The 115,343-nt window shown below is 40.8% G+C and carries 86 protein-coding genes, 6 tRNA genes, 6 rRNA genes and 1 riboswitch (2 of these 99 cut by a window edge); of the genes, 70 read left to right on the top strand and 28 right to left on the bottom strand.

Annotated features, from left to right (window positions below; all coding sequences use genetic code 11):
• On the top strand, nucleotides 1-985 hold the 3' portion of the coding sequence (locus tag HWV01_RS21395) for a glycosyltransferase family 4 protein (protein ID WP_211673390.1). The gene continues 101 nt to the left of window position 1, outside the view; 985 of the gene's 1,086 nt are visible here — the last part of the coding sequence; its start codon lies off the left edge, out of view; its stop codon occupies nucleotides 983-985.
• A gap of 68 nt (nucleotides 986-1,053) precedes the next feature.
• Here HWV01_RS21395 and HWV01_RS21390 read toward each other — a convergent pair whose 3' ends face one another.
• Entirely contained in the window at nucleotides 1,054-1,821 is a 768-nt protein-coding gene (locus HWV01_RS21390) for a glycosyltransferase family 25 protein (RefSeq protein ID WP_211673389.1), read from the bottom strand.
• A gap of 282 nt (nucleotides 1,822-2,103) precedes the next feature.
• Here HWV01_RS21390 and glpE point away from each other — a divergent pair, with 282 nt between their 5' ends.
• From glpE to hldE, 3 genes are read left to right on the top strand one after another with little or no spacing between them, the layout of a single operon-like run.
• Nucleotides 2,104-2,424 (top strand): thiosulfate sulfurtransferase GlpE, encoded by a 321-nt coding sequence (gene glpE / locus HWV01_RS21385; protein ID WP_211673388.1) that lies wholly within the window; start codon nucleotides 2,104-2,106, stop codon nucleotides 2,422-2,424.
• Nucleotides 2,425-2,432: 8 nt separating this feature from the next.
• Entirely contained in the window at nucleotides 2,433-3,281 is an 849-nt protein-coding gene (gene glpG, locus HWV01_RS21380) for a rhomboid family intramembrane serine protease GlpG (RefSeq protein WP_211673387.1), read from the top strand.
• A gap of 17 nt (nucleotides 3,282-3,298) precedes the next feature.
• Complete coding sequence (gene hldE, locus HWV01_RS21375) at nucleotides 3,299-4,720, top strand: bifunctional D-glycero-beta-D-manno-heptose-7-phosphate kinase/D-glycero-beta-D-manno-heptose 1-phosphate adenylyltransferase HldE (protein ID WP_211673386.1); 1,422 nt, start codon at nucleotides 3,299-3,301, stop codon at nucleotides 4,718-4,720.
• An 88-nt stretch (nucleotides 4,721-4,808) separates the two neighbouring features.
• On the opposite strand, the gene HWV01_RS21370 is transcribed toward hldE, so the two are convergent.
• Nucleotides 4,809-5,210 (bottom strand): flagellar basal body-associated FliL family protein, encoded by a 402-nt coding sequence (locus tag HWV01_RS21370; protein ID WP_211673385.1) that lies wholly within the window; start codon nucleotides 5,208-5,210, stop codon nucleotides 4,809-4,811.
• 138 nt (nucleotides 5,211-5,348) lie between these two features.
• Between HWV01_RS21370 and HWV01_RS21365 the strand changes: the two genes are divergently transcribed.
• The 3 genes from HWV01_RS21365 to HWV01_RS21355 all read left to right on the top strand — a co-directional run bounded on the left by HWV01_RS21365 (nucleotide 5,349) and on the right by HWV01_RS21355 (nucleotide 8,269).
• Nucleotides 5,349-5,981 carry a chorismate lyase gene (locus tag HWV01_RS21365; protein ID WP_249185399.1) on the top strand — a complete coding sequence of 211 codons (633 nt, stop codon included), beginning with the start codon at nucleotides 5,349-5,351 and terminating at the stop codon, nucleotides 5,979-5,981.
• Nucleotides 5,982-5,999: 18 nt separating this feature from the next.
• Nucleotides 6,000-6,860, top strand: a complete 861-nt coding sequence (ubiA, locus tag HWV01_RS21360; RefSeq protein ID WP_211673384.1) for a 4-hydroxybenzoate octaprenyltransferase — start codon at nucleotides 6,000-6,002, stop codon at nucleotides 6,858-6,860.
• 542 nt (nucleotides 6,861-7,402) lie between these two features.
• The gene (locus tag HWV01_RS21355; RefSeq protein WP_211673383.1) at nucleotides 7,403-8,269 is read left to right on the top strand and encodes a hypothetical protein; all 867 of its coding nucleotides are present in this window, start codon (nucleotides 7,403-7,405) and stop codon (nucleotides 8,267-8,269) included.
• Nucleotides 8,270-8,414: 145 nt separating this feature from the next.
• Here HWV01_RS21355 and plsB read toward each other — a convergent pair whose 3' ends face one another.
• Complete coding sequence (gene plsB / locus HWV01_RS21350) at nucleotides 8,415-10,850, bottom strand: glycerol-3-phosphate 1-O-acyltransferase PlsB (RefSeq protein WP_249185398.1); 2,436 nt, start codon at nucleotides 10,848-10,850, stop codon at nucleotides 8,415-8,417.
• Nucleotides 10,851-11,047: 197 nt separating this feature from the next.
• On the opposite strand from plsB, the gene lexA reads away from it, so the two are divergent.
• The 4 genes from lexA (at nucleotide 11,048) to fghA (ending at nucleotide 15,757) form a co-directional block, all read left to right on the top strand.
• Complete coding sequence (lexA, locus tag HWV01_RS21345; protein ID WP_211675935.1) at nucleotides 11,048-11,671, top strand: transcriptional repressor LexA; 624 nt, start codon at nucleotides 11,048-11,050, stop codon at nucleotides 11,669-11,671.
• 452 nt (nucleotides 11,672-12,123) lie between these two features.
• Complete coding sequence (locus HWV01_RS21340) at nucleotides 12,124-13,455, top strand: MATE family efflux transporter (protein ID WP_211673381.1); 1,332 nt, start codon at nucleotides 12,124-12,126, stop codon at nucleotides 13,453-13,455.
• Nucleotides 13,456-13,722: 267 nt separating this feature from the next.
• Nucleotides 13,723-14,853 (top strand): S-(hydroxymethyl)glutathione dehydrogenase/class III alcohol dehydrogenase, encoded by a 1,131-nt coding sequence (locus HWV01_RS21335; RefSeq protein ID WP_045112352.1) that lies wholly within the window; start codon nucleotides 13,723-13,725, stop codon nucleotides 14,851-14,853.
• Nucleotides 14,854-14,911: 58 nt separating this feature from the next.
• Nucleotides 14,912-15,757 carry an S-formylglutathione hydrolase gene (gene fghA, locus HWV01_RS21330; protein ID WP_211673380.1) on the top strand — a complete coding sequence of 282 codons (846 nt, stop codon included), beginning with the start codon at nucleotides 14,912-14,914 and terminating at the stop codon, nucleotides 15,755-15,757.
• Between the two features lie 57 nt (nucleotides 15,758-15,814).
• Here fghA and trmL read toward each other — a convergent pair whose 3' ends face one another.
• Nucleotides 15,815-16,279 carry a tRNA (uridine(34)/cytosine(34)/5-carboxymethylaminomethyluridine(34)-2'-O)-methyltransferase TrmL gene (gene trmL, locus HWV01_RS21325; protein ID WP_045108657.1) on the bottom strand — a complete coding sequence of 155 codons (465 nt, stop codon included), beginning with the start codon at nucleotides 16,277-16,279 and terminating at the stop codon, nucleotides 15,815-15,817.
• A 79-nt stretch (nucleotides 16,280-16,358) separates the two neighbouring features.
• On the opposite strand from trmL, the gene HWV01_RS21320 reads away from it, so the two are divergent.
• A complete protein-coding gene (locus tag HWV01_RS21320) occupies nucleotides 16,359-16,592 on the top strand; it encodes a hypothetical protein (RefSeq protein ID WP_211673379.1) in 234 nt (77 codons plus the stop codon).
• Nucleotides 16,593-16,631: 39 nt separating this feature from the next.
• On the opposite strand, the gene HWV01_RS21315 is transcribed toward HWV01_RS21320, so the two are convergent.
• Complete coding sequence (locus HWV01_RS21315; protein WP_249185397.1) at nucleotides 16,632-17,924, bottom strand: ATP-binding protein; 1,293 nt, start codon at nucleotides 17,922-17,924, stop codon at nucleotides 16,632-16,634.
• A 105-nt stretch (nucleotides 17,925-18,029) separates the two neighbouring features.
• Nucleotides 18,030-18,716 carry a response regulator gene (locus HWV01_RS21310; protein WP_211673377.1) on the bottom strand — a complete coding sequence of 229 codons (687 nt, stop codon included), beginning with the start codon at nucleotides 18,714-18,716 and terminating at the stop codon, nucleotides 18,030-18,032.
• A gap of 434 nt (nucleotides 18,717-19,150) precedes the next feature.
• On the opposite strand from HWV01_RS21310, the gene HWV01_RS21305 reads away from it, so the two are divergent.
• From HWV01_RS21305 to zapB, 3 genes are all read left to right on the top strand, one after another.
• The gene (locus HWV01_RS21305) at nucleotides 19,151-20,041 is read left to right on the top strand and encodes a cation diffusion facilitator family transporter (protein WP_305793991.1); all 891 of its coding nucleotides are present in this window, start codon (nucleotides 19,151-19,153) and stop codon (nucleotides 20,039-20,041) included.
• Between the two features lie 55 nt (nucleotides 20,042-20,096).
• Nucleotides 20,097-20,858, top strand: a complete 762-nt coding sequence (cysE, locus tag HWV01_RS21300) for a serine O-acetyltransferase (protein ID WP_371816368.1) — start codon at nucleotides 20,097-20,099, stop codon at nucleotides 20,856-20,858.
• 159 nt (nucleotides 20,859-21,017) lie between these two features.
• On the top strand, nucleotides 21,018-21,245 hold the full coding sequence (gene zapB / locus HWV01_RS21295; protein ID WP_211673375.1) for a cell division protein ZapB: 228 nt from the start codon (nucleotides 21,018-21,020) through the stop codon (nucleotides 21,243-21,245).
• 60 nt (nucleotides 21,246-21,305) lie between these two features.
• Here the strand turns inward: zapB and rraA are convergent, their stop codons facing one another.
• On the bottom strand, nucleotides 21,306-21,791 hold the full coding sequence (gene rraA, locus HWV01_RS21290; RefSeq protein ID WP_211673374.1) for a ribonuclease E activity regulator RraA: 486 nt from the start codon (nucleotides 21,789-21,791) through the stop codon (nucleotides 21,306-21,308).
• 217 nt (nucleotides 21,792-22,008) lie between these two features.
• Between rraA and HWV01_RS21285 the strand changes: the two genes are divergently transcribed.
• The 15 genes from HWV01_RS21285 (at nucleotide 22,009) to HWV01_RS21215 (ending at nucleotide 46,205) form a co-directional block, all read left to right on the top strand.
• On the top strand, nucleotides 22,009-22,872 hold the full coding sequence (locus HWV01_RS21285; RefSeq protein ID WP_211673373.1) for a polysaccharide deacetylase family protein: 864 nt from the start codon (nucleotides 22,009-22,011) through the stop codon (nucleotides 22,870-22,872).
• A gap of 19 nt (nucleotides 22,873-22,891) precedes the next feature.
• Nucleotides 22,892-24,010, top strand: coding sequence for a glycosyltransferase (locus tag HWV01_RS21280; protein WP_211673372.1), 1,119 nt, complete (start codon nucleotides 22,892-22,894; stop codon nucleotides 24,008-24,010).
• Nucleotides 24,011-24,072: 62 nt separating this feature from the next.
• Nucleotides 24,073-24,522, top strand: coding sequence for a DUF411 domain-containing protein (locus HWV01_RS21275; protein ID WP_211673371.1), 450 nt, complete (start codon nucleotides 24,073-24,075; stop codon nucleotides 24,520-24,522).
• Between the two features lie 466 nt (nucleotides 24,523-24,988).
• Nucleotides 24,989-26,533, top strand: a 16S ribosomal RNA gene (locus tag HWV01_RS21270).
• 76 nt (nucleotides 26,534-26,609) lie between these two features.
• A tRNA-Ile gene (locus tag HWV01_RS21265) sits at nucleotides 26,610-26,686 on the top strand.
• Between the two features lie 21 nt (nucleotides 26,687-26,707).
• A tRNA-Ala gene (locus HWV01_RS21260) sits at nucleotides 26,708-26,783 on the top strand.
• Between the two features lie 276 nt (nucleotides 26,784-27,059).
• A 23S ribosomal RNA gene (locus HWV01_RS21255) occupies nucleotides 27,060-29,953 on the top strand.
• Nucleotides 29,954-30,090: 137 nt separating this feature from the next.
• Nucleotides 30,091-30,206, top strand: a 5S ribosomal RNA gene (gene rrf, locus HWV01_RS21250).
• Between the two features lie 288 nt (nucleotides 30,207-30,494).
• Nucleotides 30,495-32,039, top strand: a 16S ribosomal RNA gene (locus HWV01_RS21245).
• Between the two features lie 271 nt (nucleotides 32,040-32,310).
• A 23S ribosomal RNA gene (locus HWV01_RS21240) occupies nucleotides 32,311-35,204 on the top strand.
• Between the two features lie 136 nt (nucleotides 35,205-35,340).
• A 5S ribosomal RNA gene (gene rrf, locus HWV01_RS21235) occupies nucleotides 35,341-35,456 on the top strand.
• The 16S, 23S and 5S rRNA genes sit together here with 2 tRNA genes alongside, the layout of an rRNA operon.
• Before the next feature lie 339 nt (nucleotides 35,457-35,795).
• Entirely contained in the window at nucleotides 35,796-39,188 is a 3,393-nt protein-coding gene (gene recC, locus HWV01_RS21230; protein ID WP_211673370.1) for an exodeoxyribonuclease V subunit gamma, read from the top strand.
• Nucleotides 39,188-42,760, top strand: a complete 3,573-nt coding sequence (gene recB / locus HWV01_RS21225; RefSeq protein WP_211673369.1) for an exodeoxyribonuclease V subunit beta — start codon at nucleotides 39,188-39,190, stop codon at nucleotides 42,758-42,760. The genes recC and recB overlap by 1 nt, the downstream gene beginning before the upstream one ends.
• Complete coding sequence (recD, locus tag HWV01_RS21220; RefSeq protein WP_211673368.1) at nucleotides 42,757-44,784, top strand: exodeoxyribonuclease V subunit alpha; 2,028 nt, start codon at nucleotides 42,757-42,759, stop codon at nucleotides 44,782-44,784. The genes recB and recD overlap by 4 nt, the downstream gene beginning before the upstream one ends.
• 242 nt (nucleotides 44,785-45,026) lie before the next feature.
• The gene (locus HWV01_RS21215) at nucleotides 45,027-46,205 is read left to right on the top strand and encodes a dicarboxylate/amino acid:cation symporter (protein WP_249185563.1); all 1,179 of its coding nucleotides are present in this window, start codon (nucleotides 45,027-45,029) and stop codon (nucleotides 46,203-46,205) included.
• Nucleotides 46,206-46,302: 97 nt separating this feature from the next.
• On the opposite strand, the gene miaA is transcribed toward HWV01_RS21215, so the two are convergent.
• Nucleotides 46,303-47,226, bottom strand: coding sequence for a tRNA (adenosine(37)-N6)-dimethylallyltransferase MiaA (gene miaA / locus HWV01_RS21210; protein WP_211673366.1), 924 nt, complete (start codon nucleotides 47,224-47,226; stop codon nucleotides 46,303-46,305).
• A gap of 271 nt (nucleotides 47,227-47,497) precedes the next feature.
• Here miaA and asnC point away from each other — a divergent pair, with 271 nt between their 5' ends.
• Nucleotides 47,498-47,959, top strand: coding sequence for a transcriptional regulator AsnC (gene asnC, locus HWV01_RS21205; protein WP_067048377.1), 462 nt, complete (start codon nucleotides 47,498-47,500; stop codon nucleotides 47,957-47,959).
• A gap of 97 nt (nucleotides 47,960-48,056) precedes the next feature.
• The gene (locus tag HWV01_RS21200) at nucleotides 48,057-49,292 is read left to right on the top strand and encodes a cystathionine gamma-synthase family protein (protein WP_211673365.1); all 1,236 of its coding nucleotides are present in this window, start codon (nucleotides 48,057-48,059) and stop codon (nucleotides 49,290-49,292) included.
• Between the two features lie 97 nt (nucleotides 49,293-49,389).
• Here the strand turns inward: HWV01_RS21200 and HWV01_RS21195 are convergent, their stop codons facing one another.
• Complete coding sequence (locus HWV01_RS21195; protein ID WP_211673364.1) at nucleotides 49,390-51,072, bottom strand: DUF342 domain-containing protein; 1,683 nt, start codon at nucleotides 51,070-51,072, stop codon at nucleotides 49,390-49,392.
• Nucleotides 51,073-51,594: 522 nt separating this feature from the next.
• Between HWV01_RS21195 and rplY the strand changes: the two genes are divergently transcribed.
• A complete protein-coding gene (gene rplY / locus HWV01_RS21190; RefSeq protein ID WP_198439038.1) occupies nucleotides 51,595-51,882 on the top strand; it encodes a 50S ribosomal protein L25 in 288 nt (95 codons plus the stop codon).
• A gap of 60 nt (nucleotides 51,883-51,942) precedes the next feature.
• Here rplY and HWV01_RS21185 read toward each other — a convergent pair whose 3' ends face one another.
• Nucleotides 51,943-52,452 (bottom strand): tellurite resistance protein, encoded by a 510-nt coding sequence (locus HWV01_RS21185; protein ID WP_211673363.1) that lies wholly within the window; start codon nucleotides 52,450-52,452, stop codon nucleotides 51,943-51,945.
• Between the two features lie 9 nt (nucleotides 52,453-52,461).
• Complete coding sequence (locus HWV01_RS21180) at nucleotides 52,462-52,851, bottom strand: SirB2 family protein (RefSeq protein WP_211673362.1); 390 nt, start codon at nucleotides 52,849-52,851, stop codon at nucleotides 52,462-52,464.
• A 204-nt stretch (nucleotides 52,852-53,055) separates the two neighbouring features.
• On the opposite strand from HWV01_RS21180, the gene HWV01_RS21175 reads away from it, so the two are divergent.
• A complete protein-coding gene (locus HWV01_RS21175; RefSeq protein WP_211673361.1) occupies nucleotides 53,056-55,095 on the top strand; it encodes a protein-disulfide reductase DsbD in 2,040 nt (679 codons plus the stop codon).
• 212 nt (nucleotides 55,096-55,307) lie between these two features.
• Entirely contained in the window at nucleotides 55,308-55,673 is a 366-nt protein-coding gene (locus tag HWV01_RS21170) for a nitrous oxide-stimulated promoter family protein (RefSeq protein WP_211673360.1), read from the top strand.
• Here the strand turns inward: HWV01_RS21170 and HWV01_RS21165 are convergent.
• Entirely contained in the window at nucleotides 55,654-56,484 is an 831-nt protein-coding gene (locus HWV01_RS21165; RefSeq protein WP_211673359.1) for an NAD(P)H-binding protein, read from the bottom strand. The two genes, HWV01_RS21170 and HWV01_RS21165, sit on opposite strands and share 20 nt — an antisense overlap.
• Nucleotides 56,485-56,581: 97 nt before the next feature.
• On the opposite strand from HWV01_RS21165, the gene HWV01_RS21160 reads away from it, so the two are divergent.
• The 8 genes from HWV01_RS21160 to HWV01_RS21125 all read left to right on the top strand — a co-directional run bounded on the left by HWV01_RS21160 (nucleotide 56,582) and on the right by HWV01_RS21125 (nucleotide 65,707).
• Nucleotides 56,582-57,052 (top strand): hypothetical protein, encoded by a 471-nt coding sequence (locus HWV01_RS21160; RefSeq protein ID WP_211673358.1) that lies wholly within the window; start codon nucleotides 56,582-56,584, stop codon nucleotides 57,050-57,052.
• A gap of 158 nt (nucleotides 57,053-57,210) precedes the next feature.
• Nucleotides 57,211-59,160 (top strand): DNA topoisomerase III, encoded by a 1,950-nt coding sequence (locus HWV01_RS21155; RefSeq protein ID WP_211673357.1) that lies wholly within the window; start codon nucleotides 57,211-57,213, stop codon nucleotides 59,158-59,160.
• A gap of 147 nt (nucleotides 59,161-59,307) precedes the next feature.
• Nucleotides 59,308-60,330 carry a protein-methionine-sulfoxide reductase catalytic subunit MsrP gene (msrP, locus tag HWV01_RS21150; RefSeq protein ID WP_211673356.1) on the top strand — a complete coding sequence of 341 codons (1,023 nt, stop codon included), beginning with the start codon at nucleotides 59,308-59,310 and terminating at the stop codon, nucleotides 60,328-60,330.
• Nucleotides 60,331-60,332: 2 nt separating this feature from the next.
• Nucleotides 60,333-60,911, top strand: a complete 579-nt coding sequence (gene msrQ, locus HWV01_RS21145) for a protein-methionine-sulfoxide reductase heme-binding subunit MsrQ (protein ID WP_211673355.1) — start codon at nucleotides 60,333-60,335, stop codon at nucleotides 60,909-60,911.
• 157 nt (nucleotides 60,912-61,068) lie between these two features.
• The gene (locus HWV01_RS21140) at nucleotides 61,069-61,242 is read left to right on the top strand and encodes a periplasmic nitrate reductase, NapE protein (RefSeq protein WP_067048346.1); all 174 of its coding nucleotides are present in this window, start codon (nucleotides 61,069-61,071) and stop codon (nucleotides 61,240-61,242) included.
• Nucleotides 61,243-61,290: 48 nt separating this feature from the next.
• Nucleotides 61,291-62,484 carry a pentaheme c-type cytochrome TorC gene (gene torC, locus HWV01_RS21135; protein WP_211673354.1) on the top strand — a complete coding sequence of 398 codons (1,194 nt, stop codon included), beginning with the start codon at nucleotides 61,291-61,293 and terminating at the stop codon, nucleotides 62,482-62,484.
• A gap of 13 nt (nucleotides 62,485-62,497) precedes the next feature.
• On the top strand, nucleotides 62,498-65,014 hold the full coding sequence (torA, locus tag HWV01_RS21130) for a trimethylamine-N-oxide reductase TorA (protein ID WP_211673353.1): 2,517 nt from the start codon (nucleotides 62,498-62,500) through the stop codon (nucleotides 65,012-65,014).
• A 123-nt stretch (nucleotides 65,015-65,137) separates the two neighbouring features.
• A complete protein-coding gene (locus HWV01_RS21125; protein WP_249185396.1) occupies nucleotides 65,138-65,707 on the top strand; it encodes a YaeQ family protein in 570 nt (189 codons plus the stop codon).
• A 97-nt stretch (nucleotides 65,708-65,804) separates the two neighbouring features.
• On the opposite strand, the gene HWV01_RS21120 is transcribed toward HWV01_RS21125, so the two are convergent.
• The 3 genes from HWV01_RS21120 to HWV01_RS21110 all read right to left on the bottom strand — a co-directional run bounded on the left by HWV01_RS21120 (nucleotide 65,805) and on the right by HWV01_RS21110 (nucleotide 69,065).
• Nucleotides 65,805-66,716 (bottom strand): DUF808 domain-containing protein, encoded by a 912-nt coding sequence (locus tag HWV01_RS21120; RefSeq protein WP_211673352.1) that lies wholly within the window; start codon nucleotides 66,714-66,716, stop codon nucleotides 65,805-65,807.
• 107 nt (nucleotides 66,717-66,823) lie between these two features.
• Nucleotides 66,824-67,525 carry a spondin domain-containing protein gene (locus HWV01_RS21115; protein ID WP_211673351.1) on the bottom strand — a complete coding sequence of 234 codons (702 nt, stop codon included), beginning with the start codon at nucleotides 67,523-67,525 and terminating at the stop codon, nucleotides 66,824-66,826.
• Between the two features lie 157 nt (nucleotides 67,526-67,682).
• Nucleotides 67,683-69,065 carry a DEAD/DEAH box helicase gene (locus HWV01_RS21110; RefSeq protein ID WP_211673350.1) on the bottom strand — a complete coding sequence of 461 codons (1,383 nt, stop codon included), beginning with the start codon at nucleotides 69,063-69,065 and terminating at the stop codon, nucleotides 67,683-67,685.
• Nucleotides 69,066-69,333: 268 nt separating this feature from the next.
• Between HWV01_RS21110 and HWV01_RS21105 the strand changes: the two genes are divergently transcribed.
• A complete protein-coding gene (locus HWV01_RS21105; RefSeq protein ID WP_211673349.1) occupies nucleotides 69,334-70,956 on the top strand; it encodes a hybrid sensor histidine kinase/response regulator in 1,623 nt (540 codons plus the stop codon).
• A gap of 38 nt (nucleotides 70,957-70,994) precedes the next feature.
• Here the strand turns inward: HWV01_RS21105 and HWV01_RS21100 are convergent, their stop codons facing one another.
• Nucleotides 70,995-71,141 carry a hypothetical protein gene (locus HWV01_RS21100; RefSeq protein WP_211673348.1) on the bottom strand — a complete coding sequence of 49 codons (147 nt, stop codon included), beginning with the start codon at nucleotides 71,139-71,141 and terminating at the stop codon, nucleotides 70,995-70,997.
• Nucleotides 71,142-71,336: 195 nt separating this feature from the next.
• Between HWV01_RS21100 and HWV01_RS21095 the strand changes: the two genes are divergently transcribed.
• The 3 genes from HWV01_RS21095 (at nucleotide 71,337) to glpX (ending at nucleotide 75,061) form a co-directional block, all read left to right on the top strand.
• The gene (locus HWV01_RS21095) at nucleotides 71,337-71,981 is read left to right on the top strand and encodes a lysoplasmalogenase (protein ID WP_211673347.1); all 645 of its coding nucleotides are present in this window, start codon (nucleotides 71,337-71,339) and stop codon (nucleotides 71,979-71,981) included.
• A gap of 47 nt (nucleotides 71,982-72,028) precedes the next feature.
• A complete protein-coding gene (locus HWV01_RS21090; RefSeq protein ID WP_211673346.1) occupies nucleotides 72,029-73,945 on the top strand; it encodes an MOSC N-terminal beta barrel domain-containing protein in 1,917 nt (638 codons plus the stop codon).
• Between the two features lie 99 nt (nucleotides 73,946-74,044).
• The gene (gene glpX, locus HWV01_RS21085) at nucleotides 74,045-75,061 is read left to right on the top strand and encodes a class II fructose-bisphosphatase (RefSeq protein WP_211673345.1); all 1,017 of its coding nucleotides are present in this window, start codon (nucleotides 74,045-74,047) and stop codon (nucleotides 75,059-75,061) included.
• 94 nt (nucleotides 75,062-75,155) lie between these two features.
• On the opposite strand, the gene HWV01_RS21080 is transcribed toward glpX, so the two are convergent.
• Nucleotides 75,156-76,214, bottom strand: coding sequence for a 3-deoxy-7-phosphoheptulonate synthase (locus HWV01_RS21080; protein ID WP_211673344.1), 1,059 nt, complete (start codon nucleotides 76,212-76,214; stop codon nucleotides 75,156-75,158).
• A gap of 66 nt (nucleotides 76,215-76,280) precedes the next feature.
• Nucleotides 76,281-76,709: a GNAT family N-acetyltransferase gene (locus tag HWV01_RS21075; protein WP_211673343.1), complete on the bottom strand. Its 429-nt coding sequence runs from the start codon at nucleotides 76,707-76,709 to the stop codon at nucleotides 76,281-76,283.
• Nucleotides 76,710-76,792: 83 nt separating this feature from the next.
• Here HWV01_RS21075 and murB point away from each other — a divergent pair, with 83 nt between their 5' ends.
• The 20 genes from murB (at nucleotide 76,793) to thiH (ending at nucleotide 98,709) form a co-directional block, all read left to right on the top strand.
• Nucleotides 76,793-77,824: a UDP-N-acetylmuramate dehydrogenase gene (gene murB, locus HWV01_RS21070; protein WP_249185395.1), complete on the top strand. Its 1,032-nt coding sequence runs from the start codon at nucleotides 76,793-76,795 to the stop codon at nucleotides 77,822-77,824.
• Between the two features lies 1 nt (nucleotide 77,825).
• Complete coding sequence (birA, locus tag HWV01_RS21065; RefSeq protein WP_249185562.1) at nucleotides 77,826-78,785, top strand: bifunctional biotin--[acetyl-CoA-carboxylase] ligase/biotin operon repressor BirA; 960 nt, start codon at nucleotides 77,826-77,828, stop codon at nucleotides 78,783-78,785.
• A 139-nt stretch (nucleotides 78,786-78,924) separates the two neighbouring features.
• Nucleotides 78,925-79,000: transfer RNA gene (locus tag HWV01_RS21060), tRNA-Thr, on the top strand.
• A gap of 28 nt (nucleotides 79,001-79,028) precedes the next feature.
• Nucleotides 79,029-79,113: transfer RNA gene (locus HWV01_RS21055), tRNA-Tyr, on the top strand.
• A gap of 19 nt (nucleotides 79,114-79,132) precedes the next feature.
• A tRNA-Gly gene (locus HWV01_RS21050) sits at nucleotides 79,133-79,207 on the top strand.
• 5 nt (nucleotides 79,208-79,212) lie between these two features.
• A tRNA-Thr gene (locus tag HWV01_RS21045) sits at nucleotides 79,213-79,288 on the top strand.
• Nucleotides 79,289-79,616: 328 nt separating this feature from the next.
• A complete protein-coding gene (secE, locus tag HWV01_RS21040; protein WP_211673340.1) occupies nucleotides 79,617-79,994 on the top strand; it encodes a preprotein translocase subunit SecE in 378 nt (125 codons plus the stop codon).
• Nucleotides 79,995-79,998: 4 nt separating this feature from the next.
• Nucleotides 79,999-80,541, top strand: a complete 543-nt coding sequence (nusG, locus tag HWV01_RS21035; RefSeq protein WP_211673339.1) for a transcription termination/antitermination protein NusG — start codon at nucleotides 79,999-80,001, stop codon at nucleotides 80,539-80,541.
• Nucleotides 80,542-80,726: 185 nt separating this feature from the next.
• Nucleotides 80,727-81,155, top strand: a complete 429-nt coding sequence (gene rplK / locus HWV01_RS21030; protein ID WP_045108698.1) for a 50S ribosomal protein L11 — start codon at nucleotides 80,727-80,729, stop codon at nucleotides 81,153-81,155.
• Between the two features lie 8 nt (nucleotides 81,156-81,163).
• Nucleotides 81,164-81,862: a 50S ribosomal protein L1 gene (rplA, locus tag HWV01_RS21025; RefSeq protein WP_211673338.1), complete on the top strand. Its 699-nt coding sequence runs from the start codon at nucleotides 81,164-81,166 to the stop codon at nucleotides 81,860-81,862.
• Between the two features lie 374 nt (nucleotides 81,863-82,236).
• Entirely contained in the window at nucleotides 82,237-82,740 is a 504-nt protein-coding gene (gene rplJ / locus HWV01_RS21020; protein WP_045108700.1) for a 50S ribosomal protein L10, read from the top strand.
• A 47-nt stretch (nucleotides 82,741-82,787) separates the two neighbouring features.
• Nucleotides 82,788-83,153 carry a 50S ribosomal protein L7/L12 gene (gene rplL / locus HWV01_RS21015; RefSeq protein ID WP_211673337.1) on the top strand — a complete coding sequence of 122 codons (366 nt, stop codon included), beginning with the start codon at nucleotides 82,788-82,790 and terminating at the stop codon, nucleotides 83,151-83,153.
• A 233-nt stretch (nucleotides 83,154-83,386) separates the two neighbouring features.
• Entirely contained in the window at nucleotides 83,387-87,424 is a 4,038-nt protein-coding gene (gene rpoB / locus HWV01_RS21010; RefSeq protein WP_211673336.1) for a DNA-directed RNA polymerase subunit beta, read from the top strand.
• Nucleotides 87,425-87,524: 100 nt separating this feature from the next.
• Nucleotides 87,525-91,808 carry a DNA-directed RNA polymerase subunit beta' gene (rpoC, locus tag HWV01_RS21005; protein ID WP_211673335.1) on the top strand — a complete coding sequence of 1,428 codons (4,284 nt, stop codon included), beginning with the start codon at nucleotides 87,525-87,527 and terminating at the stop codon, nucleotides 91,806-91,808.
• Between the two features lie 148 nt (nucleotides 91,809-91,956).
• Nucleotides 91,957-92,058, top strand: a riboswitch (TPP riboswitch).
• Nucleotides 92,059-92,195: 137 nt separating this feature from the next.
• Nucleotides 92,196-94,202: a phosphomethylpyrimidine synthase ThiC gene (gene thiC, locus HWV01_RS21000; protein ID WP_371816347.1), complete on the top strand. Its 2,007-nt coding sequence runs from the start codon at nucleotides 92,196-92,198 to the stop codon at nucleotides 94,200-94,202.
• 7 nt (nucleotides 94,203-94,209) lie between these two features.
• Nucleotides 94,210-95,682 carry a thiamine phosphate synthase gene (gene thiE, locus HWV01_RS20995; RefSeq protein WP_211673333.1) on the top strand — a complete coding sequence of 491 codons (1,473 nt, stop codon included), beginning with the start codon at nucleotides 94,210-94,212 and terminating at the stop codon, nucleotides 95,680-95,682.
• A 1-nt stretch (nucleotide 95,683) separates the two neighbouring features.
• Complete coding sequence (locus tag HWV01_RS20990; RefSeq protein ID WP_211673332.1) at nucleotides 95,684-96,454, top strand: HesA/MoeB/ThiF family protein; 771 nt, start codon at nucleotides 95,684-95,686, stop codon at nucleotides 96,452-96,454.
• A gap of 102 nt (nucleotides 96,455-96,556) precedes the next feature.
• On the top strand, nucleotides 96,557-96,754 hold the full coding sequence (thiS, locus tag HWV01_RS20985) for a sulfur carrier protein ThiS (protein WP_211673331.1): 198 nt from the start codon (nucleotides 96,557-96,559) through the stop codon (nucleotides 96,752-96,754).
• Nucleotides 96,755-97,564, top strand: a complete 810-nt coding sequence (locus HWV01_RS20980) for a thiazole synthase (RefSeq protein WP_211673330.1) — start codon at nucleotides 96,755-96,757, stop codon at nucleotides 97,562-97,564.
• A gap of 23 nt (nucleotides 97,565-97,587) precedes the next feature.
• Nucleotides 97,588-98,709: a 2-iminoacetate synthase ThiH gene (thiH, locus tag HWV01_RS20975; RefSeq protein WP_211673329.1), complete on the top strand. Its 1,122-nt coding sequence runs from the start codon at nucleotides 97,588-97,590 to the stop codon at nucleotides 98,707-98,709.
• A 60-nt stretch (nucleotides 98,710-98,769) separates the two neighbouring features.
• Here thiH and HWV01_RS20970 read toward each other — a convergent pair whose 3' ends face one another.
• Nucleotides 98,770-99,696, bottom strand: a complete 927-nt coding sequence (locus HWV01_RS20970) for a DMT family transporter (protein ID WP_211673328.1) — start codon at nucleotides 99,694-99,696, stop codon at nucleotides 98,770-98,772.
• Nucleotides 99,697-99,815: 119 nt separating this feature from the next.
• Here HWV01_RS20970 and HWV01_RS20965 point away from each other — a divergent pair, with 119 nt between their 5' ends.
• Entirely contained in the window at nucleotides 99,816-100,274 is a 459-nt protein-coding gene (locus tag HWV01_RS20965) for an Lrp/AsnC family transcriptional regulator (RefSeq protein WP_211673327.1), read from the top strand.
• A gap of 41 nt (nucleotides 100,275-100,315) precedes the next feature.
• Here the strand turns inward: HWV01_RS20965 and HWV01_RS20960 are convergent, their stop codons facing one another.
• The 9 genes from HWV01_RS20960 to gorA all read right to left on the bottom strand — a co-directional run bounded on the left by HWV01_RS20960 (nucleotide 100,316) and on the right by gorA (nucleotide 110,390).
• Nucleotides 100,316-100,966 (bottom strand): SCO family protein, encoded by a 651-nt coding sequence (locus HWV01_RS20960; RefSeq protein ID WP_211673326.1) that lies wholly within the window; start codon nucleotides 100,964-100,966, stop codon nucleotides 100,316-100,318.
• A 20-nt stretch (nucleotides 100,967-100,986) separates the two neighbouring features.
• Nucleotides 100,987-101,466 carry a copper chaperone PCu(A)C gene (locus HWV01_RS20955; RefSeq protein WP_211673325.1) on the bottom strand — a complete coding sequence of 160 codons (480 nt, stop codon included), beginning with the start codon at nucleotides 101,464-101,466 and terminating at the stop codon, nucleotides 100,987-100,989.
• Nucleotides 101,467-101,480: 14 nt separating this feature from the next.
• On the bottom strand, nucleotides 101,481-101,936 hold the full coding sequence (locus HWV01_RS20950; RefSeq protein ID WP_211673324.1) for a hypothetical protein: 456 nt from the start codon (nucleotides 101,934-101,936) through the stop codon (nucleotides 101,481-101,483).
• A gap of 234 nt (nucleotides 101,937-102,170) precedes the next feature.
• Nucleotides 102,171-102,710 (bottom strand): dihydrofolate reductase family protein, encoded by a 540-nt coding sequence (locus HWV01_RS20945; RefSeq protein ID WP_211673323.1) that lies wholly within the window; start codon nucleotides 102,708-102,710, stop codon nucleotides 102,171-102,173.
• A gap of 26 nt (nucleotides 102,711-102,736) precedes the next feature.
• Nucleotides 102,737-103,618: a Dyp-type peroxidase gene (locus HWV01_RS20940; RefSeq protein ID WP_211673322.1), complete on the bottom strand. Its 882-nt coding sequence runs from the start codon at nucleotides 103,616-103,618 to the stop codon at nucleotides 102,737-102,739.
• A gap of 54 nt (nucleotides 103,619-103,672) precedes the next feature.
• Nucleotides 103,673-105,463, bottom strand: a complete 1,791-nt coding sequence (locus tag HWV01_RS20935; protein WP_211673321.1) for an aminopeptidase P family protein — start codon at nucleotides 105,461-105,463, stop codon at nucleotides 103,673-103,675.
• Nucleotides 105,464-105,697: 234 nt separating this feature from the next.
• Complete coding sequence (locus HWV01_RS20930; protein WP_211673320.1) at nucleotides 105,698-106,603, bottom strand: DMT family transporter; 906 nt, start codon at nucleotides 106,601-106,603, stop codon at nucleotides 105,698-105,700.
• Nucleotides 106,604-106,768: 165 nt separating this feature from the next.
• Nucleotides 106,769-108,793, bottom strand: coding sequence for a methyl-accepting chemotaxis protein (locus tag HWV01_RS20925; protein ID WP_211673319.1), 2,025 nt, complete (start codon nucleotides 108,791-108,793; stop codon nucleotides 106,769-106,771).
• A gap of 241 nt (nucleotides 108,794-109,034) precedes the next feature.
• Nucleotides 109,035-110,390: a glutathione-disulfide reductase gene (gene gorA / locus HWV01_RS20920; protein ID WP_211673318.1), complete on the bottom strand. Its 1,356-nt coding sequence runs from the start codon at nucleotides 110,388-110,390 to the stop codon at nucleotides 109,035-109,037.
• 259 nt (nucleotides 110,391-110,649) lie between these two features.
• On the opposite strand from gorA, the gene prlC reads away from it, so the two are divergent.
• Entirely contained in the window at nucleotides 110,650-112,689 is a 2,040-nt protein-coding gene (prlC, locus tag HWV01_RS20915; RefSeq protein WP_211673317.1) for an oligopeptidase A, read from the top strand.
• A 214-nt stretch (nucleotides 112,690-112,903) separates the two neighbouring features.
• Nucleotides 112,904-115,343, top strand: partial view of an EAL domain-containing protein gene (locus HWV01_RS20910; protein WP_211673316.1) — the 5' portion only. The gene runs 545 nt beyond the window's last position; 2,440 of the gene's 2,985 nt are visible here — the first part of the coding sequence; the start codon lies at nucleotides 112,904-112,906; the stop codon falls past the right edge of the window.

Here is a 115,343-nt window from a genome sequence, read left to right as displayed (position 1 = left end):
TGTTTTTACTCGACCTAATTCTGAATATACCCCTATGTTTGAAGAGCTTGGTATTAAAGTTATTGAACAATATCCGACTAAAAAAGTGTGTTTTAAAACCATTAAAGCGATTCGTGAAGAATTAAGCAGTACACATTATGATATTGTTTACGCTTTAAATTCTAGAACGATTCCGAGTGCTGCTTTTGCTTGTATTGGTTTTCCTGCGAAAATGATTAACTATCGAGGAACCACTGGTGGATTATATCGTCATGATCCCAGTGCTTATTTAACTCATTTACATCCAAGGGTTGATGGCGTTATTTGCGTATCTGATGCTGTAACTGAGGATGTCCGTTCTAAGGTATGGAAAAATAAAGATAAGGTTGTCACTATTTATAAAGGGCATGATTTATCTTGGTATCAATCAGTACCGGGTAACTTATCTGAATTTGGTATTCCTGAAGATGCTTTTGTTGCAATCGCAGTGGCAACAATTCGACCAAGCAAAGGGTTATCAATCCTTATCGAAGCTGTAAGTAAAGTGGCTCATTTAGATAATTTTCATTTGTTACTTGTTGGTTCAGGCATGGATAAAGACCCCTACTTAAGTGCAATTAAAAATTCGCCTTTAGCGGATAGAATTCATTTAGCAGGATATCGATATGATGCACCAGAGTTAAGTGCTGCCAGTGATATATTAATTCAAGCTTCAATTAGTGGAGAAGGGCTTCCTCGCGCTGTTATGGAAGCTATGGGGTATGGTACACCGTCAATTGTAACAGAAACGGGCGGTAGTAAAGAGGTTGTTATTGAAGGTATAAATGGTTGCGTTGTACCAGTTAAAGATGCTCAAGCAATTGCGGATAAGATTGAATATCTTTACAACAATAAAGACTTAGTTCAAGAAATGTCTAAAGTATGCAAGCATAAAATCGAAACGGAGTTTACATCAGAGAGAACGGTTTTAGAGCACATTGCGTATTTTGAAAAAATTATTAGCTGAGTAGGCATACTTAGGTAATAAAGTGATAAATAGTTGCTTCGCTATAACTATTTATCACTTTAAATTACTTATAAATCTAGATTATTATATTTTGCTAAAAAAGCAGCATTATGATGTCGATTTAAAAAGAATTTTTTAATTTGAATAAATTGACGTTGAAAAAAACGATTATTACTCTTATTACGTTTGCCACCCGTGCTGTCAATATCACTTAACATATTTTCATCTTGCGCTGATACGAATGGTAGTAAGCAGAATATATGGATATTTTTTTCCCACCAATATTGTAAATCAGTATCAAAAGGTCTACCAAATCGTTCAGTTTTCACAAGTAGTTCTTTAGCCGCCTTATAGCTAATCACGGTAGCAGAAGCCCCTGTAACGACCTTCGTATAGGCGACTAAATCCATATCTATAAGTCGTTTTTGGTATATTACTTTTTGTTTTATTTCTTTACTGTTATAGCTGGCCAACTTAATATAATCCCATTCAAATGGGATAGCATTTATATTTTCTATTGCTTTATTTAGATCATCTCGCAAGATAAAGTCATCTTCAAACACAATGCCATAATCAAGCTCTTTATCTACAATTGCTTGCCAAGCTTTTCGATGACTGAGGTATGCACCAATTTCACCATCATTTAATTTTCGATAGAATAATTTATGATTTAAATCGCTACTATAGTGTGTGTTTTTTTCCGTTTTAGATAAGTCAGCACCGTAGACGGCTGGTATCCTTGTGAAAGATAAACCAGCAGCTTTTAACTGTTGAGTTGAGGTTTCTAAACGTGAGGTTGATTTATCCAGGTTGATAACAAATATTTCATTATTCATATTAGTTGCTCATAGTTTGCAAATCTTAAAATTAGTACTGTGATTAAATTAATTATTCACAATTGATATCTTCTATCATGGTGTTGAATTTTATAAACATTAATACGCGTTATATCTCGTGCCAGTCTTATTAATGCCTGTTTAGAATTGAAATATAACAGGTTTCACTTTGATGGGATAGCCACCTTTGTGGATGATAATGCTTAAAGAGTACATCAATATTTGGTATCTTTGTTCTTATAGCAAATTTTAGTTCTTAATATCACTAAAGATGAGAAAATAATGGATAGTTTCAAACATATTTCAATTAATGAAGTTCAGCAATTAGTCAGTGATAGTACAGGCGTTAAAATTGTCGATATTCGTGACCCTCAATCATTTACAGATGCACATATTGAAGATTCATTGCATCTCACTGACTCAGTGTTAGGTAACTTCATGCAGCAAACGAACTTTGATGTGCCTGTGGTGGTGGTTTGTTATCATGGGCGTAGTAGTCAAGGCGCGGCGCAATATTTAGTGGAACAAGGCTTTGAAAACGTGTACAGCATGGACGGTGGGTTTGAAGCTTGGCGTCGAGAATGTGCGTTTGTGACAAAATAGGTAATAGCATGATTGAGATTGGTGTAATTAATAATCCACGTATGGCGCAGGCTTTTGTAGATTATTTAGCAGTGCAGAAAATTGATGCGAAAGTCGCACAAACAGAAGACGGGTTTGCGATCTGTTTACCCGCGATGACCCATGTTGAAGTTGCATCACAAGAACTTGATATGTTTTTGGCTGACCCTTATCAAGATAAATACCAAGCAGCGTCTTGGGATGTTGCTGATACGCGTACGGCAAATTTTAGTTATGGTTCGGGTAATATGTTGTCCAACTTTTTGATACATGCAGGTAAAGTGACCCTCACTATTTTTACCTTGAGTGTGGTTGTCTTTGCCGCGATGTATTTTAGCATGTTGACACAAAATGAATTTATATATGCTGCGCTGCATTTTCCTTTTGATTTAAGTGTTTCCTCACTGAGTGAGGTTTGGCGTTTATTTACCCCTGCGCTCATTCATTTTTCAGTTTTACACCTAGTATTTAATTTATTATGGTGGTGGTATCTTGGTGGCCAAATTGAAAATAAGCTGGGCAGTAAAAAGTTATTACTGTTGTTTTTAGTTGCTGCGTTAATACCCAATATCGGTCAGTTTTTATTAGCAGGACCTAACTTTGGTGGTTTATCGGGTGTGGTTTATGCCTTGGTCGGTTATATTTGGTGGACAGGTTGGTTAGCGCCAACACAGGGTATTAGTTTACCCAAGCCTTATGTTGGTTTTATGCTGGTTTGGCTTGTGCTCGGCTTTTTCCCAATATTTGGTCTTAATGTTGCTAACGCTGCACATGTACTTGGTTTAATGGTTGGTTGTGGCCAAGCATTTTTAGACTATAAATTTAAATCTTCTAATTAGAAATTATCGAGAGAATAATGGAAATCATTTTACCTGACTTTAACAATTCAAAAATATTAGTCGTTGGCGATGTAATGTTAGATCGTTATTGGACGGGCGATTCGAGTCGTATTTCTCCCGAGGCGCCAGTTCCAATTGTTAAAGTGAATAATGTTGAAGATCGCCCTGGTGGTGCCGCTAACGTTGCGCTTAACCTTGCGGCTTTAGGTGCTAGTACAAAACTTTTAGGCTTAACGGGTAATGACGAAGCTGCACAAGCGCTATGCGGGAAAATGAATGCTGTCGATGTTATTTGTGATTTTTTGCAATTAGATGATTACCCAACTATCACTAAATTACGTGTATTAAGCCGTGGTCAGCAAGTGATTAGATTAGATTTTGAAGAATCTGTTGCGGCAGTCGATACCCAACCTTTAGTCGCCAAAACGATTGATAATTTTTCGGATTATTCAGTAATGATCGTATCGGACTATAACAAAGGCGCCTTGGTTGAGGTACAACAAATGATCCAAGCAGCAAAGCAACAAGGCGTTAAAGTTTTTGTTGATCCAAAAGGCTGTGATTTTGAAAAATACCGTGGTGCGACCTTGTTAACGCCAAATTTATCGGAGTTTGAAGCGGTTGTTGGATATTGTAAGAATGAACAAGACCTTGTTGAGAAAGGTCGAAAATTAATTACTGAATATGATCTCGAAGCATTATTAGTTACGCGTAGTGAAAAAGGCATGACCTTAATTCGAGCTGAGCAAGATGAGTTTCACCTTCCTGCATTAGCACAAGAAGTGTATGACGTGACAGGCGCGGGTGATACGGTTATCTCAGTATTAGCAGCAGCTGTATCAGCGGGTTCATCACTCGAAGAAGCTTGTGCATTGGCTAACGCGGGAGCAAGTGTTGTGGTTGCTAAAATTGGTACGTCGACGGTAAGCCCGATTGAATTAGCGAACTCTGTTTATGGATCTCATGAAAGTGGGTTTGGTGTATTAAGCGAAGAGCAGTTAAAAATTGCAGTTAAATCAGCTAAGTTACGTGGCGAAGAGATTGTCATGACTAATGGTTGTTTTGATATTCTGCATGCGGGTCATGTGTCTTATTTAAATTCGGCACGTAAACTGGGGCAACGTTTAATTTTGGCGGTTAATTCTGATGCTTCTGTACGTGGGTTGAAAGGATCTGGTCGTCCGATTAATACTTGTGATCGCCGTATGACAGTACTTGCTGCTTTAGGTGCCGTTGATTGGGTTGTGGAGTTTGTTGAAGAAACACCAGAGCGTTTAATCTCTGAATTACTACCTGATGTATTAGTTAAAGGTGGTGATTACAAAGTAGAAGAGATCGCTGGGCATAAACAAGTTCTGGCGAATGGTGGCAAGGTTAATATCTTACAATTTGAAGATGGTTGCTCCACGACTGCGATCATTAATGCGATTAAACGTTAATGCTATTTAAAAGCATAAGTGACTAGCTGATTGTATTAGCGATGTAAATTGATAAAGGAGTAGGCTTAGCGGCTTACTCCTTTTTTGATTACATTAATATATATTTGGTAAATAATAGATTCTCAATCACGGCTTCACCACTTTCTTGTTTTAGTAAGCTGTTCACTTCATTTTGGATCATTTTTCTGATCTCTTCTCGGCCTGTGAGAGAGCGTAAATGTTGTGGTGATTGCTGACCGAGTAATGAAATTATTTTATCCCTGATCAAGGGTTCATGCTTTTCTATCACAGCTAAGCTTTTTTTATCTGCGAGCATAAATTCTATAGAGACACTGATGAAACCAATTTTGTTTGTTTCACTGGTATAGTTGGTAATAATATCCGGCTCTAAGCCGAAATAAATATACACCGGCTTGTGGTCGTTAGCAGATACGGCAGTGGAAGATACTGAGGCCATGATCATGCACAAGAGCCAGAATAATTTTTTCATTTACCGTGTCCTTAGTTAAATGAGTCGTAAAAGTAGGTTGGTTGTGAGTCAGTATACTCACTTTCAAATGATTAATTAAATAAATCAGTTAACAACTTGTGTCCCTGCTTACAATCTTGGTCTGAATAGCAGATAATTATGCCTGATTTCGTTGTTGAAAAAGTAATTTATAATATGTCAGATAATATAAATAATACGCGTACTAGTGAGCAGGCATTACCATGCTACCCCATCGGCTGTGATTCGAAGTGGTTATGGCCAACTATATTAGAAGAAAAATTATCTGCGAATCTTTATGATTGGCTCGTTGATACGGGGTCATTAACTGCTAGATTGAAGCAGCATTGTCAGACATTTACGGTTGAAATATTAGCGGAAGGTCATTATCAACTATCCGACGATGAAAAGATAAAATTAAATCTAACGGATAATTTAGGTTTTGTTCGTGAGGTTCTATTAAAACTTGATGGGATACCTTGGGTTTTTGCGCGTAGCGTTATGCCATTAAATACGCTAACTGCACCGGGCGGTGAATTGGAAAAACTGGGGACCCGTTCATTAGGTAGCGTATTGTTTAACGCGCCTGATATGCAGCGTAGTGAAATTGAAATAGCTGAATTTCATTCACACAGTAAAGTATATTCATTGTCTCATCTGTTTTCATCAGCTCCTAAAGCATCGTTATTCGGGCGTCGTTCGTGTTTTCTATTAGGTGGGCAGTCATTACTTGTTTCTGAAGTGTTTTTACCTGATGCCTTAGCGTATAAATAATAAAAGGATGTTAACTCTATGTCGTTCATGACATCAAAAATGAAAGATTACATACAGCTTACTCGTATGGATAAGCCTATTGGCACCTTGCTGTTATTGTGGCCAACGCTGTGGGCGTTGTGGATTGCTGCTGAAGGCGTCCCTAAATTAGATGTGCTCCTCGTTTTTACATTAGGGGTTATTTTAATGCGTGCGGCGGGGTGTGTCATTAATGATTTTGCTGATCGGCATGTTGATGGTCATGTAAAACGCACTGAAAATAGGCCGCTTGCTTCTGGGCGTATATCAAGCCGTGCAGCGTTGATGTTTTTCTTTGGTTTAACCTTGCTGGCTTTTTTACTTGTGTTGACCATGAATACATTGACGATTCTATTATCGTTTGTGGGCGTTGGCCTTGCCGCGTGCTATCCATTTATGAAGCGTTATACTCACCTACCTCAAGTTGTATTAGGCATGGCATTTGGTTGGGCTATTCCGATGGGGTTTGCGGCGCAATTAGATTCTGTACCGAGTTATGCATGGTTATTATTTGTGGCAAATATCTTATGGACAGTTGCTTACGATACCTTATATGCCATGGTTGATCGAGATGATGATTTAAAAATTGGCATTAAATCTACCGCAATTTTATTCGGTAAAAAAGATAAATTGATCGTAGGGTTATTACAATTGTCATCGTTATTATGTTTAGGATTATTAGGTTGGTTATTGGTTTTACCAAGCGTGTTCTTTATTGGCTTAACAATCGTTGCTGGACTATTTATTTATCAACAATATTTGATTGTGAATCGCGACCGAGAGTCTTGTTTTAAAGCATTTCTACATAATAATTATGTCGGTATGATTATTTTTTCGAGCTTATTTTTAAGCTATTTGTAGGTGGATATCCAGATCATTGGTGTAGTTTGTCGTTACAATTGAAATAAGTTTACCTAGTTATATTGTGTGCCTTTTAAGTCCGCTGAAGAGGCGCACTGACAACATTGATTAGCTACAAAGATAGTAAGCGTAGGTTGCGGTAACTCAGCAGGCAAAGGCGAAATGTAATCGCAGTCGTCCCTAAATGTGCTTCATTAATGAAATTTTTGTTCCTTCCATTAAGACTTCTTATCGTTGAATTAAGTTAGAAAATGTAAGTGATTGCTGCTCTATATTAACTTGAGACCTAATATAGTAGTTAGTAATTATTAATGTTATTCCAATTTTCATTATATTAAAGTTTACTAGCTTTTAAAGCTTGGAATTGAATATGCTGTTATCTCCTTATCTATTGAAACTGTTTGGTTAATCAATTTTATTTTATTGAGGAAGTGACATTAGATACTAATATTTTTTTTCAACAGCCTTTACATATTATTAGTAAAGGATACTAAAAGGTTATTAAAATTAATTATATGACACTCTTTTATTGGGGAAATAATGTGAAAAAAATATTTATTATTTGCGCTGCACTTCTGAGTCTAGGGCTTATTGGTTGTGATGGAAGTAACGGGAATAATTATAAAGAACTTAAGATTTTGCCTCATAAAGCGGAAGTTTACTGGGGGGAGAAGAATGATTTATTGGTATCTTTCAAAACGACCAGCCAAATTAAATGTACTTTACATAACCTTAATACAGGGACTAACTTAGAGTCGAGTGTAGCTAATACTTGTTTTTTTGACCATAGTGACTTGATATCTGAACTTTACGTTGGAGCAAACGACATTACTATTAGTAATCCTAATACAGATAAAGAACTGATGACCGTATCTATTTTTATTCCTGAAGGGTTAGACTTTAATGACGTACTGGTTTGGAAAAAGGTTGGTGATGAATATATGATCACCATTCCCTATCAGCCCTCTTCGGAGGATAAAAAAAATAATCAAACCGCCTATGGATACGCAATGTACACGACATCTTTTGAGACGCCTTTATCTGGTCAGGACGCTATCGCTTTCTGTGAAAGTAATAATGGCTGGAAGCTTCCACTGATAGGTGATAAATATGACCCTGTGGCGCAGAGGCGAGAGGCGTCATACAATACTTTGTATGCTAACTCGGCGTTCATGGCTGAATTGTATGAGGCTAATGATACAACATGGTCAGTTGACTATTTTATGTCTAGCTCGCTCCCCATTATTGAAGTCAATAATCGAGATTCTTTTGACACGTTTAAAAAGGGGGATGATTATTATGGGAATCACGGAATATTTGATGTGCCTAATAGAGGCGGGCCTGGAGCGTATGGTGGCATTACGTCTCCGTTTTTATGTGTGCATGAGGGCGTAACAAAACTTCAATAGTGGTATTTTGGCCATGTAGTCTCTTAGGTGAGTAATCAGGAATAAATAAAAAGGAGCTGAAGCTCCTTTTTATTTATTCAAAACATACAATGTTTAAAGGGAGACTTTTCTATGTTTACGTAATATTCTCATACGTGATAGTTACCTAGTCGTCACTAAATTGTTGACTAAGTATTACATCTGAGATTGTTTGCTTCACTTCAAGCGTGGTCAAGCTTCTGACTATATTCGCTAACTGACTAATTTTATCGGCTTTAGCTGTGCCTTCATCAGATAAGTAGTGCAGTTCTTGGAGTTTATTAATAAAGATAGCGAGCACTTTCTTATCAAAAAACTCTGGCGCACTCACACCATTTAGCGATGATAAACGTTCGGCAATTAACTGACTACGATCTTCGAGTAGGCTCTTTTCAATGACTTGGTTATGCTCTAATACGGTCAGTACAATCGCATAACGTTGTAGCGTTTCTTGGATGCTTGCAGCAAGTAGTCTTAGTGACATTAAGTGTTCGTTAACCGGTATAATGACACTGTCACTATTGACGATTAATCCCTGTGTCTGCATCTCAGTTAGCGTATCAGTGATACAATCATCTAATTCATCGTCTGAATATTTCAAGAACAATTCCGCTTGAATTAACGGATAAAGCTGGCGAACTTTACCATTAATTTCTTCTACACTGGTCCGTGGTTTTTCTGTCACGATTGCGGCAATTAATGACGGTAGTGCAAACAGGTGTAAAATATTATTACGGTAGAAGGTTAATAGTACAGCTTGTTCATATGACATCGATAGCATTTGTCCTAAGCTATCTTCACGTACGGTGAATTTCTTCATCGAGATCGCTTGGTCTAAAATCTCTTCTGCACTGTTTTCTGGTAAGGTACTAAATTCACTATATGGGTTGTTACGAAGTAATTTTAAGTAACTATCAATTTGCTTCACCAAAATTTCTCGGCTCAGTGCCTTATGTGGCGCGGCGTGTAAAATTACTGCGCAAATCGTTAAGGCATTTACCGCTGCGGCACTATTGATATTTATCATCACTTGATTCGCAAGATCGCGAGTTGTTTGGTTTAGCCACTGAGGCTGTTCTTCAACCGGCATATTCATATCATCACGCCAGTTTTCAACGTGTTTGTTTAAATATTGGTTAAGGTTGATCGGTTCACCAAAGTTAACAAATGCTTGGCCATAATTTTTAAGTTTTTTGGCGATCCCAAATACTTGGAATACACTTTCCTTTTTCTTATTAGCCCCTGATAACTCTTTTACGTAGGTGCTCACTTCCATTACATGATCGTAGCCTAGATATACCGGCACTAATGTAATTGGTCGGCTTTGTTCTCTCAGCATCGCTTGTAATGTCATGTTAAGCATACCGGTTTTTGGTGGTAATAAACGTCCTGTACGGCTTCGGCCACCTTCAGTAAAGAATTCAACAGAATATCCTTTTGAGAATAATAAGCTTAGGTACTCTCTGAAGACGGTTGCATAAAGTTTATTACCTTTAAACGTACGGCGTAAAAAGAATGCGCCGCCACGACGGAACATAGGGCCGGCAGGGAAAAAGTTAAGATTAATACCAGCTGCAATGTGTGGTGGGATCAAACCTTCATTGTAAATAACATAAGAAATAAGTAAGTAATCCATGTGGCTACGATGGCAAGGCATAAATACGATTTCATGACCATCGGCGGCAAGTTTCCGCACTTGTTCGGCGTTATTAACTTTGATACCGCTGTAGATCTTATTCCATAACCAGCTCATAAAATTACTGGTGTTTTTTACGAGTTTATACGAAAAATCACTGGCGATTTCATCGATGTAATCATTGGCTCGCTTTTCCGCTTTTTTCGCTGAAATATTATGCTCAGCGATCTCAACTTGAATGGCTTTTTTAACTTCTGGGTTACGCAGTAGTTGTTCAAAAAGTTGGTAGCGGTTAGGTAGTTTAGGACCTGATGCGGCTAATTTTTGACGACTGAAATGGATCTTAGCAACACGAATTAATTTCTGTACGATTTTTTCATCGGTGCCGTGCTGATCGGCCATGAAACGCAGTGATACAGGTTTGTTAAAACGAACTAAGTTATCTTTACGGTTAAGACCCACAATGATTGTTTTACGTAAACGGCTTGGTGAAATACTGTTTGCTAATGATAGTAGTGGTACTTGACCTTCTTTACCGGGTGCGCGGCCCCAAAATAATGCGACTGGCATCAATTGGATATCAAGGGCTTTATCATCTTTATGTAAGCGTAATAGCTGTTGGAATTCGTCAAAAAATACGTCAGTATCTTTTACTCGGCCGAAGAGAGGCGCTGGATTATCTAAGCAAACATAACTGGGTATGATGACCCCGTTTACTTTTATTGGTGTAAGTGGGTCGGGTAAGCCTCGTTCTTTACAAGCTCGTTGTAATGCCACGAGATCGGTCATCGATTTAGTTTTTAAAGCATAAACAATAGGACGTGTTAAATCTAGATTTAACGCATCAACGGGATTATCTGGTACGTACTGAGATTTAACTAAGCCGTTAACGAAACTTCGACTTAACATTGACGGTGTCTGTTGCATAGGTGTTATCATTCTGTTGTTTAAAGTGAGAGAGTGCTTACTCCAATAATATCAGATGTGTAGCCATAAATCTGTGTTTCAGCGCCAGCAAACGATTAATTCATTATTATCCAGATATACTCAAGGCTTATATTGCAAACTTGATAATACTGTATATAATTACAAGAAACTGTATATAAAACCAGTTAGGGTTCATGATGAAAGCATTGACACAAAGACAAGCAGAAGTATTTGAATTAGTTAAACAACATATTAAAAATACTGGTATGCCACCGACCCGAGCTGAAATTGCTAAGGAACTTGGTTTCCGTTCACCTAATGCTGCGGAAGAGCATTTAAAGGCATTAGCACGAAAGGGCCATATCGAAATTCTTGCGGGTACTTCTCGTGGTATTCGTTTGTTGGTTGATGCTGACCAAGCCAGTAATGACTGTGGTTTACCTTTAATTGGGCAGGTTGCCGCCGGTGAGCCTATTTTAGCTCAAGAACATATTGAAGCACACTATAATGTTGACCCTTCAATGTTTACACCAACGGCAGACTTTTTACTGCGTGTACGTGGTGAAAGTATGCGTAATATTGGGATTATGGATGGCGATTTATTAGCTGTACATAAAACTAAAAATATCAGTAAAGGTCAAGTTGTTGTTGCGCGTGTTGACGATGAAGTAACTGTTAAGCGTTTTGAACAGCAGGGCAGTGAAATCTTACTGCATCCTGAGAATGATGAAATGAGCACAATTCGTGTTGATTTAAATTTCCAAAATTTTGATATTGAAGGTGTCGCTGTCGGTATTATTCGTAATACCGATTGGATGTAATCACACTTTATTACGCCATCGAGCCTGAAGGTAGATAGTAAATAATCCTATTGTTGACTATCTACCTTTATATTTCTTTTTCCTTTCTTATCACCCTATCTTTAAATTTAGACATCGTTTTCAAATCTTGCTTTAACATCACAGTTCTGATCATCTTCTACCTATTAATTTTCTTTCCCTATACTCAACATGAGATATAAAAATAAATGTAATGCGGATATTAGAGGGCAAATGACACCAGCGCGGTTACACCAAGAATTAATTAAATTTGTCTGCTGAACAGTTAAAGCAACAATCACTGCAAGTACAAAAGAAGACGATCAGTACAGGGTCGATGGATGAAGGTGAAATAGAGTTGTTTTAATTATTTGATAGGTAATACTTTGTTTCATAATTTAAGTTAGATAGACTTTGGCATCTTTTTCCTCCCTTATACAAAGTTGAATCCGTCTATGTGGTTATCCATTCCTACTTCGGTGCATCGAAATATCATCGCGTTGGCATTGCCAATGATCTTGTCAAATATCAGTATTCCACTATTAGGTTTGGTTGATAGCATCGTTATTGGTCATCTTGAACAAGCTTGGTATCTCGGTGGGGTTGCATTGGGTTCCACTGTGGTCATGTTTATTGTCTCTATGTGTAATTTCTTACGCATGTCGACAACAGGATTGACTGCACAGGCACTTGGTAAACAAGATAGTTCTGAGATATTAATGACGCTCGCACACGCCTTGTTAATTGCGTTTTGTTTATCGGTTTTATTACTGTTGTGTAAAAATTATATTGTTGAATTAGCCCTAATGCTGACGGAAGCAAGTGACAATGTACAACTAAATGCACAGGCCTATTTATCGATTCGTATGTGGGGGATCCCTGCTGCGTTATTTAATTTTGCGATATTAGGTTGGTTAATTGGCCTGCAAAATATGAAAGCACCGATGCTGTTATTAATTATTGCTAACGTGTTTAATATTTTCTTAGATATTTTATTTGTGGTGTATTTAGAATGGGGTGTAGAGGGCGCTGCGGCTGCGTCGGTGATTGCAGAGTATGTTGCTTTGTTATTTGGCTTATTATTAGTACTAAAGCAGCTCGGTAAGTTTTCGTTACCTCATAGAGCTGACATTATCAGTCGTTTATTTGCATCAGATAAATTACAGGGTTTACTGTCACTCAACCGTGATATATTTATCCGTTCGCTCTGTTTACAACTGACATTCGCCTTCATGACATTTAAAGCTGCAAGTCTTGGTGATGAGTATATTGCGGCGAATGCGGTGTTACTCAATTTTCTGATGTTTATCTCTTTTGCGCTGGATGGCGTAGCTTACGCGGTGGAAGCTATGGTAGGTAAGGCGATTGGCGCTAAAAATACCCTTGCTTATCGTCAATCAATTCTCGCGTCATTGATCTGGGCGGGTATATTTTCCGTTCTTTTCTCTACGACTTTTTTCATCTTTGGCGAGGGTATGGTGCGTATGATCACGGATATAGAAAGTGTTAATACGATTGCTGTTGAGTATTTACCTTGGTTAGTGTTATTACCCTTTACAGCAGTATGGTGTTTTGTATTTGATGGCGTATTTATTGGTGCAACTCGGGCAAAAGATATGCGTAACAGCATGTTATTTTGTGTCGTTTGTATATTCTTACCTACATATGTTATTAGCAGTGGATTAGGTAATCATGCTTTATGGCTGGCGATGAATACTTTTATGCTTGCTCGTGGATTATCACTCGCTTGGTTGCTATACCCTTCGCTACAAGAGAAGAGCATGTAATGAAATTCTATCGACTATACTGAAGAGGTTTAAGCCTTCCTGATAATACAGCACTGTTATCAAGTTCGTTATTAACGAAAAAGAAAGATGAAATTACCGCGGTATTTTTGCTTTCCTTTTTATTGTTACATCTGGGTAAAAGTAATTTGTATTTCAAGGGTATTATCATTTCTGTGCAAATGAATATAATGAGCGCCATACAGTATGACCGGCCGAATACATAGATAGGTATTACGGCATATTAATTTTATCCCAATGGAGATGAACATGACTGACAAATTTATTAAATCCAAAGCAGCTATTGCTTGGGGTCCAAACCAACCACTATCGATCGAAGAAGTGGATGTAATGTTACCTAGAAAAGGTGAAGTGTTAGTTAAAGTGATCGCATCTGGCGTATGTCATACCGATGCATTCACATTATCTGGCGATGATCCAGAAGGTATCTTCCCTGTAATTCTTGGTCACGAAGGTGGCGGTATCGTTGAGCAAATCGGCGAAGGCGTTACCAGTGTTCAAGTAGGCGATCACGTTATTCCTTTATATACACCAGAATGTGGCGAATGTAAGTTCTGTAAATCAGGCAAAACCAACCTTTGCCAACAGATCCGTGAAACACAGGGTAAAGGCCTAATGCCAGATGGCACTACGCGTTTTTATAAAGACGGTCAGCCAATCTTTCATTACATGGGTTGTTCAACATTCTCTGAATACACCGTATTACCAGAAATCTCGTTAGCGAAAGTTAATAAAGAAGCACCGCTTGAAGAAGTATGTCTACTTGGTTGTGGTGTAACGACAGGTATGGGCGCGGTAATGAATACGGCTAAAGTTGAAGAAGGCGCAACCGTTGCTATCTTCGGTCTAGGCGGTATCGGTCTTTCTGCTGTTATCGGTGCAACGATGGCAAAGGCTAGTCGTATTATTGCTATCGATATTAACGAAAGTAAATTCGAACTAGCGAAGAAATTAGGTGCAACAGACTTCATTAATCCAAAAGATTATGACAAGCCAATTCAAGACGTTATTGTTGAATTAACTGACGGTGGTGTAGATTACTCATTCGAATGTATTGGTAACGTTAACTTAATGCGTTCTGCATTAGAATGTTGTCACAAAGGTTGGGGTGAATCAATCGTCATTGGTGTGGCTGGTGCAGGTCAAGAGATCTCAACACGTCCATTCCAACTAGTAACTGGTCGTGTATGGCGTGGTTCTGCATTCGGTGGTGTTAAAGGCCGTACAGAGCTACCTGATTACGTTGAACGTTATTTACAAGGTGAATTCAAATTAAGTGATTTCATTACTCATACCATGGGTCTTGAAGACATCAATGAATCATTTGATTTAATGCACCGCGGTGAAAGTATCCGTACGGTTATTCATTTCGATAAATAATTAAAATATGTCCCGCTATTTATAATCTACATAGCGGGACGACTAGTAAAGGTTTGTCATGTCTATAGAAGTTGTTAGTAGTAATAAAATGTTTGGCGGTTGGCAGCATCAATATAACCATGCGTCGAATGTACTAAACTGTCAGATGCGTTTTGCTGTGTATTTACCACCGCAAGCATCCAATATGCGTAAAGTACCTGTGATGTATTGGTTGTCTGGCCTGACGTGTACTGATGAAAACTTTATGCAAAAATCCGGTGCTCAGCGTATTGCTGCAGAACTGGGTATTGCGATCGTGGCACCGGATACTAGTCCGCGTGGTGAAGGTGTACCTGATGATGTTGACCAAGCGTATGATTTTGGTTTAGGTGCTGGATTTTATGTGAATGCCACACAAGCACCGTGGAACACACATTATCAAATGTATGACTATGTGCTTAATGAATTGCCTGCATTAATTGAAGCTAATTTCCCGGTTACACAAGAGCGTGTGATCAGTGGGCATTCGATGGGGGGGCATGGTGCGTTAGTAATGGCATTGCGTAATCCAGAACGCTATCGTTCCGTGACGGCATTTAGTCCGATTAGTAATCCAATCAATTGTCCTTGGGGGCAAAAAGCATTACAAAATTATCTCGGTAAAGATAAAGCAACGTGGCAACAATACGATGCCAGTTTATTGATGGCGAAAGCGAATAAATTTGTACCTGCGATGGTTGAGCAAGGCAAAGATGATTCATTTTTGGATGAGCAACTTAAGCCGAATATGCTGGCTGCTGCGGCTGCGCTAAAGGGTTATCCTCTCACGCTAGAAATGCATGATGGTTATGATCATAGTTACTATTTTATCGCTACGTTTATTGAAAAACATATGCGTTTTCATGCGGCTAACTTAGCGAAATAAGTATTACAAAAAATTTGATTATAAGGGTGATGGAGCTTGTTTCTATCACCCTTTCTTTTATTTTGAACCTGCAAAATCCAGCTGGCGCCAGCTTTCATAGATAAAAACAGATACCGCGTTCGATAGATTCATGCTGCGACTCTCTGGTAGCATCGGAATTCTTACTTTTTGCTCTTGTGGCAATGTATCGAGTACTTCTGGCGGTAGACCACGTGTTTCAGGTCCAAATAATAAAACATCACCTGCTTGATATTGCGCTTCATGATGGTATTTTGTGCCTTTGGTTGTACATGCAAAAATACGAGCATCACCTACACAATCTAAAAATGCTTGATAATTAGCATGACGTTTTACGTCTGCAAATTCATGATAATCCAGTCCCGCACGTTTTACCCTTTTATCATCCCATTCAAAACCAAGCGGTTCGATTAAATGCAATTTGAAACCAGAATTGGCACAAAGGCGAATGATATTACCTGTATTTGGTGGGATCTCAGGTTCAAATAGTGCTACTTGTAACATAATAAAGTCTCAGTTCAGGGTTATATAACGTAGGTACTTTGCGTAGAATAGCAAATTTAACAACCTAATGGTAAAAGTGATGAAAAAGCGTAGTAGTTTGATCGTAGCAGGCTTGATTATATTAAGCGCGATCCCTTTTAGCTTGAATATTCTGATTAATATGTTCTTTGCAGATTTGGATACAGAAATATACGAGAAGAAAAAAGCCCGAGTGGAGCAGCGTCGACAAATAGAGAAAATGTTTCCCGAGTTAAATACGACTAATCCATTACACCCACAGGTTATAACGAATAAAGTTGCAGAAGATAAATAATTATCCACTTCTGCAGTCCTTTAATTTCTTATGTTGTGGTTAGCTCATTGGTATAGTAATAGTGATCTGTAAGCCTTGCGTGTCTCTATTACTTGCCCGTATTACCCCATGATGTTGACGGACCGCATTTTCAGTAATCGCCAGCCCTAAACCTGCACCACCAGATTCACGGTCTCGGGCTTGTGATACGCGATAAAAAGGTTTGAAAATTTGCTCAACTTCGTCTTCTGGTACACCTGGACCATCATCTGTGATCACAAACGTTATCTCATCTGTGTCGCTGGTGATGGCTAAATGAACCTGCTGGTTGGCATAGCGTAATGCGTTACGAATCACGTTCTCTATGGCACTGCCAAAGAGTGCTGGAAAGCCTTTGATATCCAAATCTGGAATTGGTTGATGGCTGAATTTTTTGTCTAACTGCTCAGCCTCGAAAATGGCATCATGGCAAATAGGCTGTAACAGTGAGTCAAGATTAAATGATTCTTTGGTTGTGGCATTTAATTGTGTTTTGGATAAGTTTAATAGTGCTGCGATCATCTCCTCTAAACGTTGCGATTCATTATCGATACGCACGATCTCTTTGGTCTCACCATAATGGCGTTTAGATAATGCTACCGACATTTTCAATCGTGTTAAGGGCGATCTCAACTCATGAGATATATCACTCAATAAACGATGCTGAAGTGAAATATGTTCACGAATAGAAAGCATCATAGTACGTAAACTTCGCGCTAATTCACCAATCTCATCTTGCCTTTGAGTCGCTGGTACGACAGCATCTAAATTACCATCGGTGATCTCGGATGCGGTTCTTTGTAACTTTTGTAATGGTTTCGAGATATGCCATGCGAGTAGTGCACATAATGGCATACTGACAAACATAGTAATGAAAAGTAATAGAAATGGCCTATCTAATACATTAATTAACCATATGTTGTGCTCCGCTGGTAGCTGTTGTGCAGCGTACAGTTGAAATTGTTCACCACGTAGTTTTATTGGTATAGGTCCGGTCATTAACCAGTTTTTATATTGTTTTACTTTCGGTTGTGGCGATTCTTCACTTTGCAAAATAAAGCGACGAATGGCTTTAGAAGCTTTGTTACTTGAAATGATATCGCCATTTACACTAACCAAATAAAAATGTTTAGTTTGTGCTTCTTTAGGGGTTATTAACACTTGCAATGGAATGTTCGGATAGCGATCAGCAGAGCTAGAAATATTATGTGCAATGCTATTTAAAATACTGACTGAGCGCGGATCGAGTTGTTTCATGATTCGGCTATCTAATGTTGGTAGTGCTATAACGACTGCAACAACGAGTAGTAGCATACACCAAAACCAGACAAAAATTTTAACGAACAGTTGATTCAATTTGCGACTAAGCACGTGTTAATAACCTTATTTCAAAAATGATAGAAGTGTAAGAAGGGCTGATTATGTATCTAGCCACATATATCCACGACCACGAAGTGTACGGATCCGCATTTTTTCATCTTTTCTTTCTGGTAACTTTTTACGTAAGTTACTTAAATGCATATCAATACTACGGTCAAAAGGCGTCAGTTTTTTACCCAATACTTGCTCGCTTAAATCGGCTTTGGTTAAGATCGTACCTGGCGATGAGATGAGTGCTTCTAATAACATCAGTTCGGTACTGGTTAAATCAAGCAGAATGCTTTGACACCATGCTTCTTGGGTTCGGCTGTTTATCTCAATATCTAAGTGCGTCAACAATTCTGTTTTTTTAGTGGATGTTGGCGGTTCGATACGACGTAATACAGCTCTAATTCGTGCTAATAATTCACGTTCACTGAACGGTTTTGGTAAATAATCATCGGCACCCATTTCTAAGCCAAGAACACGATCAATCTCATCACCTTTCGCGGTTAACATTAAGACCGGCGTGCTGTTATCCACGCGAAGTTTTTTTAATACTTCAAAACCGTTTAACTTTGGCATCATGACATCTAAAAGGACCATATCATATTGACTACTTCTTATTGCGGCCAAACCGGCTTCACCATCATGTACCATATCGACATCGAAATCTTCGAGACTTAGAAACTCAGCGAGTAATTCGGCTAGCTCTTTATCGTCATCAATTAATAATAATTTAGTCATCTTGGGTACTCTGTTAATTGTTTTTATTGTATTAGGATACTGGGTTAAGCAGTAAATAATTCTAAGATTTACCTTGTTTTACATTTTTATTTCGGCATAGTAAAAAATGATGATACCTAATCAGTTTAACTAAAATAGCGTAATAAACAATGCTATCCTCAATTAAAGAGTTAGAGATTGTGACGTGCTACGTAATTGCTATATTTACGATAATGGCGTTAATTACACAGCATTTATTACTATTATTTTAGATGAACGAACTAGGGGAGATGTCTTATTCATGCCTATATGTTGCAGCTATCCTAAAATAACAACAGAATGTTTTTATTGTATCTATTTTATTTGATTTATAGCTTGTTTAGATGAATAACTTCACGTTGTTTTTCTGTTTCCTAGGTTTATAATAACGCATAGATTATATAAAAGGTAACCCTGTGATAGATTCTGATCATGAACAATTAATTAAACGTGCCAGTTATGCTTCTGTTGTTACCGCCGTCATTTTATTATGCAGTAAATTGTTTGTGTGGTTTGCCACTGGATCTGCATCGATATTGGCGTCATTGACGGATTCATTTCTAGATATTGGTGCATCCATTATTAATTTGTTTGCCATTAAATATGCCTTAGAGCCAGCGGATGATGCGCATCGTTTTGGTCATGGTAAAGCAGAATCTTTAGCAGGATTAGTACAATCAGCATTAATTGTGGGTTCATCTATTTTATTAATGTTGCATGGTATTAGTGCATTATTAGATCCACAGCCAATTGTACGTTCAGAACTTGGTATCGCGGTATCCATTTTTGCATTATTAGTCACTTTTATTTTGATTCGTTATCAAACACATGTTGTGGCTACAACTGGAAGTATTGCGATTAGAGCTGATTCACTCCATTACAAATCAGATTTATGGCTTAATGCGACAGTACTTATTGCACTTAGTTTATCTGCGTATGGTTTTTATTGGGTTGATGGATTAGCGACAATTTTGATATCCTGCTACATATTATACAGTGCGTATGAGATCGGTATGGAGTCAATTCAGACATTATTGGATCATGAATTACCCGCTGAAGATATTGATAAAATAACAGCGATTGTGGTAAATACGGAAAATGTACTCGGACTACATGAGTTACGAACGCGACAATCAGGCTATATGCGTTTTATTCAGTTGCATATAGAACTGGATGATCACCTTACTCTGTTTCAGGCACATGCGATTGCCGATAATGTTGAAACTAATTTACTCTGTGAATTTGTAAATACGGAAGTTCTCATTCACCAAGATCCAATCTCAATTGTAAAGATGAAAAATGATTAATATAAACGTGAACTCTAAATGTTGTAAAGGAATAAACATGGAAGATAAACTTTCAATGTCTTGGCTTAGAATTAGAGATGAAGCTAAATTATTGGTTGAACAGGAACCGATGCTCGCTAGTTTCTTCCATTCAACAATACTAAATCACGATAGTTTAAAATGCTCATTGAGTTTTCAGTTAGCAAATAAGCTCGATAGTGCGACAATGCCAGCTATTTTATTACGTGAAGTGATTGAGGAAGCATTAAAAGCAGAACCCACTATTTTACATGCGGTGGCTGCGGATTTATGTGCAGTACAAGAGCGAGACCCAGCGGTTGAATATTTCTCGACACCGTTATTATATTTGAAAGGTTTTCTTGCTCTACAGTCTTATCGAGTTGCCCATTGGTTGTGGAATCAAAAGCGTGAAGCATTAGCGATTTATTTACAAAACCAAATATCAGTGGTGTTTGCTGTTGATATTCATCCAGCGGCTATAATTGGCAAAGGTATTATGCTTGATCATGCAACCGGTATTGTGATTGGTGAAACGGCAATTGTAGAAGACGACGTGTCAATTTTGCAAAGTGTTACGCTAGGTGGTACAGGTAAAGAAAGTGGTGATCGTCATCCGAAAATTAGAGCGGGTGTAATGATTGGCGCTGGTGCTAAAGTGTTAGGTAATATTGAAGTCGGCAGAGGAGCCAAAGTCGGTGCGGGTAGTGTCGTGCTCGATCATGTACCTGAACATACGACTGTTGCTGGGGTTCCTGCTAAAGTTGTTGGTAGACCTGATTCTGAGATGCCTTCACTAGCGATGAATCAAACAATTTGATGTATTAATGCCAGCGCTCACAAACAAAAAGTTAATTCTGCTTAAGTGCATCATAATTTGACTAATAAGACTTGTTGTAGATTGACTAGCGTTGTATTCTTCTAGCAAGGGATAAGCCCTCTCAGCACAATATTGAATTCTTAAATTATGGGTGAAAAAATGAATTTTGACGTATTAGATAAATTAGAAAGTAAAGTACAAACGGCAGTTGATACCATTTCCCTATTACAAATGGAATTAGAAGAGCTAAAAGAAGAAAACAATCAACTATTAGCGAATAACTCTGAGCTTAAAAGTCAGCAAGATGTATGGCAAGATCGTTTACGTTCTTTGCTAGGCAGAATGGATGAAGTTCAAGAGCTAGAAGAGTTAGAAGAAGAAGCATAATTTGATTCAGAGGTATGGTTATGGCTAACTTATACCTCTGTTTCTATATGTTTTTGCGTGTTACTCAATATCTAGCGCATCTGCAGATAGAATAATACCAGTGCTGTCGGCATAAACATGATCGTCAGGTAAGAATGTGACACCGCCAAAATTAACCGCGACATCTAATTCGCCTGTTCGATTATCATCTGCACCAACAGGAATGGAAGCAAGGCTCTGAATTCCAATATTAATATCGTCGAGCTGATCGACTTCTCGAATGCTACCGTAAACAATAATTCCTTCCCATTCATTCTCGAATGCCAGTTGGGCAATATCAGAATCAATTAATGCTCTTCTTAATGAACCACCACCATCAATGAGCAGTACTCTACCCAGTCCGCCTTGTTGAACTGTTTCAGTAATCAGTCCTAAACTTTCAAAGCATTTAATTGTGGTTATTTGACCACCGAATGATGACTTTCCACCGAAGTTCATGAACATCGGTTCAACAACATCAATCATATCTGTATAAATGTCGCATAGTTCAGAAGTATTGTATTCCATGAGCAGCACCTTTTAATAAAGAAAGTTAGGTCATTAGCAATAAATCATAGCACTGTTAGCATATAAATTAAGCCTTTATTATCATTCGATAAATCAAAATTTGGCTTGCGACATAAAATATAAGCAGTGTTCAGTAAATATCTCTCTAATCCCAAATAGTACGATGTGATGGTCTATTCTTATGATAATAGAGTAGATTGTCGATGAGGGGATCGTTATGGCGATTATTAATGCGTTAACTATCAATGTGGAAGATTATTTTCAAGCCCCCGCTTTTCAATACTGTATTAAGGAAAAAGATTGGAGCCTACTCTCACCTCGCATTGAATATGCAGTAGATAAAATTTTATTATTATTAAATGATCATAATGTGACTGCCACATTTTTTGTTTACGGTTGGACGATTATTCACTTTCCTTCGATGTTAAAAAAAATAGCAGAGCAGGGACATGAACTTGCATATCGACATTATAGCCAGCCGGATACGCAGCATTTCAATCAGCGTAAAATTATTGAAGATTTAAACCGTTATAAAGATCTGTTATCACAAGTTATTGGCCAACGTATCATTGGGTATCGGAGTGATACAAAATTATGCTGTGCGACCTCGGCGTGGTTAGAAGACGAATTAATCTTGGCTGGTTATGAATATAGCTGTGCTAATCGGGTTCGTAGAGTGGATGTACAAGCGGATCCTATTGAGTCTGTATTTAGGGATTTTCAGCATTTAAATGTATCAACCCATAAAGTCTTAACTAAGCGATATGAAATTATTAATACCAATAGTATCCGTTTCAGAAAATATGAATCAAGTCGTAAGCTAGTCAGGCAGTTTATGGAAGAAACGAAAACACCTGTGCTAGGGTGTATTTCAACTTGGGTCATGGATAACCAACAACCGAACATTAGAGCAGATAACTTATTTAAAAAATGGTTACACGATTATCAACTTCGTGAGACGCCCCTCCTTCTACACCAACTATTTTCTGATTATAGTTGGCAAACAATTAGTGATATATATCTGCGAAAAGTATTACAACTGAACAGTATAAAAAAGAGGAAAGGACGCTGTGTAAGTTAATGACAAGGATATTATGAGAATGAAAATTTTACACGTAATCGAAAGTGGTGGTTTTTATGGTGCTGAAAGAGTTTTAATTGAATTAATGCTAGGTTTGAAGGTACTTGGGCATGAAGGTGCTTTACTTAGCTTTGGCTATAAAGGACAGGGAGAAAAAGAGTTTGAAACAATTTGTCGCCAATACGGCATAACGGTCAATTTAATTAGGGTAAATAAACTCGAATATTTTTGTATCAGTCATTATATAAAAAAATTTGCAGAGAAAAATAGGTTTGATATTGTCCACTCTCACGGTTATAAATTCAATATACTGTTTGGTTTGATGTTGAAACGAAACCGCTTTAAATGTTTTTGTTCAACCGTACATGGTTATGTATCCGCACCTAGATTTAGTAAAATGGCATTTTATCAATATTTGGATAAGCACTCATTAAAGCAATTAAATCGGGTTTTTCTTGTTAGTCAGCACATGACTAATCTACCAAGTGTTCAAGGGTTAGAAGCAAACCAATATACGGTTATTGAGAATGGTATCGGTGGTTACATGCCGATGTGTGAGATTGAAGATCGTTTAAGTACTTTTTTGCATAATAAAACAACTCGAATAATGGCTGTAGGTCGTCTTGCTGTTGAAAAAAGTTTCGATACACTTATCGACGCATTACCTAATTTGATAAAAAATGATCCGAATACTGTACTTGTTATATTTGGTGCTGGTAGGGAGGAGTATCGATTACGAGAAAAAATCAGGACGTTGGATTTAGATGAACATGTCCTACTATTTGGCTTTGTAGAATCACTACCAAGTTATTTTCGCCATTTTGATGTTTTCGTTATGCCCTCTATTACAGAGGGTACACCAATCGCTTTACTCGAAGCTATGCAGGCTAGAGTTCCTTGCGTTGTTACTAATGTTGGCGGTATGCCACATATGCTGGCGCATGGTCGTGGGGGATGGATAGTCCCACCTAAAGATCCCGATGCCTTACAGTCTGCAATAACCAAAAGTTTAATTCATAGTCAAAGCCAAATTAAAACTACCTTTGCTTATGACCGTGTTATGCATGAATTTAACTACCTTCATATGAGTCGACAATATCTAAACGCTTATCACAATTTGCTGATTAGCTCTTCTTAATGCAATTGACCTTACCTTAACTGGAATGCTTATCATTATTTTCTTTTATTTAGGATATTCTGATGACATTTATTGCTAAAATTTTAAAACCAGTCTTACTTACTAGTAGTTTAATTGGTAGTGCTGCATTGGCAGAAGAGATGACTGTATATAAATCGCAGTATTGTGGTTGCTGTACAGAGTGGGCCGAGCAAATGGAAGATGCAGGATTTTCATTAACGGTTATTAACAATGAATATATGAGTGATGTAAAGAATCAATATGGTGTACCTAATAATCTGCGATCTTGTCATACAGCAATAGTTAATGATTATATTATCGAAGGCCATGTTCCTGCCGCTGATATCAAGAAGCTATTAGCTCAGAATAAAAGAGTCACAGGCATTGCGACTCCCGGTATGCCACAGAGTGCACCAGGTATGGATGTTCCCGGCGCGAGTGATGCATATCAAGTTGTAGCCTTTAATAAAGCGGGTATGCAGTATGTCTATAATGAATACAATCAGAAATAGATTACTTCTTATACGTTAAGGTGCGTTTAACAGCTTGGTAACGCGGATTTTTGGTTTTTAGTGACTAATTAATGAAATCACTTGCTTGAAGTCATTAGTTCTCTATAATGCGACCTCACTGACACGGCAACAGCCGCTAAGTAAAGGTGTTTATCAGTATCGAAAGTTACTTTTTAAGCCTCCTGAAATAAAGTGCAAATATGTACTTGACTTCGAAATTGGTTTGCGTAGAATACGCAGCCTGACTACGACGGATGACGTCAAGGTCAATGCTCTTTAACAATTTATTCAAGCAATCTGTGTGAGCACTTGCAGAGATGTAATGACCAAAAATTATATCAATGTAATTGTGAACATTAAATTAAATCGAAAGATTTGGTTTTATAAACAACAAACTTCGGTTTGTTGTTGAAGTACAGAATTCATTGAGCCGACTTAATCGCTTAGGCGATTAGTCAAAAACTTTTAATTGAAGAGTTTGATCATGGCTCAGATTGAACGCTGGCGGTAGGCTTAACACATGCAAGTCGAGCGGAAACGAAGAATAGCTTGCTATTCTGGCGTCGAGCGGCGGACGGGTGAGTAATGCTTGGGAATCTGCCTAGTCGAGGGGGACAACAGTTGGAAACGACTGCTAATACCGCATACGACCTACGGGTGAAAGGGGGCCTCTTCTTGAAAGCTCTCGCGACTAGATGAGCCCAAGTGGGATTAGCTTGTTGGTGAGGTAAGAGCTCACCAAGGCGACGATCCCTAGCTGGTCTGAGAGGATGATCAGCCACACTGGAACTGAGACACGGTCCAGACTCCTACGGGAGGCAGCAGTGGGGAATATTGCACAATGGGGGAAACCCTGATGCAGCCATACCGCGTGTATGAAGAAGGCCTTAGGGTTGTAAAGTACTTTCAGCGAGGAGGAAAGGTAGTAGATTAATACTCTGCTACTGTGACGTTACTCGCAGAAGAAGCACCGGCTAACTCCGTGCCAGCAGCCGCGGTAATACGGAGGGTGCAAGCGTTAATCGGAATTACTGGGCGTAAAGCGCATGCAGGCGGTTTGTTAAGCGAGATGTGAAAGCCCCGGGCTCAACCTGGGAACTGCATTTCGAACTGGCAAACTAGAGTTCTTGAGAGGGTGGTAGAATTTCAGGTGTAGCGGTGAAATGCGTAGAGATCTGAAGGAATACCAGTGGCGAAGGCGGCCACCTGGCAAGTAACTGACGCTCAGATGCGAAAGCGTGGGTAGCAAACGGGATTAGATACCCCGGTAGTCCACGCCGTAAACGATGTCTACTCGGAGTTTGGTTCCTTGAGAACTGGGCTCTTAAGCTAACGCATTAAGTAGACCGCCTGGGGAGTACGGCCGCAAGGTTAAAACTCAAATGAATTGACGGGGGCCCGCACAAGCGGTGGAGCATGTGGTTTAATTCGATGCAACGCGAAGAACCTTACCTACTCTTGACATCCATAGAACTTTTCAGAGATGAATTGGTGCCTTCGGGAACTATGAGACAGGTGCTGCATGGCTGTCGTCAGCTCGTGTTGTGAAATGTTGGGTTAAGTCCCGCAACGAGCGCAACCCTTATCCTTATTTGCCAGCACGTAATGGTGGGAACTCTAAGGAGACTGCCGGTGATAAACCGGAGGAAGGTGGGGACGACGTCAAGTCATCATGGCCCTTACGAGTAGGGCTACACACGTGCTACAATGGCGCATACAAAGGGCTGCAAACCAGCAATGGTAAGCGAATCCCATAAAGTGCGTCGTAGTCCGGATTGGGGTCTGCAACTCGACCCCATGAAGTCGGAATCGCTAGTAATCGTGAATCAGAATGTCACGGTGAATACGTTCCCGGGCCTTGTACACACCGCCCGTCACACCATGGGAGTGGGCTGCACCAGAAGTCATTAGCTTAACCTTCGGGAGGGCGATGACCACGGTGTGGTTCATGACTGGGGTGAAGTCGTAACAAGGTAGCCCTAGGGGAACCTGGGGCTGGATCACCTCCTTACGTAAAGTTGTTAATTTTTGTAAGTGCCCACACAAATTGCTTGAATAGAGAAATTAAAGACATAGTAAATGTCAGTAGGACTGTAGCTCAGTTGGTTAGAGCGCGCCCCTGATAAGGGTGAGGTCGGTAGTTCAAATCTACTCAGTCCTACCAATTTACTAGCCACAATGATGTGGGGCTATAGCTCAGCTGGGAGAGCGCCTGCCTTGCACGCAGGAGGTCTGCGGTTCGATCCCGCATAGCTCCACCACATCATGTTCTCAGGAAGAGACCAAAGTTAAATCTGCTTATGAATAGCAAGCGACTTAACTTTGGTTTTTTTAACTCTGAAATTCAGGGTTAGAGACGAAAACTTTGCTTTTTAGCAAATGCTCTTTAAAAATTTGGAAAGCTGAATAAATAAAGAAGTTCTTAAAACACGTTATTGCTTCGGCAATAACAATATAGTGTTCTTGAGTATTCTTGAGGCGAAAAAAACTAGATAATACCTAGTTATTTCAATTGTACGGTCGACTTTAGATTGTATGGTTAAGTGACTAAGCGTATACGGTGGATGCCTAGGCAGTCAGAGGCGATGAAGGACGTGTTAATCTGCGTTAAGCTGTGGGGAGTTGATAAAAAGCGTTAATCCACAGATTTCCGAATGGGGGAACCCACTCTACTTTGTAGAGTATCGTAACGTGAATACATAGCGTTACGAAGCGAACCGGGAGAACTGAAACATCTAAGTACCCCGAGGAAAAGAAATCAATAGAGATACCCTTAGTAGCGGCGAGCGAACGGGGTCTAGCCCTTAAGCAGTTTGGAAGTTAGTGGAAGATTCTGGAAAGTTTCACGATACAGGGTGATAGTCCCGTACATGAAAACGACCTTACTGTGAAATCGAGTAGGACGGCACACGTGATATGCTGTTTGAATATGGGAGGACCATCTTCCAAGGCTAAATACTACTGACTGACCGATAGTGAACCAGTACCGTGAGGGAAAGGCGAAAAGAACCCCTGTGAGGGGAGTGAAATAGAACCTGAAACCGTATACGTACAAGCAGTGGGAGCAGACTTGTTCTGTGACTGCGTACCTTTTGTATAATGGGTCAACGACTTAATTTCAGTAGCAAGGTTAAGCGAATAGCGGAGCCGTAGGGAAACCGAGTGTTAACTGCGCGAATAGTTGCTGGGATTAGACCCGAAACCCGGTGATCTAGCCATGGGCAGGTTGAAGGTTGAGTAACATCAACTGGAGGACCGAACCGACTAATGTTGAAAAATTAGCGGATGACTTGTGGCTGGGGGTGAAAGGCCAATCAAACCGGGAGATAGCTGGTTCTCCTCGAAAGCTATTTAGGTAGCGCCTCGCGTCTAACTATTGGGGGTAGAGCACTGTTAAGGCTAGGGGGTCATCCCGACTTACCAACCCTTTGCAAACTCCGAATACCAATAAGTTCAATCGCGGGAGACACACGGCGGGTGCTAACGTCCGTCGTGGAAAGGGAAACAACCCAGACCGTCAGCTAAGGTCCCAAAGTGTATGTTAAGTGGGAAACGATGTGGAAAGGCTCAGACAGCCAGGAAGTTGGCTTAGAAGCAGCCATCTTTTAAAGAAAGCGTAATAGCTCACTGGTCGAGTCGGTCTGCGCGGAAGATTTAACGGGGCTAAACATACCACCGAAGCTACGGATGCAAAGACTTGTTCTTTGCATGGTAGAGGAGCGTTCTGTAAGCCGTCGAAGGTGAGTTGAGAAGCTTGCTGGAGGTATCAGAAGTGCGAATGTTGACATGAGTAACGATAATGGGGGTGAAAAACCTCCACGCCGAAAGACCAAGGGTTCCTGTCCAACGTTAATCGGGGCAGGGTGAGTCGACCCCTAAGGCGAGGCCGAAAGGCGTAGTCGATGGGAAACAGGTTAATATTCCTGTACTCACTTATATTGCGATGGGGTGACGGAGAAGGTTAGGCTAGCATGGCGATGGTTGTCCATGTTTAAGGTTGTAGGCTGTGTGCTTAGGTAAATCCGGGCGCACATTAAGGCTGAGAACTGATGACGAGTCTCTACGGAGATGAAGTAGTTGATACCCGGCTTCCAGGAAAAACCTCTAAGCTTCAGATATAAGAGAATCGTACCCCAAACCGACACAGGTGGTTAGGTAGAGAATACTAAGGCGCTTGAGAGAACTCGGGTGAAGGAACTAGGCAAAATGGTACCGTAACTTCGGGAGAAGGTACGCCAATGATGGTGAAGGACTTGCTCCGTAAGCTATTGTTGGTCGCAGAGAAATGGTGGCTGCAACTGTTTATTAAAAACACAGCACTGTGCAAAATCGAAAGATGACGTATACGGTGTGACGCCTGCCCGGTGCCGGAAGGTTAATTGATTGGGTTAGACTTAGGTCGAAGCTCATGATCGAAGCCCCGGTAAACGGCGGCCGTAACTATAACGGTCCTAAGGTAGCGAAATTCCTTGTCGGGTAAGTTCCGACCTGCACGAATGGCGTAATGATGGCCACGCTGTCTCCACCCGAGACTCAGTGAAATTGAAATCGCTGTTAAGATGCAGTGTACCCGCGGCTAGACGGAAAGACCCCGTGAACCTTTACTATAGCTTGGCACTGAACATTGAACCTACATGTGTAGGATAGGTGGGAGACGTTGAAGCATTGTCGCTAGATGATGTGGAGTCAACCTTGAAATACCACCCTTGTACGTTTGATGTTCTAACGTAGGCCCCTTATCGGGGTTGCGGACAGTGTCTGGTGGGTAGTTTGACTGGGGCGGTCTCCTCCCAAAGAGTAACGGAGGAGCACGAAGGTTGGCTAAACATGGTTGGACATCATGTGGTTAGTGCAAAGGCATAAGCCAGCTTAACTGCGAGACAGACACGTCGAGCAGGTACGAAAGTAGGTCTTAGTGATCCGGTGGTTCTGAATGGAAGGGCCATCGCTCAACGGATAAAAGGTACTCCGGGGATAACAGGCTGATACCGCCCAAGAGTTCATATCGACGGCGGTGTTTGGCACCTCGATGTCGGCTCATCACATCCTGGGGCTGAAGTTGGTCCCAAGGGTATGGCTGTTCGCCATTTAAAGTGGTACGCGAGCTGGGTTTAGAACGTCGTGAGACAGTTCGGTCCCTATCTGCCGTGGGCGTTTGAGAATTGAGAGGAGCTGCTCCTAGTACGAGAGGACCGGAGTGGACGAACCACTGGTGTTCGGGTTGTTATGCCAATAGCATTGCCCGGTAGCTAAGTTCGGAACTGATAACCGCTGAAAGCATCTAAGCGGGAAGCAGGCCTCGAGATGAGTTCTCACTGGAGCTTTAAGCTCCCTGAAGGGCCGTTGGAGACTACAACGTTGATAGGCAAGGTGTGTAAGTGCTGTGAGGCATTGAGCTAACTTGTACTAATTACCCGTGAGGCTTAACCATACAAATTAAAGTATGATTAATTGAAATACGACTTAAGAATAGACAGAACACTTTATGTTTTAAAGACTTCTTTATTTATAGCTTTTCAGATTTAAAAATGAAACGTAAGTTTCTATATAGAAAGCAAACCAGATTTGCTTGGTGACCATAGTGTTGCGGTACCACCTGATCCCATTCCGAACTCAGTAGTGAAACGTAATAACGCCGATGGTAGTGTGGGGCTTCCCCATGTGAGAGTAGGGCATCGCCAAGCGCCAAATTAAATTGTTGTAACGATAGTTACAGCAATTTTCAGATAATACTCTTTGAGTGATATTTGAAAATTGCCGTGTTTAACACGCCAATGCTCTTTAACAATTTATTCAAGCAATCTGTGTGAGCACTTGCAGAGATATAATGACCAAAAATTATATCAATGTAATTGTGAACATTAAATTAAATCGAAAGATTTGGTTTTATAAACAACAAACTTCGGTTTGTTGTTGAAGTACAGAATTCATTGAGCCGACTTAATCGCTTAGGCGATTAGTCAAAAAACTTTTAATTGAAGAGTTTGATCATGGCTCAGATTGAACGCTGGCGGTAGGCTTAACACATGCAAGTCGAGCGGAAACGAAGAATAGCTTGCTATTCTGGCGTCGAGCGGCGGACGGGTGAGTAATGCTTGGGAATCTGCCTAGTCGAGGGGGACAACAGTTGGAAACGACTGCTAATACCGCATACGACCTACGGGTGAAAGGGGGCCTCTTCTTGAAAGCTCTCGCGACTAGATGAGCCCAAGTGGGATTAGCTTGTTGGTGAGGTAAGAGCTCACCAAGGCGACGATCCCTAGCTGGTCTGAGAGGATGATCAGCCACACTGGAACTGAGACACGGTCCAGACTCCTACGGGAGGCAGCAGTGGGGAATATTGCACAATGGGGGAAACCCTGATGCAGCCATACCGCGTGTATGAAGAAGGCCTTAGGGTTGTAAAGTACTTTCAGCGAGGAGGAAAGGTAGTAGATTAATACTCTGCTACTGTGACGTTACTCGCAGAAGAAGCACCGGCTAACTCCGTGCCAGCAGCCGCGGTAATACGGAGGGTGCAAGCGTTAATCGGAATTACTGGGCGTAAAGCGCATGCAGGCGGTTTGTTAAGCGAGATGTGAAAGCCCCGGGCTCAACCTGGGAACTGCATTTCGAACTGGCAAACTAGAGTTCTTGAGAGGGTGGTAGAATTTCAGGTGTAGCGGTGAAATGCGTAGAGATCTGAAGGAATACCAGTGGCGAAGGCGGCCACCTGGCAAGTAACTGACGCTCAGATGCGAAAGCGTGGGTAGCAAACGGGATTAGATACCCCGGTAGTCCACGCCGTAAACGATGTCTACTCGGAGTTTGGTTCCTTGAGAACTGGGCTCTTAAGCTAACGCATTAAGTAGACCGCCTGGGGAGTACGGCCGCAAGGTTAAAACTCAAATGAATTGACGGGGGCCCGCACAAGCGGTGGAGCATGTGGTTTAATTCGATGCAACGCGAAGAACCTTACCTACTCTTGACATCCATAGAACTTTTCAGAGATGAATTGGTGCCTTCGGGAACTATGAGACAGGTGCTGCATGGCTGTCGTCAGCTCGTGTTGTGAAATGTTGGGTTAAGTCCCGCAACGAGCGCAACCCTTATCCTTATTTGCCAGCACGTAATGGTGGGAACTCTAAGGAGACTGCCGGTGATAAACCGGAGGAAGGTGGGGACGACGTCAAGTCATCATGGCCCTTACGAGTAGGGCTACACACGTGCTACAATGGCGCATACAAAGGGCTGCAAACCAGCAATGGTAAGCGAATCCCATAAAGTGCGTCGTAGTCCGGATTGGGGTCTGCAACTCGACCCCATGAAGTCGGAATCGCTAGTAATCGTGAATCAGAATGTCACGGTGAATACGTTCCCGGGCCTTGTACACACCGCCCGTCACACCATGGGAGTGGGCTGCACCAGAAGTCATTAGCTTAACCTTCGGGAGGGCGATGACCACGGTGTGGTTCATGACTGGGGTGAAGTCGTAACAAGGTAGCCCTAGGGGAACCTGGGGCTGGATCACCTCCTTACGTAAAGTTGTTAGTTTTTGTAAGTGCCCACACAAATTGCTTGAATAGAAAACGTTAAAGACGCTAGTAAGCAAAGATAAGCAATCGCTTGTTTATCTTTGCTTTTTAGCAAATTGCTCTTTAAAAATTTGGAAAGCTGAATAAATAAAGAAGTTCTTAAAACACGTTATTACTTCGGTAATAACAATATAGTGTTCTTGAGTATTCTTGAGGCGAAAAAAACTAGATAATACCTAGTTATTTCAATTGTACGGTCGACTTTAGATTGTATGGTTAAGTGACTAAGCGTATACGGTGGATGCCTAGGCAGTCAGAGGCGATGAAGGACGTGTTAATCTGCGTTAAGCTGTGGGGAGTTGATAAAAAGCGTTAATCCACAGATTTCCGAATGGGGGAACCCACTCTACTTTGTAGAGTATCGTAACGTGAATACATAGCGTTACGAAGCGAACCGGGAGAACTGAAACATCTAAGTACCCCGAGGAAAAGAAATCAATAGAGATACCCTTAGTAGCGGCGAGCGAACGGGGTCTAGCCCTTAAGCAGTTTGGAAGTTAGTGGAAGATTCTGGAAAGTTTCACGATACAGGGTGATAGTCCCGTACATGAAAACGACCTTACTGTGAAATCGAGTAGGACGGCACACGTGATATGCTGTTTGAATATGGGAGGACCATCTTCCAAGGCTAAATACTACTGACTGACCGATAGTGAACCAGTACCGTGAGGGAAAGGCGAAAAGAACCCCTGTGAGGGGAGTGAAATAGAACCTGAAACCGTATACGTACAAGCAGTGGGAGCAGACTTGTTCTGTGACTGCGTACCTTTTGTATAATGGGTCAACGACTTAATTTCAGTAGCAAGGTTAAGCGAATAGCGGAGCCGTAGGGAAACCGAGTGTTAACTGCGCGAATAGTTGCTGGGATTAGACCCGAAACCCGGTGATCTAGCCATGGGCAGGTTGAAGGTTGAGTAACATCAACTGGAGGACCGAACCGACTAATGTTGAAAAATTAGCGGATGACTTGTGGCTGGGGGTGAAAGGCCAATCAAACCGGGAGATAGCTGGTTCTCCTCGAAAGCTATTTAGGTAGCGCCTCGCGTCTAACTATTGGGGGTAGAGCACTGTTAAGGCTAGGGGGTCATCCCGACTTACCAACCCTTTGCAAACTCCGAATACCAATAAGTTCAATCGCGGGAGACACACGGCGGGTGCTAACGTCCGTCGTGGAAAGGGAAACAACCCAGACCGTCAGCTAAGGTCCCAAAGTGTATGTTAAGTGGGAAACGATGTGGAAAGGCTCAGACAGCCAGGAAGTTGGCTTAGAAGCAGCCATCTTTTAAAGAAAGCGTAATAGCTCACTGGTCGAGTCGGTCTGCGCGGAAGATTTAACGGGGCTAAACATACCACCGAAGCTACGGATGCAAAGACTTGTTCTTTGCATGGTAGAGGAGCGTTCTGTAAGCCGTCGAAGGTGAGTTGAGAAGCTTGCTGGAGGTATCAGAAGTGCGAATGTTGACATGAGTAACGATAATGGGGGTGAAAAACCTCCACGCCGAAAGACCAAGGGTTCCTGTCCAACGTTAATCGGGGCAGGGTGAGTCGACCCCTAAGGCGAGGCCGAAAGGCGTAGTCGATGGGAAACAGGTTAATATTCCTGTACTCACTTATATTGCGATGGGGTGACGGAGAAGGTTAGGCTAGCATGGCGATGGTTGTCCATGTTTAAGGTTGTAGGCTGTGTGCTTAGGTAAATCCGGGCGCACATTAAGGCTGAGAACTGATGACGAGTCTCTACGGAGATGAAGTAGTTGATACCCGGCTTCCAGGAAAAACCTCTAAGCTTCAGATATAAGAGAATCGTACCCCAAACCGACACAGGTGGTTAGGTAGAGAATACTAAGGCGCTTGAGAGAACTCGGGTGAAGGAACTAGGCAAAATGGTACCGTAACTTCGGGAGAAGGTACGCCAATGATGGTGAAGGACTTGCTCCGTAAGCTATTGTTGGTCGCAGAGAAATGGTGGCTGCAACTGTTTATTAAAAACACAGCACTGTGCAAAATCGAAAGATGACGTATACGGTGTGACGCCTGCCCGGTGCCGGAAGGTTAATTGATTGGGTTAGACTTAGGTCGAAGCTCATGATCGAAGCCCCGGTAAACGGCGGCCGTAACTATAACGGTCCTAAGGTAGCGAAATTCCTTGTCGGGTAAGTTCCGACCTGCACGAATGGCGTAATGATGGCCACGCTGTCTCCACCCGAGACTCAGTGAAATTGAAATCGCTGTTAAGATGCAGTGTACCCGCGGCTAGACGGAAAGACCCCGTGAACCTTTACTATAGCTTGGCACTGAACATTGAACCTACATGTGTAGGATAGGTGGGAGACGTTGAAGCATTGTCGCTAGATGATGTGGAGTCAACCTTGAAATACCACCCTTGTACGTTTGATGTTCTAACGTAGGCCCCTTATCGGGGTTGCGGACAGTGTCTGGTGGGTAGTTTGACTGGGGCGGTCTCCTCCCAAAGAGTAACGGAGGAGCACGAAGGTTGGCTAAACATGGTTGGACATCATGTGGTTAGTGCAAAGGCATAAGCCAGCTTAACTGCGAGACAGACACGTCGAGCAGGTACGAAAGTAGGTCTTAGTGATCCGGTGGTTCTGAATGGAAGGGCCATCGCTCAACGGATAAAAGGTACTCCGGGGATAACAGGCTGATACCGCCCAAGAGTTCATATCGACGGCGGTGTTTGGCACCTCGATGTCGGCTCATCACATCCTGGGGCTGAAGTTGGTCCCAAGGGTATGGCTGTTCGCCATTTAAAGTGGTACGCGAGCTGGGTTTAGAACGTCGTGAGACAGTTCGGTCCCTATCTGCCGTGGGCGTTTGAGAATTGAGAGGAGCTGCTCCTAGTACGAGAGGACCGGAGTGGACGAACCACTGGTGTTCGGGTTGTTATGCCAATAGCATTGCCCGGTAGCTAAGTTCGGAACTGATAACCGCTGAAAGCATCTAAGCGGGAAGCAGGCCTCGAGATGAGTTCTCACTGGAGCTTTAAGCTCCCTGAAGGGCCGTTGGAGACTACAACGTTGATAGGCAAGGTGTGTAAGTGCTGTGAGGCATTGAGCTAACTTGTACTAATTACCCGTGAGGCTTAACCATACAAATTAAAGTATGATTAATTGAAATACGACTTAAGAATAGACAGAACACTTTATGTTTTAAAGACTTCTTTATTTATAGCTTTTCAGATTTAAAATGAAACGTAAGTTTCTATATAGAAAGCAAACCAAATTTGCTTGGTGACCATAGTGTTGCGGTACCACCTGATCCCATTCCGAACTCAGTAGTGAAACGTAATAACGCCGATGGTAGTGTGGGGCTTCCCCATGTGAGAGTAGGGCATCGCCAAGCGCCAAATTAGAATTAGCCGATATCAGCAATGATATCGGCTTTTTTGTGTCTGTAATTTAAAGGTAGGGATATTGCTTATGTTAAATTACAAACTTTACTCTGGCTTGAATTAAGCCCAGTGATAGACAATAAAAACCAGCCGTGGGCTGGTTTTTGTGTATTTAGGATTCGTAATATTTTCTGTTTAAATGATAAAGACCGTGAATCTCTGCGCTTTTAGTTTCATCTAGGAGTTCGTTTTCATATTTCTGTCGCAAAAACCAACATGTCGTTTTTTCTACATTGCATAGTGAGTTCGTATGCCCCACAATTCCAATAGGTTATCAGTCTGGAGTTACCGTGTTTAATCTTTATCATTCGAATCAGTTAGATATTTTAAAAGAGCTAATGGCTCACTTTATTGCTAAAGATCCACTTGCCGACCCTTTTGTCGAAGAGCAAGTTTTGGTACAAAGTCCTGGTATGGCGCAATGGGTGAAAATGGAGTTGGCGAAGTCGATGGGCATATCGGCTAATATTACCTTTCCATTGCCAGCTTCTTTTATTTGGAAGATGTTCCAAAAGGTATTACCTGATATTCCTGACAAAAGTGCATTTAATAAAGAGGCGATGTCTTGGAAGTTAATGTTAATACTTCCTGAGTTGTTAGTATTACCTGAATTCGAATCGTTAAAGCATTATTTAGCGGATGATCAAGATGATTACCGCTTATTTCAACTCACCCAAAAAATATCGGACACGTTTGACCAATACTTGGTGTACCGACCTGAGTGGATCGCGGGATGGGAAGCTGGTGATAATATGCATGCCGATACGCATCCTTGGCAGCCATTACTATGGCGTGAATTAGTTGCTAAAACAGACATGTTGGGACAATCTCATTATCACCGAGCCAACTTATATGATCAATTTATCGCCCGTCTGAATAGCTCGACTTTTGATGCTAAGCTGCTACCTGAACGCATATTTGTATTCGGGGTATCTGCATTACCACCGCGTTATTTAGATGCATTACAAGCACTTGGTATGCATACTGAAATACACTTTATGTTATCGAACCCTTGTCGTTTGTACTGGGGTGATCTGATAGACCCTAAATGGCTGTTAAAGCAGCGTACCATGGTTAATCACCACAATGTAACGCTCGGTATGAGTGATAAAGTCAGCGCCAATGATGAACAAACTGTTCGTGCTCTCTTTGATGAAGATGAGGCATTTAAAGTGGGTAATCCACTACTCGCGTCTATGGGCAAACTGGGTCGAGATAATTTAGCGTTATTGACGGGTTTTGGTTGTCAGGAGTTAGATGTTTTTGTCCAACCAACCGATGATGGACTACTTGCAAGTATTCAGCGTGATATTTTAGATTTGGCTGATCGCAGTATGGCAGAGTTTAATGTTTCGCAACAGGATGCAAATACACGAGATAGTCGTTATAAACACCCTATTAATCCTGCGGACACTTCACTTGAACTGCACAGCTGTCATAGTCCAATGCGGGAAATAGAAGTATTACATAATAATTTGCTTACTATGTTTTCGGAAAATCCAGATCTTAATCCCCGAGATGTGGTTATCATGATGCCTGATGTCAATGGTTACAGTCCTTATATCCAAGCTGTGTTTGGTGCGATGGAGCGTTATGATGAACGGTATATTCCGTTTTCTATCTCTGATAGTGGCGCGCAGTATGATAATCCTATTTTACTCAGTTTTTTACAATTACTGGCTCTACCTTTATCACGTTGTAACGTATCTGAATTACTGTCGTTATTGGAAGTACCTGCGGTACTGGCTCGTTTTGCTATTACGCCTGATGAGTTTAACCGATTACGTCAATGGATTGATGAATCTGGTATTCGCTGGGGCTTAGATGAAGATGATGCAACTCGTTTTGACTTACCGGGGATGAAACAAAATACTTGGCTATTTGGCTTACATCGTATGTTGCTAGGTTACGCTTATGGTGGTGATGATATTTATCAAGGCATATTGCCTTATCAAGAAGTGCAGGGGATTGAAGCTGAACTACTCGGTAAATTAGCTCACTTTATTGAAGCATTATTAGATAGTCTAACGTCATTACAAGATCCGAAATCGATAGCAGACTGGATCAAGTTAGGTAATACGCTGGTAGATAGTTTTTATAAAATTGATGTGGATGATGAGCAATCAATAAAAATGATTCGAGATGCTTTTTCACATTTAGATGAGCAATTAAAAAGTGCCAGTTATGACAAAAAAATCACTCCGTTAGTATTACGTGATTATTTAAATAATGCGTTATCACAAGCTGGTGCGAGTCAAAAATTTCTCGCGGGCCAAGTTAATTTCTGTACCCTAATGCCGATGCGTTCAATCCCCTTTAAAGTTATCTGTTTACTTGGTATGAATGATGGTGTTTATCCACGTTCAATTCCGCCAATGGGTTTTGATTTAATGGCTAACGATCATAAACAGGGGGATCGTAGTCGCCGTGATGATGACCGTTATTTATTTTTGGAAGCACTGATTTCAGCCCAAAGTAAATTATATATCAGCTATATTGGTAGTAGTATTCGTGATAAGAGTGAACGTCTGCCATCAGTGTTAATAACTGAATTATTACAGTATTGTCAGCAAAGTTTTTGTATTACCGGTGATGAAGACTTGTCGCCAGATGAATCCGCGAAAAAATTATTGATGCATCTCATTCAGCAGCATGCTTTACAGCCATTTGATGCACGTTATTTTAATCCTGAAGCTCCTTGTTCTTTTGCCAAAGAGTGGCTACCTGCGCTAGCGCCCACTGAAGAACTAAGACAATTTCTGACGGAACCGCTGCCAGCGTTAATCCCCAATGATGATATGCAAGAGGTAGAGCTAGCTGAACTATTACGTTTTTATCGCCATCCGACTAAGTACTTCTTTAACCGACGTTTAAAAGTTTATTTTAATCAGGCCAGTCTTGATGTGCTTGATGACGAACCTTTTGATGTTGATAACTTAGAAAAATATCATCTTAAAGCGCAATTACTGGAAACGGAATTGATGGGCGGCGACATTAATCAAGTGACGGAACGCTTGGTTGCATCAGGTAGTCTTCCTCTTGGACGTTTTGGGCAGATCTCGCTGGATAAAGAAGTGAGCACCGTCAATCAGCTTGCTCAGGTATTAATGCCATTATTAACTAATAGTAACGATGATATCGAAGTTGATATTCCTTTGGTTTCAGGACGTTTAGTCGGCTGGTTAAAACAAATATATAACGGTGGTTTAGTGCGACATAAGCCGAGTGGTTTTAATGGTAAAGATTATCTGCAAGTTTGGCTGGAGCATTTATGTTTCTGTATTAGCATTAAAAATCCGGCAGCGACAACGCTTGTCCATTTAACTGCGGGTAAACCTGTTGTGCAACGACTTCGAGTTATTGAGCAACCTCGGGCGAGAGAATTGTTGTTTCAATTACTTGAGGTCTATAACGATGGTTGTTGTCAGCCTTTGGGCTTATTTCCTAAAACTGGTTGGGCTTGGGCAAAAACTAAATGTACAACAGCCGAACCTGATGATTATAAATTAAGATCGGAAGCTATATTGAATTTCGAAGGTGGTTATAACCGCATGGGTGAAAATTCCGATGATTATCTGCAACGTAGTTTTCCACGTTTAAATGATGAGGTATATACATTAATGTCTGCGTCTTCAGAGTCGGTGTTATTTCCAATATTTGAATACCTAGAGGATGTTGAATAATGGCTGACGTAAATATCCTTAATGCGATGACGTTCCCCCTCTATGGTGAACGCCTGATCGAAGCATCTGCAGGTACAGGTAAAACATTTACTATTGCCAGTTTATATTTGCGCTTGTTGTTAGGGCACGGCGGCGATAATGCTTATAACAAAGAAGGTCAAATCGAAGCATTAAATGTAGACCAAATATTGGTAGTAACATTTACAGAAGCGGCAACGGCTGAATTACGTGATCGCATTCGGGCTCGTATTCATCAAGCACGTATTGCTTTTAGTATTGGCTATAGTGATGATCCGGTGATTAATCTGTTACTGGCTGATACCCACGTTCAGGATTATGCGCGTTGTGCTAAATCATTATTGGCCGCAGAAAGGCAGATGGATGAAGCGGCTATTTATACCATTCATGGCTTTTGTCAGCGTATGCTGAAGCAAAATGCATTTGAGTCCGGGGCATTATTTGAAAGCGAATTTATTACTGATGAATCGCAGTTAAAATTTAATGCTATTGCTGATTTTTGGCGTAGTCATTTCTACCGTTATAAAGATGGTATGATTGATATGGTGCATAGCTTTTGGTCCTCACCACAAGCACTGCTGCGCGATATTTCGGGGTACTTATCTAATACCGATATCGAGTTTATTGCTAAAACCGGCAGTGAGGATATTGAGCAGAGCTACGATAAATTAATTTTATCGATTCAGCAGGTCAAAGACGCATGGTTTACAAATGCCTGTGAGCTCTGTGAATTAATTCAAGCGGGTAACTTGAATGGCAATAGTTATCGTGTTGCTAGCGTAGCAAAGTGGCTAAATGAAATGCTCAGTTGGTCGCAATCAGAAACTAAGCAAAATGACTTACCTGATAGTATCGTTAAATTTGCCCAGCATGTTTTAACCGCTAAAACTAAAAAAGGCAAACAATCGCCAGAGCATCCAGTGTTCTGCGATATTGAAGTCTTATTAGAGCAGCCATTATCACTTAAAGATTGTTTTATTGTGAAAGCGGTTGAGTACGTGCGTGCTCGTGTGATGAAAACCAAAAATCAATCACAGCTATTGTCTTTTGATGATCTGTTGTCGGGATTATCTGAAGCATTAGTGGGCGATCAAGCTGCGAGCTTAGCTGAATGTATTCGCAGCCAATATCCGATTGCCATGATTGACGAATTCCAAGATACCGATCAGCAGCAATACGATATTTTTAATACTATCTACGGTAAACAAGATGGTGCTGGTTTATTTATGATTGGTGATCCGAAACAAGCTATTTATAGTTTCCGTGGCGCAGATATTTTTACCTATATGCAAGCCCGTGAAAATGTTGATGATCATTACACCTTAGCTAAAAATTGGCGTTCTTCGACTGCGATGGTCAGTGCGGTAAACCGTGTGTTTAGGCATGCCAATAAACCTTTCATTTATGAAGACAGTATTAGTTTTCAGCCTGTTGAATCGCAAGGTAAAAGTAAACCTTTGTTATTGAATGGTCTTGAACCTGCAGCATTACAGCTTTGGTTACACGAAGAAGAAGGTCAGAAAAATATGACCAAGGGCCTGTATCAACAAGTCTATGCCAAAGCGACCGCTAATCAGATCGCGACATTATTAACAGATGCGCAGCAAGGTAACGCGATGCTATCTGGTCGGGCCGTTAAAGCGGGAGATATTGCTGTTCTTGTGCGAACGGGGGCGGAAGCTAAGTTAGTACGTGACCAGCTTGATGCTTTGTCTGTCCCTAGTGTATATATGTCGAATCGTGAAAGTGTATTCGCAACACGTGAAGCGCGCGAGTTGTATCATATTTTTGCCGCTATTTTGAATCCTGAAGATGAAGGTTTACTACGAGCTGCATTAGCGACCGCTATTTTTGAGAAGCCTGCGATTGAGTTAGATCAACTGAGTAATGATGAAAAAGTCTGGGAACAAACCGTTGCGGAATTTAAGCAATATCAAAATACCCTACAGTGGCAAGGGTTTTTACCAGCATTAAGGTTATTACTTAATCAGCAAAATATTGCCGCGATCATGCTCTCAGCCCAAGGTGGTGATAGGCGTTTGACTGATGTTCTGCATTTGGGCGAATTATTACAAGAAGCGAGTTTGGAATTAGATGGCGAGTATAGCCTGTTCCGCTGGTTTGGTGAAAAAATTGAAAACCCAAATAGTGATGCGCAAGAGCAGCTGGTTCGTTTAGAAAGTGAAGCCGATCTCGTACAGGTAGTGACGATCCATAAGTCCAAAGGGCTGGAATATAATTTAGTATTCCTGCCGTTTATTTGTGCGACAAGACAAGCTTCAACGCCACTTTATCATCAGGATGGCCATACTTATGTGCATCTTGATTTAGATGACGAAGAAGCGTTAGAGACTGCGAAAGAACAAGCTGACCAAGAACGTCTTGCTGAAGATCTACGTCTGTTATATGTGGCATTAACGCGGGGTGTTTATGCTACTTGGTTAGGCTTAGGTGCGGTTAAAATGGGTAATTCTCATAATAAAATGCACTTAAATGCGATGGGATATTTATTACAGCAAGGCGAAGAGTGCAAAGATACTGAATTTAAAGCCTGTATCGAAAAACTTGCCGAACAGCAGACTTGTGTTGATGTCGTATCTCCACCGTTAGCGGCGGTCGATGCTTATCAACCCATCGTTGCACCGCCTGTGGTTTATCAAGCTAAGACGATGATAAACCCGATTAGTAAAAACTGGTGGGTAACGAGTTATTCTGCATTATCTCGCCATAGTCATGGTAACCGTCATTCTAGTTATGACGCATCGTTAGAATTACCCGGATTCGATGCTGAAGTGGATACCGAAAAAGAAGATGAACAGGAAATTCGTTGGGATATTTTTAGTTTCCCGCGTGGTGCTGCAGCCGGTACCTTATTGCATACGGTGTTTGAGCACATTGATTTTTCCAATGTTGATGAAGATATACTCACCGAGCAAATATTACAACTGCTCGAGCGCGAAGGGTATGACTTAGCTTGGTTGCCTGTATTACTTGAACTGGTTAACCAAGTACTGGATTGTCCATTGCAGGATGGCTTTAGTTTACGCCAGTTAACGCCAACCCAGAAAAAAGTGGAGATGGAATTCTTTATGCCAATTTCATCGCTTAACTGTGATGATTTAAATACATTGATAAAGCAGCATGATGGGCTTTCTCAGCAGGCTGGTGAGCTTGATTTTCAGCAAGTAAGTGGCATGTTAAAAGGTTTTATCGATCTGGTGTTTGTTTATGAAGGTCGTTATTACGTACTGGATTATAAATCGAATCATTTAGGTGACAGCCAAGCGGATTATACCTTTGGGGCGATTAATCAGGTGATGATTGAGCACAGATATGAACTGCAGTATCAACTGTATACCTTAGCGTTACACCGTTTCTTACGTTCACGTATTCCAGATTACAACTATGAGCAACATTTCGGTGGCGTTTATTATTTGTTCTTGCGTGGCATGCAAGTCGAAACAGGTGATCAATATGGCGTATTCTTTACTAAACCATCATTCGACTTTGTTATGCAGTTAGATGATTTATTTTTAGGAGAGCTCGCATCATGAGTGTACTTCATTGTCTCAAAGAATTAGCCAACGAAAATATAATTCGTCAATTGGATTACCAGTTTGCTCGTTTTATCAGTAATTATGAATCTGACCCCGCTATTATTTTATTAGCCTGCTTAACCAGTTATCAACTGGGCAAAGGGCATGTCTGTATTGATTTAAAAAATATAGACTGCAATGCATTATTTGATTTGAATTTAACCCGTTCACATCTGTTACTGGCTGAAGTCCCGAGTCGTAGCATTACTTGGCCGACATTATTAGAAAATTCGTTGGTGGTTGGTGAGTCGGCACCATTACAGTTTGTGAACGATGCCAATAAATTATATTTACAGCGATACTGGGCTTACGAGTTACAAGTGGCGCAACAATTAAAAGATTTGGCAAAACAAAGTCAGCAACCTGATTTAAGAGCCAGTCTTAATCGTTTGTTCAAACGTGATTATGGTTTCCTATTTCCTATACTCGCCAAAGAACGAGAAGCCAATTTTAGTGCACAAGCATTTGTGGCTAAATATCTTGATGTGGTGAAGAAAGGCCGGATTAGTTGGCAGGATGTTGAGCAGGTATTACTCACAGCTAAAAATGCCCAAGAACTACATGCATTGGATAGTTTAATACCTGAAGCATACTGCTTAAACTGGCAAAAATTATCGGTGGCGGTTGCTGCTACTCGTCACTTTTCAGTTATCTCTGGGGGGCCGGGTACAGGTAAAACCACCACAGTAACCAAGTTGTTAGCGTTATTAATCGAACAGGGATTATTAGCGCAACAAGCGTTAACCATTAAACTTGTAGCACCAACTGGTAAAGCCGCTGCACGGTTAACTGAATCGATTGCGGGTGCCAAAGGTAAACTCGATTTACACGTTAGCGTTGCGGATCTTATCCCCGAGCAAGCGGGAACGATACACCGATTATTAGGTGTTATCCCGAATCGACAAGCATTTCGTCATAATAAAGATAATCCCTTACATCTTGATGTATTGGTGGTAGATGAAGCCTCGATGGTGGATTTACCGCTAATGGCAAAGTTGTTAACGGCATTACCACCGCATGCACGATTGATACTGTTGGGCGATAAAGATCAACTTGCCTCGGTAGAAGCGGGTTCTGTATTAGCGGATATTTGTGCTTATGCTGAGTCCGGTTATTCGGCAGAACAAGCTAACTGGTTATCGAAGATTACTGACTATGAACTGAGTCAATATCAAGCCTCTGATGCAGCGGCTATTTATGACAGTTTGTGTTTATTACGTAAGAGTTATCGTTTTGATGCCGAATCCGGTATTGGCTGTTTAGCTAGCGCGGTAAATAGAGGTGATCTGAATGAGTTTGATCGTGTTTGGGAAAATCAACACGATGATATTCACTTGCACCCGTTATCGACAGAAACCTACGACGCGCTAATCACAATGGCGAAACAAGGTTATCAAGATTACCTTGCTAAGGTTGTGGTATCACCGAGCGAAGACGAAGCTAAATCAATATTGCGCAGTTTTAATGATTTTCAAATTCTAACTGCGATCAGAGAGGGTGACTTCGGTGTACATGGTTTAAATCAACGCATCGAAAAGGCATTACAGTCGGCGCGTAAGATCCGTAAAAATCAGTCTGAATGGTATGCGGGCAGACCGATCATGATCACCAATAACGATCATGGTCTCGGTTTATACAATGGTGACATTGGCATTTGTATGTTAGATGAAGATGATCGTATGCGGGTTTATTTTGAAATGGCGGACGGTAATGTGCAGTCTTTTCTACCTAGCAGATTACCGCCACATCAAACTGTCTTTGCGATGACGATCCATAAATCGCAGGGTTCTGAGTTTCGACATACGGTAATGATACTACCAAATCGCTTTAACCCGGTGCTAACCAGAGAGCTCGTTTATACCGGTATTACCCGTGCAAAAGAGAAACTAGACATATTTACTAACGTCACTGTACTGAAAAAAGCGATCAAATTACGTACGGAACGTGTGAGTGGATTAATGGCATTACTTAATCAAGATTGATGGATCGTAGATTTAGACCCTAGATTATCATTTATCCTAAAAAGGCACTGCTTTGTTATCGATTTTGCAAACATGCACTTAAAAAGTTGGCGTTTGATCACATTTATAGCTAACTTGTTGTGTTATCTTCGCCGCGTTTTTGTTAACGTATAATATATCGCATAAAGCCTTATTAGGAGAGTGTTTTGCTTAAGGATAAAAAGAGTCTGGTTAAAAATATTGGGTTTCAAGTTGTAGTTGCTATGATTATCGGTGCCGCTGTCGGTGCCTTTATGGGTGAAGGCGCTGCCATTTTTGCGCCACTGGGTGCCTTGTTCATTAATCTGATCAAAATGTTAGTTATCCCACTTGTTGCGGTATCGATTATTGCGGGTGCGGCGAATCTCGGTGATAGTCCTTCTGCCGGAAAAATTGGCGTCGGTACATTTGTATTCTTCATGTTGACGTCTGCGATTGCTGTTGCACTGGCGTTAGTGATGGGTACCGTATTTGAACCAGGTGTTGGTGTTGATTTCTCTCAAAATACAGTTGGTCTCGTTGCTGTAACCGCTGAACAGGGTGCACTGCCCGGTGTATTTGAGACTATAATTGGCATGATCCCAACTAACGTATTTAGTGCGTTAACCAGTGGTAACATTCTCCAAATTTTAGTATTCAGTATCTTCTTTGGTATTGCGTTAACGAAAGTTGAGCGTAAACGTGCAAAACCAATTATGGATGGCTTAAATACCATTATCGATGCATTCGTTTGGATGATTAACTGCGTGATGATTATTGCCCCTATTGGTGTATTTGGTCTGATGGCGGAATCGGTTGGTACGTTTGGTTTTAGCGCGCTAGCTGTGGTAATGAAACTATTTGTTGTTTATATTGCTGCGATTATTATCTATGGCTTTATATTCTACCCTCTTGTTGTGAAATTCTTCTCTGATACGCCAGTACTGAAATTCATGTCTGCGATGAAGAAACCACAAGCGTTAGCATTATCGACGGCGTCATCAATGGCGACATTGCCAGTGACATTGGAAGTATGTGAAAAAGAATTAAAAATTGCTAACTCAACGGCATCGTTTGTATTGCCGTTAGGTGCGACGATCAACATGAGTGGTAATGCCATTTATTACGGCCTAGTAGCTGTGTTTTTTGCGCAAATGTTTAATGTTGAATTAGGTATGGCTGCTTACGCTGCGATTATCTTCACATCGACATTAGGTGCGATTGGTCAAGCGGGTGTTCCTGGGCCGTCTTTCCTTGTTGTTGCAGTATTATTGGCTGCGGGCATCCCAATCGAAGGTTTACCACTATTGTTCGCGTTAGACCGTATCTTTGATATGGTGCGTACCGCATTGAATATTACTGGTGATGCTGTTTGTGCAGTGGTAATGGATAAATATAATCCAGAGCATCAAGTAACTAAATAATAAGAATTTAGTTAATAAATATTTAAGCTAATAAGATAAGAAGCCACACCCGTTCGGTGTGGCTTTTTTATGCTTAGAATTTATGGTTAATATCTAGTTAGACTTGATTAAATTGACTCAGTACATGTTGAGCTTGTTCATTGATATCTTTGGTACCATCCAACCAATGTATTTTAGCCCCGTTACGTTCCATCCTTCTAAACCAAGTATCTTGGCGTTTGGCGTATTTATGGATCGCGACATTGAGTTTATCAAACATGTCCTCATAACTAATCTTCCCTGCAACATACTGACTGACAAAGCGATATTCAAGGCCAAAGTATTCTAATTTTTCATGTGTTACACCTTGCGCTAATAAGCCTTTAACTTCTTCTATCATGCCGTTTTCTAAGCGTTCTTTTAAACGTAGGGTAATACGTTGGCGTAATACATTTCGTTCCCATTTGATCCCAAAATAGAGTGGTTTGATATCAGGTAGAGGGGCTTTAGCCGCAGGCGTGGTTAGTGATGTAGCATGCTGGGCTATTTCAATGGCGCGGTATAAGCGTGGTCGCACGGTAATATCGGTTGCTTGATACGCATCGCTGTCTAACTCAAATAAGATTTGTTGTACGGCTTCGAGTGCCATGTCTGAAAACTGTTCACGCTGGCTAATATTTTTATCGACATGCACAAATTCATAACCAGCAACCACCGCATCTATATATAGACCGGTACCGCCGACAAGGAGTGGTAATTTACCGCGTTGGTTAATGTCTTTAAATACCTTGAAGAAATCACGTTGAAATTGAAAGGCGTTATATTCTTTACCGGGTCCGATAATATCAATTAAATGATAAGGTACCTCGCCATATTCAGCTAAATCTTTGCCTGACCCAATATCTAAACCAGTATATACCTGTCGAGAATCACCCGAGATTACTTCCCCGTTTAATTGTTTTGCCAGATCGACACCTAAACGTGTTTTCCCCGATGCGGTCGCACCAAGTACGACGATAAGATTGTATTGTTGTTGAGACATGAAATTACCTGAATGAAAAATTGCGCTGTGTGCAGGCCGAAATGGTAACTCAAGCTTGCTATGTGACCAATAGTCTTTTTCACTTTGTCGTGAAACTTATTTTAATTTAGATGAAATTCAAAGGTTAATTAATGGAATATTGGATAAATCTCAATTATGCAGTCAAAAAGGTGGTATTTTTTCAAGATTATTCAAATTATACGCTAGATGATTAGGGTTTTAGCGTTATAATCGACTTCTTGTATTGTTACTTATGATCGGAAAAGTTGTAATGTCGCTTAATGCTCATCTTGATGAATTAGATAAAAAAATCCTTAATGCACTCATGGTTAACGCGCGTGTACCTTATGCTGAACTGGCAAAAAAGTTTAACGTAAGTGCGGGTACTATTCATGTACGTGTCGAAAAAATGAAAACAACAGGTGTTATTCTTGGCACTAAAGTTGAAGTATGCCCGAAAAAGCTCGGTTATGACGTGTGTTGTTTTATTGGTATTAATCTAAAGAGCGCAAAGGATTACCCTTCTGCGTTGGCACAATTAAAAGCGTTAGATGAAGTCGTTGAAGCGTATTACACAACGGGTAATTACAATATTTTTGTTAAGTTGATGACGCGCTCGATTGATGAACTACAAAAAGTACTGATTGATAAAATTCAACAGATTGAAGAAGTACAATCGACCGAAACATTGATCTCATTACAAAACCCAATTAGTCGTGGTGTTCACCCATAACCTTCACCGCTAATTATAAATGACATAAATGCTATAAGTTAGCCTCATCCTGATCAATAATGAGGTTAACGTCAATTTGTTGTATGAAGGAATATCAATGAAAGAGCAGGGATTCACTACTCATTTAGTTCATCATGATCACAACCAAAATTTAGAGTTTGGTGCTATTCACGCGCCAATTTATAACTCTGCCACTTATGGTTATGATGACATTCAAGATCTTATCGATATCTTCCAAGGCCGCCAAGCTGGCCAAGCTTATGCTCGTCAAGCTACGCCAACGATTGATATGTTGCAAAACATGATCTGCGAAATGGAGCAGGGTAAAGCATCACTCTGTTTTAGCTCTGGTATGGCGGCGATTGTTGCGGTATTTTTGACTTTATTAAAAGGTGGCGATCATATTGTTGCCAGCCGTTTCTTATTTGGTAATACCTCAAGTGTATTTGGTACATTAAAAAGTTTTGGCATTGAAGTGACACTTGTTGATGCGACAGATGTGGCTAACGTTGCTGCAGCTTGCCAAGAAAATACGAAAATGGTGTTTGTAGAAACAATTGCAAATCCTGCGACACAAGTTTGTGACTTAGCCGAAATCGGCGAGTTATGTGATGCCAAAGGTTTACTATATGTTGTTGATAATACATTAACGTCAGCGTATTTGTTCCAACCTAAAGTCGTGAAAAGTCATCTTATCGTTACTTCACTATCAAAATATTTTGGTGGTCACGGAAATGTGATTGGCGGCTCTGTAACAGATACTGGTTTATTTGACTGGTCACAGTACCCGAATATATTTGAAGCGTACCGTAAAGGTGACCCAGCTATGTGGGGTTATGCGCAAATGAAGAAGAAAGGCTTACGTGATATGGGCGCCTGTCTGAGTTCTGAAGCGGCTGGCCAATTAGCGTTAGGTTCAGAAACCATGGCTCTGCGAATTAAGCAATCGTCAGGTTCGGCATTAGCTTTAGCATTAATGTTAGAGAATCACCCAAAAGTTGAACGTGTTTATTATCCAGGTTTGGAATCACATCCTGAATATGCTCGTGCTAAATCGTTATTTTCTGCATCTGGATCGATGTTAAGTTTAGACTTGAAAGAAGGTTTGGATTGTTGCAAATTTTTAAATGAGTTGAAGCTGGTGATTGGCGCGACGCATTTAGGTGATAACCGCAGTTTAGCACTGCCTGTTGCGCCAACTATTTTCCATGAAATTGGCCTAGTAGCAAGACAGGAATCGGGTATTAGTGAGAATATGATCCGCTGTTCAATTGGTATTGAAGATACTGATGATTTACTGGCTGATTTTACCCAAGCACTAGCAAATCTGTAAGTTTATTAATCTCGTATATTGAAAGAAAGGCCTAAGTGAGCACTTAGGCCTTTTTGTTCGCACATATAAAATTAGTGAGCATGGTATTTATTATTATCTAACCATGATCTGCATAATCGAAGTCAATTTGTTTATCTTTATGTATGACTCGACAAGGGCCGTGCTCACGCTGAGTAACGGTTGATGCTGTACCTACATGTAAGGTAACGTTATCAAATATACATTTACTTACTTCGATGTTGTGTACGTGAAAGTATTGATCTAATTCAAGTTGTAGTTGCTGTAATTCTATTTCATCATTCACACGTTGTTGGTTAAACCTATTTTTTTCATACAGCATTTCTTTGATTTCAGCCACGACACCGTGATCATGTTTCCATTTATCTTTTGGCGGTAAATTATTAATTTTGATCCACAGCGAATCATCTTCTTCAACTAACGCTTTTAACTCTAGGCTACGGTCTTGTACTTGCACCCGAATTTCATCTTCTTGCATGGCACAAAAAACTTCAGTTTTGGTGCCAGACATCGCACCAATGCTGACTACTACAATACCATTATTCGCATTTACAGTGCCGCCAATGATATCTCCATGGCGGTTAAAACCATCACTCACCGTCAGCTTTCCTTGGGTATGAGTCACACTATGTAATAATTGCTTTGTAATCGTAATGTCACCAACGGCAGTTAACTCGGAGTATTGTACAAACTGAGCGCGTATTTGTCCTTGTGCTTTAATCTTGGTCGCGAGCTGTTGACTGTCCCCGTTATTTGTTAGTTGACGGCCTAATATGCCTTTATTGACGATAACATCACCTGCTGCTTCCAAGGTCGCGGAGTCAACAAACCCCATAACTGTTATATCACCACTACTTTTCACTATCATCTCGGCGTCAACATCACCTGTGATTAAAATGCTACCTTTAAACGTAATATGACCTGTGCCTATATCTACATTCTTAATCGTTAGCATATCATCAACTTGCAAGATGCCTTGGACCTCAACGGCTTGTCCTGTCATGGTTGCAAGTAATCTCAATGGATTGTTTGGGTCGATACGGGTACCCGGACCCGCTTGTAGCTTAGTGTCTTTACCTGACTTTGGTAATAGCTCTTTACCGAGTAAGTTGAATCCTTTGGAACCATTATCTGCGGGTATTTTTTCGATGAGTACGTCGTTAGTTTTAACCATGTTTATTTCACCAAGGTTACGCATATCAACATTACCATCTGTTTTTATTTGTGGCTGTAATAATCGTTCTCGGGCTAATGATACTTGGCGTTTCAATTCGGCATCTTTGCCATTAATTGGAAGTTGACCTTCGGCAACAGTAATCTTAATTTGTTCACCGGGTGATAGGCTCGAGAGTTCTGTAAGTTGTTCAGTTATTTTTTGTTTATCAATACCAAGGTGGATGTTGCTGTTAGTGAGCTCCGCTAAAATATCATCAATTGAAATTTGGTTATCACCCCAGCCAGCCGTTAAGTTCATTTCTGCTCGCATGCAGTCTTCATTAAGGCTGATATCAATTTTACAATTATTACGCTCTGCGAGAATAAAGATAAGTTCTTCTTCGCCAGCGCGTTTACCTGTAAGCTTATTTATTTGGGTGACGGCTTCTTCAAGGTTCGCAAGAATAGGAGATAGTTGATTGAAAGGCTCAACATTCAGTAATTCAAGTAAATCAGTTATTTCGAGTGGCGCGTGTTTATTTGGGAGCAGACGGACTTCGGCTTGGTTATCATCTTCGCTTAGCCTAATTAATGTTGAGTCCAGCATACAAGATCCTAAAGTATTATCGTTGATATTAGGGGAAGTTACGTTCCAGTATAGCAGCATAAACTTTATCTAAAGTAGTATAACCTATTGAAATACTCGGTTTAGTGATCTAAAACTTACTTTAGAGATAGATGAGTTTATTATGTTTAGATACATTGTTTTTTTGTTTGATAACTCTAATTTATTTGTTATTTAGAATGTAATCTCTGTTGATTATAATATTCTGAATCTTTTGCATAGTTGTTCCTTATTGAAGTACATTATTTGGTGGCTTGTTTTTGTTGAAATAAATGTTGAAGGGAGTTAGATAGTATTTATTCCCGATAGATGCACATTTCCCTTATTTCAAATAGACTGAATCTTTTAGTTCTGTGCATTTACTTGTTGTGGTAAGGCTGCCATGGTATTATCCGCACCCGTTAATTATACTGTTGTTGCCCGGTCGCAGGCAGCAGTTAAAAGACGCTTACTTATCTGGATTTTAGTCCAGATCTAAATATTACTACTTATTAGGAAAAGATTATGTCTTTCACTTTTGAAGCACAAGTACGTTCTGACCTTGGGAAAGGTGCGAGCCGCCGCCTACGTCACGCTAACAAATTCCCTGCTGTAATCTACGGTAAAGGCGAAGAAGCTATCTCTATCGAACTAGACCACGATACAGTTAACAACGCACAACGTAACGAAGAGTTCTTCTCTTCAGTAATTACGCTTGTAGTTGACGGTACTGAAATGGCTGTTACAGTTAAAGCTATGCAACGCCACGCGTTCAAGCCAAAACTACAACACATTGATTTCATCCGCGCTTAATATCGGATTGTTATAATTGTGATAAGAGCGCCATGTTGATGATTCGACATGGCGCTTTTTTTATGGTTTTTTACAGACAATCTGTGCAATGGCGCGGTCAGGATTACGTTCAATCCCTTCAAAATAATGCAAACATTCCCAGTCACTGAACATCGCTTTTAATTCTCCCAACTGTAATAGAAATGCATCACGATTAGGTCGACCAAATTGTCTGTTCTCGACAGTGAAAGTTTCATAGATCACAATACCGCCAGAACATACTGCTTGCTTGATTGCGTCAATGAGTGGACGGTGTAAATATCGAAATACGACTATGCCTTGATAGTGATTAGCGGGTAATTTCTGCTCACCATTTTCAAAGTCAGCTTGCCAGCATTGCTCGGTAGTCACACCCGGTACAGCCGCTATACTGGTTAATGCAGTCTGGTTTTGATCGGCAAAAATAGTAGGAATATTCTGTTGGTGCAGATACAGACCATTGCGACCAGCGCCACAGGCTAAATCCAATACAGGTTTACCTGACGGTTGGAATAAGGTGCTGTATTGTTGTAATAGTGCCGATGCTGTCATATAAACCCCTTAAACGAGTGCTAACCACGACATCACATCATGGTTTTTGGCGACACCCAGAATATAAGCAAAAATTGCTACCGCAGCCACACTTGCCCATAAGCGTATGATAGCTGTCTTACCACGTTTAATTGCAATTGTACCCACGATAATATAAGCGATAAGGCCGATTAACTTTGCCGTTAACCAAGCATCAGCAAACGGATATTGTTGGATTGTCATCATTAGATGACCCGCTAACAAGATAAGCAGCGTATCAATGATGTGCGGTAATATTTTGATTACCTTATTTTGTAATAATGAAGATTCAGTGACCGACAAAATTGAACGAAAAATAAAGAAAGTGATACTAAGGTAAGCCATGCCCATATGCATGTGTTTAACAAATGCGTAATCCATTTTAATTGCCCATTGTAAAAGTGATGTGATTAAATCGATTAAGGGGAATAAATTTAATATCCACCTTAATACGCGTGTTAGTGACGTCTTCGGCGAGAAGTATATCTAATTCTGGCGGGGTTAGGTAATACATACGTTTTTAATTTCCTATCTTAAGGTAGCTGACTTAAAATAGGTGTAATGTAAAAATTTGGAACTTATTGAATGCGATTTTATATTTTAATCTGCCTTTTACTTTCTTCTTTTGCTTATGCGGAACAAAGTGCTAGTGCATTTGACCCTGCGGCGAAGGTGGCGACTGCGCAGTTACTATCAACGGCGAATGGCGTTAATGGCGCAACGGTATTGTCTATGGGGTTAAAAATAACCTTAGATGATGAGTGGAAAACCTATTGGAGCTCACCTGGGTTAGCTGGAGCACCACCGAGTATTGACTGGCAAGGATCTGAAAACTTAGCGGATGTTGAATGGTCATGGCCGGTACCGCAGCGCATGATGGTGTATGATGTTGAGACTTATGGTTACAAACACGAAGTAATTTATCCTCTGCAAGTTACCGTTATTGATCCCAGTAAAGCTTTAGCGTTACAAGCTAAAACGACCATGTTAGTGTGTCGTGAAGTGTGCATACGTGCACAAGTGAATCTGGTATTAAATCTCCCCGCAACAGCAAGCAGCATTGATAAAGCCTCAAGTGCACAGCTACAGCCTTACGTCGCTAATGTTCCGGTAGATATTAGTGCCACGTCGGCTTCTATCCAACAGTTCGGTTGGGACAGTGCATCATCACAATTATTAATTGAAGTGGCAGGGTTAACAACGCCAGTGCTTGATAGTTTTGTTGAAGGTGTAGATTTTACTCTGTTTAGTCAGCCTAAAATAAGCCAGCAAGATGGGGTCACACGTTTAATTATACGGGTTGAAGACATGGCGGGCACACCTGCTCGATTAGATCCTCAACAAGCGTTAAAAGTGACGTTAACCAATGCACACGGGGGCATTACATTTACCGATACCATTAAACCCACCGTGATAGAACAAACCTTACCAAGTTGGATATACATGTTGCTGCTGGCGGTTGTTGGTGGTTTGATTCTTAATTTAATGCCGTGTGTATTACCGGTTTTGTCGATTAAATTATTAGGTGTGGTTGAATCGGTTAGTGAATCGAGTGCGCAACGACGGGTTAACTTTTTATTAAGCGCCGCTGGTATTTTTGTGGCGTTTTGGTTGCTGGCATTACTTTTCATAGGCTTAAAGTATTTCGGTATTGGTTTTGGTTGGGGAGTGCAATTCCAATCGGCTGCGTTCTTATTGATCATGATTCCGGTATTGTTGTTATTTGCATTAAATTTATTGGATAAATTTGATGTGCAGTTACCACAAAGTTTAATGGATAGGCTGTCTGGCTCTAATAAGGGGCATTTTTATCAAGGTATCTTTGCGGTGTTATTAGCAACGCCTTGCTCTGCGCCTTTTTTAGGTACCGCGGTTGCCTTTGCCTTAGCTGGCTCAGGCTGGCAGATTATGGTGATATTTAGTGGTTTAGCCTTGGGTTTATCACTGCCATATTTACTTATCGCTATGTGGCCAAATAGCGTGAAAGTAATGCCAAAGCCGGGTCTGTGGATGGTGCGCTTCCGTCAGTTTCTAGCAGCCTTACTTTGCGCGACATTAGTGTGGCTAATTTGGCTGTTGCAAGCACATTTAAGCATGATGTTGTGGGTTACTTTTAGCGTTATTATTTGTGCCATGGTGATTCTCTTAATCGTGAAACCGGGCCCTAAATCACTGGTCACGACATTTGCAATATATCTGCTGTTGGCGAATACCATTATTTGGTCGCCTGAGTCAGTGACGTTATTACAGCGCAGCGATACCCAGTCTGAATCAGAAATACACTGGCAGGCATTTGAGCCTGAAAAGATTGCGGAATATGTAGCGGAAGGAAAAACCGTGTTTATCGATATTACCGCCGATTGGTGTATTACCTGTGTGGTGAATGAACGTGCAGTGCTGCAACGTAGTGATATTATCACCCGTTTAAATGCGGATAACGTTGTAGCGATGAAGGGAGACTGGACTAAGCCAGACAGTCAAATTGAAGCGTATTTAAAACGCCATGGCCGTTATGCAATCCCATTTAATCAGGTGTTTGGTCCGGCATTACCACAAGGAAGGTTATTGCCTGAGTTATTAACGAAAGATGTCGTCACTATCGGATTGGTGCAGGCTGGACAGTAATTCAGACTCATTGCTGCCTTATTGTGGCGTGATATGGAGCAAGGCAAGAAACGGATGTAAACTAAACGCCTGTTTTTTGTCTTGCAGTTCGATTATTTTGCTGTTCTAATTGCGCTCTTCTGAATTTATACAAGACTCATTTTATTGTTGAACCAAGAGATTAACGGATTTATTGAACCGTTAAGTTGGCGAACAGATAAAATAGATATACGATGAAAACAGTTACTGAAACTTTAGCGCAGCCACGTTTAAACCGTGAAATGCGCCTGCAAAATGCAATGATCACTATGTATTGTAAACAGCATCATGTTTACCAAGGTAAAGTATGTCGTGAATGCGAACGTTTACAACAAATGACCGCGCGTAAACTAGCATTTTGTGAGAGTGGTATAGAAAAGCCCACCTGTGTAACCTGCACAGCTGTGTGTTATACCCCTGTTGTCTCCAAACAAGTTAAGACTATTTCTCGTTGGGGCCGCCTGCGTATTTGGTTTCGTCACCCTGTTCTCATGTCACTATATTGTTTTGATAGTCTCAAACCAAGTCAAATGCCAAAACCTAAATTACTAAATCTGTAGCTGACTGATGTGTAAATTGGTAGTTTAATCGTTGCTTTAACTTTTCGTTGGCAATGATGCAATGTGGTTTGCTGTTCTTAGTTGTAAAGCTTGGAATCGTAATACCCAGTTGTTTGGCTGCTTGTTGATAGAATGTTTGTCTGCTGGGATGGTGATCGCAACAGGCATTGAATACTTCTCCCCAACATTCTTGTTTGATCACTTGATGAATGACCCCAACCGCATCATGTTGATGAATTAGGTTTACAGGCGATTCTCCCGCATCAAAGATATGACCGTCGGCACTCTTTTTCGATAAACTTTTTGTTGGATTCCTATCTTCGCTAATAAGCCCAGCAAAGCGGATAATGGTGTAATCAATATTTTGTTGTTGCTGAATTAATTGTTCTGCCGCATACACAGTACTGTTTGGATTTAAGAGTGATTTTTCAGTCAATGCTTGGTCTGTTTTTTGATATATGCTGGTGGAACTAATAAAGATCAATTTACCCACTTGGTATTCTTTGAGTAGTGCTAACAATTGTTTAATTTGTACCACTAATGGTGAGCTTGCATGATTACCTCTACTGGCTGGTAACAGACAAATGGCAATATTTTTATTGCTTAATAAGCTTTTCCAATCACCTTGTGGTTCATTGCTAAGGGTGGCGCTTACTGCAGGGATACCTTGAGAAACTAAACTTGCTGCTTTTTCGGTATGGCTACAACTGACTGTAAGCGGATAGTCTTGCGATAATAACTGTCGTGCGAGTGGCTTACCTAACCAGCCCGCACCTATGATTGCAATTTTCGGTTGTGTATTTGTGCTCATATCCGTTGCCTGTATTATCAAGTTAGATACAAGCGTAGCGATTTTTGGTTATAATAGCGATTGATAATCTGTCGTAACATAAACTAAAGAGAAAACCATGAGTAGATTTATAGATAGCTGGGCTATCGTGCATATTGATGATTCTTATAATGCATCAGTATTAGGTAGTAGAGGCACTAAGCTACACTGGTGTAATGGCCGTGAAGAAGCCATTGAGTTTATTTATGATGAGTATCTCGCTATTCTGGCTGATACTGGCGAAATGGACGAAGAGTTAGTTTATGCCGCGAAAGAGCGCTTTGAAGTACTACAAGAACAAACGCAATCTGATGCAGAGTGGATCGAGCACGTCAACGAACTAACCGTCGATTTACGCCATATTGTTTGGTTTGGCAGCATTGCAGAAATGGCTGAATTAAACAATGAATTTGCGTGTGCTGTGCGTGAAGTGTATTGGGAAGAATTTGGTGAGTATGATGAAGATGATCCAAGCGCATTTGTGCCTGAAGATGAATGGTTAAACCTTTCAGAAGCCTTAGTCGAATATTTAGGCCGCGCAATCGTATAATTTAATCACGCTGCTTATCGATAACAGATTAACGTATCAGTTTTCGTTTAATACGTTAATCTACTCTCATTTATCCTCCCAATTTTTAAGTCATAGACTTACACGTCGAAATTAGCTACATTAACTGTTTATTCATACAGTCCGTAATTGTTAACATCATGAAACTTTATATTGCCGAAAAACCCAGCCTTGGTCGTGCTATTGCCGATGTGTTACCTAAACCGCATAAGAAACAACAAGGTTATATTGAAGTCGGTAACGGTGATGTCGTGTCTTGGTGTATTGGTCATTTGCTCGAACAAGCAGAGCCGGATGCATATGATGAAGCGTTTAAAAAGTGGCGGTTAGAGCACTTACCTATCGTACCTGAAACGTGGCAACTGAAGAAAAAGCCCAATACCAGTAAACAACTGACCGTATTAAGAGGTTTGGTAAAAAAAGCGACCAGTCTTGTGCATGCAGGCGATCCTGACAGAGAAGGGCAATTGCTGGTGGATGAGGTGATTGAATTTCTAAAAACTCCAGCGAAAAAGAAAAATACCGCCCAACGCTTATTGATCAGCGACCTCAACCCTGCAGCGGTGAAAAAAGCGCTGAATAATTTGCAAGCCAACAGTGATTATATTCCCTTGTCTGTGTCGGCATTAGCGCGTTCGCGTGCCGATTGGTTATATGGCATGAATATGACCCGTGCTTATACTTTACAGGGCCAAAAAGTCGGTTACCAAGGTGTGTTGTCTGTCGGGCGCGTACAAACCCCGATTTTGGGTTTAGTGGTGAGGCGTGATATCGAGATCGCTAACTTTGTCAGTAAACCTTTTTATGAAGTGCTGGTGCATTTACAAACCCAGCAGCAAGAGATGTTCACCGCCAAGTGGAAACCGAGTGAAGCATGTCGTCCATATATGGATGAAGACGGTCGGGTACTGGTCAAAAAATTGGCTGAAAATGTGGTCAGTCGCGTCCAAGGTCAAATGGGCGAAGTCACTAAGTTGGAAAAGAAAAATAAACAGCAAGCAGCGCCACTGCCATATAATTTATCTTCACTGCAAATTGATGGTGCTAAACGTTTTGGTATGAGTGCGCAACAAGTATTAGATACTTGCCAAGCTTTGTACGAACGACATAAGCTCATTACTTACCCGCGTTCAGACAGTCGTTATTTACCCAAGGAACATTACGGGCACCGTGGTAGTGTGATTAACGCAATATCCAAAACCAGTGGGTCATTGCAGCAAGCAGCCTTAAATGCCGATCAAAGTTTACGGAGCAAAGCTTGGAACGACAGTAAAGTTGAGGCCCACCATGCCATTATCCCGACCGAAAAAAGCAGCAGTGTCGAGCGTCTTAATAGCAGTGAAAAAAACATTTATGAATTAGTCGCAAGGCAATATTTATGTCAGTTTTATCCACCTTATGAATATGCGGACACGGTTGCAGAGATAACTATTGCGGGTGGTTTGTTCATCGCTAAAGCCAAAATGACCTTAAAACAAGGCTGGAAAATATTATTTCCGAAATCAGCAGGGAGTAATGCCAAACAAACTGAAGCTGAGAAAGAATTGGCCGCGCAATTACCGACCATTAAAAAAGGTGAAGAGGTGTTATGCCAACACGCTGAATGTATTGAAAAACAAACTCAACCACCGAAACATTTTAGTGATGCCACTTTACTTGCGGCGATGACAGGGATCTCTCGTTATGTCAAAGACAGTGAGATCCGTAAGATCTTAAAAGACACAGATGGGCTCGGCACCGAAGCCACGCGTGCGGGGATTATTGAATTGTTATTTAGACGTAACTTCTTGGTACGTAATAACAAACTGATTTTATCCACGGACGCGGGTAAAGGCTTGATTAATGCCTTACCTGAATCGGCGACCTTACCGGATATGACTGCTCAATGGGAATCTGTACTTGATGGTATCAGTAAAAAAGAAGCCAGCTACCAGCATTTTATGGGCGGCTTATTGCAGCAGTTAGCAGGTATGATTGAGCAGGCTAAAGCAACGCTACCGGATGGTTTACGTGGTCTTTCAAGCGGCAAGCCCGCAGGTGGACGATTTAAGAAAAAACCAGCCAAAAAAAGGACTTATAAAAAATCATAATCGAAAACTGAGAGTTACTCCCGTATTTATATAAGGTTGTGCTGCATTTAGATCAAATTGTGCCGCTATTGTGATAACTCTGTGATGAACAATTTGCTTAAATAGCTCATGATTAGTATATGGGAAGTTAACCAAGCAGGTAACGGAATGATTATTAAATGTAAAAAAAAATCTCAAGCAAGTGAAAATGATGTTGTAGCGGAACCTGTTTATCAGCAACGTCGACAATTCCTCAAACAATTAGGCCTTGCTGGTGTTGGTTTAGCCGCTGCGAGTCCAGCACAAGCCAGCATCTTTGATATTTTTGATAGTGGTAAGAAAAAAGCCCACAGTCAGGCGTTTGTGCAATCGCCATTGACATTAATTGGCAGTAAAGATTACGCCGATGGTGAGATCTGGACGCCTGAGAAAAAAGTACTATCACATAATAATTTTTATGAGTTTGGCACGGCGAAAACAGATCCCCAAAAAAATGCCCAGAACTTTAAGGTCGAACCATGGACACTGACGATCACTGGTGCGGTGGAAAAAGAAATCACTTTAGGGTATGACGATTTATTTAAAGTGGCGGATTTGGAAGAGCGTATTTATCGCATGCGTTGTGTAGAAGCGTGGTCAATGGTGATTCCGTGGATCGGTTTTTCGCTAGCTGAAATTATTAAAAAAGCTAATCCAACATCAAAAGCTAAATATGTCGCGTTTGAAACCCTATATGATCCACAACAGATGCCGGGGCAAGCATCTTCTTATCTGGGTGGTAATCTGGATTGGCCCTATGTCGAAGGTTTACGTATGGATGAAGCGATGCACCCATTAACCATACTTTCTGTCGGTACGTTTGGTAAAACTCTTGCGCCACAAAATGGTGCGCCAATCCGCTTGGTTGTGCCGTGGAAATATGGTTTTAAAGGTATTAAATCAATCGTTAAAATCCATTTATTAGAAAAAGAACCACCAACTACGTGGAATCGTCTTGCTGCTCGTGAATATGGCTTTTATGCCAACGTTAATCCAGCTGTGGATCATCAGCGTTGGAGCCAAGCATCTGAACGTCGTATTGGAAATGGCAGTGTTTTTTCTTCTAAGCGTATAAAAACATTAGCTTTTAATGGTTATGATGAAGAGGTCGCTAGCTTATACCAAGGTATGGATCTGAAGAGGTATATCTAATTATGCCAGTGCTAACCTATAAACGTATGCCGTATCTAAAGGCTTATATTCATGTACTGGCCATTATGCCATTAGTATATCTCGGGTTAGCAATTAATGCTGATGCATTGGGTGGTGATCCAGTGCAAGCTGTGATCCATTTTTTGGGTAAAGGCGCATTAAATTTATTACTCGCCACCTTAGCTATTTCACCTTTGGCAAAGCGTTACAAAGAAGGGTTGTTGATCTCAACCCGTCGTCTGGTCGGTTTATACTGTTTCTTTTATGCAATGCTACATTTAGTTGCTTTTGCTTGGCTCGATTTAGGCTGGGATCTCGGTTTATTCTTCCAAGAATTGGTAAAACGCCCGTATATCTGGCTAGGCATGATCGCCTTTATAATTTTACTATTATTAGCATTAACCTCGCCAATGTGTGTACGTCGTAAAATGCAGAGGAATTGGCAAAAATTACATAATTTCATATACCTAGCTGCAGTATTAACCCCCGTTCATTATTATCTGTCGGTGAAGTCTGGCTGGATAGAACCCATTATATATGCTTTTTTAGTGATACTCCTGCTATCTAGTAGACGAAAATAGCGCACCGCTGTGTTTAGTTACAATTTGACACTAAAAAAATACTTATTTGTTTTATAAAGTAACCTTTCCTTGATCTGCTGCAATTAATCTTTCTTGACCTTGCTTTACACTGTCCTAAACTCTAATTTTATATATCATCTAGCTGCAGGAATTTGAGATGAAACAACAAGCAAGCAATGTAGAGGTCAAGAAAGTCGAGAAGAAGGCCGAATGGAAGTTATTTGTCTTCTTAACGGTGTTCTTATTTCCAATCCTCGCTACCGTTAGTGTATTTGGTTATGGGTTTGTCATTTGGATGAGTCATATCCTTTTTGGCCTACCTACGCATTAATCAAATTAATCAAATTAATCAATTACTCATTATCCAGGTATTACAGTAATGAAAAAATTATTCTCTATAATCGCTCGCTCTTGGCGTGTGTTTAATAAACCAAGTAAACATATCTCTTTAGGTGTTGTGACTTGTGCTGCTTTTATTGCGGGCGTTATTTTCTGGGGTGGTTTCAATACCGCGCTAGAAGCGACAAATCAAGAAGCATTTTGTATTTCTTGTCATAGTATGAAAGAAAATAACTATCAAGAAATTCAAAGTACGGTTCACTGGTCAAACCGTAGTGGTGTCCGTGCAACTTGCCCTGATTGCCATGTTCCTCATCGCTGGCAAAACAAAATCGCAGCCAAAGCGCGTGCGAGTAAAGACGTATTTGGTTGGTTATTGGGTACGGTGGATACGAAAGAAAAATTCGAATCTAAGCGTTTACACTTAGCGCAAAACGAATGGGCTCGATTTAAAGCCAACGGTTCTTTAGAGTGTAAAAACTGTCATGACTATAAGAGCATGGATTTCACCAAAATGTCTGAACGTGCGCAAGTACAAATGCGTAAAGCGGCTGAGCGTGATCAATCTTGTGTAGATTGTCATAAAGGTATTGCCCACCACCTACCTGAAATGGATACCTCTGCAATCAGTGAACTGGGTAAAATGGCGAAAGACCTAGAAGGTAACTCATTTGAAATTGGTAAAGAGTATTACTCTCTGGTGCAAACACCACTTTATAAAGATGATAAAGAACCTGAATATCTGGGCGTATTAACACCAGCGACTAAGTTTAAAGTTATCGCTGAATCTGGCAACCGCCTGCAAGTTGAATTAGTGACTTGGCATAAAGCTAAAGGTTACGGTCGCGTGCTGTACTTCGATTTTGCTAAAAATATTGTGCAAGCAACATTATCAAAAGAAGCATCACAAGATGAATCGCTATTCGTTCGTGGTGATAAGAAAGAAGATGATCTAACTGGTCTACCTTGGGAACAAGTAACGTTCACACTATGGGTTGATAAAAAAGGTTATGAAGAAAGCCTACAAAACATTTGGGATTACGCGAAAGACGCTTACCAAACCACATGTAGTGTTTGTCATACCCAACCAGCAGAAGCTCATTTTGATGCAAATACTTGGGTTGGTATGTTTGCCGGCATGCAAGGTTTTGTGAACTTAGATGGCGACACACATGACGTGATCTTGAAGTATCTACAAAACCATTCATCTGATTACAGCAAAGATGCTCATTAATTCAAAGAGAAGTATGACTATGTTTAATAAAGACAAAAAGTCTAAAAATGAAAATGTATCTGTCAGTCGTCGCTCCTTTTTAAAAGGTGTGATGGCGACATCAGCAGTTGCTGTGATTGGTCCTAGTTTATTAGTACCAAAAACAGCAAGCGCAGCGACAATGGCTGAGCGTGCTGAATGGAAGTTAACTGGTTCGCACTGGGGGGCGTTCCGCGCTAAGATCCACGGCGGTAAAGTTACAGAAGTTAAAGCGTTTGAATTAGATAAATATCCAACTGATATGCTGCAAGGCATTGAAGGTATTATCTATAGCCCATCACGTGTTCGTTACCCTATGGTTCGTCTCGATTGGTACCTGAACCGTGAGAAAAGTAACACAAAACAACGTGGCGATAATCGCTTCATCCGTGTTACTTGGGATCAAGCTCTAGATATGTTCTATGAAGAATTAGAACGTGTCCAGAATACCTATGGTCCATCTGGTCTACATACAGGTGCTAACGGCTGGCGTGCAACAGGTCAACTACATAGCTGTGGTAGCCATATGGCACGTGCAATCGCAATGCACGGTGCATCAGTAAAAGATGTAGGTGATTACTCAACGGGTGCTGGTCAAACAATTCTACCTTACGTACTTGGTTCGACAGAAGTATATGCACCGGGCACATCGTGGCCGTTAATCCTAGATAACAGTAAAACGATTATCTTATGGGCAACGGATCCAGTGAAAAACCTACAAGTAGGTTGGAACTGTGAAACACATGATAGTTTTGAATATCTAGAAGCGCTAAAAGATAAAGTTGCTGAAAAGAAAATTCGCGTGATCAGTGTTGATCCAGTGAAGAATAAAACGCAAAACTTCTTAGGTAATGAACACCGTTACATCAATCCACATACCGATGTTCCGTTCATGCTTGCTGTAGCACATACTATGGTAAAAGAAGATCTGTATGATAAGAAATTCTTAAATACTTATGCACTTGGTTTTGAAGAATTCTTGAAATACGTTCAGGGTGAAACAGAAGATAAAGTTGAGAAAACCCCTGAATGGGCAAGTGATATCTGTGGTGTCCCGGCTGATGAAATCCGTGACTTTGCACGTTTGCTCACCAATGGTCGTACCCAGTTGTTATTTGGTTGGTCAATTCAACGTCAAGAACATGGCGAACAGCCATATTGGATGGGTGCTGTATTAGCTGCCATGATTGGTCAAATCGGCCTGCCTGGTGGTGGTATTAGTTATGGTCATCACTATAGCTCTATTGGTGTACCTACCTCTGGTGCTGTTGGTGCGGGTTCATTCCCACGTAACCCAGACTCAGGTCAAAAACCTCGTCATGAAAGCAAAGACTTTAAAGGTGCTAGCTCAACTATTCCTGTAGCTCGCTTTGTTGATGCACTGAAAAATCCAGGTAAAGTAATTGATGCCAATGGTTCAAAAATTACTTTCCCTGATATCAAAATGATGATATTCACGGGTTGTAATCCTTGGCATCGTCATCAAGATCGTAACAACATGAAAGCAGCATTCCAGAAACTGGAAACTGTTATCGCGATTGATTACAACTGGACAGCAACGTGTCGTTTCTCTGATATCGTGCTACCAGCTTGTACGCAGTACGAACGTAACGATTTAGATATCTATGGTTCATACCGCGCTAAAGGTTTATTGGGTATGAAAAAGCTAGTTGACCCACTATTCCAATCTAAGACTGACTTTGAGATCTTTACTGAACTAACGAAACGTTGGGGCAAGAGTAAAGAGTACACTCAAGGTAAGAGTGAAGTGCAGTGGTTAGAGCAGTTGTATAATAAATCTAAAGATGCGAATGTTGGTAAGTGGGAAATGCCAGACTTCCACGAATTCTGGAAAGAAGGTTACTTCCACTTTGGTGACGGTGAAAACTGGACTCGTCATGCCGACTTCCGTGAAGATCCTGAAGTTAATGCATTGGGTACACCATCTGGTTTCATTGAAATTTACAGCCGTAAGATTGCGCGTTTTGGTTATGAGCACTGTAAAGGTCACCCTATGTGGTTCGAGAAAACTGAACGTTCACACGGTGGTCCAAAATCAGCTGAATTCCCAGTATGGATGCAGTCTTGTCACCCGAATAAACGTCTGCATTCACAAATGTGTGAATCAGAAAAGTTCCGTGCTACTTACACAGTCCAAGGTCGTGAGCCAGTTTACATGAACTCTGCAGATGCGAAGAAACGTGGCATTAAAGATGGAGACATCGTACGTGTATTCAATGACCGTGGTCAGTTGTTAGCGGGTGCGGTAGTTGATGATAACTACCCTGTGAATGTGATTCGTATTGAAGAGGGTGCTTGGTATGGTCCTGAAGATGAGAGCATCGGTTCACTTTGTACTTATGGCGATCCAAATAACCTAACATTGGATATCGGTTCTTCGGAACTTGCTCAAGCAACATCGGCAAATACATGTCAGGTTGAGTTTGAGAAATTCAAAGGTAAAGCGCCGGCAGTTAATTCGTTCGGTGGACCAATCGAAGTGGTTTCATAATGTTATAAAACATTAGTTAGTACGGTTCGATAAAGCCTAATAGTTGGCAGGTTGTGAAAGCAATTTGCGATTATTAGGCTTTTTTTTTGCCTTAAGCTTTCTTGCTCTAAAGACTGGTGTATCATGCCTGTCATATTCCCTTTATTAGTGACTTCCATGGCTTTAACAGCAACCATTTTAAAAGCAAAAGTATCAATCGTTGATCTTGATAATCATGTTTACCTTAATGATATTCCTCTGACCCTGGCTCAGCATCCATCTGAGAACGATAACCGTCTGATGTTACGCTTACTTGCTTGGATGCTAAATGTTGATGCTGAAGCTCGTTTAAGCTTTACTAAAGGCTTAGGCGAAGATGAAGAACCGGATATTTGGTTTAAGTCTGATATTGGTGTGATTGAGCAGTGGATTGATTTAGGTCAGCCATCGGACAAACGTCTAAAGAAAGCCAGCAATCAAGCAGAGAAGGCGACGGTTTATACGTACGGCGATCGCAGTGCTGCATTATGGTTTAAGAAAATAAAATACAGCGCAGATAACTTATCTATTCAGTTTATTAATGATGAAACGGCAGAGCAAATGGCGCAGTTATATAGCCGTAATATGGAGCTACAATTGATGATCCAAGATGGAGATATTCAAGTGTTATCTGGCGAGAGCTGTATTGCGATTAAACCTGAAGTTTGGTGTTAAGCCTTAGCGTTTAATACGAATATTGACTGATGAGTAACGACAGTGACACTGATGTATGATGGTGTCTTCATTATCGTTACTCATGCTAGTTATGTAGTTAGTTTCTTAGCTTTTGTATACCCGTAAACACCATCAACACAATAAAACCTGCCAGTAACCCCATTAAGCCATTAATTATCACAGGAATTACTCCCGCTACAATTGCATTATTTGCGAATGCATCAGGTAACATCGTCAGTAGTGTGTGGATAACATCGTGAGAGCCTGGAATACTGTGAATGACGATACTACCGCCAACAAGAAACATTGCAATTGTCCCGATCACTGCTAACGAACGCATTAGTTTTGGCGCGAAAGTCAGTAGTCCATTACCGAGGTAGTGTTTGATACTTTTTGCTTGGCTGTTATTAACGAGATATAAGCCGACATCATCCATTTTTACTATGGCGGCAACAAGACCATAAACGCCGATTGTCATAATTAAGGCAATTAAGCTTACTACAATTAGCTGGGTTGTTAATGACTGTATTTGTACCGTACCTAAGGCAATAACAATAATTTCGGCAGATAAAATAAAGTCCGTTCTAATTGCGCCTTTAACTTTTTTATCTTCAAATTCTTCAACGGATAGTCCCGTTAATCCATCATCATCACTATTATCTTCATGAGCGGATATGGATTTAGCATGATGGATTTTCTCAGCCCCTTCAAAGCATAAAAACAAGCCACCGATAAGTAATAATGGGGTAATTAACCAAGGTGCTACAGCGCTTATGAGTAGGGCAGCAGGTACTAAGATAGCTTTGTTCTTAAAAGAGCCTTTAGCAACCTTCCAAACCACAGGCAGCTCGCGATCTGCGCTTACCCCTGACACTTGCTCTGCGTTGAGTGCTAGGTCATCACCTAATACGCCCGCAGTCTTCTTTGCGGCGACTTTGGTCATTAGTGCCACATCATCCAATACCGACGCAATATCATCGAGTAGGGCAATTAAACTTAGTCCAGCCATATTCAAAGTCCTCATTAATAAATAGCAACTCCCAACGAAAAATCTGGCAGTTGCTTAGTGAATAACCTTGGATACATAGCTAGATAACTTAACTGATCAATACGTACTTAAGGCTTTAATTTAAGTGTAATAGTACCAATAAATGTACCATTGTCACGATGAACTCCATCGAAAAAGTTAGTATCTGCCGAATCTGTTGTAAGGCGTGTAATAACATCTTTGTTTATTTGAGGTGCATTAGCTGCAGTAAAAGTGTCTGCACTATCGCTGCCTGCATCATATACGCGTAGATTTAGGGTTAAATTATTCTTCCATTTATTATTTTCATATAGTTGCAAATTATCAATACCAATAAACCAGTCTGGGCTAGGTGCCAGCATAGATACGATTGAGAAGTAAGAATAATTGGTGTTAGCAGAGAAACTTAATGAAACCGAGTTGCTACCTGCAGGGATTCCAGCGCCGTCGACGATTTTATCGGCATCGTTATTGGTGATGTGCGTATTGATTTCATTTATTAGTGTGCCTTTTTCTCCCGTTTCGGCAACAACAATGACTCCAGGGCTAGCTAACTCAGAGCGTCTGAAAATATTAATTTGATTGTTGTGGGTAAGGCCTATTAAGCCAGAAAAGTGTGCTGTCGCGGGGTAATTTGTTGGAAAGTTAGCTGCACTCCAGTTGGAGTTAAAGGTAAGTTCGTAAACGACGTCATCGTTTGGGTTGATGTTATTTATACTGGAGGAGTTTGGGTCATCACAGCCTGCAAGCAGTATGGTTAAAAAAAGTAGTGGTATGTAGATAAACTTCATAATAGCCTCGATATTCAAATTAAATGTTAATTTAAATCTTAGCTATCGGTTGTCACATTTCTATCACAGCACCATTACTTTTATATCCATATATTTCATGGATACAATCTGCCTAATAAAAAGCCCGCAGATTGTGCGGGCTAATACAGTCAGATTGTTAATCTTCTTCGTGACCATCATCGATGATTTCAGCTCTTGGCTTTCTCTTCATCGGCGCGAAACCGCCATCCACGGCGCTTGCCATTGAATCACGCATAGCTTGTTTCTTATCTTGCTTAGGAGCCGTATTCTGCTTGTGTTTCGGTGCGTTTTTATCACCTTTACGCGCGAGTTTAGTTGGACGCCCTTTATTACTTTCTGGTAAACGTTTTTTCGCAGGTTTTGGTTTAAGGCCTTTAAACTTAGCTTCAAAACCTTCTAACATAGTGCAAGGCAGTTTAACTTTTAAGTAACTTTGGATCTTGCCAAATGAAGTCCAGTCTTTCGGGCTTACGAGTGAGATTGCAATACCTGTTGCGCCAGCACGACCTGTACGACCAGTACGATGGATAAAGTCTTCAGGGTTAATCGGTAAGTCGAAGTTGATAACATGGCTTAATGTACGAATATCAAGACCACGCGCGGCAACGTCTGTTGCCACTAAGACTTCAACACGTCCACGACGGAAATCTTCTAACGTACGCTTACGTTGATTTTGTAACATGTCACCGTGAATTGAAGTGGCATTGATACCGTTATCAACTAATAGTTTTGCGAGACGTTCTGTATCTAATTTTGTTGCTGTGAAAATTAGCAGCTGGCGATAGTCTTCGGTCTTAGCAAGATGAACTAATTGTTCTTCTTTGTGCGTCAGATTATCAGAGAAAAATAAACGCTGTTCAATTTTCTCATGTTGATCGTTTGAACGGTTAATCTCGATACGTTCTGGTGCACGTAATACTTGGTTACAAATATTAGCAACGTCAACGTGCTCTAGTGTTGCAGAGAACAGCATCGTTTGACGTTTTACGTTCGGTGCACTGTTTGAAATTGCAGATACATCATCACGGAAACCCATGTCTAACATACGATCAGCTTCATCCAGCACTAAGAATTCTAAGTGCTCAAGCGAAATTGATTTTTCACGAATATGATCAAGCAAACGACCTGGTGTCGCAATTAAGACTTCTGGATTTTTACGTAATAACTTTTCTTGGTGCTGGAAAGACTCACGACCAATAATCAGTTGGATTTGATAATCCAGACTCATACCCAAATGTTTCATGTTTGCATGCACCTGGATCGCAAGCTCACGCGTTGGCGCTAAGATCACTGCACGTACAGCGCGGTGCTCAAAACGACGCTGCTTTAACATACGTTGTAATATTGGCAGACCATAAGCAATGGTTTTACCACTACCCGTTTGCGATGTAGCCATGATGTCACAGCCACCTAAAATAAGTGGAATAGCTGCTTCCTGCACCTCTGTTGCTTGTTCAAATCCTAAATGCTCGATTGAACTGATTAAACGTGGGTCGATACCGAAATCTTGAAAGCGCAAAGAAGCTACCTCTTAAATAGAATTAAAATAATTGCTAGAAATTATTTAGGGGCGAGAACTATATAGGAGCACAGCTCAAATTCCAACCCTATTTTCTAGTGACTACTGAGTATTATACAGCATAAACAGAAGATGCCTTCAGAAATAAATCATTATCCCTTTTTAAAAGCGTATTGTGCATTTGTTATTAATGAAAAATATGAGTTATTGCAGCAATTTTTACAATTTTAGCTAAATTTACTATATAGGTAATAGAAGGATGTATGGTATGCGGGATATCAAGGTCGATTCAAGTAAAGTCATTTTACAATATTCGTTATACAGTAAAATAAGAACATTATTGTTAGTGATGTTGGCGTTGGTTATTGCGGTTTTTTTTATTGCGATTGAAGTGACTGTTCAACAAGTTAACCCATTATTTATAGATGCATTTACTACCTTAAAAATAAACCTTTTATTAACAATATTGCCGCTATTATTAATCTCGCTTGTTCTCTCTAAATTGGTGTTAGACAAATTAGTCTCCAAGCCATTAGCGAAACTACAACAAAAGTGCCATGACGCGATTGCTGATAAAGATAATCATCATGAACCATTTAGCTCTCCTTATATAGAATTGGATGGATTAGTTAACTTATTGAATGACCAGATAGAGACAATGACCGAACCTCGAGTGAATAAAATACTGTTGGCGCAATCCAAGCAGCAATTTGTCGAGAGTTTAAGTAATGATATTCGAACACCAATGAATAGTATTCTAGGTACTGCTGAGTTACTTTGTGAAATGCCACAAAATATTAAATCCGCAGAATATCTGAAGTTAATGAAGCACTCTGCTAATCATATGCAGATGGTACTGAATGATGTGACTGATTACTCGAGAATCGAATCGGGTAATTTAGAACTTGCTAAAGTTCGTTTTGATTTGTTAGAAATACTCGATCAAGTTTACACCTCGCTACGTCCGTTTGTGCATAATAATTTACGCGTACGCTTTAGCCTGAATTATAGTGACGATCTGCATCGGTTTTATATCGGTGACCCGGTTCGGTTACAACAAGTGCTGGTCAACTTGGTTGCGAATGCGTTGAAGTTTACCGATAGAGGCTTTGTTGAACTTAAAGTCAATTGCAGCAAGGTCGATGATACAAATGAAGGAGGGGCAGTCGCAGATATTGTGTTTACGATTAGTGATACTGGCATTGGTATTCCAGTGACTAAACTCGCGCATTTGTTTGATAACGAGCAGCTACCTTATAATCATAAATCTAATGATTTACCGAGTGGAGGCTTAAGTTTAGCGATTTGTTCCCGTTTGATTAACTTAATGCAAGGCCGTTTACAAGTCGAAAGTAAATTAGGTGAGGGTGCACAATTTAAGATTAATCTAAGGTTGCCTCATGCTTACCAATTACGTACACAGCATATTATTGGTAGTAGTGATTTAGCATTAGATAAATTAGCAGGGTTAAAAGTATTATTGATCGAAGATAATAAAATGAATCAAATTGTTTTTCAGCAAGCGCTGACGCAATTGCAAATGCAGGTGTTTACTGCGAATACAGGTTTAGAAGGTCTAGATTTGATCCAAAAATACACTTTCGATATTATTTATATGCAGATCCCTGGTCCAGATGGTATTGCAACGACCAAGATGATTCGTGCGGGTACGAGTAATAATTGTAACACTCCCATTATAGCGCTTATAGAGGATGCATTTAAGTTTGATTTAGTGACCTGTAAGCATACAGAAATGGACGGTTATATTAATAAACCTATATCCAAGCAAGCTTTAATTGACGAAACGGTACGCGTACTTGATTTTGAAATACCCGTTACAGACGTGGTCCTGCCGATTAATAAAGAGTGTAAAGTCAGCTTAGAAGAGTAGGGTAGATGGTTCTCTTTTAAAGGCTGACGAAGTTGATCTTATGAAACTATCATGCTTTTTAGTGCTAACTGATCGGTGATATCTAAGTTCAGTTCGTTGCAAGCTTCTTCAAATGTTTTACCTAAATGGCAAATATACATTTCAATTGCGATCAGATGATTTTGTAGTGCTTGTTGCTGTTCCATACTTATACCTCCTAAGGTTTATGAGTTAATAAACTAGTACAGTTTGTGGATTTCTGTCTAGCGTTAGACTTAAATTACAGGTCGTTATGTTTATAAATGTTAACCCACGCACATTTATACCGCTTTAATACTTGCTCATTACGGTGGATATGACTCAGACTCGAGTATTTATTCGATGCTATGGGGCCTGTCAAAATGGAATTTACAACGACGATTATCACCAGTACTATTATTATCACTGCGTGCGCGATATTACATATATATGGTGCCTACCAAGACCGAAAGTGGTTATTTTATCTGTTTAAACCTGTGACCACTCTTTCTATAGCAGCTTTGTGTTGGTATCTTGCACCGGGGTTTAATGATTATGTCTGGCTGATCTTACTTGGTTTATTGCTCTCAACCTTGGGGGATATCTTCCTTATGCTACCCAAGGATCGCTTCATACCGGGATTACTGAGTTTCTTGTTGGCGCATATTGCTTACATTATTGCATTTTCGATGGCACTGGAGTTGACTTATACTTGGTCACTTATCTTCCCTTTGGCTATTATAGCAATGATCTACTTAACCCTATTGTGGTCGTCACTAGCAGAAATGAAAGCGCCGGTATTGGTTTATATGAGTATCATCGTAATAATGGCCTGGGTCAGTGGTGAGCGTTACCTTAGCTTGAATAGCTCGGCCAGTATGTATGCATTTATTGGTGCGATAGTGTTTTTGTTTTCAGATGCGACATTAGCATTCGACCGATTTAAAAAACAGTTCCATAGTGCTTATGGGGTTATTATTGTAAGCTACTATCTTGCCCAGTATTTTATTGCGCTTTCAGTTATATGACCAGTTATCTGAAGGTGTTAACGTCGTTACAGTAAGGGAATTAATTCGTGGCTAACCTAAATTTATCAGCACTTGCTATTTATCCACTGAAATCAGCAAAAGCAATTAACTTAACCTCTTCTCTCGTGAGTGAAATGGGTTTGGATCATGATCGTCGATTTGTTATTAGTGACATGCAAGGACAGTTTATTACGGGGCGGACTCAGCCTAAAATCACGACGATTAAAATTGAAGTCGTGGCGCAAGGTATCATGCTTTCAGCGCCACAGATGCCACCGATAGCTTTCACGTTTAAAGAGCTACAGCAAGATTATACAGATGTAACGGTTTGGGGGACTATAATTCGAGGTCAACGTTGCAGCGAAAACATTAATCAATGGCTAGGTAAGTTCTTACAGATAGACTGCCAATTACTTTATTTTGGAACCGGCTCTTCACGTCAGGTTCCTAATTTTGATAAACAATTAAGTTTTGCTGATGGATATCCGATTTTATTAATCTCACAAGCCTCTCTTGATGAACTAAATCGCAGCACACAGAGACCAATTGAGATGAGCCAATTTAGAGCTAACTTCATCGTGACGGGCTGTGAACCATTTGCAGAAGATAGTTGGAAACGGATCAAAATTGGTAATGCTGAATTTGAATTAGTGAAACCCTGCGAGCGTTGTATCTTTACGACATTAAGCCCGGGAAAAATAAGCTTTTCTGAAGACAAAGAGCCGCTTAAGACGTTAAGTTTATTCCGCAAAGGTAATGATGGTAAGATTGATTTCGGCCAAAATCTAGTTAGTCATAACGATGCGGAAGTTAAGCTTGGTGATAGAGTTGAAGTATTGGAATATCACGCGCCTAAGTTTTATGCTGATAACCGCCCTAAACAAAAACCAATTGTGTCAGCACCAAAGGCTGCTGTGAACCATAATACTGAGCTACAGGCTAAAACTTTGTGGGATAAAAATGAAACCCGACAACTTTGCTGTGTAGCAGTTATCGATGAAACGCCTGATACTAAAACATTTCGTTTTCGTGTCGAGCCTGCCGCTTTGTTGAATTATAAACCGGGTCAATTTATCACCCTTAATTTAAAGATGGGTCATGATCTGGTGATACGTAACTATACCTTATCATCATCACCAAGCCGCCCCGATTTGTTAGCTATCACGGTAAAACGGGTCCCAGATGGTAAAGCGTCAAATTGGCTTAATGACAATTTAGCGGTTGGCGATCGGTTAGGGGCGTCATCACCACGTGGGCCGTTTCATGCTTTTACAGCCACGACACCAAAATTATTATTACTGTCGGCGGGTAGTGGTATTACTCCCATGCTCTCAATGGCGCGTTATTATGCTGACACTGAGTGTGATAAAGATATCGTCTTCTTCTACTGTGCAAAAACGGCTGTAGATTTGATTGCGCTTGATGAGCTCCAATTACTCACGCGTCAGCATACCAATATGCGTTTAGTCTTAACCTTGACAGCTGAAAGTACACAGAGTGATTGGGCTGGGTTAAGGGGACGTATTGATCAGCAAATGCTGGCTGATGTGGTGCGCGACATTAGTGACCGATCATCCTATGTTTGTGGTCCCGAAACCTTTATGACGACAATGGCAGCTGCGCTAACGGCATTGAATGTACCAGCTGAACAGCAATTTCAAGAAAGTTTTGGTGATCATAAACATTCCGAAACACCTAGTGAACCAGTAAATATCTTATTGGATAGTTGGGATACCAGTTTTGTAGGTGACAATAAAACGACATTATTAGAACAAGCTGAAAGAAATGGCGTGAACATCCCCTATAACTGCCGTGCGGGTTATTGTGGTGTTTGCCGTGTAACGTTAGAGTCGGGAGAAGTGCGTGTACTTGCTGACCATGCATTAACAGATGATGGTAAAAAGGCGAAGAAAATATTGGCGTGTAGCTGCATTCCACAAACGGATGTCGTGATTAGTGCGTAATAATGCTGTTGTATTGGGAGCACTTATATTAATACTCTCAAATTGTAATTAGATAGGTGGTGCTTTAAAGTGTACCCACTTATATATAGGAGTTAAGACATGAATCGTACACTTGCCATTGAATTTTCGCGTGTCGTTGAAGCCGCTGCTCTTGCTGGTTATAAATGGTTAGGCCGCGGAGATAAGAATATTGCTGATGGCGCTGCTGTTGAAGCTATGCGTGTGATGCTAAATAAAATCGATATTGATGGTGAAATAGTTATTGGTGAAGGCGAAATCGATGAAGCACCTATGTTGTATATAGGCGAGAAAGTCGGTACGAAAATAGCCGGAGCTGACGCGGTTGATATCGCTGTTGATCCGATTGAAGGCACCCGTATGACAGCAATGGGTCAATCTAATGCAGTTGCAGTATTGGCTGTCGGCGAAAAAGGCGCGTTTCTAAAAGCACCTGATATGTATATGGAAAAATTAGTGGTTGGCCCTGATGCTAAAGACGCCATTGATTTACGTTTATCCCTTGAAGACAATATTCGTAATGTTGCTCACGCGCTAGATAAAGACATCAGTGAGCTAACTGTGGTGACCTTAGCAAAACCTCGTCACGATGATAAAATAAAAGCCATGCAAGCAATGGGCGTACGTGTGTTTGCGTTACCCGATGGTGATGTTGCCGCGTCTATCTTGTGCTGTATGCCAGATAGTGACGTTGATATGATGTATTGTATTGGTGGTGCGCCTGAAGGTGTTATTTCTGCTGCTGCTATTCGGGCTATGGACGGCAACATGCAGGCGCGATTATTAGCGCGTCATGATGTGAAAGGTGATACTCCTGAAAACCGCGCGGCAGGTGAAATCGAAATTTCACGTTGTCAGGCATTAGGCTTGGTTGTTGGTGAGATCTTACCATTGGATAAATTAGCGAAAACCGATAATGTGATTTTTGCCGCAACAGGTATCACTAAAGGCGATCTTGTTGAAGGTGTGCAGCGTAAAGGTAATATTGCAACGACGGAAACCTTGGTTATTCGTGGTAAGTCGGGCACTATTCGTCGTATTCAATCAATACATATGCTCAATCGTAAAGGTGCAGATTTACAAAGTATTATTTTATAACTCATCATTTTATAAACATAGAATCGTGATTGATTAGATAACAAAAGCCGCGTTATTAACGCGGCTTTTTCGTCTTTACAATATAGCGTTTAGCTTATGAGATAGCTATACGATCACTTGCTGCCAGGGCTAGGTCCGCTAATAATTTTTCAGTGTCTTGCCAGTGGATACAAGCATCGGTAATACTCTTACCATAAACCAAAGGCTCACCAGCTACGACAGCTTGGTTACCTTCTTCAATGAAGCTTTCTGCCATGATACCTGAAATTTGCATGCTACCGGTTCGCATTTGAGCCATCACATCTTCAGCCACGTTTAGCTGGTTAGTGTGTACCTTCTGGCTATTACCATGGCTAAAATCAACAACGACAGACGGTGCTAAACCTGCATCGCTTAATGCTTTGGTCGCTACGTCAATGTGTGATTTAGCATAATTAGGTGTTTTACCACCACGTAAGATCACATGACCAAATGGATTGCCGTGTGTTTGATATACCGTCATCAAGCCATCTTTATCTGGAGAGTAGAAAATGTGTGGAACTTGTGCTGCACGTACGGCATCGATAGCAATTTTGGTATTGCCATCAGTCCCGTTCTTGAAACCGACAGGGCAAGACAAGGCTGACGCCATTTCGCGATGCACTTGGCTTTCTGTGGTTCGCGCGCCAATTGCACCCCAACTGATTAAGTCTGCAATGTATTGACCGTTAACCATATCTAAAAATTCGGTCGCGATTGGTAAACCTATTTCAGTAATATCAACGAGCAATTTACGTGCTAAGCGTAAGCCTTTGTTCGCTTGGTATTGACCGTTTAAGTCAGGATCACTGATCAAACCTTTCCAGCCCACAATAGTACGTGGTTTTTCAAAGTACACACGCATTGCAATAACTAAGCTACTTTTATACTGCTCTTGCAATGGTTTTAGACGGCGAGCGTAATCTAACGCCGCGCTAGTATCATGAATTGAGCAAGGGCCAATGATAACCAGTAGGCGTTTGTCCTTGCCTTCAATAATCGCTTCGATTTCACGACGGTTATTGATTAGCTGTTTTGCAGCATTATCAGATAATGGAAACTCTTCAACCAGTTGACTTGGAGTTATCACCTGGTCGATATAGGTAGTTCTAAGTTCGTCTGTTTTAATTGTCATGATGTCTATTAATCTAAATATGGGCTGTGATCAGCTTAACGTAATTTCACCTTATTATAAAGATAATCAGATGTTAGCTTGATTCGAATCATTAAATCCTAATAACAGCAGTTGTTTACCCTGTTTTTGATAGGCTAAAAAACGTTGCTGTATATCGTTCGGCGCTTGCGTTGTCGGATAGAAGTCATGCTGACCATAAAACTGTTCAAGATGAGGCAAAGCAAAAGTGAACGTTTTATTATTCTGAAATTGAGAACGCATATGCCGTAAAATATGGTGACCAAGGCGTTGGCCTCGGTGATCGGGAGCGACCAACATACCCGTTAATAAAGATAACTCACCAATAGGGCGTAATCGCGCGCAAGCTACAATGCTATTACCCTCTTTTAATACAGCAATATGCTCTGCTTTATTGGGTCTTGAATAGGGCAAATATTGCTTATAGAAGGGCTTAACTAATGGGTTCTCTATTTTTTTTAACCATTGAAACTGCATGTTGTTGCCTTTTATTATTCGGTTTTGCATGCAGATACGTTATTATCTGCAGTGAATTATGCCTTATGAGTGTTAATTATTTCATGCAAATACTAAAAAATCACAATTTAAAACCTTATACCAGCTTTGGTGTTGATGCTTATGCCACACAGTTTGTCACCGTTACCACGTTAAGTGAGCTTAAGTTAGCACTACAGATCCCTGCGCCTCAACGGTTAATTCTTGGCGGCGGTAGTAATTTATTATTTTGTGATGACTTTGATGGACTTGTTATCCGTATTTGCTTGACGGGCATAGCAGTGAATGAATCGGCAGATGATGTGGTTTGTTTACATGTGGCGGCTGGAGAAAATTGGCATGAATTTGTGGAATGGTCATTGAGCCAAGGCTATGATGGCTTAGAAAATCTTGCGTTGATCCCGGGTGTTGTCGGAGCGGCACCAGTACAAAACATTGGCGCTTATGGCGTTGAATTTAAGGATGTCTGTGATTATGTGGATGTACTTGATATCGAGAGCCTAACAGTACAGCGTTATGTACCCGCAGAATGTCAATTTGGTTATCGTGACAGTGTTTTCAAAGGTGAACTTAAAGACAGCGCGGTGATCACCGCTGTCGGCATTAAACTACACAAACCTTGGATAGCCAAAATTAACTACGGACCATTAGCGAGTTTAGGGGCTGGAGCCTCGGCATTAGCAATTTTTAAGCAGGTTTGCCTTACACGACAACAAAAATTACCGGATCCAAATAAGCTCGGCAATGCGGGTAGTTTTTTTAAAAACCCGATCATCAATTTAACGCAATTTAACGCTATTGTGGCTAAGCACCCTAACATTCCTCATTATCCTGCTGGTGATGATATTAAATTAGCCGCAGGCTGGTTAATTGATCAATGCCATCTAAAAGGTTACCAGCAAGGTGGAGCACAAGTTCACACGGAACAAGCACTGGTTATTGTTAACACGGGTTCTGCAACCGCGGGCGACATTATTGCACTCGCAAAGCATATCCAAACCACGGTGATGGCGCGATTTGCAATTGAATTACACCATGAGGTTCGCTTTATGGGTCGTGATGGCGAAACCAATCTAGCGGAGGTGTGTCGTGGTTAATATGACGGTATCAAGGCAGCAACTGATTCGTTTACTGGCAGATGGTGAGTTTCATTCTGGAGAAGCTCTGGGTGAAAGACTGGGCGTTAGCCGCATGGCGGTAAGTAAGCAGATCAAAGTATTAGAAAGCATCGGTCTGGATGTATTTAAAGTGACAGGTAAAGGTTATAAACTTTCTGCACCTTTACAATTACTCGATGCTCAACTGATCGCAGACGGTAGTGGTGTCAGTATTGAAAGTCATCAAGTGCTTGGTTCGACTAATCAGCATTTATTGGATAAAGCGGCGTTATTAACCAAAGGTCACAGTTGTTTTGCTGAATATCAGACCGCCGGACGAGGACGCCGTGGTAAAAAGTGGGTGTCTCCTTATGGTTCACATCTTTATACCAGTACTTATTGGAGTTTAGACGCTGGTATTCAAGCTGCATCTGGACTCAGCTTAGTGATTGGTATTGCTGTTGCGCGTACACTCACAGAGTTGGGTATTGCTAATACCCAATTGAAATGGCCAAATGATGTATATGTGGATGGTAAAAAAATTGCAGGTGTACTCGTCGAGATTATTGCGACGGCAGGTGGTGAATGCCATTTAGTCATTGGCCTGGGTTTAAACGTGAATATGCCATTACAAGCCGGATTGGAAATTGATCAAGCTTGGACTGATATAAATCAGCAATTACCACACCTACTTGATCGTAATGAACTAGCCACTCGTTATTTAACACACCTAATCAAAATATTAACTGATTTCGAGCAGTTTGGTTTTGGACATTTCGTTGAAGAGTGGAACAATTGTGATGCATTTAAAAATTGTCCTGTGCTAGTTAGCGTCGGAAATAAGAAAAAATACGGTATTGCGAAAGGTATTGATCAAAGTGGGGCGTTGTTATTAGAAATTAATGGCATTATTAGTCCACAAATTGGTGGTGAAGTATCGTTACGACGTGCAGATACTTAATCTAATATTGATCTTAGTAATGATTTTTAGTCGAAATGGCTAATATTTCACCATGAGAACAAAAAAAAACTGGTTTTTATCGATTAAGGTTGCAAGAGGTCGGGGCTTACTCTAATATCCCTCCTCGTTAAGTGACGCCGCCGACTTAGCTCAGTAGGTAGAGCAACTGACTTGTAATCAGTAGGTCGCCAGTTCGACTCCGGCAGTCGGCACCATTTAACTCGTTACTGAAGTACAATATGTGGAGGGGTTCCCGAGTGGCCAAAGGGATCAGACTGTAAATCTGACGGCTCAGCCTTCGAAGGTTCGAATCCTTCTCCCTCCACCACTTTGTATTCAGGACGCATGCGGGCGTCGTATAATGGCTATTACTCCAGCCTTCCAAGCTGATAATGCGGGTTCGATTCCCGCCGCCCGCTCCAAATTTGCTGATATGGCTCAGTCGGTAGAGCGCATCCTTGGTAAGGATGAGGTCCCCAGTTCGATTCTGGGTATCAGCACCATTTTTCAGGTCAATTATTTCTTCTTCTCTATATTCTCCACACCAAATAACGATACCTTAAAAATATTCAAGATTTAAAAATCAAAAAATAAATTTAATTATAACGAATTTAAGCTATTTGTAATTCAAATATTATTCATAATTATTTACGAATAACTTGCATGAAAAACGAAAGCCCCTATAATTAGGTGCTCCGTTTGTAGGGGTAGCTCCAATTGGTAGAAAGGCGGTCTCCAGACTGATGTTTGTGAGTGCGATTATCTCCCTCCTGCCACTGTCATCACCGTGTAACAGCGGATTTTTTTGTCTTTAAGGTACAGGTTAGTAGTATGACTTCAAATACTGAAAACCAAGGAAAAGCACTAGAAACTGTAAAATGGGTACTAGTTGCTATAATTCTAATTGGCACAGTTATTGGTAACAATATTTTTAGTGAAGAATCAGTGTTAATCCGCGCAGTTGCTGTAATTATTGCCGCTGTTATTGCTGGTGGCATTGCATTACAGACAAGTAAAGGGCGCGATGCGCTTGAATTTGCATCTGAATCAAGAACAGAAGTACGTAAAGTAGTTTGGCCTACGCGCCAAGAGGCGATCCAAACTACACTTATCGTATTAGTTGTTACCGCTATTATGGCGTTAGTGCTATGGGGATTAGATGGTATTCTAGTTCGCGTAGTTGCATTTATCACAGATGTAAAGGTATAAGTTCATGTCTGAACAGAAAATGAGATGGTACGTAGTTCAAGCCTTTTCCGGTTTTGAAGGTCGTGTTCAAAAAACATTAACAGAACACATTCGAATTCACAACATGGAAGAATACTTCGGTGAAGTACTTGTTCCAACGGAAGAAGTTGTTGAAATGCGCGCTGGTCAACGCCGCAAGAGTGAACGTAAGTTCTTTCCTGGCTACGTTTTAGTTCAAATGGTAATGAACGATGAATCATGGCATTTGGTAAGTAGCTTACCACGTGTACTTGGTTTCATTGGCGGTACGAAAGAGCGTCCAGCTCCGATTACTTCTAAAGAAGCTGATCGCATTCTTAACCGTCTTCAAGATGCAATTGATAAGCCGCGTCCTAAGACGTTATTTGAAGTAGGTGAAGTGGTTCGTGTATCTGACGGTCCATTTGCAGACTTTAACGGTGTTGTAGAAGAAGTTGACTATGAAAAGAGTCGCTTAAAAGTTTCTGTATTGATCTTCGGTCGTTCTACTCCGGTTGAATTAGATTTCGGTCAAGTAGAAAAAGGCTAATACCATTAACCTTTTAGGTTAGTGGTTAGGTTAAATAAAATAAAATTATCATTTTATTGAATGTAATTTCAACAAAATGCTTGGCAAGGGCAGCGATTATATCTATAATTCGCTGCCCTTGTTTTTCGGGAAGCTTGTATTCATGTCGGATACAGCGTTCGCACCCATATTTAAGGTAAATTAAAATGGCTAAAAAAGTTACTGCATATATTAAGCTGCAAGTTTCAGCTGGTATGGCGAATCCTAGTCCACCGGTTGGTCCTGCACTAGGTCAACACGGTGTTAACATCATGGAATTCTGTAAAGCGTTCAACGCAAAAACAGATTCTGTAGAGAAGGGTTCACCGACTCCTGTTGTTATCACAGTTTATTCTGATCGTTCGTTCACGTTCGTAACAAAGACTTCTCCAGCATCTTTCTTACTTAAGAAAGCGGCAGGCATCAAGTCTGGTTCTGGTCGTCCTAACACTGAGAAAGTGGGTACTGTTACTCGCGCTCAGCTGGAAGAGATCTCTAACACTAAACAACCAGACCTTACGGGCGCTGATCTAGAAGCTATGGTTCGCACTATTGCTGGTACAGCTCGCTCAATGGGCTTGAACGTAGAAGGATAATACTGATCATGGCTAAACTTTCTAAACGTATGCGTACGATCCGCGAAAAAGTGGAATCTACAAAAGCTTACGAAATCAACGAAGCTGTTGAACTTCTTAAAGAATTAGCATCTGCTAAATTCAAAGAAAGCATCGACGTTTCTGTAAACCTAGGTATTGATTCACGTAAATCTGACCAAAACGTTCGTGGCGCTACTGTGCTACCACACGGTACTGGTCGTGACGTACGTGTTGCAGTATTTACACAAGGTGCTAACGCTGAAGCTGCTAAAGCTGCTGGCGCTGACATCGTAGGTATGGACGATCTAGCTGCACAAGTTAAAGCCGGTGAGCTTAACTTTGATGTTGTTATCGCATCTCCAGACGCTATGCGTGTTGTTGGTCAACTAGGTCAAATCCTAGGTCCACGTGGTTTAATGCCAAACCCTAAAGTTGGTACTGTAACTCCTGACGTTGCGACTGCAGTTAAAAATGCTAAGTCTGGTCAAGTTCGTTACCGTAACGACAAAGCTGGCATCATCCACACTACTATCGGTAAAGTGGATTTTGAAGCAGCGCAAATCAAGGAAAACCTTGAAGCTCTACTTAAAGCATTAAGCAAGTCAAAGCCTGCTTCTGCTAAAGGTCAATTCATCAAGAAGATCAGCCTATCTACTACGATGGGTGCTGGTCTAACTGTTGATGTTGCAACTGTAGAGACTAAATAATTTACAGGAACTAAATTATTTAGTATAATTCGGTTCCTTAAATTTAGCTGGTCGGTTAATACTAATTTATTAATATTAACCGATGAGTAAAAAATGTGGGTTGAAGTAAGTGCATCGAGTTTAATACTTAGTGTTGTTTACTTCCGTCCAAGACCGTAGGAGTTGTGCTTACTCTGTAAGAATAACTTAATAATGATCGGCTATTTTAGTTAATACTTGATCTTTCCTACGTAGATGGTGCAGGACCTCTGAAGAATTTATTTTTTTCTGGAATCCAAGCCGTAATGGTTCGGCTGATGTGACTGCTAAGGCAAGATATCGGTCGGAAATTTTAAATACCGAATTTTTTTCGGTTTTATCCAGGAGTATAGACCATGGCATTAGGTCTCGACGACAAAAAAGCAATTGTTGCTGAAGTCAACGAAGCTGCCAAGGCTGCGCTTTCTGCAGTAGTTGCTGATTCACGTGGCGTTACTGTAGGTGCAATGACTGGTCTTCGTAAGCTTGCTCGTGAGAATGGCGTCTACATCCGTGTAGTACGTAACACTCTTATGAAGCGTGCTGTTGAAGGTACGGATTTTGCGTGCCTTAACGAAGTATTTACCGGTCCAACTCTGATCGCATTCTCTAATGAGCACCCAGGTGCTGCAGCTCGTCTTTTAAAAGACTTCGCTGCACAAGAAGAATCTTTCGAAGTTAAAGCGTTAGCATTTGAAGGCGAATTTATCGGTGCAGAAAACATTGATAAACTAGCTAAACTACCAACATACGACGAAGCTATTGCTCAGTTAATGATGACTATGAAAGAAGCATCAGCTGGCAAACTTGTACGTACATTGGCTGCTTTACGCGATCAAAAAGAGCAAGAAGCTGCTTAATTTAGCCGCTTTGTCTAAAATAAATTTTAATATATTAGGAATGACACATGTCTATCACTAAAGACCAAATCATCGACGCAATTGCTGAACTTTCTGTTATGGAAGTTGTTGAATTAATCGAAGCAATGGAAGAAAAATTCGGCGTATCAGCTGCAGCTGCAGTTGTTTCTGGCGGCGCTGCTGCTGCTGCTGAAGAAGAGCAAACAGAATTCGACGTAATTCTTGCTTCTTTCGGCGACAACAAAGTTAAAGCTATTAAAGCTGTTCGTGCTGCTACAGGCCTAGGTCTTAAAGAAGCTAAAGGTGTTGTTGAATCTGCACCTGTAGCTGTTAAAGAAGCTGTAGAAAAAGCTGAAGCTGAAGAACTTAAGAAAGTTCTAGAAGAAGCTGGTTGTACTGTTGAGATCAAATAGTCTATTCTTAAATAGATTATTGCCCTCATAAGGCATTGGCTGGTGATTCTTTAATCGCCGGCCTTTTTGCGCTATAGGATGTTTGGAAATTTCACATCATTTCAACCAAAATTCTGCGCACTGTTTAGCCCAATTCTTTTGGTCGAGACAGGATAAAAAACATATAATGATGTTGTTAGAGCTGTCCTTTTTAAGGGCAGAGTGGGTCACTTATCAGCGAGCTGAGGAACCAAATGGTTTACTCTAATACCGAAAAAAAACGTATCCGTAAAGACTTTGGTAAAAGTGCACCAGTTGTGGCTAAGCCGCAAATGTTGGCTATTCAAACTAGCTCTTTTAAAAAGTTTTTAGAAATGGATCACACAGGTGAATACGGCCTGGAAGCAGCATTCCGTAGCGTGTTCCCTATTAAAAGTTACTCTGGAACTTCTGAACTTCAATATGTATCGTACCGTTTAGGCGAACCTGTATTTGAAGTTAAAGAATGTCAAACCCGTGGTGTTACTTATTCTGCACCGCTGCGTGTTAAATTACGTCTTGTATTATACGATCGTGATGCACCAGCAGGTACTATTAAAGATATCAAAGAACAAGAAGTCTACATGGGCGAAATCCCATTAATGACTGAAACTGGTACTTTTGTTATCAATGGTACAGAGCGTGTTATCGTATCTCAGTTACACCGTAGTCCTGGTGTATTCTTCGATCACGACAAAGGTAAAACCCATTCATCAGGTAAAGTATTATATAACGCACGCGTTATTCCTTACCGTGGTTCATGGTTAGACTTTGAATTCGATCCGAAAGATAGTTTATTCGTTCGTATTGACCGTCGACGTAAATTACCATCATCAATTATTCTTCGTGCACTTGAGTTCACGACGGAAGAAATCTTAGCAATCTTCTTCGACACTACGCGTTTTGAAGTTAAAGATGGCAAGTTATTGATGGAACTACAGCCAGACCGTCTACGTGGCGAAACGGCGGTATTTGACATCGTAGCTAACGGTGAAGTATACGTTGAAAATGGTCGTCGTGTTACTGCTCGTCATATCAAGAAATTTGAAAAGAACGGCGTAACAGAGATCGAAGTACCATTAGAGTATATCGCTGGTAAAGTAGCCTCTAAAGATTACGTTAATGAAGAAACAGGCGAAGTGATTGTTGCAGCGAATGCTGAACTAACACTAGAATCTGTTGCTGAATTATCACAAGCTGGTATCAAGGTAATTGATGTTCTTTATACGAACGACCTTGATGTAGGTAGTTACATGTCTGACACATTACGTGTTGACTCAACTACTAACAAACTTGAAGCGCTAGTTGAAATCTACCGTATGATGCGTCCTGGTGAACCACCAACGCGTGAAGCGGCAGAATCATTATTCCAAAATCTTTTCTTCGCAGAAGAACGTTATGATCTATCTACTGTAGGTCGTATGAAGTTTAACCGCCGTATTGGCCGCGAAGAAGATACTGGCTCAGGCATTCTGAACAAAGCTGATATTGTTGAAGTGATGAAAACTTTGATTAATATCCGTAACGGTAAGGGCGAAGTTGATGATATCGATCACCTTGGCAACCGTCGTATTCGTTCAGTTGGCGAAATGGCAGAAAACCAATTCCGTGTTGGTTTAGTTCGTGTAGAACGTGCTGTTCGTGAACGTCTAAGTCTTGGTGATCTTGATGCAGTAATGCCACAAGATTTAATCAATGCTAAGCCGATTTCAGCTGCGATCAAAGAGTTCTTTGGTTCATCACAACTGTCTCAGTTCATGGATCAAAATAACCCATTGTCAGAAGTGACGCACAAACGTCGTATTTCTGCATTAGGTCCTGGTGGTCTAACACGTGAACGTGCTGGTTTTGAGGTACGTGACGTACATCCAACTCACTACGGTCGTTTATGTCCAATTGAGACTCCAGAGGGACCAAACATTGGTCTAATTAACTCATTAGCTGTATTTGCCCGTACTAACGATTATGGTTTCTTAGAAACACCATTCCGTAAAGTCATCAACGGTCAAGTTACTAATGACGTTCAATACCTTTCTGCTATCGAAGAAGGTCTGTATGCAGTAGCACAGGCTAACGCAACTATCGATACAAATGGTGTATTACAAGATGAATTTATTCCATGTCGTCACAAAGGTGAAACAACCTTTATGTCTTCGGACCAAATTCAGTATATGGACGTATCTCCACAGCAAATTATTTCTGTGGCGGCATCGCTAATTCCGTTCCTAGAACACGATGATGCTAACCGTGCATTGATGGGTGCGAATATGCAACGTCAAGCAGTACCAACACTAAATGCTGATAAGCCATTAGTCGGTACTGGTATTGAACGCGCGGTAGCAATCGATTCTGGTGTAACTGTTGTTGCGCTACGTGGCGGTTCAATCGACTATGCTGATGCAAGTCGTATCATCGTTAAAGTTAACGAAGATGAACTTGTACCAGGTGAAGCGGGTATTGATATCTACACGCTAACTAAGTACACACGTTCGAACCAAAACACATGTATTAACCAACGCCCAACAGTATTAACTGGTGAAGCAGTGGTTAAAGGTGACGTGCTTGCTGACGGTCCTTCAACAGACTTAGGTGAATTAGCACTTGGCCAAAACATGCGTATCGCATTCATGCCTTGGAATGGTTACAACTTCGAAGATTCAATTCTTGTATCTGAACGTGTTGTAAAAGAAGATCGTCTAACGACAATCCACATTCAAGAATTGTCATCGATTGCGCGTGATACTAAACTTGGTAGCGAAGAGATTACTGCGGATATCCCTAACGTGGGTGAAAGCGCATTATCTAAACTAGATGAGTCTGGTATTGTTTACGTTGGTGCTGAAGTTAAGCCGGGTGATATCCTGGTAGGTAAAGTAACCCCTAAAGGTGAAACACAATTAACGCCTGAAGAAAAGCTTCTACGAGCTATCTTCGGTGAAAAAGCATCTGATGTAAAAGACAGTTCATTACGTGTACCTAACTCTGTTTACGGTACTGTAATTGACGTGCAAGTATTTACCCGTGATGGCGTAGATAAAGACAAACGTGCACAAGACATCGAGCAGATGCAACTGCGTGAAGCGAAAAAAGACTTAACTGAAGAGTTATCTATCTTCGAAGAAAGCTTATTCGGTCGCGTTAAATCTCTATTACTTGCTGCAGGTAAAACGGAAGAGCAACTTAATGCTGTTTCTCGCGCACAATGGTTAGAGATTGTTCTTTCTGATGAAGAACAACAGATTCAATTAGAAGGCCTAGCTAAGCAACATGATGAGCTACGCGCTGACTTTGATTCTAAGTTTGATATCAAACGCCGTAAAATTACCCAAGGTGATGACCTAGCACCGGGTGTACTTAAGATTGTTAAAGTATACCTAGCTGTTAAACGTCGTATCCAACCGGGTGATAAGATGGCTGGTCGTCATGGTAACAAAGGTGTGATCTCAACAATCGTTCCTATTGAAGATATGCCACACGATAAGTTTGGTGAGCCAGTTGATATCGTACTTAACCCGTTGGGTGTACCATCGCGTATGAACATCGGTCAGGTACTTGAAGTTCACTTGGGCCTTGCTGCTCGTGGTATCGGTAGTAAAATCGATAACATGATCAAAGAACAACAAGATCTTGCTAAGATCCGTGAATTTATGCAAAAAGCATATGACATCGGTAATACGCATCAGAAAGTTGATTTATCAACATACTCTGACGAGCAAGTTCGTGTTCTTGCGCACAACTTACGTAAAGGTCTGCCAATGGCAACGCCTGCGTTTGATGGTGCAGCTGAAGCTGAAATCAAAGAAATGCTTAAATTGGCTGATTTACCAGAATCAGGTCAATTAGAGTTATTTGATGGTCGTACTGGTGACGTGTTCGAACGTCCAGTTACCGTTGGTTACATGTATATGCTGAAACTGAATCACTTGGTTGATGACAAGATGCATGCACGTTCTACCGGTTCTTACAGCCTAGTTACTCAGCAACCGCTGGGTGGTAAAGCTCAGTTCGGTGGTCAGCGTTTCGGTGAGATGGAAGTATGGGCTCTGGAAGCATACGGTGCAGCATATACTCTACAAGAGATGCTAACTGTTAAGTCTGATGACGTGAACGGTCGTACTAAGATGTATAAAAACATCGTAGACGGCGATCATCGTATGGACCCAGGTATGCCTGAATCATTCAACGTATTGTTGAAAGAGATCCGCTCATTGGGTATCAACATCGAACTAGATGAAAACAAAGGTAAGAAATAAGCTCTTATTAAGAGATTATTCAGACTTTTGAATTAGCATTGCGCCTCGACTCATTCTGTGAGTTGAGGCTGCGTAGTTTTCACTCCCAGTGGAGAAAAACGTGAAAGACTTATTAAAGTTTCTAAAACAGCAAGGTAAGACCGAAGAGTTCGATGGTATCAAGATTGGTCTAGCTTCTCCGGAACAGATCCGTTCTTGGTCTTTTGGTGAAGTTAAAAAGCCAGAAACCATCAACTACCGTACCTTCAAACCTGAGCGTGACGGTTTATTCTGTGCGCGTATTTTCGGCCCAGTAAAAGATTACGAATGTCTTTGCGGAAAATATAAGCGTCTGAAGCACCGTGGTGTTATCTGTGAAAAATGTGGCGTAGAAGTAACGCAAACTAAAGTTCGTCGTGACCGTATGGGCCACATCGAATTAGCGTCTCCTGTTGCACACATTTGGTTCTTGAAATCATTACCATCTCGCATCGGTCTATTACTAGACATGACGCTACGTGATATCGAACGTATTCTTTACTTCGAATCATATGTTGTTATCGAACCAGGTATGACTTCGCTAGAACGTGGCATGATGCTGACTGAAGAGCAGTATCTTGACAACCTAGAAGAATGGGGTGATGAATTTGATGCGAAGATGGGTGCAGAAGCTGTACTTTCTTTGTTACAAGATCTAAACCTAAACCAAGACATCGAAGAAATGCGTGAAGAATTAGAGACTACAAACTCTGAAACTAAACGTAAGAAGATCACTAAACGTCTTAAACTAATGGAAGCATTCGCTGTATCTGGTAATAAACCAGAGTGGATGATCATGAACGTACTGCCGGTATTACCGCCAGATCTTCGTCCATTAGTACCACTAGATGGTGGCCGTTTCGCGACTTCTGATCTAAATGACCTTTATCGTCGTGTGATCAACCGTAACAACCGTCTAAAACGTCTATTAGATCTAGCTGCACCAGATATTATCGTACGTAACGAAAAACGTATGTTACAAGAATCTGTTGATGCACTATTAGATAATGGTCGTCGTGGTCGTGCGATTACAGGTTCTAACAAACGTCCTCTTAAATCTTTGGCTGATATGATCAAAGGTAAACAAGGTCGTTTCCGTCAGAATCTACTAGGTAAACGTGTAGATTACTCTGGTCGTTCTGTAATTACAGTAGGTCCAACGTTACGCTTACACCAATGTGGTCTACCTAAGAAAATGGCACTTGAGTTATTCAAGCCATTCATCTACGGTAAATTAGAATCACTTGGTTTTGCAACAACGATTAAAGCAGCTAAGAAAATGGTTGAACGCGAAGGCGCTGAAGTTTGGGATATCCTAGACGGCGTGATCCGCGAACATCCAGTAATGCTTAACCGTGCACCAACACTGCACAGACTTGGTATTCAAGCATTCGAACCTGTTCTAATTGAAGGTAAAGCGATTCAGTTACACCCATTAGTATGTTCTGCATACAACGCCGATTTCGATGGCGATCAGATGGCTGTACACGTACCGTTAACAATTGAAGCTCAATTGGAAGCGCGTACACTGATGATGTCTACGAATAACATTCTTTCACCTGCGAATGGTGAACCGGTTATCGTACCTTCTCAAGACGTTGTATTAGGTCTTTACTACATGACTCGTTCTGGCGTTGGTGCTAAGGGTGAGGGAATGGTACTAGGTAGCCCTGAAGAAGCTGAAAAGCTTTATCGCAGCCACCTTGTTGAGCTACATGCACGTGTTAAAGTACGTATTACTGAACATCTTAAAGATGAAAATACTGGTGAAGTTACAGTTCGCACTGAACTGAAAAACACAACAGTTGGTCGTGCGATTCTTTCTTTAGTAGCACCTAAGGGTCTACCATATGAATTAATCGATCCGATTAAAACTTTAACTGCTGAAGAAGAAGCTAAACTTGCAGCGAATCCAGCTAACTGGATCCTGAAAGTATCTAACGAAGCGTTAGGTAAAAAGCAGATTGGTAAGCTACTGAATGACTGTTACCGTCTATTAGGTCCGAAAGACACTGTTGTTTTCGCTGACCAAATAATGTACACCGGTTTCCATTATGCTGCGCTTTCTGGTGCATCAGTTGGTATCGATGACATGGTTATTCCGGATGCGAAGAAAACGCTAATTGAAGCGGCTGAACTAGAAGTAACTCAAATCCAAGAACAATTCCAGTCTGGTCTTGTTACTGCGGGTGAGCGTTACAATAAAGTGATTGATATTTGGGCTCGTGCCAATGAGCACATCTCAAAAGCAATGATGGATAACTTGTCTACAGAAACTAAAGCTAACTCTTTAGGTGATGCTGAGACACAGAAATCTTTCAACAGCATCTTTATGATGGCCGATTCTGGTGCACGTGGTAGTGCGGCACAGATTCGTCAGCTAGCTGGTATGCGTGGTCTGATGGCGAAACCAGATGGTTCGATCATCGAAACACCTATTACGGCTAACTTCCGTGAAGGTCTAAACGTACTTCAGTACTTCATCTCAACGCATGGTGCACGTAAAGGTCTAGCCGATACAGCACTTAAAACAGCAAACTCGGGTTACCTAACTCGTCGTCTTGTTGACGTTGCACAAGATCTTGTGATTAACGAGATTGATTGTGGTACTGAAAATGGTCTAATCATTACTCCTCATATTGAAGGTGGTGATGTTGTTGAACCACTACGCGATCGTGTTCTTGGTCGTGTTGTTGCTGAAGATGTTGTGAACCCAAGTACTGGTGAAGTGATATTGCCACGTAATACATTACTTGACGAAAAACTTTGTGATTTCTTAGAAGAGCACTCAGTTGATCAGATGAAAGTACGTTCTGTAATTACTTGTGACAATGACTTCGGTGTTTGTGCAGCTTGTTACGGTCGTGATTTAGCACGTGGTGTAATGGTTGGTCAAGGTGAAGCAGTTGGTGTTGTTGCAGCACAATCAATTGGTGAACCTGGTACACAGTTAACGATGCGTACATTCCACATTGGTGGTGCGGCATCGAGAGCCTCTGCTGAAAATAATATCCAAGTTAAAAACACGGGTACTATTAAGTTCCATAACGAGAAATTCGTTGAGAACGCAGATGGCAAACTGGTTATTACTTCACGTTCATCAGAAATTACGATTATTGATGAAAACGGTCGTACTAAAGAAAGCCATAAATTACCTTACGGTTCTGTTGTTGAATATAAAGATGGCGCAGCTGTTGAGTCTGGTAGCATTATTGCTAACTGGGACCCGCATACTCACCCAATCATCACTGAGGTGGCTGGTCAAATTAAGTTTGTTGACTTAATTGATAGTATTACGGTTACTAAGCAAACTGATGATCTAACTGGTCTATCTAGCACGGTAATTCTAGATCCTGCAGCACGTGTTGCCGCTGGTAAAGATTTACGTCCTATGGTTAAACTTGTTGATGCTGCAGGTAATGATTTATTCATTCCTGGTACAGAAGTTGTTGCACAATACTTCTTACCTGCAAACGCAATCGTTAACTTAGAAGATGGCGCATTAGTGACTATTGGTGAAGCGTTAGCGCGTATTCCTCAAGAAAGCTCGAAAACACGTGATATTACGGGTGGTCTACCACGCGTAGCGGATCTGTTTGAAGCTCGTCAGCCAAAAGATGCAGCTATCTTAGCGGAAATCTCAGGTACTATTAGTTTCGGTAAAGAAACTAAAGGTAAACGTCGTCTAGTTATCACACCTACTGATGGTGCTGAAGCTTACGAAGAGATGATCCCTAAATGGCGTCACTTGAACGTGTTCGAAGGTGAGAAGGTTGCTAAAGGTGAAGTTATCGCCGATGGTCCTGAATCAGCACACGATATTCTACGTCTACGTGGTATTAGCCATGTTGCAAACTATATCGCGAACGAAGTTCAAGAAGTATACCGTTTACAAGGCGTAAAGATTAACGATAAGCACATTGAAACTATCGTTCGTCAAATGCTACGTAAAGCTAACGTAATCTCTGCTGGTGATAGTAACTTCTTACCAGGTGAGCAAGCTGAAGTTTCACGTCTGAAAATTGCTAACCGTCAGCTAGAAGCTGAAGGCAAGCAACCAGCCGTGTTCCAACACATGCTTATGGGTATTACTAAAGCGTCTCTTGCAACTGAATCATTTATTTCAGCTGCATCGTTCCAAGAAACAACACGTGTTCTAACAGACGCTGCTGTTCATGGTAAGATTGATGACCTTCGTGGTCTGAAAGAGAACGTTATTGTTGGTCGTTTGATCCCTGCTGGTACAGGCTTCTCTTATCACCAAGAGCGTGCGAAAAAACGTGCTGGTAAAGTAGAAGAAGTAATGCAAGAAATCACGACTGATGAAGCTGAACAGAACTTAGCAAACCTACTAAATAACCTTTAATTGATTTGCTGAATGCAATTAAAGTCGTGTGTAAGTGATGACAGACCCACTGATTCACTTACGCATAGTTATTAGATAGTAAAGGCGCCCTTTTATAGGGCGCTTTTTTTTTGCTTGTTTTTTAACGCCATACCAGTCTATACTCCGATACATCTTGTCGGAGTGCTTTAGGGCTGAGACCATTTAATAATGGGATCCGTGGAACCTGATCAGGCTAATACCTGCGTGAGGAAACAAGAGTGATTAATATGAATATTATTCGTATCATTGTAAGTTAGCCATAGGGACATCAGGCCGCTTACTATTACACCTACGATCAATATATCTATATCACTACTCTCCATACTCAACGACAAGCAATCATCTTATTAGAAAGGAATGAGTGCTATGTCTACCAATATAAATCAAAGCAATAATACCAAAAAACCAACGCGTCGTGAAAACCGTGAAAATGCCCAAGAGTTTATTAATAATCTCAGTTGCGAACCGTTTCCTAATTCAGAAAAATTTCATCTAACAGGTAGCCGTGACGATATTCAAGTGGCGATGCGTAAAATCAATCTGGATGAGACGTTAGTCGCAGGCAGTAAAGACGATCCGGTTTATGAGCAAAATGAATCGATCCCAGTTTATGATACATCAGGTCCCTATACTGATCCGGCAATTGAAATAAACGTACACCAAGGTTTACCGAAGTTAAGACAAAAATGGATCGCAGAACGTAACGATATTGAAGCATTAGAAATCGTTACTTCGCACTTTGCCCAGCAGCGTCTTGCTGATGATGGTATTGATCATATTCGCTTTGAGCATTTACCAAAGCCATTGAAAGCCATTGATGGTCAAAACGTTACTCAGATGCACTATGCCCGTAAAGGCATGATCACGCCAGAAATGGAATACATCGCGATTCGTGAAAACATGGGCCGTGAATTGATCCGCAACGAGCTGTTATTAAAACAACATGCGGGTAATGATTTTGGTGCCAGCATACCGGAAAAAATCACTCCTGAATTTGTCCGTGATGAAGTGGCCCGTGGTCGTGCGATCATCCCTGCCAACATCAATCATCCAGAATCTGAGCCGATGATCATCGGTCGTAACTTTCTTGTAAAAGTAAACGCCAACATTGGTAATTCGTCAGTCACATCATCGATTGAAGAAGAAGTCGAGAAGCTAGTATGGGCGACACGCTGGGGTGCTGACACGGTAATGGACTTATCCACAGGCCGTAATATTCATGAAACGCGTGAGTGGATCCTCCGTAATTCACCTGTGCCAATCGGTACTGTGCCGATCTATCAGGCTCTAGAGAAGGTAAATGGGATCGCCGAGGATCTTACTTGGGAAGTATTCCGCGATACCTTGATCGAACAAGCTGAGCAGGGTGTTGACTACTTTACTATTCATGCTGGCGTACTGCTTCGTTATGTACCAATGACGGCAAAACGCCTTACCGGGATCGTGTCACGTGGTGGTTCGATCATGGCTAAATGGTGTTTGACGCATCATAAAGAAAACTTTGCTTATGACCATTTCGAAGAAATCTGTGCGATTTGTAAAGCTTACGATGTTTCTCTGTCATTAGGTGATGGCATGCGTCCGGGTTGTGCGGCTGATGCGAATGATGAAGCCCAATTTGCTGAATTAGCAACTTTAGGTGAGTTAACGAAAGTTGCGTGGGAGCAAGACGTACAAGTTATTATCGAAGGCCCAGGTCATATCCCAATGCACATGATTAAAGAGAATGTTGAAAAGCAGCTCGATATTTGTCATGAAGCGCCTTTCTATACTTTAGGTCCACTGACAACCGATATCTCACCGGGCTATGATCATTTTACTTCGGGTATTGGTGCTGCTCAAATCGGTTGGTACGGGTGTGCAATGTTGTGTTACGTGACACCAAAAGAACATTTAGGCCTACCGAACAAAGAAGACGTTAAGCAAGGCATGATCACCTACAAAATCTCTGCACATGCGGCTGATTTAGCGAAAGGTTTCCCAGGTGCTCAAATCCGTGACAATGCGATGTCTAAAGCCCGTTTTGAATTCCGTTGGAATGATCAATTCAACCTAGCATTAGACCCTGATACTGCACGTGCCTATCACGATGAAAATATCCCACAAGAATCCGGTAAAGTTGCGCATTTCTGCTCTATGTGTGGACCAAAATTCTGTTCAATGAAGATCTCACAAGATGTCCGCGATTACACTGCTAAACAAGAACAAATCAGTATTCAATTACTCGATGAAGTTGTTGTGATTGATGCCGAAGAGGGGATGAAGCAGATGTCTGAAGAATTTAAAAAGCACGGTGCCGAATTATATCTGCCACCAACACATGATGCGGTAAATGGTCGTGTGACTGAATCTATAACTGATAAAGTGGAATAATTATTTAATGACTCAAGCCATTATTTGGACTATCGCGAGCTTTACTGCTCGCGATAATGTTGCGACTAAAATTGATATTAATACGATTAATACGATTAATGCGTTGGGTGGAGGTGGTTATCATGTATCGACGACACTATTATCTGATGCGGATTTTTCTGCTGAGTTAGCGATATTGACTGCTGCACCGGTAGCGTCTGCCATTAAAGTCGGTGTGATAGCGACAGCCTCACATGTAGAGATCTTAGCTGATTTTTTACAGGGGTATAAGCAAAAATATCCAGAACTAACCGTTATCTATGAGCCGTTATCAATTTCATTATCTGATATGGCAAAGACTGAATCAGCAGGCAACGTGCTAATAAATGTGATTAAAATACGCTTATTACCAATCGTGGATGTATTGATCTTACCGCAAGAGCAAGGCGGAACAGATGCTGCTGTGTTATTTGGTGCGACGAAACAAGCGATCAACTCGTTACTGAACCTCGGCGTAGAAGGTGTTTGTGCGAAAGGGATTGCTGTTAATAATAAGCAGCAATCTATCGTCCTCGATGTTTATATTGATGGACAACGTGAAATCTTATTATCGTCACCAAACGCGATATTAACTCCATCAAGTAAAGATGAAAACAGTGGTGTTTTTTCTTCAGCATTGGCAACTGTGATCGCCCAAGATTATCCGGTAGATGATGCATTAGTGGTAGCCAGAGCCTACTTGAACCAAACTTCTGATGGTTGGCCTACCGATCGCAGTGATTTCCCACAGGTCGTCTTACCGAATACGGAATTAGGCGATCAGCTTGGCTTAGTTCTACAAATGCAATTAGCTTATGATTTTGCACCTTGTGATACCAACCGCCTTGGGCTATATCCGGTGGTGGATACGATCGAATGGTTAGATAAAGTATTACAACAAGGGGTTAAAACCCTGCAATTACGTATTAAAGATAAAGCCCCAGCCGAAGTGGTTGATGATATTAAAGCTGCTGTGGCATTAGGCCGCCAATACCAAGCGCGTTTATTTATCAATGATTACTGGCAATTAGCTATTGAGCATGGTGCTTATGGCGTTCATTTAGGTCAAGAAGATATGCTTATTGCCGATTTTGTTGCGATAAAAAATGCGGGTTTAAAACTGGGTTTAAGCACACATGGTTATTATGAAATATTACGTGCACATCAAATAAAACCGAGTTATATCGCCCTTGGTCATATCTATCCTACGGTCACTAAAGACATGCCTTCAAAGCCACAAGGATTACAGCGTTTACAGCGTTATGCTGATTTAATGCAAGACTATCCTTTGGTCGCTATTGGCGGTATTAGCATAGAGAGAGCGCCACAAGTGGCTGCGACAGGTGTGGGGAGTGTCGCTGTCGTCACAGCGATAACTCGCGCTGACGATTATAAACAAGCCATTGCCGACTTACTGATTATCGCTGAACCGCAATCATCCTTAACCAGTGTGAGTCGTTAATATGACCGGATTAAGTGATCAGGAATATATGCGTTATAGCGCGCATTTACTGCTTAGTGATATCGGTGAGCAGGGACAATTAGCACTGCGTAATGCCAAAGTATTGATTGTCGGTGTAGGTGGCCTTGGCGCACCTGTTGCTCTGTATTTAGCTTCTGCTGGTGTTGGCCATTTATATTTAGCGGATGATGATCATGTTGAGCTAAGTAATCTACAACGGCAGATTATTTTCACTCAACAGCAGTTAAAGCAGATGAAGGTAAGCGCGGCAAAAGCCTCGTTAGCACAGCTTAATCCACATATAAGTGTCACGGCAATCGCACAAAGAGTAACCCTCGATAGTGCGAATCATCAAATGGTAGATATGCTTGCCCAAATTGATTTAGTCATTGATTGCAGCGATAACATGCTGACTAGGCAAGCGATAAACAAGATCTGTGTAACCCAAAAACTACCGTTAATAGTGGGCGCTGGTATTCGTATGGAAGGGCAGTTGATCTCGTTTAACGCACAGCAAACTGATTCGGCGTGTTATCACTGTTTATATCCTTTTGAAGAAACAGCTGAAACGAATAATTGCAGTACCTCGGGAGTACTCGGCCCCTTGGTTGGTGTTATTGGTTCTTTGCAAGCATTGGAAGCAATTAAATATTTAACCAGCATGCCGCTGTCTTCACTAAATAGGTTAATGCGTTTTGATGGTAAAACCTTGCAATGGCAGTACCTCTCTGTCACTAAAAATCCCGACTGTTCTGTGTGTGCAGGTCGCTAATACCAATACGAAATATAAGTGCTGAATATAAATAGTAAAACTAAGCAGTTAATTAAATAACCTCATGCCTGAATATTTGGATGTGAGGGACAGGGAGAGAAGATGAAATTAATCATTAACGATGAAATAAATAACCTAGCAGTGACGACTATTACGTCATTATTGACGGTATTAGAACAGCCAGAAAAAGGCATTGCGGTAGCGGTGAACCAAGCCATTATTACACGTCAAAAATGGGATGATTTTGAGTTGTCAGAAAATGATCGAGTGACTTTATTTCAAGCTATTGCAGGAGGCTAAATGTCAGTAACAACTTTAAACCCAGCATTCTTATTACCAAGTGATGAGCTTGTCATTGCCGATAAAACCTTTTCATCACGGTTATTTACCGGTACGGGGAAATTTAGCGATCAAAAAATAATGGCTGCTGCCTTGATTGCATCTCAATCCCAGTTAGTGACTATGGCATTAAAACGCATTGATTTAGCTAATCAAGATGATGATATTCTTAAGCCTTTGATTGCCGCTGGTATGAACTTATTACCCAATACGTCTGGTGCGCGTGATGCCAAAGAAGCGGTATATGCTGCACAATTAGCACGTGAAGCATTGCAAACGAATTGGATTAAATTAGAAATTCATCCAGACCCAAAATATTTACTACCAGATCCAATTGAAACTTTAAAGGCCACAGAACAGTTAGCGCGTGATGGTTTCCATGTGTTGCCATACATTCATGCCGACCCGGTATTGTGTAAACGTCTGGAAGCTGTGGGTACTGCTGCAGTCATGCCGTTAGGTGCACCGATTGGTTCAAACAAAGGTATTCGTACTGCAGAGTTCTTAGAGATTATTATTGAGCAATCGACAGTCCCTGTGATTGTTGATGCTGGTATTGGCGCGCCATCACATGCGGCGTTAGCCATGGAAATGGGCGCGGATGCGGTATTGGTTAATACTGCGATTGCGGTGGCTAAAGATCCAGTGGCGATGAGTCAAGCATTTGCGTTAGCTGTGCAAGCAGGTCGGCAAGCTTATTTAGCTGGATTAGGTCGCCAAGCACAGACTGCGGTTGCTTCTAGTCCATTAACAGCATTTTTAGATCTGTAATAACGCCAACTTAAGGTATAAATATGAGCTTTTACGAGCAATTACAAAAATTAGATTGGGATGATATTCGCTTATCCATTTATGCCAAAACAGCGGCAGATGTTGAGCGTGCATTATCGAAGTCTCGACTCGATCTGGATGACTTTCAAGCCTTAATTTCACCTGCGGCAGAACCTTATTTAGAGCAGATGGCACAGCATAGTGTACAGTTAACACGACAACGTTTTGGTAATACTATCCAATTCTATGTGCCGTTATACCTTTCTAATATGTGCTCTAATATTTGTACCTATTGTGGCTTCTCGATGCATAACAAAATTCGTCGTACCACGCTGGATATGAAGCAGTTAAACAGTGAAGCGCGAGCGATTAAAAAAATGGGTTTTGATCATTTGTTATTAGTGGCAGGTGAGTCGGAACGTAAAGTGGGTATGCCGTATTTTCGTCAGGTATTTAATGAATTGAAATCGCAGTTCTCGCATTTATCCTTGGAAGTGCAGCCGCTAGAACAAGCCGATTATGAAGAACTAAAAGAATTGGGGTTAGATTCAGTATTAGTGTATCAAGAAACCTATCATCCCCGGACGTATGCCGAACACCATATCAAAGGTAAGAAGTCTGATTTTAAATATCGAATTGAAACCCCAGACAGGTTAGGCAAAGCTGGTATTCATAAAATGGGGCTAGGTGCATTAATTGGCTTAGATGAATGGCGTACCGACTGTTTCCATGTTGCTGCGCATTTAGATTATTTGCAAAAACGTTATTGGCAAACCAAGTATTCAATTTCTTTCCCACGTTTAAGACCATGTGAAGGTGCATTTCAGCCGAAGTCGATTATGAATGATCGCCAATTAGTACAGTTGATTTGTGCTTATAGATTGTTTAATCCGGATGTGGAATTATCGTTATCGACGCGAGAGTCCGAGCATTTTCGTGACAATGTTATTCCATTGGGGATCACCAGTATTAGTGCGGGCTCGAAAACCCAACCCGGTGGTTATTCTGACGATACAGAGAAAGCCTTAGAGCAGTTTGAAATTGATGATGACCGTTCACCAAATGAGATGGCAGGTCTAGTCAAAACGATGGGCTTAGAAGTGGTTTGGAAAGATTGGGATAGGTCGTTAACGGCACTTAAATAATGGGTATAGGCTGCTATCGCATAACGCGAACGCAGCCTATATTATAAAATCGGTCATTAATTATGACGATTTCTCTACTTTAGAGGCAATTCTTGTGAAACGTTTACTGATTAATTCAATCGGTAATTTACACAGTAAAACACCTGCAGTTAGCATTACCATCATGACTAATGATTCGTGACTAATCGTTCTACCGTTGATTGCACTGTCTAGACCAAGTGCGATAACGGGGAACACAAGGAAACAGATTGATGCTTGAAATGGGCTTGCCACTTTATTTAATTGGAAGTAAGCCATGATGCCGCCAATACCAGCAATAACGCCAAGGTAAATAACTGATAACCAAGATGTTGACGTGAATGTGCTAAAGTCTGGTTGCTCTATGAATGCGCCAACAGCCAATAATAATACTGAAGCAACAAGACATGGGAGTGCATTATACGTCAGTACGTGAATACCCTGACAACGGGTTTGTACACTGGTATAGATCGTAGCGTGCATTAATACGGCTAACACCAATGCGCCAACACCGATTAGGCTACCGTTCGCACTTACGCCCATCTCATTACTAATAATTGTAATTAAACTAAACAAAGCAATAGCAAGACCAGCTAGCTGGTGAATGTGTACTTTTTGGCGGTGTACTAATACGGCGAATGCTAATACGACAACTGGCATAGTGGCAAAAATAATCGACGCTAATCCAGATGAAATATATTGCTCACCAAAAATCATTAAGGTGAATGGTGCCGCAAAATAAAACACGCTGATTAACGCAAATTCAAGATTTTTACCTTTTGGGAACATCAGCGGGATATTGAGCTTGCGAGCAGCTAAAATTAATAGCGGTGCAGCCAGTGCAAAGCGTAATCCAGTTGCAGTGATGGGTGGAATTGAATGAACTGCAATTTCCATAGCCATCCAGGTTGTACCCCAGATCAAACATACAGATGCAAATAATAATGTAGCGACGAGTTTTGTATTCATAAGGCTATCTCTATATAAGTGCTGGAATATTTAATACGATAATTATATTGCTTTTAAGCAGAAATATGATTTCATATATATCACTGATATTGGCTTTTAAGGAAAGGATTTACTCCATTATGTTAGATTCGAAGGATAAATTGATTTTAGACATACTGCAGCGCGATGCATCTTTGTCAGTGGCAGAACTCGCGGATAAGGTGAGTTTAACGGTATCGCCTTGCTGGAAGCGGTTAAAACGGTTAGAGGATAGCGGTTATATCTTACGCCGAGTGGCATTATTAAATGAGCAGAAACTCGGCCTTGCACTCACAGCCTTTGTTAATATCAAAACCCAAAATCACAGTGATACTTGGTTTAAAAAGTTTGTCGTGAGTGTTGATGGCTTTGCAGAAGTGACCGAGTTTTACCGTATGGCTGGCGAATACGATTACATGATGAAGGTACTAGTGAAAGATATGGCTGCATTTGATGTGTTTTATAAACGATTAGTTAATTGCGTCGATGGATTAACTGATGTTACCTCTTCCTTTGCGATGGAAGGGCTAAAAAATACGACGCAATTACCTATCTCTTAATTTCTATAAGGCATAGGTTCTTAATAACGAGCATTACAGCATTATAATTTAAGTAGGTCTTTAGCTATTTTCTTTGCGCTATGGGGCGGTGCAAATGCCGCTACATATTGTCCTTCTGGATTAACTAAATACAGTCGAGAAGAGTGATTAATTAGATAACTCTCACGCTGACCTTCAGGTATTGGACTATTGTAAGGCACAGAGACATATTTACCATTATTCGCTAAAAACGTTTTTTGATAAATAACGCCAAAACTAGCGACTAATTTATCAATTTCGCTCGTTTCACCTGTGATGCCTATAAAGTTGTCGTTATAAAAATGCGTATAAGTTGTCAGCATTTCATTACTATCACGCTTCGGGTCGACCGAAATAAATACGACTTGTGGCATGGTTTTACCAGCATCAGTCATGATATTTGCAACATTGTTGAGGTTGTATAATTCAGTTGGGCAAATGTCTGGGCAGCTGGCATAACCAAAGAAAACTAATGACCATTTACCTTTAAATAAGGCCTTGGTGTATTCTTTATTATCGCCGAGTTCGAAATCTGGCAAGCTTATTTGCTTAGGTTGTGAGTAAGCCGTCGTGAATGTCGGTAAATTTGATTGCTGTATATTATTGGCAATAATAGCGCCGAGTGCACTAAGGCCGATAATACCCGCAGCGATTATCGCCTTAGACTTTTTCATTCGTTAATCCTTTGTCGAAACTAATTATGTTTCATATTAGTGTGATCCATTTTAGTCTTACTGTTATCACGTTTAACTGGCATTTTTGTACTAATTTTTTCACCATTTAACAAAGTGAAGGATACGTTGACTAACTCACCCGGCGCCGCGATCTTGTTTGGTTCTAATAACATTACATGGTAGCTACCCGGCTTAAATTTAAAAACAGCATTGGCAGGAATTGTTACTTTCTGCTGTTTTTGCATTGTCATCATGCCATCTTTTTTACCAGATAAATGCAGTTCGCTACGGCCAAAACCTTGCGCTTCAACATCTGTGATCACTATTGGTTTATCACTGTGATTCATAACAGTGAAAAAAGCTGCTTGTACTTTTGCAGATGGTGGTGCAGCTCGAACCCAAGCGTCCATTATCATCATATTAGTTTTTTCTGCCGCAAACGTCGGTGCTGCAGATAAAATAGCAGTTGCGATAAGCGTGGTAATTATTGATCTTTGCATTTGTTCATCCTGAATTAATGAGTTGTAGTGGTAAATTGAAAAGGTATTAAATAAGGCCGACCAGCTACCGTGACGGTTAAGTCTGCTTGCCATAACATTTCACCCAATATACAGATTGCTAGCGCGGTTTCTGCTTGGTATCTATCTTTTTTTATGGCATTCAGCTGTGTAGGGAATCCCGGCATAATCATGTTCACACCATTAATTGTAATACTGGCATTGTCAATGTTAGACCCGTTCAAATTAACGGATAACGGCGTCATTGGTTTTGCATTGAATGGCGTGATCGACAGTGAAATTGCGTGACCTGGTGTTAACTGAACCTGACATTCTTGTTGATTCACACGACAGTCCTGTGTCAGTGGTAATTGAATGTGGTTGAGATCTTGCTGCGGCTGATAGAAGAAGTTGAAATAACCGACAGCAGCGATAGAAATAGTACTCATACCAACAGTTAACCATTTAGACATGGATAAGGCTCTTATACTTAGTATTGGGTTCGAAAAAGGGCATTCGCTTTATAACAAAACGATTAATAACATAATATTACTTTAATTTTTAATGTAGATAAACCGCCAATAGAATAAAACGTAAGTTAGCACTTGTTTTGAGGATATTTAAAAAGTGGGACGATGGCAGGTCGGGGTTAAGGTGATGCCGTTAATATATATTAGCGGCATCGGCCGTATTAATGCGGATTCGTATCATTCATTTTTGTTGTTTTTTATTATCTTATAATGTGTTTGTATCAGTCCTGATGGATAGGATTGAGAGGATAATAGCGTTACTCCCAGTTCTGGCAGAGGCGCATTAAATAAACGTATGCCATTACCGAGTAAAATTGGAATGGTAGATAAAATTAATTCATCAACTAAATCTAGCCGTAATAAAGAATCGGCCAAGTTAGCGCCACCAAGTAACCAAATATTACCTTCAGAACTGACTTTTAATTGTTTGATCGTTGCTGCCGGATCGGTAATAAAGGTGACGCTATCATTCGGGGTAATATCAGGTGAGTGAGAGGCGACAAAGCATTGCTTATCAGCATAAGGCCAATCGGCAAAGTCTTTAATCACCTGAAAAGAACTGTTCCCCATGATCACGGCACTGACACCATCGAAAAATTGTTGATAGCCGTAATCTTCACCTTTTACTTCTATATGTGAGAGCCATGAGATGTCATGGTCCGTTTTGGCTATGTAACCATCAAGGCTAGTAGCTATATACAAAATAACGTTCGACATAATCATCGCTCCCGGTTGAATGCAAATTAATTCATTAATGTGTCGAGTTCTGTTTGAGAAGGGGCAAACCAATATGATCCTGTTACAGCATCTGAATAATCAATTAATCTGTCTGTGACTCCGTCAGGTATTCCATACATACGTTGTAGCTGAGTCGTAAAGCGTAATTGTTCACATGCGAATGCTAAAAAGTATAGTCCGTGTTCGGATGCGTTACCATAAGGCGAACTACGACGATATATCTTCATTCCCGATACATCGGTGCGGCTGACGTGTGAATTAGCTGGCATCGCATCGCCGGATAACTCAATATCGTCTTCTTTAGTACGACCGACAACCGCTTCTTGCTCCGGTATTGGCATCGCATTAAAACTACTTAAATCGTGAACCCATTGTTGTGATAGCACAAAGCTACCGCCTGCACCCGGTTGTCCTTTTGGGATCAACGACGCTAATTGACGCGCATCTTCTTTTGGATTCGCTGTGCCATCAACAAAACCAATGAGATCGCGATTTTTATGGTACTGGAAACCGGAAATATCCAGTTGGATCTCGGCAATTGTACTTATCACCGATTGGATATGAAATGCTTGCTCTAAGGTATGGCTAGCATTGTCGCTATGGATCCAAAACATTATATCACCTTGGCTCGCGATGGCTTTTTTGCCGTGCGGACTCGCTATCTCGGTAAAATCGTCAAATGCAGTAAGTTGTAAATCAGGTAATAGCGTATTCGTGGCACTACGACCAAAGGCAATTACGATGTTAATGTCATTTGTTTGTTTGCATAATGCTTTTTGCAGTGCACTTTGGATATTGGCTAAGTAAACATCCTCTTTCAATTTGTATTCTAAATGATGATAGCTTTGGCTTTGTTCGTTAAAAATAGCGATCTGTGGTTGGGTCATGCCAACTCCTTCTAATGCGTAACCAATCGATTAGATTGGTTACATAATAATTAATTAAATAGCGTGTGTGGCTTGAGATAGCCACTGTAAATCAGCACCGGTTAACAATGGGGATAATGCGTCACGTACTTGAGCGTGATAAGTATTGATCCAGTTTACTTCGTCTTGTGAGAGTAGCTGTTGATCTATCAGATGCAAATCAAAAGGAACCAGTGTTAATGTTTCAAATTCGTAGAATGTCTTGCCATCATGGCCATTATCTTTAGCAACAACATAAATTAGGTTCTCACAACGGATACCATATTCATCTTGTTTGTAGTAACCCGGCTCATTGGATACCACCATACCCGGTTCTAATGCTACGCCGTTAGCGTTTTTACCAATACGGTGTGGACCTTCGTGTACATTCAAGAAACAACCTACACCATGCCCAGTTCCGTGGTCATAATCATAACCTTGTTGCCATAAGAATTGACGCGCGAGTGAATCCAGTTGACCACCGTTAGTGCCTGCTGGGAATTTCATTTTAGCCAGTGCGATATGGCCTTTTAATACCAAGGTGAACATTTTCTTATGCTCAGCACTCGGTGTACCGATGGCAACAGTACGGGTAATATCGGTTGTACCATCAAGGTATTGAGCGCCTGAATCGAACAGGTAAATACTGTCCATTGGGAGTTGTGCTGGCACGCCATTATTATGATTGTAGTGACACATAGCGGCATTACCACCTGCTGCTGAAATAGTATCAAAACTTAATTCAACGAAGTTCTCATTCGATGCACGGAAACTTGTCAGCTTGTCAGAAAGGTAACCTTCATCATGCAAACGCCCTGCGGTAACTTCTGTTTCTAGCCAATTAAGGAAGCGTACTTCTGAAGCGCCGTCACGAATATGTGAGGCACGCATACCTGCAAGTTCAACTGCATTTTTACAGGCTTTTGGTAATGCTACTGGATCATTGCCTGCAATGAGAGTCGCACCAGCTTGCTGTGCGGTTAGCTGGCTGAATGCATTTGATGCTTCAGGATCTGCTAATACATCTAATTGCTGTTCTCCGAGCGCTTGGTAAGTTACAGTTGCCTGTGATTCATCAACAATCTTAACACCAGCGCCAACGTGTTCGTGAAAACCAGCGGGGATCTTCGATGGATTGGTGAAGAATGTCATCGAACCGTCTTTACGTAATACCGCACTGCCTAAGATCACGCAGAAGCAATGAATGTCTTTACCACGGATATTCAATAACCAAGCAATAGAATCTAACGCGCTGATAATAACGGCATCAGCACCTTGCTTCTCAATATCGGCACCAATCTGTTGGCGTTTTTCTAAACTTGACTGGCCAGTGTATTTCTCATCGAGTAACAGGCCTAAATTTTCTGTTGGTATAGGTCTATCTGACCAGCTCAAATCAACAGGGTTTTCATTGACTGCCACTAAGTTTATTTGTTTATCTGCTAAGGTTTTTTTACTGGCGTTATGCCAATTTAAATTATGTACTTTGGCGTCATAACCGACATTTGCATTGGCGGGTAATTGTTCACTTAACCAAGTAACATGTGGTGTTTCGATAAGATGATAAAACTCAAAGCAATCGCCATTAACTTGCTGCTTAACCTGAATTGTATAACGACCATCGGTAAAAATGGCGGCGCGATCTTTTAAGATTATTGCCGTGCCTGCTGAGCCGGTAAAGTCACTGCACCATAATAGGCGTTCATTATGTGCTGGTACGTATTCGCCAAGGTACTCATCTGCGCGCGGAACGATAAATGCGTCTAAGTTTGCTGCATTCATATGGGTACGTATTACTGCTAATTTCTGTTCTATTGTTTGAGGCATCTTGCTGTCCGGTTCGTCATGTTACCTGACGCACTACTCTGCGTTTTATAGGATCATGTTCTGGTTATAGAAAGAGAGAATATTGAAACATTAACCTGTTAGGGTTTAGATATGCAAGAGGAGGTAATGGGGATTGTGATACTTTCAGTAATTAAACCGTGATTAAGTCATTATTACGGTTTAATTTGACTCCGCTGGTGGCTGATTTTATTTATCAGCCACCAAGTGTCACGATTATTTCGCTGTTACGGTACTACGTTTTTTACGCCAGTTAATTTGTTGGATAACGAGTCCGATGATAATTGTTACTAAGCCGATGAAGGTCGAAGGATGAATTTCTTCACCAACAATGGCACTTAATAAAAACAGCGAGATAAATGGCGAAATAAAGATAAGGTTACTTACCTGTGCGGTATTGGTGGCTAATTTAATGGCCATTAACCACAATACAAATGAAATCCCCATTTCAAATAAGCCGATATAAATCGCGCCTAAAATACCTTCGACAGAACTAAAATTAAAGTCTGCGAGTAGCGCTGTTGCGACGAGGGTAAAGGGTAAACTTAATAAAAACCCAAGTAACAGACTAATAATAGGGTCATTGTTATTTTTCGCATTAATAATCCAGTAACTTGCCCAAATCAATGTACTTAACAATGCAAATACAACCCCAAGTGGACTTTCAAAATTAAGGCCTAATAGATCCCCCTTAGTGGCAATAATTAAGGCTCCGGTATAACTGAATAAGATTGCCACCCAGTCTTTTTTTCGGATCTTTTGGCCTAAAAAAGGCACTGATAATAATGTCAGTGTGATTGCCCAAGTATAATTTAAGGCTTGGGCTTGTGATGCGGGCAGTAAGTCATAGGCTTTAAATAACACTAAATAATAGAGAAACGGATTAATTACCCCCAGTGTTAAATAGAATAGCGGCTGCTTAACAAAATATTGTTTAAGTAAATATAATTTTTTTTGCTGGTAAGCAAGACCCAGCAGTAGAACAATACTGGTCAATGAGGCAATTAGAACCATTTGAATGGGTGCAAAATGGCTAAGCGTAATTTTAAATGCGGAGGCTACCGTGGACCAGAGTAAGACTGTAATAAAGCCGAACAGCATAGCTTTTTTTTGATTTTTCATTTGTACCAATTTCGGGTGTGGGTTAAGACGTATTGGCAGTGTAGTCGGCAAATTTATTCAAATCTAGTGTTTCATGAGGGATAACTTATATTCAAATAGTTAAATTGTGGCTTAAAGCAATGAAGTACGCTTAAACCACTAATTAAAAATGCTAAAATATAACTTTTAAAAAGCATATTCCTCGGCAACTTCAGTTAACTTATCGGCAACGGTTAATAAGTTATGTGCTGACTGAGTAGCACCTGTGGCAACAGAGCGTGCCGAATCCGCACCCTCAGATACATTACTGACATTACGTTCAATTTCCTCTGCCGCGAGACTTTGTTCTTCAATCGCACTCGCTATTTGGCTATTGAGTGAAACGATCTTATCGACTGACAAAGTAATCGCTTCAAAGGTATTTGAGGCTTCTTTGGCCTGCATCACGCCCATGTTGGCTTGTTCTCTGCCTACTGCCATTACTTTTACTGATTCTTTCGCGCCTGATTGTACACGCTCAATCATCGCTTGAATTTCATTCGTTGATTGTTGTGTGCGGCTTGCGAGTGTTCTCACTTCATCTGCGACCACCGCAAAACCTCTGCCTTGTTCACCGGCTCTGGCTGCTTCAATCGCGGCATTTAATGCCAGTAAGTTGGTTTGTTCGGCAATACTCTTGATTACTTCCACTACACCTCCTATATCGGCGCAATGGCTTTCTAGTTTCTGAATGGTATCACTTGATGTTTGTACCTCTGAAGCAATCGCATTAATGGCGATGATTGTTTGGTCTACAACTTGTTTGCCTTCTAATACAGCACGCTCAGCATCATGTGTTGCACCAGTGGCATCATTGGCATTAATGGCCATCTCCGTTGATGTGGCTGCCATTAGTTTTATTGCAGCTGCTATTTGGTGGGTTTCCGTTTGCTGTGCGGTGATGGTAGTTTCTGCTGAATTGGTTTTATCTTTAATGTCCTGGACCGAACTATGTACATCAACGGCACTACTATTGAGTTGCTTGACTAACGTGCGCATGCCACCAATGGTGCTATTGAAGTGTTGGGCAATAATGGCCAGTTCGTCACTGCTGACAATCTTCACGTTTTGCGAAAGGTCCCCATTTGATACATTCTGCGCTACTTGACTGATACTACGTATGGTTTCGGTTAGAGAAATATAAATACTTAATAAGATCACCATGCAAACCACAAATAAGGTGAGCAGAATCGCGTAAAAAATATTTAGCTCGCTATTTTGTTCACTGAGTCTGACCGTTATTTCAGTACCGAGCGTATTAAAGGCGATTTGATACAAATCATTGGTTTTTACTCGTAGCTCTTCACCTAAACGATAAAGCGTATTAGGGTCAATTTTGATCTCGGCTGATACGGTATTTATTAACTGGCGGTCGAGTAGATCTTCGAGTATCGCCATGGTGGTTTTGATCTGTTCAAGTGGTGTGACTAAGGTGCTGTGATAGTTGGAGTTAATTGCTACTAATGCTTGCACATCATTATCGGTTGCTGAAAAAATAATATTAAGTTGATCAATGCGGCGGCTTAAATCATTAAAGCTGGTGGCCGTAAATGCAGCAAAAGCTGCTGTTTCAGCCGCTTTGTCTGTTACTTGGTAAGATAAATCAGCAAGTCGTGGTAATTGACTTTGGGTTAAATTAATCAGGTAATAGCTACCCAAATGTGAATCAAATAATAGTTTACTTTCGCTGTTGATCTCACGGGTACCTATACGCAGGTTCTCTAACATCAAATCGATGGCATAGAAGATTTCTTCTGGTAATAAAAAATCACTGTCGGCTTTGAGTTGTTGCCAATCGGTAGTGATCTTATCAAACGCTGATAATTTCAATCCTGTTGCTGCCGTATAAGCACTGTAATATTGATTGAAGGTGTTTTCTGCGAGCTCTTGTGCTTGTTGTATTTTGTCATCTCCAGGTTCAAGTTCTGCAACTTCCAAGCTTAATAGATGGCGATAATCAATTAACTTATCAGCGACTTCAGGTAAGTCTTGTAATAATTGATAGCCTTGCAGCTCAGATTCTGCAAAGGCGATATCTTTTTGTGTTTGCGAGATGATTTTAAATGAAAAAAATACTATCGGTGTGGCAAGTAGTAAGATCACTAAACCAAACTTTTTCTGAAATGATAATCGGCTAATCAGGTAAGTGACTGGCTGCAATAATGCGCCCATAAAAATATCCTTATCAATATGGTTAGAAAGTGGTGAGCCTGAGAAGTATGGTTAAGTGGCTAATGCCAACGTATGAATAATATAGCTAGTTGTTAGGTTAATGTTAAGTATTTTGTGTGCGTATTTAACAAGGATGGGGTTGTTTCGTGATCTCTATAGCGAGATAGGAAATATTATTGAAATGAAAGTGGAAAAGTTGATGCGCATATCAATTATATGCACACCAGAATATGAGCTAGCGCTAGCGCATAGTAACGAACTCTTCTGAGCCTGTCGGGTGGATCGCAACAACGCTATCGAAATCTGCTTTGGTTGCGCCCATCTTCATCGCGACACCAAAACCTTGGATCATTTCGTCAGCAGCAAAGCCAATGCCGTGTAGACCAACAACGGTTTCTTCTTCACCGGCACAAACCAATTTCATTTTGCAAGGCTGACGGTTTGAAGTGATTGCTGTATACATAGCAGTAAAGCCTGACTGGTATACTTTAACGTTTTCTTCGCCGTATTGTGCAATTGCTTCAGGTTCTGTCAAACCGATAGTACCAATTGGTGGGTGGCTAAATACAACCGTAGGGATCAGGTTATAATCCATTTTAGCTGTTGTTTTACCGTTGAATAGACGTTCTGATAATTGACGACCCGCTTTCACAGCAACTGGTGTTAGTTCAACACCACCTTCCATAATGTCACCTACACAGTAGATACCATCAACATTGGTGTTTTGGTATTCGTCTACTTTGATGTAACCACGGTCATTGGTTTCAACACCCGTTACTGCAAGGTTGATTTTGTCTGTAGAAGGATGACGACCGATAGCCCAGATTAGGGTATCAACATTTTGTGATTTGCCATTTTCAAGGTGTAAGGTGATAGAACCATCTGCTTCTTTCACTACTTCTTTTGGTACTGAGTTAGTATGTAATTTTGGACCTTCGGTATTCATTACATCAACCAAGGTATCAATTAAAATTGGATCAAAGCTACGCAGTGGAGATTCTTTACGGACAAATAAATGTGTTTCGCTGCCTAAACCATTTAATACACCTGCTAGTTCAACAGCAATATAACCTGCACCGATAACAGCAACGCGTTTTGGTTGCTCTGTCAATTCAAAGAAACCATTCGAATCAATACCGTGCTCAGCACCTGGCACATTAGGAATTGTTGGTGCACCACCAGTTGCAATCAGGATATGATCGGCTGTGTAGGTTGCCCCATTTACGCTGACGGTGTTTTTGTCTACGAAGGTCGCAAAACCTTTGATAACAGTGACCTTATTATTACCTAATACATTGTCATAAGAAGTGTGGATACGGCCGATATACGCTTCACGTGCCGCAACTAATTTACCCCAATCAAGGCCCTTATTTTCAACATCAAAGCCATAGTCTTTTGCATAAAGGTGCATAGCTTCGGCGATTTGTGCGCCATGCCACATCACTTTTTTCGGTACGCAACCAACATTAACACAAGTACCACCTAGCGCATTTGCTTCGATGATAGCAACTTTTTTACCGTGCATTGCAGCTCTGTTTGCAGATGCAATACCGCCGCTACCACCACCAATGGCAATATAATCAAAATGTTGTGACATATTATTATAGTCCTTAATTGAGAAGATGAACTTATTATATGACTAAGTTCATCACCTTGTTTTGTTATAAAGTTAATTACACAGTTTAAACTGAATTGAGAGATATTATTAGTAGGTAAAGCCATTCACGGTCATTACTTTTACCTATCAATGCTAAATTTTACGCGTTTAGCGTTTCTCGATATTTACTCACTATACTTGAAATTATCATTTTATAGCCGCATTAACTAATTAATATCATTATAAATAGGATTACTCTATGACTAACCCACTTTTGACTATGACAGGTTTACCCCCGTTCGCGAGTATTAAACCCGAGCACATAGTGCCAGCTGTCACGCAAGCAATTGCTGATTGTGAAGCGGTTATTGCTAACGTGTTAGCGAATGAAGATGCTGTCACTTGGGCTAATTTGGTTGCGCCTTTAGAAGAAAGTGATGATCGGTTAGGACGTGTCTGGTCGCCTATTGGCCACTTAAATGCAGTGGTGAGCAGTGATGAATTACGTGAAGCCCATGATGCTTGTTTACCTTTACTGTCAGAGTACTCAACTAAAGTTGGACAGAACCAGGCGTTATTTTTAGCTTACCAGCAATTACATGACAGCAATGAGTTTGCTACGCTATCTACTGCACAACAGAAAGTGATTACTAATGCGCTGCGTGATTTTAGATTGTCCGGTATTGATTTAGTTGATAATGAACAACAGCGTTATGGTGAGATCACTAAACGTTTATCACAACTGACATCAACATTTAGTAACAATGTTATGGATGCTACTTTAGGTTGGCAGAAAGAGATCATTGACGAAGCATTACTTATTGGCTTGCCTGAATCAGCTAAAGCAGCAGCAAAAGCAGCTGCAGAAAGTAAATCATTAACAGGTTATTTATTTACTTTAGACTTCCCAAGTTATTTACCCGTGATGATGTATTCTGAAAATAGAGAGTTACGTCGTGAAGTATATGAAGCATTCTGTACTCGTGCATCTGATGTCGGCCCCAATGCGGGTAAGTGGGATAACACGGCAATCATGGCTGAAATTATCGCACTGCGTCATGAGCTTGCGGAGTTACTTGGTTTTGCTAACTTTGCAGAAAAATCGTTAGCGACAAAAATGGCTGAAACGCCAGCGCAAGTGATAGAGTTTTTAACGGACCTTGCTGATAAATCCGTTTCACAAGCAGATGTTGAACTTGCGGAAATTCAAGCCTTCGCAAAAGATAACTTTATGGCTCAAGCGTTAGAAGCTTGGGACCTGACATTCTATGCTGAAAAATTAAAACAAGCTAAATACACAATTTCTGATGAAGAGCTACGCCCATACTTCCCTGAAGATCGAGTAGTTAAAGGCATGTTTGAAGTGGTTAAACGCTTATTTGGTTTGAACATTATCGAAGAACTTGGTGCTGAATCTTGGCATGACGATGTACGTTTCTTCGAGATATTTGATGAAGAAGGTGAATTACGCGGTAGTTTTTATCTGGATTTATATGCTCGTGAACACAAACGTGGTGGAGCTTGGATGAATGATTGTCTAACACATCGTATTAAAGCTGATGGAGAGCTACAAAAACCTGTCGCTTACTTAACCTGTAATTTTAATAAACCAGTTGGCGATACACCGGCACTATTTACTCATAATGAAGTGACGACTTTATTCCATGAATTTGGTCATGGCCTACATCACATGTTAACAAAAGTGATTCCTGCAGCAGTGTCGGGTATTAATGGCGTGCCGTGGGATGCAGTGGAACTACCAAGTCAGTTTATGGAAAACTGGTGTTGGCAAGAAGAGGCGCTTGCGTTTATTTCAGGTCATCACAAAACAGATGAGCCACTACCACAATCTATGTTGGATAAGCTATTAGCCGCTAAGAATTTTAATTCTGCGATGGGTATGTTACGTCAAATTGAGTTTGGTTTATTCGACTTCCGGATGCACATGGAATATAACCCTGCGCAAGGTTCAAATATTCAATCGGTATTAAACTCGGTAAGAGAAAAAGTATCTGTATTACCGGCGCCAGAATTTAATCGTTTCCAAAATGGTTTTTCGCATATTTTTGCTGGTGGTTACGCGGCAGGTTATTACAGCTATAAATGGGCAGAGGTATTATCCGCTGATGCTTTTTCACGTTTTGAAGACGAAGGTATTTTTAATGCTGAAACGGGTCGTGACTTTATGCATTGTGTGCTTGAACGTGGAGGTAGTGATACACCAATGGCCTTATTTGTGCAGTTCCGTGGGCGTAAACCGAGTACATATGCGTTATTAAATCATTCAGGAATCAATTAATACAATGGATAACTGGCGATAACTGCTGAGTTGTAGCGGTTATCGTTTAGTTTTGATTTTAAAATAGTGGTAAATTGTGTATTATCTTGGCGTGATATTTACCACTTTATTTTTAGTGCTAAAGTATTACCATAGTTGTAAATAATCTGTGGTAATAATTGAAGGGATATCAATCTACTGTAGTTAAACTAACTGAATTTCTGGACAAGGATGTATGATTGATACACTCACGCTTAGTGATATAAACATTGATACGACACCATTATACGCGTCAAACCATCTGGATTTGTTTCTCACTAATTTAGCCACATTACTGCGTGTTGATACTCTTTATGTTGCGACTGTCTGCCCCCAGTCTTTTGATCTCTCTATGTTGTCTTGTTTACAGCAGGGGGTATTCGTTCCTAATGCTGAGATTGATTTTCAATCTATGCCGTGTTTTGCTGCTTATCAACGCGGTTATGCGGAATATGAACAAGATTTAGCATCACGATTTCCTGAGCAAGCATTACTGCAAGAATGGAAAGCCCAAGCGTACTTAGGTATTCGTTTAAATGACGCATTAGGCCAACCCATCGGTGTGTTATCCGTATTTTTTCCTCGCCAACTTTCTAAACATAAGCTTGAGTTAAACTTAATCCGCTTAGTGTCTGGCTTTTTAGAAAAAGAACTTCAGCCTAAACCATTTGTTACATTACCTTCCGCTATAACGACTTGTGATCCACCTGCAGAGTTAAGTGCTTATACATTGTGGCTAGAAGATAATATAGCCAAAGGTCGCTTAAGTAGTTGGAGCTACTTTTTGGAACAAGATAGATTAGTATGTTCTGATTCTGCGACCAGTATTATTGAAACCGAGAGTGTAGAACAAATTGATAAACTAGAAGCTTTGTTAGCATTAGTACATAAATCAGATAAAGCTTCTGTATTTCGTGACTTTCAAAATGCTATCGAGTCTAATTCACCGGCATCTATACGTAGTATTTTCAATATCACGACATTACAGGGCAATTCAAAACGTATTCAAAGTGATATTTATCCTATTGTTAATGAGTCAGGGCAGGTATATCGCCTAGATTGTATTAGTAAAGATATCACCGCAGAGGAGTTAACGAAAAAAAGGGCATCTGCGCAAGAGCGTATTCTTGAAACTGTTTTAGCTACAACGCCAGTAGGATTAATCAAACTAAATGCGAAGCGTGAAATTAAATGGGTGAATAAGCAGGCATGTAAGATGTTTGGTTATGAATTGGAAGATTTTCATCGTTTACGTGAAAAGGGTGTACTGAATACCAGCAGCCTGAATTTATATTTTGATGACGATATAGAGCAGTTTGAAGAATATTATCAAGAAATATATGCCAACAAACGTAATGATTTTACGCTTAATGCACGTTATCGCCATCGTGACGGTAGTATCTTATGGACAAAGTTAACAGTCTCGGCAGTTAAGGATGACGTTAATAACATTCAATATTTTATTAACACTATTCAAGATCTCACCGAAGAGCAAGATAACAGACAACGTCTATCCATTATTGAAAGTGTGTATAAACATAGCGCTGAAGGCATTATGTTTTGTGATTTCAATGGCAGGATTATTGATGTTAACCCTGCTTTTGAAATCATCACAGGCTATAGCGCCGAAGATGCGATAGGGCGTACACATGATCTATTGCGTTCTGGCGTTCATGATGAAGCTTTCTGTAATGGTATTTCTGAAGCACTGTTAAATAATAATGAGTGGAAAGGCGTTATCTGGAGTCGTAACCGAGCGGGTGAGATATTTGCGCAACAAGTGACGCTTTCTAGTATTAAAGAAGGTGGTAAGTTTAAATATTTCTTTGCTGTCTTTACAGATGTGATAGAAGAGAAGAAAACAGAGCAACAGATTATCAGCCAGTCTAATTTTGATACGCTAACTGGTTTGCCGAATCGTCAGTATTTTAGTGCTGAAATTAGTCAAGTTATCGATAAATCAGCTAAATATGAGCAAAAATTTGCGATCCTCTATATTGATATTGATGACTTTAAATCAGTCAATAATTCAGAAGATTTTATGGCCGGTGATCGCCTGCTGCAAGAGACTGCTGAACGATTAAAATACCGAAGTCGAGAAAATGATTTTCTTGCCCGAATTGATGGCGATGAATTTGCATTTATCATCCCTGAGGTGGTGAATAAACGTCAAGCCGAAGTATATGCTAAACAGTTACAAGGTGTTTTTGCGCAAGCTTATCAACTCTCAAATCAGCAGCGTTATGTGACAGCATCGGTCGGTATTACCATGTACCCAGAAGATGGGGTATCGGTTGAAGAGTTAATGCAAAGTGCAGAACAAGCGATATTTGAAGCAAAGCGTAAAGGTCGTAATCAATGCGTTACGTTTACGCAAGAGTTAAGTGATGCTGCGATACTTAAACATCAAACGGTTGTTGAGTTAGCGGATGCGATCAAACGTGGCAGTCTTGATGTGTACTATCAACCTATAGTTGATAATGTCACGGGTAAAATTGATAAAGTCGAAGCTTTAGTTCGTTGGAAGCATCAAGATAGAGGTTTTATCTCACCAGCGGAGTTTATCCCTCTGGCTGAAGAAGGCGGTCTCATTCAAGGTTTAGGGGAATATGTATTAGATCAGGCGTGCTGTGACC

Origin of the sequence: Moritella sp. 5 (assembly GCF_018219455.1) — a bacterium.
Taxonomy (GTDB): Bacteria; Pseudomonadota; Gammaproteobacteria; order Enterobacterales; family Moritellaceae; genus Moritella.
Note: the sequence above shows the minus strand (reverse complement) of the source record. Positions and strands in the feature narration are given on the sequence as shown.

Excerpts from the sequence above, each read along its gene's own strand:
- HWV01_RS21390 (WP_211673389.1), bottom strand. The coding sequence starts at position 1,821 with ATGAATAATGAAATATTTGTTATCAACCTGGATAAATCAACCTCACGT.
- glpE (WP_211673388.1), top strand. The coding sequence starts at position 2,104 with ATGGATAGTTTCAAACATATTTCAATTAATGAAGTTCAGCAATTAGTC.
- glpG (WP_211673387.1), top strand. The coding sequence starts at position 2,433 with ATGATTGAGATTGGTGTAATTAATAATCCACGTATGGCGCAGGCTTTT.
- hldE (WP_211673386.1), top strand. The coding sequence starts at position 3,299 with ATGGAAATCATTTTACCTGACTTTAACAATTCAAAAATATTAGTCGTT.
- HWV01_RS21370 (WP_211673385.1), bottom strand. The coding sequence starts at position 5,210 with ATGAAAAAATTATTCTGGCTCTTGTGCATGATCATGGCCTCAGTATCT.
- HWV01_RS21365 (WP_249185399.1), top strand. The coding sequence starts at position 5,349 with ATGCCTGATTTCGTTGTTGAAAAAGTAATTTATAATATGTCAGATAAT.
- ubiA (WP_211673384.1), top strand. The coding sequence starts at position 6,000 with ATGTCGTTCATGACATCAAAAATGAAAGATTACATACAGCTTACTCGT.
- plsB (WP_249185398.1), bottom strand. The coding sequence starts at position 10,850 with ATGCAACAGACACCGTCAATGTTAAGTCGAAGTTTCGTTAACGGCTTA.
- lexA (WP_211675935.1), top strand. The coding sequence starts at position 11,048 with ATGAAAGCATTGACACAAAGACAAGCAGAAGTATTTGAATTAGTTAAA.
- HWV01_RS21340 (WP_211673381.1), top strand. The coding sequence starts at position 12,124 with ATGTGGTTATCCATTCCTACTTCGGTGCATCGAAATATCATCGCGTTG.
- HWV01_RS21335 (WP_045112352.1), top strand. The coding sequence starts at position 13,723 with ATGACTGACAAATTTATTAAATCCAAAGCAGCTATTGCTTGGGGTCCA.
- fghA (WP_211673380.1), top strand. The coding sequence starts at position 14,912 with ATGTCTATAGAAGTTGTTAGTAGTAATAAAATGTTTGGCGGTTGGCAG.
- trmL (WP_045108657.1), bottom strand. The coding sequence starts at position 16,279 with ATGTTACAAGTAGCACTATTTGAACCTGAGATCCCACCAAATACAGGT.
- HWV01_RS21320 (WP_211673379.1), top strand. The coding sequence starts at position 16,359 with ATGAAAAAGCGTAGTAGTTTGATCGTAGCAGGCTTGATTATATTAAGC.
- HWV01_RS21315 (WP_249185397.1), bottom strand. The coding sequence starts at position 17,924 with ATGCTACTACTCGTTGTTGCAGTCGTTATAGCACTACCAACATTAGAT.
- HWV01_RS21310 (WP_211673377.1), bottom strand. The coding sequence starts at position 18,716 with ATGACTAAATTATTATTAATTGATGACGATAAAGAGCTAGCCGAATTA.
- cysE (WP_371816368.1), top strand. The coding sequence starts at position 20,097 with ATGTCTTGGCTTAGAATTAGAGATGAAGCTAAATTATTGGTTGAACAG.
- zapB (WP_211673375.1), top strand. The coding sequence starts at position 21,018 with ATGAATTTTGACGTATTAGATAAATTAGAAAGTAAAGTACAAACGGCA.
- rraA (WP_211673374.1), bottom strand. The coding sequence starts at position 21,791 with ATGGAATACAATACTTCTGAACTATGCGACATTTATACAGATATGATT.
- HWV01_RS21285 (WP_211673373.1), top strand. The coding sequence starts at position 22,009 with ATGGCGATTATTAATGCGTTAACTATCAATGTGGAAGATTATTTTCAA.
- HWV01_RS21280 (WP_211673372.1), top strand. The coding sequence starts at position 22,892 with ATGAAAATTTTACACGTAATCGAAAGTGGTGGTTTTTATGGTGCTGAA.
- HWV01_RS21275 (WP_211673371.1), top strand. The coding sequence starts at position 24,073 with ATGACATTTATTGCTAAAATTTTAAAACCAGTCTTACTTACTAGTAGT.
- recB (WP_211673369.1), top strand. The coding sequence starts at position 39,188 with ATGGCTGACGTAAATATCCTTAATGCGATGACGTTCCCCCTCTATGGT.
- recD (WP_211673368.1), top strand. The coding sequence starts at position 42,757 with ATGAGTGTACTTCATTGTCTCAAAGAATTAGCCAACGAAAATATAATT.
- HWV01_RS21215 (WP_249185563.1), top strand. The coding sequence starts at position 45,027 with ATGATTATCGGTGCCGCTGTCGGTGCCTTTATGGGTGAAGGCGCTGCC.
- miaA (WP_211673366.1), bottom strand. The coding sequence starts at position 47,226 with ATGTCTCAACAACAATACAATCTTATCGTCGTACTTGGTGCGACCGCA.
- asnC (WP_067048377.1), top strand. The coding sequence starts at position 47,498 with ATGTCGCTTAATGCTCATCTTGATGAATTAGATAAAAAAATCCTTAAT.
- HWV01_RS21200 (WP_211673365.1), top strand. The coding sequence starts at position 48,057 with ATGAAAGAGCAGGGATTCACTACTCATTTAGTTCATCATGATCACAAC.
- HWV01_RS21195 (WP_211673364.1), bottom strand. The coding sequence starts at position 51,072 with ATGCTGGACTCAACATTAATTAGGCTAAGCGAAGATGATAACCAAGCC.
- rplY (WP_198439038.1), top strand. The coding sequence starts at position 51,595 with ATGTCTTTCACTTTTGAAGCACAAGTACGTTCTGACCTTGGGAAAGGT.
- HWV01_RS21185 (WP_211673363.1), bottom strand. The coding sequence starts at position 52,452 with ATGACAGCATCGGCACTATTACAACAATACAGCACCTTATTCCAACCG.
- HWV01_RS21180 (WP_211673362.1), bottom strand. The coding sequence starts at position 52,851 with ATGGATTACGCATTTGTTAAACACATGCATATGGGCATGGCTTACCTT.
- HWV01_RS21175 (WP_211673361.1), top strand. The coding sequence starts at position 53,056 with ATGCGATTTTATATTTTAATCTGCCTTTTACTTTCTTCTTTTGCTTAT.
- HWV01_RS21170 (WP_211673360.1), top strand. The coding sequence starts at position 55,308 with ATGAAAACAGTTACTGAAACTTTAGCGCAGCCACGTTTAAACCGTGAA.
- HWV01_RS21165 (WP_211673359.1), bottom strand. The coding sequence starts at position 56,484 with ATGAGCACAAATACACAACCGAAAATTGCAATCATAGGTGCGGGCTGG.
- HWV01_RS21160 (WP_211673358.1), top strand. The coding sequence starts at position 56,582 with ATGAGTAGATTTATAGATAGCTGGGCTATCGTGCATATTGATGATTCT.
- HWV01_RS21155 (WP_211673357.1), top strand. The coding sequence starts at position 57,211 with ATGAAACTTTATATTGCCGAAAAACCCAGCCTTGGTCGTGCTATTGCC.
- msrP (WP_211673356.1), top strand. The coding sequence starts at position 59,308 with ATGATTATTAAATGTAAAAAAAAATCTCAAGCAAGTGAAAATGATGTT.
- msrQ (WP_211673355.1), top strand. The coding sequence starts at position 60,333 with ATGCCAGTGCTAACCTATAAACGTATGCCGTATCTAAAGGCTTATATT.
- HWV01_RS21140 (WP_067048346.1), top strand. The coding sequence starts at position 61,069 with ATGAAACAACAAGCAAGCAATGTAGAGGTCAAGAAAGTCGAGAAGAAG.
- torC (WP_211673354.1), top strand. The coding sequence starts at position 61,291 with ATGAAAAAATTATTCTCTATAATCGCTCGCTCTTGGCGTGTGTTTAAT.
- torA (WP_211673353.1), top strand. The coding sequence starts at position 62,498 with ATGACTATGTTTAATAAAGACAAAAAGTCTAAAAATGAAAATGTATCT.
- HWV01_RS21125 (WP_249185396.1), top strand. The coding sequence starts at position 65,138 with ATGCCTGTCATATTCCCTTTATTAGTGACTTCCATGGCTTTAACAGCA.
- HWV01_RS21120 (WP_211673352.1), bottom strand. The coding sequence starts at position 66,716 with ATGGCTGGACTAAGTTTAATTGCCCTACTCGATGATATTGCGTCGGTA.
- HWV01_RS21115 (WP_211673351.1), bottom strand. The coding sequence starts at position 67,525 with ATGAAGTTTATCTACATACCACTACTTTTTTTAACCATACTGCTTGCA.
- HWV01_RS21105 (WP_211673349.1), top strand. The coding sequence starts at position 69,334 with ATGCGGGATATCAAGGTCGATTCAAGTAAAGTCATTTTACAATATTCG.
- HWV01_RS21100 (WP_211673348.1), bottom strand. The coding sequence starts at position 71,141 with ATGGAACAGCAACAAGCACTACAAAATCATCTGATCGCAATTGAAATG.
- HWV01_RS21095 (WP_211673347.1), top strand. The coding sequence starts at position 71,337 with ATGGAATTTACAACGACGATTATCACCAGTACTATTATTATCACTGCG.
- glpX (WP_211673345.1), top strand. The coding sequence starts at position 74,045 with ATGAATCGTACACTTGCCATTGAATTTTCGCGTGTCGTTGAAGCCGCT.
- HWV01_RS21080 (WP_211673344.1), bottom strand. The coding sequence starts at position 76,214 with ATGACAATTAAAACAGACGAACTTAGAACTACCTATATCGACCAGGTG.
- HWV01_RS21075 (WP_211673343.1), bottom strand. The coding sequence starts at position 76,709 with ATGCAGTTTCAATGGTTAAAAAAAATAGAGAACCCATTAGTTAAGCCC.
- murB (WP_249185395.1), top strand. The coding sequence starts at position 76,793 with ATGCAAATACTAAAAAATCACAATTTAAAACCTTATACCAGCTTTGGT.
- birA (WP_249185562.1), top strand. The coding sequence starts at position 77,826 with ATGACGGTATCAAGGCAGCAACTGATTCGTTTACTGGCAGATGGTGAG.
- secE (WP_211673340.1), top strand. The coding sequence starts at position 79,617 with ATGACTTCAAATACTGAAAACCAAGGAAAAGCACTAGAAACTGTAAAA.
- nusG (WP_211673339.1), top strand. The coding sequence starts at position 79,999 with ATGTCTGAACAGAAAATGAGATGGTACGTAGTTCAAGCCTTTTCCGGT.
- rplK (WP_045108698.1), top strand. The coding sequence starts at position 80,727 with ATGGCTAAAAAAGTTACTGCATATATTAAGCTGCAAGTTTCAGCTGGT.
- rplA (WP_211673338.1), top strand. The coding sequence starts at position 81,164 with ATGGCTAAACTTTCTAAACGTATGCGTACGATCCGCGAAAAAGTGGAA.
- rplJ (WP_045108700.1), top strand. The coding sequence starts at position 82,237 with ATGGCATTAGGTCTCGACGACAAAAAAGCAATTGTTGCTGAAGTCAAC.
- rplL (WP_211673337.1), top strand. The coding sequence starts at position 82,788 with ATGTCTATCACTAAAGACCAAATCATCGACGCAATTGCTGAACTTTCT.
- rpoB (WP_211673336.1), top strand. The coding sequence starts at position 83,387 with ATGGTTTACTCTAATACCGAAAAAAAACGTATCCGTAAAGACTTTGGT.
- thiC (WP_371816347.1), top strand. The coding sequence starts at position 92,196 with ATGTCTACCAATATAAATCAAAGCAATAATACCAAAAAACCAACGCGT.
- thiE (WP_211673333.1), top strand. The coding sequence starts at position 94,210 with ATGACTCAAGCCATTATTTGGACTATCGCGAGCTTTACTGCTCGCGAT.
- HWV01_RS20990 (WP_211673332.1), top strand. The coding sequence starts at position 95,684 with ATGACCGGATTAAGTGATCAGGAATATATGCGTTATAGCGCGCATTTA.
- thiS (WP_211673331.1), top strand. The coding sequence starts at position 96,557 with ATGAAATTAATCATTAACGATGAAATAAATAACCTAGCAGTGACGACT.
- HWV01_RS20980 (WP_211673330.1), top strand. The coding sequence starts at position 96,755 with ATGTCAGTAACAACTTTAAACCCAGCATTCTTATTACCAAGTGATGAG.
- thiH (WP_211673329.1), top strand. The coding sequence starts at position 97,588 with ATGAGCTTTTACGAGCAATTACAAAAATTAGATTGGGATGATATTCGC.
- HWV01_RS20970 (WP_211673328.1), bottom strand. The coding sequence starts at position 99,696 with ATGAATACAAAACTCGTCGCTACATTATTATTTGCATCTGTATGTTTG.
- HWV01_RS20965 (WP_211673327.1), top strand. The coding sequence starts at position 99,816 with ATGTTAGATTCGAAGGATAAATTGATTTTAGACATACTGCAGCGCGAT.
- HWV01_RS20960 (WP_211673326.1), bottom strand. The coding sequence starts at position 100,966 with ATGAAAAAGTCTAAGGCGATAATCGCTGCGGGTATTATCGGCCTTAGT.
- HWV01_RS20955 (WP_211673325.1), bottom strand. The coding sequence starts at position 101,466 with ATGCAAAGATCAATAATTACCACGCTTATCGCAACTGCTATTTTATCT.
- HWV01_RS20950 (WP_211673324.1), bottom strand. The coding sequence starts at position 101,936 with ATGTCTAAATGGTTAACTGTTGGTATGAGTACTATTTCTATCGCTGCT.
- HWV01_RS20945 (WP_211673323.1), bottom strand. The coding sequence starts at position 102,710 with ATGTCGAACGTTATTTTGTATATAGCTACTAGCCTTGATGGTTACATA.
- HWV01_RS20940 (WP_211673322.1), bottom strand. The coding sequence starts at position 103,618 with ATGACCCAACCACAGATCGCTATTTTTAACGAACAAAGCCAAAGCTAT.
- HWV01_RS20935 (WP_211673321.1), bottom strand. The coding sequence starts at position 105,463 with ATGCCTCAAACAATAGAACAGAAATTAGCAGTAATACGTACCCATATG.
- HWV01_RS20930 (WP_211673320.1), bottom strand. The coding sequence starts at position 106,603 with ATGAAAAATCAAAAAAAAGCTATGCTGTTCGGCTTTATTACAGTCTTA.
- HWV01_RS20925 (WP_211673319.1), bottom strand. The coding sequence starts at position 108,793 with ATGGGCGCATTATTGCAGCCAGTCACTTACCTGATTAGCCGATTATCA.
- gorA (WP_211673318.1), bottom strand. The coding sequence starts at position 110,390 with ATGTCACAACATTTTGATTATATTGCCATTGGTGGTGGTAGCGGCGGT.
- prlC (WP_211673317.1), top strand. The coding sequence starts at position 110,650 with ATGACTAACCCACTTTTGACTATGACAGGTTTACCCCCGTTCGCGAGT.